This window comes from Bartonella vinsonii subsp. vinsonii (assembly GCF_902825235.1).
Taxonomy (GTDB): domain Bacteria; phylum Pseudomonadota; class Alphaproteobacteria; order Rhizobiales; family Rhizobiaceae; genus Bartonella; species Bartonella vinsonii.
Genome location: NZ_CADEAJ010000006.1, coordinates 1 through 111,151 on the forward strand (window position 1 = coordinate 1; position 111,151 = coordinate 111,151).

At 38.6% G+C, this 111,151-nt stretch carries 99 protein-coding genes, 4 tRNA genes and 7 pseudogenes; 76 read left to right on the plus strand and 34 right to left on the minus strand.

Annotation, left to right across the window (positions count from 1 at the left end; all coding sequences use genetic code 11):
* From J7R12_RS05415 to alaS, 32 genes are all read left to right on the plus strand, one after another.
* The coding region (locus J7R12_RS05415; protein ID WP_455708587.1) for an EF-Tu C-terminal domain-related protein at positions 1-137 on the plus strand (137 nt) is incomplete at its 5' end.
* 65 nt (positions 138-202) lie between these two features.
* Entirely contained in the window at positions 203-511 is a 309-nt protein-coding gene (gene rpsJ / locus J7R12_RS05420) for a 30S ribosomal protein S10 (protein ID WP_004855744.1), read from the plus strand.
* A gap of 27 nt (positions 512-538) precedes the next feature.
* Positions 539-1,279 (plus strand): 50S ribosomal protein L3, encoded by a 741-nt coding sequence (gene rplC / locus J7R12_RS05425; RefSeq protein WP_015399172.1) that lies wholly within the window; start codon positions 539-541, stop codon positions 1,277-1,279.
* Entirely contained in the window at positions 1,279-1,899 is a 621-nt protein-coding gene (gene rplD / locus J7R12_RS05430; RefSeq protein WP_126604044.1) for a 50S ribosomal protein L4, read from the plus strand. Before rplC ends, rplD begins: the two co-directional genes overlap by 1 nt.
* Positions 1,896-2,189, plus strand: coding sequence for a 50S ribosomal protein L23 (locus J7R12_RS05435; RefSeq protein WP_126603507.1), 294 nt, complete (start codon positions 1,896-1,898; stop codon positions 2,187-2,189). The genes rplD and J7R12_RS05435 overlap by 4 nt, the downstream gene beginning before the upstream one ends.
* Positions 2,190-2,210: 21 nt before the next feature.
* The gene (gene rplB, locus J7R12_RS05440; protein WP_126603506.1) at positions 2,211-3,044 is read left to right on the plus strand and encodes a 50S ribosomal protein L2; all 834 of its coding nucleotides are present in this window, start codon (positions 2,211-2,213) and stop codon (positions 3,042-3,044) included.
* 15 nt (positions 3,045-3,059) lie between these two features.
* Positions 3,060-3,338: a 30S ribosomal protein S19 gene (rpsS, locus tag J7R12_RS05445; protein WP_004855734.1), complete on the plus strand. Its 279-nt coding sequence runs from the start codon at positions 3,060-3,062 to the stop codon at positions 3,336-3,338.
* Between the two features lie 2 nt (positions 3,339-3,340).
* The gene (rplV, locus tag J7R12_RS05450) at positions 3,341-3,730 is read left to right on the plus strand and encodes a 50S ribosomal protein L22 (RefSeq protein WP_126603505.1); all 390 of its coding nucleotides are present in this window, start codon (positions 3,341-3,343) and stop codon (positions 3,728-3,730) included.
* Positions 3,730-4,440, plus strand: a complete 711-nt coding sequence (gene rpsC, locus J7R12_RS05455) for a 30S ribosomal protein S3 (protein WP_004861864.1) — start codon at positions 3,730-3,732, stop codon at positions 4,438-4,440. Before rplV ends, rpsC begins: the two co-directional genes overlap by 1 nt.
* Before the next feature lie 36 nt (positions 4,441-4,476).
* Entirely contained in the window at positions 4,477-4,890 is a 414-nt protein-coding gene (gene rplP, locus J7R12_RS05460; RefSeq protein WP_004861866.1) for a 50S ribosomal protein L16, read from the plus strand.
* 12 nt (positions 4,891-4,902) lie between these two features.
* The gene (gene rpmC, locus J7R12_RS05465) at positions 4,903-5,103 is read left to right on the plus strand and encodes a 50S ribosomal protein L29 (protein ID WP_010705113.1); all 201 of its coding nucleotides are present in this window, start codon (positions 4,903-4,905) and stop codon (positions 5,101-5,103) included.
* Positions 5,104-5,114: 11 nt separating this feature from the next.
* Complete coding sequence (gene rpsQ, locus J7R12_RS05470; RefSeq protein ID WP_010705114.1) at positions 5,115-5,354, plus strand: 30S ribosomal protein S17; 240 nt, start codon at positions 5,115-5,117, stop codon at positions 5,352-5,354.
* A gap of 145 nt (positions 5,355-5,499) precedes the next feature.
* On the plus strand, positions 5,500-5,868 hold the full coding sequence (rplN, locus tag J7R12_RS05475; RefSeq protein WP_004859184.1) for a 50S ribosomal protein L14: 369 nt from the start codon (positions 5,500-5,502) through the stop codon (positions 5,866-5,868).
* Positions 5,869-5,880: 12 nt separating this feature from the next.
* Positions 5,881-6,195 (plus strand): 50S ribosomal protein L24, encoded by a 315-nt coding sequence (gene rplX / locus J7R12_RS05480; protein WP_004861873.1) that lies wholly within the window; start codon positions 5,881-5,883, stop codon positions 6,193-6,195.
* Positions 6,188-6,745, plus strand: coding sequence for a 50S ribosomal protein L5 (gene rplE / locus J7R12_RS05485; protein ID WP_004861875.1), 558 nt, complete (start codon positions 6,188-6,190; stop codon positions 6,743-6,745). Before rplX ends, rplE begins: the two co-directional genes overlap by 8 nt.
* Before the next feature lie 24 nt (positions 6,746-6,769).
* On the plus strand, positions 6,770-7,075 hold the full coding sequence (gene rpsN, locus J7R12_RS05490; protein WP_126603504.1) for a 30S ribosomal protein S14: 306 nt from the start codon (positions 6,770-6,772) through the stop codon (positions 7,073-7,075).
* Between the two features lie 15 nt (positions 7,076-7,090).
* On the plus strand, positions 7,091-7,489 hold the full coding sequence (gene rpsH, locus J7R12_RS05495) for a 30S ribosomal protein S8 (protein WP_126603503.1): 399 nt from the start codon (positions 7,091-7,093) through the stop codon (positions 7,487-7,489).
* A 38-nt stretch (positions 7,490-7,527) separates the two neighbouring features.
* Entirely contained in the window at positions 7,528-8,061 is a 534-nt protein-coding gene (gene rplF, locus J7R12_RS05500) for a 50S ribosomal protein L6 (protein ID WP_126603502.1), read from the plus strand.
* A 12-nt stretch (positions 8,062-8,073) separates the two neighbouring features.
* Positions 8,074-8,436 (plus strand): 50S ribosomal protein L18, encoded by a 363-nt coding sequence (gene rplR / locus J7R12_RS05505; protein WP_126603501.1) that lies wholly within the window; start codon positions 8,074-8,076, stop codon positions 8,434-8,436.
* Positions 8,437-8,544: 108 nt separating this feature from the next.
* Positions 8,545-9,093, plus strand: a complete 549-nt coding sequence (gene rpsE / locus J7R12_RS05510) for a 30S ribosomal protein S5 (RefSeq protein ID WP_010705121.1) — start codon at positions 8,545-8,547, stop codon at positions 9,091-9,093.
* Between the two features lie 31 nt (positions 9,094-9,124).
* On the plus strand, positions 9,125-9,331 hold the full coding sequence (gene rpmD / locus J7R12_RS05515) for a 50S ribosomal protein L30 (protein ID WP_126603500.1): 207 nt from the start codon (positions 9,125-9,127) through the stop codon (positions 9,329-9,331).
* Between the two features lie 20 nt (positions 9,332-9,351).
* Positions 9,352-9,819 carry a 50S ribosomal protein L15 gene (gene rplO / locus J7R12_RS05520; protein ID WP_126603499.1) on the plus strand — a complete coding sequence of 156 codons (468 nt, stop codon included), beginning with the start codon at positions 9,352-9,354 and terminating at the stop codon, positions 9,817-9,819.
* A gap of 166 nt (positions 9,820-9,985) precedes the next feature.
* Positions 9,986-11,332 (plus strand): preprotein translocase subunit SecY, encoded by a 1,347-nt coding sequence (secY, locus tag J7R12_RS05525; RefSeq protein ID WP_126603498.1) that lies wholly within the window; start codon positions 9,986-9,988, stop codon positions 11,330-11,332.
* The gene (locus J7R12_RS05530; protein ID WP_126603497.1) at positions 11,329-11,907 is read left to right on the plus strand and encodes an adenylate kinase; all 579 of its coding nucleotides are present in this window, start codon (positions 11,329-11,331) and stop codon (positions 11,905-11,907) included. The genes secY and J7R12_RS05530 overlap by 4 nt, the downstream gene beginning before the upstream one ends.
* Before the next feature lie 176 nt (positions 11,908-12,083).
* Positions 12,084-12,452, plus strand: a complete 369-nt coding sequence (rpsM, locus tag J7R12_RS05535; RefSeq protein WP_126603496.1) for a 30S ribosomal protein S13 — start codon at positions 12,084-12,086, stop codon at positions 12,450-12,452.
* 124 nt (positions 12,453-12,576) lie between these two features.
* Positions 12,577-12,966, plus strand: coding sequence for a 30S ribosomal protein S11 (gene rpsK, locus J7R12_RS05540; RefSeq protein ID WP_004861909.1), 390 nt, complete (start codon positions 12,577-12,579; stop codon positions 12,964-12,966).
* A 93-nt stretch (positions 12,967-13,059) separates the two neighbouring features.
* Positions 13,060-14,073 carry a DNA-directed RNA polymerase subunit alpha gene (locus tag J7R12_RS05545; protein WP_126603495.1) on the plus strand — a complete coding sequence of 338 codons (1,014 nt, stop codon included), beginning with the start codon at positions 13,060-13,062 and terminating at the stop codon, positions 14,071-14,073.
* A gap of 32 nt (positions 14,074-14,105) precedes the next feature.
* Positions 14,106-14,534 carry a 50S ribosomal protein L17 gene (gene rplQ, locus J7R12_RS05550; RefSeq protein WP_126603494.1) on the plus strand — a complete coding sequence of 143 codons (429 nt, stop codon included), beginning with the start codon at positions 14,106-14,108 and terminating at the stop codon, positions 14,532-14,534.
* Between the two features lie 273 nt (positions 14,535-14,807).
* On the plus strand, positions 14,808-16,202 hold the full coding sequence (locus J7R12_RS05555) for a DegQ family serine endoprotease (RefSeq protein WP_126603493.1): 1,395 nt from the start codon (positions 14,808-14,810) through the stop codon (positions 16,200-16,202).
* A gap of 9 nt (positions 16,203-16,211) precedes the next feature.
* Positions 16,212-17,531 (plus strand): replication-associated recombination protein A, encoded by a 1,320-nt coding sequence (locus J7R12_RS05560; protein ID WP_126603492.1) that lies wholly within the window; start codon positions 16,212-16,214, stop codon positions 17,529-17,531.
* A gap of 269 nt (positions 17,532-17,800) precedes the next feature.
* Positions 17,801-18,844 carry a recombinase RecA gene (recA, locus tag J7R12_RS05565; protein ID WP_126603491.1) on the plus strand — a complete coding sequence of 348 codons (1,044 nt, stop codon included), beginning with the start codon at positions 17,801-17,803 and terminating at the stop codon, positions 18,842-18,844.
* A gap of 194 nt (positions 18,845-19,038) precedes the next feature.
* Positions 19,039-21,702 (plus strand): alanine--tRNA ligase, encoded by a 2,664-nt coding sequence (alaS, locus tag J7R12_RS05570; protein WP_126603490.1) that lies wholly within the window; start codon positions 19,039-19,041, stop codon positions 21,700-21,702.
* Positions 21,703-21,796: 94 nt separating this feature from the next.
* Here alaS and J7R12_RS05575 read toward each other — a convergent pair.
* Positions 21,797-23,586: pseudogene (locus J7R12_RS05575) on the minus strand (glucan ABC transporter ATP-binding protein/ permease).
* A 204-nt stretch (positions 23,587-23,790) separates the two neighbouring features.
* Here J7R12_RS05575 and J7R12_RS05580 point away from each other — a divergent pair.
* Positions 23,791-24,774, plus strand: a complete 984-nt coding sequence (locus J7R12_RS05580; protein ID WP_126603489.1) for an RluA family pseudouridine synthase — start codon at positions 23,791-23,793, stop codon at positions 24,772-24,774.
* A 226-nt stretch (positions 24,775-25,000) separates the two neighbouring features.
* On the opposite strand, the gene tnpA is transcribed toward J7R12_RS05580, so the two are convergent.
* Positions 25,001-25,276: an IS200/IS605 family transposase gene (gene tnpA / locus J7R12_RS05585; RefSeq protein ID WP_126603488.1), complete on the minus strand. Its 276-nt coding sequence runs from the start codon at positions 25,274-25,276 to the stop codon at positions 25,001-25,003.
* 169 nt (positions 25,277-25,445) lie between these two features.
* Between tnpA and J7R12_RS08970 the strand changes: the two genes are divergently transcribed.
* The 6 genes from J7R12_RS08970 (at position 25,446) to J7R12_RS05610 (ending at position 30,577) form a co-directional block, all read left to right on the plus strand.
* The gene (locus J7R12_RS08970; RefSeq protein ID WP_234924840.1) at positions 25,446-26,006 is read left to right on the plus strand and encodes a prephenate dehydratase domain-containing protein; all 561 of its coding nucleotides are present in this window, start codon (positions 25,446-25,448) and stop codon (positions 26,004-26,006) included.
* Positions 25,993-26,292: a hypothetical protein gene (locus J7R12_RS08975; protein WP_234924841.1), complete on the plus strand. Its 300-nt coding sequence runs from the start codon at positions 25,993-25,995 to the stop codon at positions 26,290-26,292. Before J7R12_RS08970 ends, J7R12_RS08975 begins: the two co-directional genes overlap by 14 nt.
* A complete protein-coding gene (locus J7R12_RS05595; RefSeq protein WP_234924842.1) occupies positions 26,244-27,197 on the plus strand; it encodes a DUF6421 family protein in 954 nt (317 codons plus the stop codon). The genes J7R12_RS08975 and J7R12_RS05595 overlap by 49 nt, the downstream gene beginning before the upstream one ends.
* A complete protein-coding gene (locus tag J7R12_RS05600; protein WP_126603487.1) occupies positions 27,194-28,126 on the plus strand; it encodes a DMT family transporter in 933 nt (310 codons plus the stop codon). Before J7R12_RS05595 ends, J7R12_RS05600 begins: the two co-directional genes overlap by 4 nt.
* A gap of 12 nt (positions 28,127-28,138) precedes the next feature.
* Positions 28,139-29,404 carry an ATP-grasp domain-containing protein gene (locus J7R12_RS05605; protein ID WP_126603486.1) on the plus strand — a complete coding sequence of 422 codons (1,266 nt, stop codon included), beginning with the start codon at positions 28,139-28,141 and terminating at the stop codon, positions 29,402-29,404.
* A gap of 390 nt (positions 29,405-29,794) precedes the next feature.
* Positions 29,795-30,577, plus strand: a complete 783-nt coding sequence (locus J7R12_RS05610; RefSeq protein WP_126603485.1) for an ATP12 family chaperone protein — start codon at positions 29,795-29,797, stop codon at positions 30,575-30,577.
* Positions 30,578-30,617: 40 nt separating this feature from the next.
* On the opposite strand, the gene J7R12_RS05615 is transcribed toward J7R12_RS05610, so the two are convergent.
* The 4 genes from J7R12_RS05615 to uvrA form a co-directional block, all read right to left on the minus strand.
* Entirely contained in the window at positions 30,618-31,163 is a 546-nt protein-coding gene (locus tag J7R12_RS05615; protein WP_126603484.1) for a hypothetical protein, read from the minus strand.
* 157 nt (positions 31,164-31,320) lie between these two features.
* A complete protein-coding gene (gene glnA, locus J7R12_RS05620; protein WP_126603483.1) occupies positions 31,321-32,730 on the minus strand; it encodes a type I glutamate--ammonia ligase in 1,410 nt (469 codons plus the stop codon).
* A gap of 61 nt (positions 32,731-32,791) precedes the next feature.
* Positions 32,792-33,130, minus strand: coding sequence for a P-II family nitrogen regulator (locus tag J7R12_RS05625; RefSeq protein ID WP_004861944.1), 339 nt, complete (start codon positions 33,128-33,130; stop codon positions 32,792-32,794).
* 279 nt (positions 33,131-33,409) lie between these two features.
* Positions 33,410-36,322 (minus strand): excinuclease ABC subunit UvrA, encoded by a 2,913-nt coding sequence (uvrA, locus tag J7R12_RS05630; protein ID WP_126603482.1) that lies wholly within the window; start codon positions 36,320-36,322, stop codon positions 33,410-33,412.
* A 322-nt stretch (positions 36,323-36,644) separates the two neighbouring features.
* On the opposite strand from uvrA, the gene ssb reads away from it, so the two are divergent.
* The 7 genes from ssb (at position 36,645) to J7R12_RS05665 (ending at position 45,860) form a co-directional block, all read left to right on the plus strand.
* Positions 36,645-37,157, plus strand: coding sequence for a single-stranded DNA-binding protein (gene ssb / locus J7R12_RS05635; RefSeq protein WP_126603481.1), 513 nt, complete (start codon positions 36,645-36,647; stop codon positions 37,155-37,157).
* A 218-nt stretch (positions 37,158-37,375) separates the two neighbouring features.
* Complete coding sequence (gene gyrA / locus J7R12_RS05640; RefSeq protein WP_126603480.1) at positions 37,376-40,153, plus strand: DNA gyrase subunit A; 2,778 nt, start codon at positions 37,376-37,378, stop codon at positions 40,151-40,153.
* Positions 40,154-40,177: 24 nt separating this feature from the next.
* Positions 40,178-40,696, plus strand: a complete 519-nt coding sequence (gene coaD, locus J7R12_RS05645) for a pantetheine-phosphate adenylyltransferase (RefSeq protein ID WP_126603479.1) — start codon at positions 40,178-40,180, stop codon at positions 40,694-40,696.
* Positions 40,686-41,279 (plus strand): peptidylprolyl isomerase, encoded by a 594-nt coding sequence (locus tag J7R12_RS05650; RefSeq protein ID WP_126603478.1) that lies wholly within the window; start codon positions 40,686-40,688, stop codon positions 41,277-41,279. Before coaD ends, J7R12_RS05650 begins: the two co-directional genes overlap by 11 nt.
* 19 nt (positions 41,280-41,298) lie before the next feature.
* On the plus strand, positions 41,299-41,814 hold the full coding sequence (locus J7R12_RS05655) for a peptidylprolyl isomerase (protein ID WP_126603477.1): 516 nt from the start codon (positions 41,299-41,301) through the stop codon (positions 41,812-41,814).
* Positions 41,815-42,843: 1,029 nt separating this feature from the next.
* On the plus strand, positions 42,844-43,962 hold the full coding sequence (gene tgt, locus J7R12_RS05660) for a tRNA guanosine(34) transglycosylase Tgt (RefSeq protein ID WP_126603476.1): 1,119 nt from the start codon (positions 42,844-42,846) through the stop codon (positions 43,960-43,962).
* A gap of 689 nt (positions 43,963-44,651) precedes the next feature.
* Positions 44,652-45,860 (plus strand): MFS transporter, encoded by a 1,209-nt coding sequence (locus J7R12_RS05665; protein WP_126603475.1) that lies wholly within the window; start codon positions 44,652-44,654, stop codon positions 45,858-45,860.
* A gap of 43 nt (positions 45,861-45,903) precedes the next feature.
* On the opposite strand, the gene J7R12_RS05670 is transcribed toward J7R12_RS05665, so the two are convergent.
* From J7R12_RS05670 to J7R12_RS05680, 3 genes are all read right to left on the minus strand, one after another.
* A complete protein-coding gene (locus J7R12_RS05670; RefSeq protein ID WP_126603474.1) occupies positions 45,904-47,331 on the minus strand; it encodes an MFS transporter in 1,428 nt (475 codons plus the stop codon).
* Positions 47,332-47,452: 121 nt separating this feature from the next.
* Complete coding sequence (locus tag J7R12_RS05675) at positions 47,453-48,667, minus strand: NADP-dependent isocitrate dehydrogenase (RefSeq protein WP_126603473.1); 1,215 nt, start codon at positions 48,665-48,667, stop codon at positions 47,453-47,455.
* A gap of 826 nt (positions 48,668-49,493) precedes the next feature.
* A tRNA-Glu gene (locus tag J7R12_RS05680) sits at positions 49,494-49,568 on the minus strand.
* A 775-nt stretch (positions 49,569-50,343) separates the two neighbouring features.
* Here J7R12_RS05680 and J7R12_RS05685 point away from each other — a divergent pair.
* Positions 50,344-51,654: a homoserine dehydrogenase gene (locus J7R12_RS05685; protein WP_126603472.1), complete on the plus strand. Its 1,311-nt coding sequence runs from the start codon at positions 50,344-50,346 to the stop codon at positions 51,652-51,654.
* A 134-nt stretch (positions 51,655-51,788) separates the two neighbouring features.
* On the plus strand, positions 51,789-52,775 hold the full coding sequence (gene glpX, locus J7R12_RS05690) for a class II fructose-bisphosphatase (RefSeq protein WP_126603471.1): 987 nt from the start codon (positions 51,789-51,791) through the stop codon (positions 52,773-52,775).
* Positions 52,776-52,913: 138 nt separating this feature from the next.
* Here the strand turns inward: glpX and J7R12_RS05695 are convergent, their stop codons facing one another.
* The gene (locus J7R12_RS05695) at positions 52,914-54,020 is read right to left on the minus strand and encodes a branched-chain amino acid aminotransferase (RefSeq protein WP_126603470.1); all 1,107 of its coding nucleotides are present in this window, start codon (positions 54,018-54,020) and stop codon (positions 52,914-52,916) included.
* Between the two features lie 301 nt (positions 54,021-54,321).
* On the opposite strand from J7R12_RS05695, the gene J7R12_RS05700 reads away from it, so the two are divergent.
* A complete protein-coding gene (locus J7R12_RS05700; RefSeq protein ID WP_126603469.1) occupies positions 54,322-54,615 on the plus strand; it encodes a hypothetical protein in 294 nt (97 codons plus the stop codon).
* A gap of 168 nt (positions 54,616-54,783) precedes the next feature.
* Here the strand turns inward: J7R12_RS05700 and J7R12_RS05705 are convergent, their stop codons facing one another.
* The 3 genes from J7R12_RS05705 to J7R12_RS05715 all read right to left on the minus strand — a co-directional run bounded on the left by J7R12_RS05705 (position 54,784) and on the right by J7R12_RS05715 (position 60,399).
* Positions 54,784-57,258 carry an SPOR domain-containing protein gene (locus J7R12_RS05705; RefSeq protein ID WP_126603468.1) on the minus strand — a complete coding sequence of 825 codons (2,475 nt, stop codon included), beginning with the start codon at positions 57,256-57,258 and terminating at the stop codon, positions 54,784-54,786.
* 150 nt (positions 57,259-57,408) lie between these two features.
* Positions 57,409-59,166 carry an arginine--tRNA ligase gene (argS, locus tag J7R12_RS05710; protein ID WP_126603467.1) on the minus strand — a complete coding sequence of 586 codons (1,758 nt, stop codon included), beginning with the start codon at positions 59,164-59,166 and terminating at the stop codon, positions 57,409-57,411.
* Positions 59,167-59,196: 30 nt separating this feature from the next.
* The gene (locus tag J7R12_RS05715) at positions 59,197-60,399 is read right to left on the minus strand and encodes a deoxyguanosinetriphosphate triphosphohydrolase (RefSeq protein ID WP_126603466.1); all 1,203 of its coding nucleotides are present in this window, start codon (positions 60,397-60,399) and stop codon (positions 59,197-59,199) included.
* 113 nt (positions 60,400-60,512) lie between these two features.
* Here J7R12_RS05715 and J7R12_RS05720 point away from each other — a divergent pair, with 113 nt between their 5' ends.
* The 5 genes from J7R12_RS05720 to glmS all read left to right on the plus strand — a co-directional run bounded on the left by J7R12_RS05720 (position 60,513) and on the right by glmS (position 66,072).
* Positions 60,513-60,836, plus strand: coding sequence for a HesB/IscA family protein (locus tag J7R12_RS05720; RefSeq protein WP_126603465.1), 324 nt, complete (start codon positions 60,513-60,515; stop codon positions 60,834-60,836).
* Between the two features lie 61 nt (positions 60,837-60,897).
* Positions 60,898-61,878, plus strand: a complete 981-nt coding sequence (locus J7R12_RS05725) for a carboxypeptidase regulatory-like domain-containing protein (RefSeq protein ID WP_234924843.1) — start codon at positions 60,898-60,900, stop codon at positions 61,876-61,878.
* Positions 61,879-61,924: 46 nt separating this feature from the next.
* On the plus strand, positions 61,925-62,713 hold the full coding sequence (locus tag J7R12_RS05730) for a cytochrome c biogenesis CcdA family protein (RefSeq protein WP_126603463.1): 789 nt from the start codon (positions 61,925-61,927) through the stop codon (positions 62,711-62,713).
* 14 nt (positions 62,714-62,727) lie between these two features.
* Entirely contained in the window at positions 62,728-64,077 is a 1,350-nt protein-coding gene (glmU, locus tag J7R12_RS05735; protein WP_126603462.1) for a bifunctional UDP-N-acetylglucosamine diphosphorylase/glucosamine-1-phosphate N-acetyltransferase GlmU, read from the plus strand.
* 171 nt (positions 64,078-64,248) lie between these two features.
* A complete protein-coding gene (gene glmS / locus J7R12_RS05740) occupies positions 64,249-66,072 on the plus strand; it encodes a glutamine--fructose-6-phosphate transaminase (isomerizing) (protein WP_126603461.1) in 1,824 nt (607 codons plus the stop codon).
* Between the two features lie 110 nt (positions 66,073-66,182).
* Here glmS and recG read toward each other — a convergent pair whose 3' ends face one another.
* Positions 66,183-68,291 carry an ATP-dependent DNA helicase RecG gene (recG, locus tag J7R12_RS05745; RefSeq protein WP_126603460.1) on the minus strand — a complete coding sequence of 703 codons (2,109 nt, stop codon included), beginning with the start codon at positions 68,289-68,291 and terminating at the stop codon, positions 66,183-66,185.
* A gap of 392 nt (positions 68,292-68,683) precedes the next feature.
* Between recG and dnaE the strand changes: the two genes are divergently transcribed.
* On the plus strand, positions 68,684-72,172 hold the full coding sequence (gene dnaE / locus J7R12_RS05750) for a DNA polymerase III subunit alpha (RefSeq protein WP_126603459.1): 3,489 nt from the start codon (positions 68,684-68,686) through the stop codon (positions 72,170-72,172).
* A gap of 145 nt (positions 72,173-72,317) precedes the next feature.
* Here the strand turns inward: dnaE and J7R12_RS05755 are convergent, their stop codons facing one another.
* Both J7R12_RS05755 and J7R12_RS05760 read right to left on the minus strand, forming a co-directional pair.
* Positions 72,318-73,556 (minus strand): FAD-binding protein, encoded by a 1,239-nt coding sequence (locus J7R12_RS05755; RefSeq protein ID WP_126603458.1) that lies wholly within the window; start codon positions 73,554-73,556, stop codon positions 72,318-72,320.
* 35 nt (positions 73,557-73,591) lie between these two features.
* Entirely contained in the window at positions 73,592-73,840 is a 249-nt protein-coding gene (locus tag J7R12_RS05760) for a zinc-finger domain-containing protein (protein ID WP_004862006.1), read from the minus strand.
* A 321-nt stretch (positions 73,841-74,161) separates the two neighbouring features.
* Here J7R12_RS05760 and J7R12_RS05765 point away from each other — a divergent pair, with 321 nt between their 5' ends.
* Together J7R12_RS05765 and ppx are read left to right on the plus strand one after the other, a co-directional pair.
* Entirely contained in the window at positions 74,162-76,342 is a 2,181-nt protein-coding gene (locus tag J7R12_RS05765; protein WP_126603457.1) for an RNA degradosome polyphosphate kinase, read from the plus strand.
* A gap of 6 nt (positions 76,343-76,348) precedes the next feature.
* Positions 76,349-77,860 carry an exopolyphosphatase gene (ppx, locus tag J7R12_RS05770; RefSeq protein ID WP_126603456.1) on the plus strand — a complete coding sequence of 504 codons (1,512 nt, stop codon included), beginning with the start codon at positions 76,349-76,351 and terminating at the stop codon, positions 77,858-77,860.
* A 167-nt stretch (positions 77,861-78,027) separates the two neighbouring features.
* On the opposite strand, the gene rnd is transcribed toward ppx, so the two are convergent.
* On the minus strand, positions 78,028-79,182 hold the full coding sequence (gene rnd / locus J7R12_RS05775) for a ribonuclease D (RefSeq protein WP_126603455.1): 1,155 nt from the start codon (positions 79,180-79,182) through the stop codon (positions 78,028-78,030).
* Between the two features lie 131 nt (positions 79,183-79,313).
* On the opposite strand from rnd, the gene aspS reads away from it, so the two are divergent.
* Entirely contained in the window at positions 79,314-81,104 is a 1,791-nt protein-coding gene (gene aspS / locus J7R12_RS05780) for an aspartate--tRNA ligase (RefSeq protein WP_126603454.1), read from the plus strand.
* A 370-nt stretch (positions 81,105-81,474) separates the two neighbouring features.
* A complete protein-coding gene (gene parC, locus J7R12_RS05785; RefSeq protein ID WP_126603453.1) occupies positions 81,475-83,724 on the plus strand; it encodes a DNA topoisomerase IV subunit A in 2,250 nt (749 codons plus the stop codon).
* Positions 83,725-83,797: 73 nt separating this feature from the next.
* Here the strand turns inward: parC and J7R12_RS05790 are convergent, their stop codons facing one another.
* The 10 genes from J7R12_RS05790 to rpe all read right to left on the minus strand — a co-directional run bounded on the left by J7R12_RS05790 (position 83,798) and on the right by rpe (position 92,944).
* Entirely contained in the window at positions 83,798-85,054 is a 1,257-nt protein-coding gene (locus J7R12_RS05790; RefSeq protein WP_126603452.1) for a multidrug effflux MFS transporter, read from the minus strand.
* An 86-nt stretch (positions 85,055-85,140) separates the two neighbouring features.
* Complete coding sequence (gene grxD / locus J7R12_RS05795; protein ID WP_126603451.1) at positions 85,141-85,473, minus strand: Grx4 family monothiol glutaredoxin; 333 nt, start codon at positions 85,471-85,473, stop codon at positions 85,141-85,143.
* Between the two features lie 82 nt (positions 85,474-85,555).
* Positions 85,556-85,789, minus strand: a complete 234-nt coding sequence (locus J7R12_RS05800; RefSeq protein ID WP_126603450.1) for a BolA/IbaG family iron-sulfur metabolism protein — start codon at positions 85,787-85,789, stop codon at positions 85,556-85,558.
* Between the two features lie 63 nt (positions 85,790-85,852).
* Positions 85,853-88,063 (minus strand): phosphoribosylformylglycinamidine synthase subunit PurL, encoded by a 2,211-nt coding sequence (purL, locus tag J7R12_RS05805; RefSeq protein WP_126603449.1) that lies wholly within the window; start codon positions 88,061-88,063, stop codon positions 85,853-85,855.
* A 301-nt stretch (positions 88,064-88,364) separates the two neighbouring features.
* Complete coding sequence (gene purQ, locus J7R12_RS05810) at positions 88,365-89,036, minus strand: phosphoribosylformylglycinamidine synthase subunit PurQ (protein ID WP_126603448.1); 672 nt, start codon at positions 89,034-89,036, stop codon at positions 88,365-88,367.
* A gap of 12 nt (positions 89,037-89,048) precedes the next feature.
* Positions 89,049-89,288, minus strand: coding sequence for a phosphoribosylformylglycinamidine synthase subunit PurS (purS, locus tag J7R12_RS05815; protein WP_004862030.1), 240 nt, complete (start codon positions 89,286-89,288; stop codon positions 89,049-89,051).
* 91 nt (positions 89,289-89,379) lie between these two features.
* The gene (gene purC, locus J7R12_RS05820; RefSeq protein ID WP_126604042.1) at positions 89,380-90,144 is read right to left on the minus strand and encodes a phosphoribosylaminoimidazolesuccinocarboxamide synthase; all 765 of its coding nucleotides are present in this window, start codon (positions 90,142-90,144) and stop codon (positions 89,380-89,382) included.
* A gap of 172 nt (positions 90,145-90,316) precedes the next feature.
* Entirely contained in the window at positions 90,317-90,865 is a 549-nt protein-coding gene (locus J7R12_RS05825; RefSeq protein ID WP_126603447.1) for an alpha/beta hydrolase, read from the minus strand.
* Positions 90,866-90,954: 89 nt separating this feature from the next.
* Positions 90,955-92,259 (minus strand): adenylosuccinate lyase, encoded by a 1,305-nt coding sequence (gene purB / locus J7R12_RS05830; protein ID WP_126603446.1) that lies wholly within the window; start codon positions 92,257-92,259, stop codon positions 90,955-90,957.
* A 10-nt stretch (positions 92,260-92,269) separates the two neighbouring features.
* On the minus strand, positions 92,270-92,944 hold the full coding sequence (gene rpe / locus J7R12_RS05835; protein ID WP_126603445.1) for a ribulose-phosphate 3-epimerase: 675 nt from the start codon (positions 92,942-92,944) through the stop codon (positions 92,270-92,272).
* Between the two features lie 157 nt (positions 92,945-93,101).
* Between rpe and J7R12_RS05840 the strand changes: the two genes are divergently transcribed.
* Positions 93,102-93,635 (plus strand): flavin reductase, encoded by a 534-nt coding sequence (locus tag J7R12_RS05840; protein WP_126603444.1) that lies wholly within the window; start codon positions 93,102-93,104, stop codon positions 93,633-93,635.
* 317 nt (positions 93,636-93,952) lie between these two features.
* Positions 93,953-94,369: an RNA polymerase-binding protein DksA gene (gene dksA / locus J7R12_RS05845; protein WP_126603443.1), complete on the plus strand. Its 417-nt coding sequence runs from the start codon at positions 93,953-93,955 to the stop codon at positions 94,367-94,369.
* Between the two features lie 53 nt (positions 94,370-94,422).
* Here dksA and J7R12_RS05850 read toward each other — a convergent pair whose 3' ends face one another.
* The gene (locus J7R12_RS05850; RefSeq protein WP_126603442.1) at positions 94,423-94,941 is read right to left on the minus strand and encodes a flagellar biosynthetic protein FliO; all 519 of its coding nucleotides are present in this window, start codon (positions 94,939-94,941) and stop codon (positions 94,423-94,425) included.
* Between the two features lie 212 nt (positions 94,942-95,153).
* On the opposite strand from J7R12_RS05850, the gene J7R12_RS05855 reads away from it, so the two are divergent.
* Positions 95,154-97,697, plus strand: a complete 2,544-nt coding sequence (locus J7R12_RS05855) for a response regulator (RefSeq protein WP_126603441.1) — start codon at positions 95,154-95,156, stop codon at positions 97,695-97,697.
* Between the two features lie 268 nt (positions 97,698-97,965).
* On the opposite strand, the gene purN is transcribed toward J7R12_RS05855, so the two are convergent.
* Together purN and purM are read right to left on the minus strand one after the other, a co-directional pair.
* Complete coding sequence (purN, locus tag J7R12_RS05860) at positions 97,966-98,577, minus strand: phosphoribosylglycinamide formyltransferase (RefSeq protein WP_126603440.1); 612 nt, start codon at positions 98,575-98,577, stop codon at positions 97,966-97,968.
* On the minus strand, positions 98,574-99,659 hold the full coding sequence (gene purM, locus J7R12_RS05865; protein WP_126603439.1) for a phosphoribosylformylglycinamidine cyclo-ligase: 1,086 nt from the start codon (positions 99,657-99,659) through the stop codon (positions 98,574-98,576). The genes purN and purM overlap by 4 nt, the downstream gene beginning before the upstream one ends.
* Before the next feature lie 165 nt (positions 99,660-99,824).
* Between purM and J7R12_RS05870 the strand changes: the two genes are divergently transcribed.
* The 5 genes from J7R12_RS05870 to J7R12_RS05890 all read left to right on the plus strand — a co-directional run bounded on the left by J7R12_RS05870 (position 99,825) and on the right by J7R12_RS05890 (position 102,720).
* Positions 99,825-101,036, plus strand: coding sequence for an AI-2E family transporter (locus J7R12_RS05870; RefSeq protein ID WP_126603438.1), 1,212 nt, complete (start codon positions 99,825-99,827; stop codon positions 101,034-101,036).
* Positions 101,033-101,722, plus strand: a complete 690-nt coding sequence (gene hdaA, locus J7R12_RS05875; protein WP_126603437.1) for a DnaA regulatory inactivator HdaA — start codon at positions 101,033-101,035, stop codon at positions 101,720-101,722. The genes J7R12_RS05870 and hdaA overlap by 4 nt, the downstream gene beginning before the upstream one ends.
* Before the next feature lie 413 nt (positions 101,723-102,135).
* Positions 102,136-102,212: transfer RNA gene (locus J7R12_RS05880), tRNA-Pro, on the plus strand.
* Between the two features lie 87 nt (positions 102,213-102,299).
* Positions 102,300-102,605: an ETC complex I subunit gene (locus tag J7R12_RS05885; RefSeq protein WP_126603436.1), complete on the plus strand. Its 306-nt coding sequence runs from the start codon at positions 102,300-102,302 to the stop codon at positions 102,603-102,605.
* Positions 102,606-102,643: 38 nt separating this feature from the next.
* Positions 102,644-102,720 (plus strand) — tRNA-Arg (locus J7R12_RS05890).
* Between the two features lie 665 nt (positions 102,721-103,385).
* On the opposite strand, the gene J7R12_RS05895 is transcribed toward J7R12_RS05890, so the two are convergent.
* From J7R12_RS05895 to J7R12_RS05905, 3 genes are all read right to left on the minus strand, one after another.
* Positions 103,386-103,460 (minus strand) — tRNA-Val (locus J7R12_RS05895).
* Between the two features lie 98 nt (positions 103,461-103,558).
* Positions 103,559-103,921, minus strand: a complete 363-nt coding sequence (cpdR, locus tag J7R12_RS05900; protein ID WP_126603435.1) for a cell cycle two-component system response regulator CpdR — start codon at positions 103,919-103,921, stop codon at positions 103,559-103,561.
* 742 nt (positions 103,922-104,663) lie between these two features.
* The gene (locus J7R12_RS05905) at positions 104,664-105,581 is read right to left on the minus strand and encodes a serine aminopeptidase domain-containing protein (protein ID WP_126603434.1); all 918 of its coding nucleotides are present in this window, start codon (positions 105,579-105,581) and stop codon (positions 104,664-104,666) included.
* 273 nt (positions 105,582-105,854) lie between these two features.
* Here J7R12_RS05905 and J7R12_RS05910 point away from each other — a divergent pair, with 273 nt between their 5' ends.
* The 4 genes and pseudogenes from J7R12_RS05910 to J7R12_RS08995 form a co-directional block, all read left to right on the plus strand.
* Complete coding sequence (locus J7R12_RS05910; RefSeq protein WP_126603433.1) at positions 105,855-106,355, plus strand: Hsp20 family protein; 501 nt, start codon at positions 105,855-105,857, stop codon at positions 106,353-106,355.
* A gap of 244 nt (positions 106,356-106,599) precedes the next feature.
* Positions 106,600-106,743: a hypothetical protein gene (locus J7R12_RS05915; protein ID WP_164713732.1), complete on the plus strand. Its 144-nt coding sequence runs from the start codon at positions 106,600-106,602 to the stop codon at positions 106,741-106,743.
* Positions 106,744-106,745: 2 nt separating this feature from the next.
* Positions 106,746-108,119 (plus strand): annotated as a pseudogene (locus J7R12_RS09200) (transposase domain-containing protein); the annotation flags it as partial.
* 167 nt (positions 108,120-108,286) lie between these two features.
* Positions 108,287-108,509, plus strand: a pseudogene (locus J7R12_RS08995) (Arm DNA-binding domain-containing protein); the annotation flags it as partial.
* A gap of 213 nt (positions 108,510-108,722) precedes the next feature.
* Here the strand turns inward: J7R12_RS08995 and J7R12_RS05925 are convergent.
* Positions 108,723-108,992 (minus strand): DUF2147 domain-containing protein, encoded by a 270-nt coding sequence (locus J7R12_RS05925; protein WP_126603432.1) that lies wholly within the window; start codon positions 108,990-108,992, stop codon positions 108,723-108,725.
* Positions 108,993-109,192: 200 nt separating this feature from the next.
* On the opposite strand from J7R12_RS05925, the pseudogene J7R12_RS05930 reads away from it, so the two are divergent.
* The 5 genes and pseudogenes from J7R12_RS05930 to J7R12_RS09000 form a co-directional block, all read left to right on the plus strand.
* Positions 109,193-109,429, plus strand: a pseudogene (locus J7R12_RS05930) (toprim domain-containing protein); the annotation flags it as partial.
* 15 nt (positions 109,430-109,444) lie between these two features.
* Positions 109,445-110,260, plus strand: a pseudogene (locus J7R12_RS05935) (DUF3987 domain-containing protein); the annotation flags it as partial.
* Between the two features lie 56 nt (positions 110,261-110,316).
* Positions 110,317-110,779, plus strand: a pseudogene (locus J7R12_RS05940) (phage tail protein).
* Entirely contained in the window at positions 110,776-111,030 is a 255-nt protein-coding gene (locus J7R12_RS05945; RefSeq protein WP_126602603.1) for a tail protein X, read from the plus strand. The pseudogene J7R12_RS05940 and the gene J7R12_RS05945 overlap by 4 nt, the downstream one beginning before the upstream one ends.
* Positions 111,030-111,151, plus strand: a pseudogene (locus tag J7R12_RS09000) (late control protein); the annotation flags it as partial. The gene J7R12_RS05945 and the pseudogene J7R12_RS09000, both read left to right, overlap by 1 nt.

A 111,151-nucleotide genomic window follows, 5' to 3' on the forward strand; every position in this document is an offset into this window, starting at 1 on the left:
TGGTCATGCCTGGAGATAATGTTGCGATGGATGTTTCTTTGATAGTTCCGATTGCCATGGAAGAAAAGCTTCGTTTTGCTATTCGTGAAGGTGGTCGTACTGTTGGTGCTGGTATCGTTTCTAAGATCATTGAGTAAGGAATGGTTATTGAAAAACGTCTTCGTTGTAAGAGATGTTTTGCATGACAAGGAAATAAAAGAGCATGAACAGTCAAAATATCCGCATTCGTTTGAAAGCATTTGACCACAGAATTCTTGATGCGTCGACACGTGAGATTGTGTCGACTGCTAAGCGTACTGGTGCAAATGTCCGTGGTCCTATTCCGCTGCCAACGCGGATTGAGAAGTTTACAGTCAATCGTGGGCCGCACATCGATAAGAAGAGTCGTGAGCAGTTTGAAATGCGTACACATAAGCGTCTTCTTGATATTGTTGATCCAACACCGCAAACAGTGGATGCGCTTATGAAGCTCGATCTTTCTGCTGGTGTGGATGTAGAGATTAAGCTCTGAGGTTTGAGGACAGAAGGAACAGACCCGATGCGTTCAGGTGTAATAGCACAGAAGCTGGGCATGACCCGTATTTATAATGAAGCTGGTGAGCATGTACCGGTAACAGTACTTCGTTTGGAGAATTGTCAAGTTATTGCTCAGCGTACAGTTGAGAAGAATGGTTATACTGCTGTTCAACTAGGTGTAGGCTTTGCCAAGGTTAAGAATACTACGCAAGCTCTTCGTGGGCATTTTGCTAAGGCTTCGGTTGAGCCAAAAGCTAAAATAGCGGAGTTTCGTGTAAGTCCCGACAATCTTCTTGATGTCGGTACTGAGATTACAGTGGAACATTTTGTTCCGGGGCAGAGGGTTGATGTGACAGGTACGAGTATTGGTAAAGGTTTTGCTGGTGTTATGAAGCGGCATAATTTTGGTGGACATCGTGCTTCTCATGGTAACTCAATCACGCATCGTGCTCATGGTTCGACAGGACAGTGTCAGGATCCGGGTAAGGTGTTTAAAGGTAAAAAAATGGCTGGCCATATGGGACAGGTCCGTGTAACAACACAGAATATTGAGGTTGTTTCTACGGATGTTGAACGTGGTTTGCTTTTAGTGCGTGGTGCCGTTTCTGGCTCTAAGGGCGCTTGGATTTTGGTGCGGGATGCTGTAAAAAGACGTCTTCCTGATAATGCACCTAAGCCTGCTGGTATTCGCCATCTTGCGAAAGAAAAAACAGAAATGGTTGCTCCAGTGATGGAAACCTCTGAAACTGAGGGAGCCGAATGATGGATCTTGTAGTTAAAACCCTTGATGGTAATGAAGCTGGTAAGTTAAAGGTTTCTGAGGGTATTTTTGGTCTTGTTCCGCGTGAGGATATTTTGCAACGTGTTGTTCGTTGGCAGCTTGCACGTCGTCAGCAGGGAACACATCAATCGCAGGGGCGGTCTGATGTGTCACGAACAGGGGCAAAGATGTTCAAGCAAAAGGGAACAGGGCGTGCTCGACACTCATCTGCTCGTGCACCGCAGTTTCGAGGTGGTGGTAAGGCGCATGGTCCGGTTTTTCGTAGTCATGCGTGTGATCTTCCTAAAAAGGTTCGTGCACTCGGAGTGCGTCTTGCATTGTCAGCAAAATTAAAGGCAAATGATTTAATTGTTGTTGATGATCTGAGTGTTAAGGATGCTAAAACAAAAATGCTTGTTTCCAGTTTTTCTAAGCTTGGATTCACTAATGCTCTCTTAGTTGGTGGCAAAGAGATTGATGTTAATTTTTCTCGCGCAGCATCTAATATTCCTAATATTGATGTTTTACCAATTCAGGGGATTAATGTTTATGATATTTTGCGTCGCAGCAAACTTGTTTTATCAAAAGCAGCTGTCGAGGCTCTTGAGGAGCGTTTTAAATGACAGATCTTCGCCATTATGATGTAATTGTTAGTCCAGTTATTACTGAAAAGTCGACTATGATTTCTGAGTATAATCAAGTTGCTTTTAATGTCGCGCCGAAAGCGACAAAGCCTGAAATTAAAGCTGCTGTTGAAGCGCTTTTTAGCGTTAAAGTTAAAGCGGTTAACACAATAGTCCGCAAGGGTAAAGTGAAGCGTTTCAAGGGTGTTGTTGGTCGGCAGAGTGATGTCAAAAAAGCGATCGTGACACTGGCCAGTGGTCAGTCTATCGACGTTTCGACAGGTCTTTAAAGAGGCTCGGAGATAAGAATAATGGCACTTAAGCATTTTAATCCAACTACAGCCGGGCAGCGTCAACTTGTTATTGTAGATCGTTCTTGCCTTTATAAAGGTAAACCTGTAAAAGCGTTAACTGAAGGTTTATCGTCGAAGGGTGGGCGTAATAATCGCGGCCGAGTTACTGCTCGTTTTCAAGGTGGTGGACATAAGCGTAGCTATCGATTTGTTGATTTTAAGCGTCTTAAACGTGATATGACTGCAAAAGTAGAGCGTTTGGAATATGATCCAAATCGGACTGCCTTTATCGCGTTAATTCGCTATGAGGATGGACAATTAGGCTATATTCTTGCGCCACAGCGTCTTGGTGTTGGCGATTCGGTTATAGCGGGTTCAAATGTTGATGTTAAGCCAGGGAATGCTATGCCACTTGGTAATATGCCGGTGGGTACAATTATTCATAATGTTGAAATGAAACCGGGTAAGGGTGGTCAAATTGCGCGTTCAGCTGGTGCTTATGCGCAATTGGTTGGACGAGATCAGGGGATGGCTATTCTTCGTCTGAATTCTGGAGAACAACGTTTGGTGTCTAGTAGTTGTTTTGCAACTGTTGGTGCTGTTTCAAATCCTGATCATGGGAATATTAATGATGGTAAGGCAGGTCGGTCACGTTGGCGTGGTAAACGCCCACATGTTCGTGGTGTTGCTATGAACCCAGTTGATCATCCACATGGTGGTGGTGAAGGTCGTACATCAGGGGGGCGTCATCCGGTGTCTCCTTGGGGTAAACCTACGAAAGGTAAGCGTACGCGCTCCAATAAAGCCACTGATAAGTTTATTATGCGTACGCGTCATCAGCGCAAGAAATGAGAAAGGTAGTCTGAAGTGGTTCGTTCAGTTTGGAAAGGTCCGTTTGTTGACGGCTATCTTCTTGGAAAAGCGGAAAAGGTTCGTGCAAGTGGACGCAATGAAGTTATTAAAATATGGAGTCGTCGCTCTACTATTTTACCACAATTCGTTGGTTTAACTTTTGGTGTTTACAACGGCAATAAGCATATTCCTGTTTCTGTTTCGGAAGAGATGGTTGGGCATAAATTTGGTGAGTTCGCTCCCACCCGGACTTATTATGGGCATGGTGCAGATAAGAAAGCGAAGAGGAAGTAGGAATGGGAAAAGCTAAAGTTCCGCGCCAGCTTAAGGATAATGAAGCAAAAGCCGTTACGCGGACAATTCGTGTTAGTCCGCAAAAGCTTAATTTAGTTGCTGCGATGATTCGTGGTAAGAAAGTGAATATGGCACTCGCTGATTTGACGTTCTCACGTAAACGTGTTGCTGGGACTGTGAAAAAAACTCTTGAATCGGCAATTGCAAATGCAGAGAATAACCACGATCTTGATATTGATTCGCTTGTTGTTGCAGAGGCCTATGTTGGTAAGTCGATAGTAATGAAGCGTTTCCATGTTCGTGGTCGTGGACGCGCTAGTCGGATTGAACGTCCGTTTTCGCATCTTACTATTATTGTTCGTGAAGTTACCGAAAAAGTGGAGGCCGCATAATGGGTCAGAAGATCAATCCTATAGGACTTCGTCTTGGAGTTAATCGGACTTGGGATTCCCGTTGGTATGCTGATAGTGGTGAGTATGGACGTCTTCTTCATGAAGATTTAAAGATTCGCTTATATGTGCTTGAAGAGTTAAAACAAGCAGCTATTTCTAAGGTTGTTATCGAGCGTCCTCATAAGAAATGTCGTGTAACGATTCATTCGGCTCGTCCGGGTTTGATTATTGGTAAAAAGGGTGCTGATATTGAAAAGCTTCGCCGTAAGCTTTCAGAAATGACAAATGCTGAGACATCGTTGAATATTGTGGAAATTCGTAAGCCAGAAATTGACGCTACGATTATTGCGCAATCAATTGCTCAGCAGTTAGAGCGTCGTGTTGCTTTTCGGCGTGCGATGAAGCGGGCAGTTCAATCAGCTATGCGTCTTGGGGCAGAGGGGATTCGTATCAACTGTTCTGGTCGTCTTGGTGGAGCTGAAATTGCTCGTATGGAGTGGTATCGTGAAGGTCGTGTTCCACTTCATACCTTGCGTTCTGACGTTGATTACGGTACAGCAGAAGCTAAGACTGCTTATGGTATTTGTGGTGTTAAGGTGTGGGTCTTTAAGGGTGAGATTCTCGAGCATGATCCGATGGCTTCAGAGCGTCGTGCTACGGAGGCTGATCATTCTGGTTCTTCATCGAATCGTCGCCGCGAAAGTGCTTAGTTTTTGTGATTGAACTAGAATTTGGAGTAGAGAGCAATGTTGCAGCCAAAGCGCACAAAGTTCCGTAAACAGTTCAAAGGCCGTATTCACGGTGTTTCGAAAGGTGGTACGGATTTGAATTTCGGTGCTTACGGTTTGAAGGCTGTTGAGCCGGAGAGAATTACTGCCCGCCAAATTGAGGCAGCGCGTCGTGCGATTACGCGTTATATGAAACGTTCTGGTCGTGTATGGATTCGTATTTTTCCGGATCTTCCGGTCACATCTAAGCCGACCGAGGTCCGTATGGGTAAGGGTAAGGGAAGCGTTGATTATTGGGCTACGCGTGTTGCGCCTGGGCGTGTCATGTTTGAGCTTGATGGTGTTCCTGAAGATGTAGCGCGTGAAGCATTAAGATTAGGTGCTGCAAAATTACCTATTAAAACGCGTTTCGTACAGCGTATTGCTGAATAAAGAGGTTAAGCGATGAGAGCCACAGAATTACGGGCGCAAACGCTCGACCAAATGAAAGATGAATTGGCTAAGTTAAAGAAAGAGCAGTTTAATTTGCGCTTTCAGAAGGCAACAGGTCAATTAGAAAAGACTGCACGTGTTAGGCAGGTTCGTCGTGATATTGCGCGTGTTAAAACTTTTCTTCGTCAGAAGATAAACGAAAGTAAGGTTTAAGGAAACAAGAGATGCCTAAACGCATTTTGCAGGGTGTTGTCGTTAGTGACAAGAGCGATAAGACTGTCGTTGTTAAAGTGGAGCGCCGTTATTCTCATCCACTTCTTAAAAAGACTGTTCGGCAGTCTAAAAAGTATAAGGCGCATGACGAGAACAACCAGTTCAAGATTGGGGATCAAATTTCTATTCAGGAATCTAAACCAATTTCGAAAGATAAACGTTGGATTGTTGTTAAAAGCAGTGTAGCGTAGTTCATTAGGTTTATTGTTGTAAAATTTGACAGTGGACTTGTTTCCATTGGTAAATTTAGGGCAATAGCTTTATCGTTATTTGGCAGGCAAATCCGGGGTGTTAGAGACATGACCGGATATAAGTGTTAAGAGAAGGTGGCCAGTCATGATTCAGATGCAAACAAACCTCGACGTTGCCGATAATTCCGGTGCCCGTCGTGTCATGTGCATCAAGGTGTTAGGCGGTTCAAAGCGAAAATATGCTTCGGTCGGCGACATTATTGTTGTTTCGGTTAAGGATGCTATTCCTCGTGGCCGTGTTAAAAAAGGTGATGTGATGAAAGCTGTAGTGGTTCGTACTGCTAAAGATATTCGTCGCGCAGATGGCAGTGTTATTCGTTTTGATGGAAATGCTGCTGTTTTAGTAGATAATAAGAAAGAGCCGATCGGTACACGTATCTTTGGACCAGTTCCTCGCGAACTTCGTGGTAGGAATCATATGAAGATCATTTCGCTCGCTCCTGAAGTCTTATAAGGAGTGTGTGTCATGCAAAAGATTCGAAAAGGTGATAAAGTCGTTGTTTTATCCGGTAAGGATAAAGGATGTAGTGGTGAAGTAATTAAGGTGAATCCGAAAGAGAATAAAGCTTTTGTTCGTGGGGTTAATATGATTAAACGTCATCAACGTCAAACGCAAAAGCAAGAAGCTGGAATTGTTTCTAAGGAAGCTCCAATTCATCTCTCTAATTTGGCGATTGCTGACCCTAAAGATGGTAAGCCTACGCGTGTAGGTTTTCGTATGAATGCAGATGGTAATAAAGTTCGTTTTGCCAAGCGTTCGGGAGAATTGATTAATGGCTGAGGAAAAACAAACGCCACGTATGAAGGTGCATTATTTTGAAGTGGTTCGTAAAATCCTTCAAGAAAAGTTTAATTACAAAAATGTAATGCAAATTCCGCGGGTTGATAAAATTGTAATTAATATGGGGATTGGTGAAGCAACTGCCGATTCTAAGAAGCCGTCTATTGCTGCTGAGGATTTGGGCTTAATAACAGGTCAGAAAGCTGTTGTTACCCGTGCGCGTAACTCTATTGCGACCTTTAAAGTTCGTGAAGGAATGCCACTTGGAGCTAAAGTTACATTGCGTAAAGATCGTATGTTTGAGTTTTTGGATCGTCTTGTTACGATTGCGCTTCCACGGGTTCGTGACTTTCGTGGTCTGAATCCAAAAAGCTTTGATGGTCGTGGCAATTTTGCTATGGGTATTAAAGAGCACATTGTGTTTCCAGAAATCAACTATGATAAAGTTGATCAAATTTGGGGCATGGATATTATCGTTTGTACGACAGCAAAAACGGATGATGAGGCACGTGAGTTGTTGCGTGCTTTTAATTTTCCTTTTCGTTCGTAACGGCAAACGTAGCGAGGTAAGATTATGGCCAAAGTAAGTGCCGTTGAAAAGAATAAGCGTCGTGAACTGATGGTAAAGCGTTATGCTGCGCGTCGTGCACGCTTGAAAGCAATAGTTATGGATCAGAAGGTTTCTCTCGAAGAGCGTTTTAAAGCTTCTGTTCAATTGGCAGAGTTGCCACGTAATTCTGCAAAAGTTCGCGTCCGTAATCGCTGTGAAGTTTCAGGGCGTCCGCGGGCTTATTATCGTAAATTAAAAATGTCGCGAATTGCATTGCGTGAACTTGGTTCAGTAGGCCATATTCCAGGCATTGTTAAGTCAAGTTGGTAAGAGGAGATTATTTAAATGTCTATGTCAGATCCTCTTGGTGATATGCTCACGCGTATTCGTAATGCACTTGGTCGTAAAAAAAACAAAGTGGTTACGCCTGCGTCTAAGCTTCGTGCACGTGTTCTTGATGTTCTTCAGTCTGAAGGTTATATTCGCGGATATAATCAAATCGATTTAGGTGATGGGAAGTCTGAAATTGAAATCGAGTTGAAATATTTTGAAGGATTAGCGGCTATTCGTGAAGTTTCACGGGTTTCAAAACCTGGTCGCCGTGTCTATGTTTCTGCTAAGTCGCTTCCTCAAGTGGCAAATGGTCTTGGTATTTCGATTTTATCAACTCCTAAGGGAGTTATGGCGGATCATGAGGCACGTGAACAAAATGTCGGTGGAGAGCTCCTTTGTCGTGTTTTCTAATGAGTGTTAAGAAAACAGAAAAAATGTAGGTTAGAACAATGTCTCGTATTGGTAAAAAGCCCATTTCAATTCCTTCTGGGGTTACCGCAACTGTTGAAGGACAGCTGGTTAAGGCAAAAGGTCCGAAAGGTGAACTGAGCTACGTCGTTAATGATGAAGTTTTAGTGAAGTTTGAGGAAAATTTTATATCCGTTTCGCCACGGGATCAGTCAAAAGATGCACGCTCTAAATGGGGTATGTCGCGTTCAATGATTGAAAATATTTTTTGTGGTGTAAAAGATGGTTTTGAAAAGCGACTAGAGATCAACGGGGTTGGTTATCGTGCCGCTTTGCAGGGTAAAGATGTTCAGCTATCGTTGGGTTTTTCTCACGATGTCATTTATAAAGTCCCATCTGGGATTACTGTAACGATTCCTAAACCTACAGAAATTGTGATTTCTGGAATTGATAAACAGCAAGTTGGGCAAGTTGCAGCAGAAATTCGCGAATATCGTAGGCCTGAGCCTTACAAAGGTAAGGGTATTAAACATGCAGATGAGCGCATCTTTCGTAAAGAAGGTAAGAAGAAGTAAGGATTTTGTATTATGGTTTCATCTAAGGACATTATCCAACGTCGTGCGCGGCGTGTGCGACGTAGAATTAAAATGGTTTCTAGTGATCGTCCGCGGCTTAGCGTTTATCGTTCAAATCAAAACATCTATGCTCAAATTATCGATGATGTGCGTGGATGTACACTTGTTTCGGCATCTACACTTGAAGGAGATTTAAAAAAATCGTTAAAAAGTGGTGCTGATAAAGAGGCTGCTTTTGCTGTTGGTAAGTTAATTGCTGAACGTGCAAAGCAAGCGGGTGTTGATCAGGTGGTTTTTGACCGTGGGGCATATGTTTATCATGGAAGAGTAAGAGCTTTGGCTGAAGCTGCTCGTGAAGGTGGTTTGAGCTTCTAAAATGCCTTATTTTTATTTAATAAGGTAATTTGGGTGTTTCGTGTGAGTTCCTCTGATTTATGATGGAACTTTGTTAGCGTGCTTCCGGAAAAGAAAAAGGAATGAGGAATGGCACAGAAAGAACGTGGTGAGCGAGAAGAACGTGAAAATGAATTGGTCGATAGACTTGTTCATATCAATCGTGTCGCTAAAGTTGTAAAGGGTGGTCGACGTTTTGGTTTTGCTGCTCTTGTTGTTGTTGGGGATCAAAAAGGTCGTGTGGGCTTTGGCCATGGTAAAGCACGTGAAGTACCAGAGGCTGTGCGTAAGGCTACAGAAGCAGCAAAGCGCGGAATGATTTATGTTCCGCTTCGCTCTGGGCGTACATTGCATCATGATCTTGAAGGTCGTCACGGGGCTGGTCGTGTTTTGTTGCGTTCAGCTTCTGCTGGTACTGGTATTATTGCTGGTGGACCGATGCGTGCTATTTTTGAAACTCTTGGTATGCAAGATGTTGTTGCAAAATCATTGGGGTCATCCAATCCTTATAATATGGTGCGTGCAACATTTGATGCTTTAGCGCATCAAATGCATCCTAGAGATATTGCAGCTCAACGTGGCATCAAATATTCAACTTTACAGGCACGTCGTCGGCATTTAGTTGATGTGGAAGGATAGTTTCTGAGATTATCAGAAAAGGAATTAGAAAATGGTTCAGAAAAAATCTCAGAGTGGCAAAACTGTAACGGTAGAACAAGTTGGGAGTCCGATTCGGAATTCGCAGATTCAGCGTGCGACTTTGAAGGGGCTTGGATTAAATAAAATGCGGAGACGGCGTGTTTTAGAAGATACACTTTGTGTGCGAGGTATGATTGCTCGTGTTCGGCATCTTGTTCGCGTTATAGATGAAGATTAAAGGTTGCGGGAGTATAAAATATGAAACTCAATGAACTGCATGATTGCGAAGGCGCAACAAGAGATCGTAAACGTGTTGGACGTGGTATTGGTTCAGGTACCGGTAAAACTGGTGGTCGTGGTGTAAAGGGGCAAAAATCACGTTCTGGTGTCTCACTTAATGGTTTTGAAGGTGGGCAAATGCCTATCTATCGTCGTTTACCGAAACGTGGATTCAGGAATTTTTTTGCCAAAACTTACAATGAAGTTTCACTGGGACGTATTCAGTTGGCAGTTGATGCAGGGAAATTGAATATTGAAAAGCCTATTGATATTATTGCCTTGAAAGAAGCTGGTATTATTCGTCGTGTGAAAGATGGGGTGCGTCTTCTTTCTGATGGTGAATTGAAAGCAAAGATTATCGTTCATGTTTCTGGTGGTTCTGAAGCTGCTCGTGTTAAGGTTGAAAAAGCTGGGGGGCAGGTTACGTTTCTTGAATCTGCTCAATGAGCTTATTTTGATATGAATGATATTCCAAGGAGATTTGTATACTTCCTTTAGAGTATCTTTTATGGAGAGTTGTTTGAGTTCTGCATTTTTTTATGTATAACGATATGGATTTTAAAAGTTATACTTCTGTGCTTTAACGAACTGGAGTGTGGATGGGAGAGGTTTTATGGCATCAGCAGCAGAGCAATTTGCTTCCAATATAAACTTTAGCACTTTTTCTCGTGCAACTGAATTGAAAAAACGCATTTGGTTTACCCTCGCTGCGCTTCTTGTTTATCGCTTTGGTACTTATATCTCCCTCCCCGGTATTAATATCGATTCTTTACGGCAAACATTTGAACATCACGCCTCGGGTGTTTTAGGGTTGTTTAATATGTTTGCTGGAGGTGCTGTTAGCCGCATGGCAATTTTTGCATTGGGAATTATGCCTTATATATCGGCATCAATTATTGTGCAGTTGCTAACTTCAGTTATCCCTTCGTTGGAAACTCTTAAAAAAGAAGGGGAACTCGGTCGTAAGGTTATTAATCAGTATACTCGTTATGTAACGGTAGTGTTGGCAATTCTACAGGCATTTGGTATCGCGGTTGCGCTTGAATCTGGTATAGGAACAGGGCTTCAAATTGTTGTGGAACCGGGGCTTATGTTCCGTATTTCTTCTGTCATTACGCTTGTGGGCGGGACAATGTTTCTGATGTGGCTTGGTGAACAAATTACGTCACGCGGTGTTGGTAATGGGGTTTCTCTCATTATTTTTACAGGTATTGTTGCTAATCTTCCTTCCACTTTTGCTCAACTTTTGACTGCTCATAGTCAGGCTGATTTATCGACTTTTTTATTAATAGGAATCGTTTTTATTGCGGTTTTTGTTATCGGAGTTATTGTTTTTGTAGAGCGTGCGCAACGGCGAATTCTTATTCAGTATCCGAAACGACAAGTTGGTAATCAAATTTTTCAAGGTGATATGTCACATCTTCCTTTAAAGTTGAATACAGCTGGTGTTATTCCACCAATTTTTGCTTCCTCTTTATTGTTGTTGCCTGCAACTGTTAATAATTTTTCTGACAAAATGCCCCAATGGGTTCAAGCTATCTCTTATTCCCTTGGTCATGGACAGCCCCTTTATATGATTGTTTATGCATTTTTGATGGCATTTTTTTGCTTTTTTTATACGGCTATTGTGTTTAATCCAAGTGATACAGCCGATCAATTAAAAAAGCATTCTGGTTTTATTCCTGGCATTCGCCCTGGTGAACGTACGGCTGAATATATTGATTATGTTTTGACGCGCATTACTGTTGTAGGAGCGATTTATATTATTTTAGTTTGTTTGCTCCCTGAATTTATGATCTCTGCGCTACAGGTTCCTTTTTATCTTGGGGGCACATCTTTGTTGATTGTTGTTACTGTGACACTTGATACTGTTGCTCAAATTCAGGGATACCTTGTTGCACACCAATATGAAGGATTGATTAAAAAGTCAAAACTTCGTGGAGGTAGAAGGAATCGATGAGAGTTATTCTTTTAGGACCTCCTGGAGCAGGAAAAGGTACTCAAGCTAAAATGTTAACTGAAGAGTATCGTATCCCTCAGTTATCGACAGGTGATATGTTGCGTGAAGTTATTACCAGAGAAACGGAAGTTGGCAAAAAAGCTAAAGCTATTATGAGCTCTGGTGCTTTGGTTTCCGATGACATTGTGAATCAAATTGTATCAGATCGGATTGACGAAAGTGATTGTGTAAACGGTTTTGTTTTGGATGGGTATCCACGAACTGTGGGACAGGCAGAAGCATTGCAACAGATTTTGCAATCAAAAAATATGCAGCTTGATGCTGTTATCGAGTTGCGTATTGATGAAGATGTGTTGATTGAGCGAATGAAGAAGCGCGTTGAGGAAACAGTAGCAGCCGGTGAGCAGGTCCGTTCAGATGATAACCCTATTGCATTTGCAAAGCGATTAGTGGAATATCGTGAAAAAACAGTTCCTCTATCAAAATTTTATTCAGAGAAGGGGTTATTGAAGATAGTTGATGGAATGGTTGATATTACTGAGGTGTCACGCGCAATTAGAAAGCTTCTTCAATAAGGATTTTTTTAGAAATAAATGAAAAGTGTTGACTTTTTCTATGAAATCTATCAAAAGAACTTTAATTTATTTCAGTGAAATAATAGGATTCGGAATATGTTATGCCGGATCATTTTTTCTGTAAGGTACATCAGGTATTTTATGGCTAATCGTCAATATAACCAAGGAGAATAGGCGTGGCTCGTATCGCTGGCGTCAATATCCCGACAAATAAGCGTGTAATTATTGCGCTTCAATATATCCACGGGATTGGACCAAAATTTGCCCAAGAAATTATAAAAAAGGTTGGTATCCCCATGGGGCGTCGTGTGCATGAACTTTCAGATGCAGAGGTATTGCAAATTCGCGAGGCGATAGATCAAGGCTATCAAGTTGAAGGGGATCTTCGCCGTGAGGTTGCTATGAATGTTAAACGTTTGATGGACCTTGGTTGCTATCGTGGTTTGCGTCATCGCCGTTCTTTGCCTGTTCGTGGGCAGCGTACACATACAAATGCACGCACACGTAAGGGGCCAGCTAAGGCAATCGCTGGTAAGAAAAAATAAGAGTCTTTATTTGAAAAAGGTTTTTATTTTTTTGTATTCTGTTTCTTGTTGAGTTTTTTTAATAAGAAAAAGAAGGTGGAGCTGCTGGTGTTACGGCAGTGAAGAGATCGTTGAAAGGAAGATTATGGCAAAGGAAGCCACACGTGTTCGTCGTCGCGAACGCAAAAATATTTCATCAGGTGTTGTTCATATCAATTCAACATTTAACAATACAATGATTACGATTACTGATGCGCAGGGAAATGCGATTGCATGGTCGTCTGCTGGTGCTCAAGGGTTTAAAGGTTCGCGTAAATCTACACCTTTTGCGGCTCAGGTTGCTGCAGAAGATTGTGCTAGAAAAGCGCAGGAGCATGGTATGCGTTCGTTAGAAGTTGAAGTTTGTGGCCCTGGATCGGGGCGCGAGTCCGCTTTGCGTGCATTACAGTCTGTTGGTTTTGTTATTACTTCCATTCGTGATGTAACACCAATTCCTCATAATGGATGTCGTCCGCGAAAAAGGCGGCGTGTTTAATTGGGTGTTTTTTTTGTTGTCAGAGCTTTCTCTGATGTTCACATTGGCCGTTACGATTGAATGGTAGCGGAACTAAAGAACGGGAATAAAAATATGATCCAGAAAAACTGGCAGGAACTGATTAAACCCAATAAGGTTGAGTTTTGTGTACATGATAATCCAAATATTTTAAGCGTGGTTGCAGAACCTCTTGAACGTGGTTTTGGCTTAACGTTAGGGAATGCACTTCGTCGCGTGTTATTGTCATCGCTTCGTGGCGCTGCAATTACTGCTGTGCAGATTGATGGGGTGTTACATGAATTTTCGTCAATTCCAGGTGTTCGTGAAGATGTGACAGATATTATTCTTAATATCAAAGAAATTGCACTTCGTATGGAAGAAGAGGGACCTAAACGTGTTGTCATTTGTAAAGAGGGTCCTGGTGTTGTAAAAGCTGGAGATATCAATACTGTTGGAGATATGGAAATTCTGAATCCAGAGCATGTTATTTGCACTCTTGATGAAGATGCTGAGATTCGTATGGAATTTATTGTCAATACAGGGAAAGGTTATGTTCCTTCTGATCGTAATTGTGCTGATGATGCACGAATAGGTCTTATTCCAGTTGACAGTCTTTATTCGCCAATTCGTAAAGTATCTTATAAAGTAGAGAATACGCGTGAAGGTCAAGTGCTGGATTATGATAAGTTAACGCTCACCATTGAAACGAATGGTGCTGTTAATGGAGAAGATGCTGTTGCTTTTGCAGCACGTATTCTTCAGGACCAATTAGCATTATTTGTTAATTTTGAGGAACCACAGAAGCAAGATGTTGAAGAGCCTGATTCGGAGCTTGCTTTTAATCCTGCCCTTCTCAAGAAAGTCGATGAATTAGAACTTTCAGTCCGTTCGGCAAATTGTCTTAAGAATGATAATATTGTCTACATTGGTGATCTTATCCAAAAAACAGAAGCTGAAATGCTTCGGACACCGAATTTTGGACGGAAGTCGTTAAACGAGATTAAAGAAGTTTTGGCATGTATGGGATTACATCTTGGTATGGAAATTTCTGCATGGCCGCCCGAAAATATTGATGATCTTGCTAAACGTTATGAAGATCAGTATTAAAATTTAAAATTTGAAATTTAAGGAGAAAACTCATGCGCCATAGTAAGTCAGGTCGCAAGTTGAACCGGACTGCCAGTCACCGTAAAGCGATGTTTGCTAACATGGCGGTTTCGCTGATTGAGCATGAGCAGATTGTGACGACCCTTCCAAAGGCTAAAGAAATTCGTCCTATTGTTGAAAAGCTCGTTACACTCGGTAAGCGTGGAGGTTTGCATGCACGTCGGCAAGCAATTGCAGCACTTCGTGATGCGGGTAAAGTTGCAAAATTGTTCGATACACTTGCGCCACGTTATGCATCGCGCAACGGTGGGTATTTGCGTATTATGAAAGCTGGGTTTCGTACCGGTGATAATGCTCCCATGGCTGTTATAGAGTTTGTTGATCGGGATGTTGATGCGAAGGGCGCTGTAGATCGTGTACGTACGGAAAGTGCTGCAAATGAAAAAGAAGCTTCTTCATAAAGATAGTGCGTTTTCTTTCTGTTAAGTTTTAGAGAGCCGCCTTTTAAGGGCGGTTTTTTTATGAGTCTTGCTGAATTCGTTTTTCTTAAAGGATAAATACAGGGAGAAGATTATAAAATATTGAATTATTTTGTTTTTATAATATTTACTGTTCAAATAGTTGTTTTTCTTCTTCATTGTAAATATTAATAAAAACTCTTAGCTTATGGAGGATGAGAGAAATTCTTATCTTATTAATATGAGAGAGTGGTTTAGTTTTTTTAGGAGTGCGTTATGAAATATTCTCTTTTGGTGGGGCTTTTTTTTGCTATTATGGCACAGATATCTTTTCGTTACGCGTGTGCTCAAATTCCACAAACACAAAAAGAAATTACTCTTTCGTTTGCTCCTTTAGTTAAAAAAACTATTCCGTCTGTTGTAAATATTTATGCGGCGCGACAAATCAGAGCACGTTCACCTTTTGAAGGAGATCCATTTTTTGAGCAATTTTTTGGTCGCTTCCAAAATAATCGTCCCTTGCGTAGACAATCATCATTGGGGTCAGGGGTGATTGTTGATGCACGTGGTTTGATCGTTACCAATTACCACGTTATTAAGGATGCAGATGAAATTAAAGTTGCTCTTTCTGATGGACGGGCGTTCGAAAGTAAGGTTAAGTTAAGAGATGAAGAAACAGATATTGCTGTTCTTGAAATTAATGCAAAAGGTGCACAGTTTCCTATTCTCTCTTTGGGAGATTCTGATGCCGTTGAAGTTGGTGATCTTGTCTTAGCAATAGGTAATCCTTTTGGTGTTGGCCAAACAGTTACAAGTGGTATTGTTTCAGCGCAAGCACGTACACGGGTTGGTATTTCTGATTTTGACTTTTTTATTCAAACAGATGCTGCCATTAATCCAGGGAATTCTGGTGGAGCTTTAATTGATATGAAAGGGCAGTTGATCGGGATTAATACGGCTATCTATTCGCGTTCAGGTGGTTCTGTAGGGATTGGTTTTGCTATTCCATCAAATCTTGTAAAAGTGATGCTTGATACTGTTAAACGTGGTGGAAAATATTTTGTGCCACCTTATATTGGTGCATCTTTTCAAAATGTTACACCTGATATTGCTGGTGGTTTAGGTTTAGAACGCCCCTATGGTGCTCTTATTATTGAAGTTATAGGAAATAGTCCTGCTGGGAAAGCTGGTCTGAAGGTAGGTGATGTTATTTTGAGTGTGCAGGGAGTGCGTGTTGATAATCCAGATGGTCTTGGATATCGTTTGATGACAACTCGTATTGGAGATAATCTTATTTTAGAATATTTACGAAGTGGAAAAATTTTAAAAACACAAATAACTGTTTCATCAATACCAGAATCTGCATTTTTGAAATCTGAAAAAATTATTGGTGAAAGCCCCCTTGCTGGTGCTGAAATATTGGATTTAACACCACAAAATAGTCGACGTTTTCGTCTTCCTCTCTCTGCACGAGGTGTTGTGATTTCCAATCTTGATGAAGAGAGCAATGCTGCTGGGATTTTTCGCATAGGAGATATCTTGCGTGTTGTTAATGGCCATAAGATTCAAACAGTTGGTCAGTTGAAAAAGATTCTGATGCAAGGCCAGCCAAATATTTGGCAATTAGAATATGAACGTGATGGTATGTATATTCGCCAGTTTATTCGCTGAGGTTTTTTTTTGAATAAAGATTTTTTTACTTCATCTTTTGATCGAAAAGTTCATAAAAATCAACCGCTTGCAGAAAGAATGCGTCCTCATTCTCTTCATGATGTTATAGGACAAAATCATTTGGTTGGAGAAAAGGGATTGCTTTCACGTATGCTGGAAGCCGGTTCAATGCATTCTATGATTTTTTGGGGACCTCCAGGGACGGGAAAAACAACGGTTGCACGCTTGTTAGCACTTGAAACAAATTTCGCTTTTGAGCAAATTTCTGCCATTTTTACTGGGGTTTCTGAACTTAAAAAAATTTTTGAAGTTGCTCAGACTCGTTTTATGTCTGGAGGCCAGACGCTTTTGTTTGTCGACGAAATTCATCGATTTAATCGTGCGCAGCAGGATAGTTTTCTTCCTGTTATGGAAGATGGTACTATTATCCTTATAGGGGCAACAACGGAAAATCCTTCATTTGAACTTAATGCGGCCCTTCTTTCTCGTGCACGTGTTTTGACATTTCTTTCACATGACAATGAAAGTTTGCGTATGCTCTTGAAACGTGCAGAAGAAGTGGAAGGAAGACTTCTTCCTTTGGATGATGAGGCCAGAAGTGTTTTGATCGGGATGTCTGATGGTGATGCACGAGCAGCGTTAACATTGGCAGAAGAAGTTTGGTGTACGGCCCAATCGGGAGAGATATTTGATGCTGTTGCGTTGCAAAAAATCATTCAACGTCGTGCTCCAATTTATGACAAGGGGCGAGAAGGTCACTATAGTCTCATTTCAGCATTGCATAAATCCGTTCGTGGATCTGATCCTGATGCTGCGCTTTATTATTTAGCTCGTATGTTTGATGCCGGTGAAGATCCTCTCTATATTGGGCGAAGATTGGTTCGCATGGCTGTTGAAGATGTTGGGTTGGCAGATCCGCAAGCTCTTGTCATTTGTAATGCTGCTAAGGATGCTTATGATTATTTGGGATCACCAGAAGGGGAATTAGCCTTGGCACAAGCATGTCTTTATGTTGCGACTGCACCAAAATCAAATGCAACATATCTCGCTTATAAAGCAGCACTGCATTGTGCACGTAAAAACGGTTCTTTGCCTCCCCCTAAACACATCCTTAATGCGCCTACAAAATTTATGAAGGAAGAAGGGTATGGACATGGTTATCGTTATGACCATGATGAACCAGATGCTTTTTCAGGACAGGAATATTTTCCTGAAAAACTTGGGCGTCAGAGCTATTATAAACCACGAGAGCGTGGCTTTGAACGTGAGATTGCAAAGCGTCTTGAGTGGTGGAAGAAATTGCGCCAAAAACGAGCTCATCAAAAATAAAATTTAAATTGTTTCTTTTATAGAGGCGGGATATAACTATACTAGGTTTTCCCCTTTATATGGGGGGAGCATATCATGTTCATAACATAAGGAATATACCTTCTTTCTTTTATAGGGATGATATATTGAAGATACAAATATATTGAAGATACAATATGAGAATGCAAATGGAAATAGTCTGTGAAAATCTTAATTCAAGACTTTAGTTAAGCTAAAATAACAGTGTACACTAAACACTGGATTATTGTGAATCGATTAAGGATATTATCGTGGATAAAGCAAAAGCTCTCGATGCAGCTCTCTCACAAATTGAACGCTCTTTCGGCAAGGGCTCAATTATGCGACTTGGGCAAAAAGAGCAGGTCGTTGAAATTGAGACAATCCCAACAGGTTCATTATCTTTGGATATTGCTTTAGGTGTTGGTGGATTACCGAAGGGGCGGATTGTTGAGATTTATGGACCAGAAAGTTCTGGAAAGACAACACTAGCTCTGCACGCTATTGCTGAAGCACAGAAAATTGGTGGAATCTGTGCTTTTATTGATGCTGAGCATGCTCTTGATCCTATTTATGCACGTAAACTTGGTGTTGATTTAGAAAATTTATTTATTTCTCAACCGGATACCGGTGAACAGGCATTGGAAATTACAGAGACACTTGTCCGTTCTGGTGCAGTTGATGTGCTTGTTGTTGATTCAGTGGCAGCTTTGACACCGCGTGCGGAAATTGATGGTGAAATGGGTGATGCTTTGCCCGGTTTGCAAGCTCGGTTAATGAGTAAAGCATTACGAAAATTAACAGCCGCAATTTTTCGCTCTAACTGTATGGTTATCTTTATTAATCAAATTCGCATGAAAATTGGTGTGATGTTTGGTTCTCCTGAAACGACAACAGGTGGAAACGCTTTAAAGTTTTATGCTTCTGTTCGTTTAGATATTCGTCGTATTGGATCCATTAAAGATAGGGATGCAATCGTTGGGAATCAGACGCGCGTTAAAGTAGTGAAAAATAAGCTGGCACCTCCATTCAAACAAGTTGAATTTGATATTATTTATGGTGAAGGCATTTCTAAAGTAGGCGAATTGATCGATTTGGGTGTTAAAGTTGGCATTGTGGAAAAATCTGGTGCATGGTTTTCTTATAATTCTCAGCGTTTAGGGCAGGGGCGTGAGAATGCAAAGCAGTTTTTACGTGAACATGCAGAAATAGCTACAGAAATTGAAACGGCTTTGCGCCAAAATGCAGGTTTGATTGCGATTGAATTGTTAGAAAATGTAGGGTCAGAAAATATAGAAAGCGATGACATAATTTAAGTGTGATTTCTTTATGAGTTTTTTTTCTGTTTTTATTTGTTAGAGTTTTAAAGTATAAAATCGCTTATTCTCCAACTTTTTTTGAACAAACATTCCACTTTTTGATTAAATGAACTCTAAGAGTGCTAAAGAGGATATTTAATGAGGGAGGGGGGTGCTTTTATAGTTTTGGGCTGTACTCTGCAGGTGTCAATATGAATAGCGTTAATAGCATACGGTCAACTTTCCTAGATTATTTTCATCTTAATGGGCATAAAGTTCTTCCTTCAAGTCCACTTGTTCCACGTAATGATCCTACCCTCATGTTTACAAATGCAGGAATGGTGCAGTTTAAAAATGTTTTTACTGGGCTTGAACAGCGTTCTTATAAACAAGCAGCAACGGCACAAAAATGTGTTCGTGCTGGTGGAAAGCATAATGATCTTGATAATGTTGGTTATACAGCACGCCATCATACATTTTTTGAAATGTTGGGGAATTTTTCTTTTGGTGATTATTTCAAAGAAGAAGCCATTTTTTTATCTTGGAACCTTTTAACAAAGGAATTTCGTCTTCCAAAAGAAAAACTGTTAGTGACGGTTTATCATAGTGATGATGTTGCTGCTGAGTTATGGCGGAAAATTTCAGGTCTTCCAGATGAAAAAATTGTTCGTATTGCGACAGCTGATAATTTTTGGGCAATGGGAGATACAGGCCCTTGCGGTCCTTGTTCGGAGATTTTTTATGATCACGGTGATAAAATCTGGGGAGGGCCGCCTGGAAGTATGGAAGAAGATGGTGATCGCTTTATTGAGATTTGGAATCTTGTCTTTATGCAGTATGAACAGGTGGCTAAGGAAGAGCGTGTTGAATTGCCTCATCCTTCTATTGATACAGGCATGGGGTTAGAGCGCATTGCTGCTGTTTTACAGGGGGTTCATGATAATTATGATATTGATCTTTTTCGTGCATTAATACATGCCTCACAAGAGATAACAGGCGTTAAGGCAACGGGTAACTTTATTGCAAGCCATCGTGTGATTGCTGACCATCTTCGCTCATGTGCATTTTTGATTGCTGATGGTGTTCTTCCTTCCAATGAAGGAAGGGGATATGTTTTACGTCGTATTATGCGTCGTGCTATGCGTCATGCTCATCTTCTTGGCACTAAAGAACCTTTAATGTGGCGTCTTTTGCCCGCTTTAATTCACGAAATGGGACAAGCTTATCCTGAATTGGTGCGAGCTGAATCTTTGATTTCAGAAATTTTAAAGTTAGAAGAAATCCGTTTTCGTAAAACTCTTGAACGAGGGCTTGGTTTGTTGAATGAAGCCAGTGCCAATCTTAAAGAAGGAAATTGTTTTAGTGGTGAAATTGCTTTTAAACTTTATGATACATATGGTTTTCCGCTTGATTTGACGCAAGATGCTCTTCGGTGTCGGGGAATATCTGTTGATGTTGATGCTTTTGATAAAGCGATGGAGCGTCAAAAAGAGGAAGCGCGTGCCAATTGGTCTGGTTCTGGTGAAACGGTAACAGAAAAGATCTGGTTTTCTGTTCGTGAGAAAGTAGGAGCCACAGAATTTTTAGGTTATGAAACAGAAAAAGCTGAAGGTATTCTTACAGCTCTTGTGCGTGATGGTCATATTGTTGATCATATTTCTTCAGGGCAGAAAGCTGTTCTTGTTGTGAATCAGACGCCTTTTTATGGCGAGTCCGGTGGACAGATTGGTGATAGTGGTATCATTTCTGGTGAAAATTTTGTTTTTGAGGTGCATGATACTCAAAAAAAAGCTGATGGTGTTTTTGTTCATATTGGAGAAGTGAAGTCTGGTCAGGCAAAAACGTCTGATTGTGTAGAACTCATTGTTGATTCTGTTCGTCGTAAGAAAATTCGTGCGAACCATTCGGCTACCCATTTATTACATGAAGCTTTACGTCAAGTATTGGGGGACCATGTTACTCAAAAGGGCTCTTTTGTATCGCCGGATCGGTTGCGTTTTGATTTTTCTCATCCAAAACCCATTGCTTCAGAAGAATTGAAAACAATAGAAGATTTAGCAAATGATATTGTTTTACAAAATAGTGAGGTAACAACACGTCTCATGCTTGTGGATGAAGCAATTTCTGAAGGGGCAATGGCGTTATTTGGTGAAAAATATGGTGATGAAGTACGTGTTGTTTCTATGGGAAACCAGCTTGAGCAAACAGGATTAAAAAAGAATTGGTCAATTGAGCTTTGTGGTGGGACGCATGTGGAGAGAACAGGAGATATTGGTTTGATTCATATCGTTTCTGAAAGTTCTGTAGCAGCAGGGGTTCGTCGTATTGAAGCCTTGACAGGTACAGCAGCGCGTCTTTATCTTACTTGCCAAGATGAACGTATCCATAAAATTGCTCATCTTTTAAAAGCTTCTTTTGTTGATGTGGAAGAACGGGTTCGAATTTTACTTGATGATCGTCGCAAACTTGAAAAAGACTTGAATGATGTACGCAAGAAAATAGTGTTGAGTGGTGGGACGGTACAAGGTGGTCAAGAAGATGTTACCATCATCAATGGCATTTCTTTCATGGGACGTGTTGTTCAAAATATTTCATCGCGAGATCTTAAGGCGTTAGCGGATTCTGGAAAAAAACAGATTGGATCTGGGATAGTTGCTTTTATCTCTGTTTCAGAGGATGGCAAGGGAAGTGCTGTTGTTGGTGTGACAGATGATTTAACTCATAGATTGAATGCTGTTGATTTGGTGCGTATTCTTTCAGGTGTTCTTGGTGGTCAAGGTGGTGGTGGACGTCCTGATATGGCGCAGGCTGGTGGTCCTGATGGGAAGAAGGCTGGTGAGGCACTTACGGCACTAAAAGATTTTCTTGAAAGATAATTTCTGATTTCTTCTTTGTATTTCTCAGCGTCTCTCTCTAGAGAAGAGTTTTTTAGTTGAAACGGGATGTTTACTAAAAGAAGGAGAGTTCATTCTATGATGCCATAGCTTCGTGCAAGGGAATTACATTGTAATCATCTTCTTTTATCGGTGATTGATTGAATGGTGAACTACCAGTTTGTAAGAATTGATAAAAGCGGACACCTTTATCGATCAATTCTTGAAAGCTTCCTTTTTCAATTAAGTGACCATGTTCTAGAAACAGCACAACATCAGCATTGCGGATTGTTGAAAGGCGATGTGCTATAATAAAAGTGGTGCGGTTATGACTTATGCAATCAAGAGCATCTTTTACGTGCGCTTCTGTTTCAACATCAAGAGCGCTTGTTGCTTCGTCTAAAATAAGAATGGGTGCATTTTTTAAAACAGCACGCGCGATTGCTAATCGTTGCCTTTCGCCACCTGACAATTGGGTTCCTCGCTCACCAACCATTGTGTCGTAACGATCAGTTTTTTTCAGAATAAAATTATGGGCGGTAGCTGTTTTTGCTGCTTCATAGAGGTTCCTCATCTGTTGCGTTTGCTCTTCCTATTGAGATATTGTTGTAAATACTGTGGTTGAAAAGGCTTGCGTCTTGAAACATTGTCGCTAAAGATTTGCGTAAGGATTCTCGATTAACAGAGCGTATATTTATTCTGTCGATAGAGATATGTCCAAATATTGGGTCATATACACGCTGCAACAAATTGATTAATGTTGTTTTTCCAGCACCTGTTGGTCCTATAATCGCAACAGTTTGTCCTGTTTTCACTTCAAATGAAATATCAAAGATGCCTTGAGAAGAATTTGGGAATTTATAGGTAACATGATGAAATTCTACTGCTCCCTTAACATTTTGGAGAGAAGGGAGATTTTCAGGTTTGTTAATATGAAAGGTTGAGTTTTCCATTGCAAAAAATTCTTGTAATTTTGCTTGTGAGGATACGGTTAAATTAATAAAATTGCTCATTTGATCTAAACGGCTGATCATTAATTGTGCAAATCCGACAAAAGCAACAACTTCACCTACACGTAATTGACCTTTTGCTACAAAAAAAGCTCCAAGAAGAAGGACACAAACCATTGAAATAGTTGAGGTTATTCGGTTTAAGCCGCTGGCAAGAGCCCACCAATTGAAAACAGGGTTTTGTGCTTTAAGAAGATTGTTTGTATGTTGATGTAATATGGAAGTTTCTTCTTTTATTCGGTTATAACTTTATACAATGGAAACGTTGGAGATTGAATCGCTAATATGTTTAAAAACATTATGATAATAGCATTCTACAGCAGCTTGTCCGTCTTTTGTTTTACGCATGACTAAACGTGCAATCAATACATAGATGATGGCAAGTACAACCAAGACTATTGAAAGACGCCAATTCATGTTAAAGGCTGTAGGAATGAGAACGAGTAACGCAACAAGAGTTGAAAGATGTTGACGCATAAAATCAAGCCATATGGTTGACATAGAATCTACAGCGCGCAAAAGTATATGAAGAGCATTAGATGTTCCACGCTGTTGATGCCAAATGAGGGGCATGGCGATGGTACGCTCAAAGGGATTCAGTTAAAACAGCTAAGCGGCGTCTCTGTGCTAAGCGATCAACACTGCGGGCAACAAGAATATAAGCAATAATATAAGAAATACCAAAGCTTACCCAAATCGTAAGGATAGGGATAATAGCTAATTTTTCTGCGATGGAGTCAATGACGCGTCCGAATAAAATAGGTTCTGCAATGGTAATAATAGCCAATATAACATTAGCAGTACAGATTAAAATAGATATCTTTTTTTCTTTGTTTAGATAGTTAAGAACACGAGCATATGTTTTGAATAAGGACACAGATAATTATCTCCATTAGCTTGCAAGCGTAAAGGTTACGATTTGTAATCGTTACACTTTGAGCTCATAAAATTTGAACAGTAAGAAAATGCAATTTTGGATACTTATTGTAATATGGTGTGATAAAGCCCTCAGTAGATTTTTGTATTTATAAAGATAGGGTGCAAAATTGGTAAATAAAATTATATTAGCTAGGAAACTCTTATGGCAGGCGTAGAAATAAAAAAGATTGAGTCAGATGAAAATGGTATGCGCTTAGATCGCTGGTTTAAAGTGCATTATGCAGGACTTGGATTTGGATATTTACAAAAATTGCTGCGTTCTGGTCAAATACGGGTTGATGGTAGGCGTGTTAAAGCTGATACGCGTCTTCTCATAGGGCAATCTGTTCGTGTGCCGCCTTTACCTGTTGATGATAAGGAAAGTTTTCTTGTAACGGATAAGACACTTCGTGGACAGGATGATGGGACCGTTTTAAAAAAAATGTTGCTTTATGAAGATGCGAAAGTTTTTGTTTTTAACAAACCTGCGGGATTAGCTGTACAAGGAGGCTCTGGCTTGACGCGCCATGTGGATGCTATGCTTGAGGTATGGCGCAATAAAAAAGGGGAAAAACCACGTTTGGTTCATCGTCTTGATCGTGAAACATCGGGTGTGCTTATTGTTGCGCGGTCAAGAGGGGCTGCACAGGCTTTAACGGCTGCTTTTAGAACGCGGGAAACGAAAAAGACTTATTGGGCATTGGTGCGGGGAGTCCCTAAAAAAAATCAGGACAAAATTTCAACATGGATGGTTAAGGAAACCACTGCGCAAGGTGAGAAAATGCGTGTTTGTGAACATGGGGAACCAGATTCTAGCCATGCGGTTTCTTACTATCGCGTTTTAGAGACAAGAGGGAGAACACTTTCATGGCTTGAAATGGAACCTTATACGGGTAGAACACATCAGCTACGTGTACATGCTGCTCATATAGATCATCCTATCATTGGAGATTCGAAATATTTTTTTTCTGATAGCAATTGGAAGTTACTGGGGGGAATGCAAAATCGTCTTCACCTTCACGCACGTCGTATTCGTATTCCTCATCCTGCGGGAGGGATATTGGATATTGTCGCGCCTTTACCACCTCATATGGTACAAAGTTTTAATCTTTTGGCTTTTAATGAGAATGATGGTGAGACAGAATAAGAGAAAAATTTTTACAGTTTGTTCTTTTTGTTTTGTGCAAATTTTGTATAAAGATTGAAGAGGATATAGCATATTTTATGAAAAGAGCTTTTGGTAAATTACTGTTATTTAGAACTTGTATTTTTAATTATAAATTCCCGAATATCATTTACAAATCCTTTTTCACAGTTTCTTCATTCTATTATGTCGTAAAACATCGTTGTTTAGGGGATATAAACATATAATTTCATACATCAGGTGTGTTTTGTTGTTGGATATATTGACGAATAATATCAATTGGGGCGCTCCTACAGCTATTAGAAAAGTAGGATGGTGACCAAAGGTTATTGCTCCATAACTTTTTTAGTGATAAGCGTTTTTTCTGCTTTAGCATTCTGCTAGAAACACCTTTTAAGCTGTTGACGAATGTAGATATTACAACTTTAGGTGAGTATTTAATTTGATTAATATAATGAGCTAACGGAAATAAAGGTTCCCTCAAAATAGGAAAACATAGTCTCAATTTTTTATACTTTTTGTTAGGGCCGAATTATACTTTAAATTTGCATTCACATATATTGCTTAAAATACTCATTTGAAGTACTACTAGGAGTAGAAATTCGATTCATTATGCTTGATTCTATTCTACATATTTCAGTAATCTAGTCACATAATTGTAAAGAATAGAGATCATGCAACCTGAAAATGGTACTTTTATCTGTACACTTGGCCCTGCGGATACTAACTGTGCAGCTGCGGCTCAATGGTGGTTTGACAATCATAATCAAAATCTCTCTTCCACTGATTCAAAATCGCGTATTATCTTATATGCAACTCTTGAAGAAGCCTTTAATGAACTTGCTCAGAAAAAAGATGATTATCTCCTGAGTTGTGCTGCTTACCCCGATTTACATACACTCATATTCACCCGTTTAGATGATCTGCAATTATTTGATAGCTTTATCATGCCTACCCACCCTATGGTTTTAGCTAAACGCAATAACTCTGATGAAATTAAAACTGTAGCTACTCATTCTGCTCCGCAATCTCTGGTAGCTCATCAATATGACAAAATATTTGCCAACAGCAATGCTGACGCAGCGGTTCTTTGTAAAGCTGAAAGAGCAGATGCTTGTATCACGACGTTGGTTGCTGCAAAGCGCTACGAGCTGAATATTGTCAAAAATTTTGGGCAAGTGCCAATGGCCTTCTTGCTCCATTCGCTAAAGTCAGCTCATCATGAAGCAATCTGAAGCACTTCTTTCTATTGTTAACCTAGTTGACAAACTTCGTGTACGCCAAGAACGAGATGGTCGTATTAAAGAGCCAACTTTTGCAGATAGTGATATGATCAATGAATTGATCACTCTGTTGAACCATCATGCAGATATTATTGACGGATTATCTCCGGAGCTTTTAGCTACCACTTCTGATGATTTTAATCAGTGGATGCTCAGCGGTTTAAATACCCCCCAAAATTTGATAACACTTTGGCCGCATTCAAAGCGCCATTACCAGATTCCTCTTTATTTTTCTTAGCTCCAATGCGTGCTACTAATGGGCCTGATCCAGAAGGATTTCGGCTAGAACTAGTTACAGGCTACCGTCATGAAACACCCTATCTTGCAGACGCCTCAGAATATACAAATAATTATGTATCACCGTTTCAATGTATAAAAATGGGAATAGCATCAAGGGGATTTTTAGAGGGAAATTGTCTTGTTCTATTTCCAGAATCTGTGGCTACTGCTCAGAAAATTGATAAGCAAGCATTTGCTTTGTTTTTTTTCAGCAAATTCTTTGATATTTACAATGAGCAGACAATCGTGGAAGCTGAACGTTTGCTCGGTCGAGATAGTAAATTCTTATTCGGCCAATTGAGTAGTCGTAATTTATCTAAAGATGACGTTTATGATGTTCGTTGTTTGTGGGGCTATTATCATGACTATGCACATCATACTGGACCGCGGCCATTAGATAAGAATCTGTATATAAAATTAAATTGGTTTGCAGGCCTTCTAGAAGAAACTAAAGTGGATTTAATTACAGTGCGTATTATGCTACAAAATCATCCAAAGTTTTGGAAAGAAATATCTGAGTTTGTCCTATTAGAACGCATATTTCGTTATCCAAAAGGTTCTGATCAGTATATGACGTTTGATGCTGGTACAGGTATCTTACTTTTTGAAATATTGATGCGTAACAAAGCATTGATTGAAACGGGGCGAGGTTATCTTCAATTTGATTTGGAGCGTCTTAAGCAAGTAATATCATTGATAATCGTAGATATAGAAGCACTTGAAGCATTGGATGATGACGCTTATTTAGCAGGTGCTAAAGATTATATCCAAAATAACCTTGGGAAACCGAAAACTCCAAAGTCACGATTTAATTTTTCAACATCATATTATGCGCGGCGAGTGATTGGAGGATTAAATCATTGAGTTTTTTAAAAGGACGGTTATTATTATTTACTTTTGCTATTCTAGCGTTGTTTTCCATAAGTTGGTTATTATCTAAGAATTTGGTTAGCAGTATACCGGTAATGCATGCAGTTGGACTTAGGTTATGTGCTACTGCGGCGGCCTTATGGTTGATCGCAATATTTCGTGAGAAAACTGTTGTAAGATCATTACCATTGCTTGCCATGATACCTTCTTTTTTAATTCTATCAGTGTTAGGATTTTCGCTGTATTTTGTATGCAGCTTCGGCGCTTTAAAGTCGCTCAAAGCCAGTGATTTAACTATGGCGCTTGCTACTATTCTAGGTATTACCTATATATTGGGTGCGCTGACTAATGGACTTGAGTTCTCATGGCTGAAGTTTAGCGGTGTGATAATTGTTAGTGTAGCAGCTGTAGCCTTCAATATAAACAGTATAGAGGGTGGATATTATAACCTGATAGGGATAGGTCTTGCTTTAACAGCAGCACTTTCTTACTCTCTTTATGGCTTGTTGTCTAAACATTATCTTAAAAATTTACCTTTATTCACCGCACTGGCTTGGATTACTACAATTTCTGCAGCATCATTTATACCATTATTCATTTTTGATTCTGCTCCACTCTTACATCTTAAGTTAGAAGACATATTTAAGATATTGATTTTAGGAGCTTTTTTATCGTCACCAGGCTACGTATTGTACCAAAAAGTTTTAGCCGAAGGAGGCGTATTATACGCCAATACTATCGGCGTCTTAGCTCCTTTTGCAGTCGTAGCATGTGAATGGATAATCGGCTCTAGCACTTCTTTAAGTGCTATCAAAATAATTGCTATGATTGTAGTTGTTATAGGGATGATACTTTTATTTATAGACGCATCAAAAGTATCTGGATGGCAACTGAAACACCGTTCCAAAAATTCTCAATTATAAGGAAAAAATAAAATGAAAAAATTGGCGTTAGTTTGTCAACGCAATGCAAAACTACCTTTTATATTTGAAGCTGCGAAAGCAGCTAACATCGAATTAGTAATGATTTATGATATCGCTGAAACTGCGCCTATTCAGCTACCAGCGGCAGTAACTTCAACTTGGCAACTTCCTGTTTTTGATCATCCAGAGTTAGCTCTAGACGCTTTTGCAGCCGGAGTGAAAGAACGCAATATTGGTGGGGTTATGACCCTTTGCGAAGAAGCCATCATATGGACAGCTTTAGCTGCAAAAAAAATCAATACTCCTAGTATTGAGCCAGAAGTAGCGGCATTAACCCGAAACAAATATCTCATGCGTCAAGCTTTTGCTAAAGCAGGGCTGAGAACACCAAGATTTTTTTATATAGATAATCCAGAAGATTTATCACAAGCCCATACTTTAGGCTGGCCGTTAGTCATTAAACCTGTTTCTGGAGCTGGTAGTATAGGTGTAATGTTAGCTAAAAATTCTGAAGAATTTCCTGATCTCATCAAAGCGGTATGGAATGTTCAGCATAAAGATATGGCACGTTTCAACTATAAAAATAAATCTGTAGGTTTAGTCGTAGAACAGTATTTACCAGGAAAAGAGTTTGTTGTGGAATGCTTTGTCGATGCAGCAGGTGTGCACGTTTTGGCCGTTGGAGACAAGGGACAACCTGAAGGACCATGGTTCGAAGAAACAATTTATAGTCAACGCCGTGATATAGACGATCCTTTAATTATTGCTTTATGTGAGGCTGCATGCTCTGGGGTTAAAGCTCTTGGTATAAACATGGGAGCTGCCCATGTAGAGCTACGCTTAGATGCTAATAACTTACCTTATGTAATTGAGATCGGCGCTCGTATAGGTGGCTCAGGTGTTTCCCATTTTATTGTGGAGCAAGGTACAGGAATTTCATTTGGAAAACTATGTATGAATGCTGCTTTAGCTGAACAAAACTTAGACCTTCCCGATGTACTCCCAGCTGAAAAAGTGGCAGCAAATTACATTATTCCTCTTCGTGGTCATGGAAGGTTTTCTGGATTTTTAGGTTTAGATAAGGTTGTACAGCATCCACTAACTGCTAGAACTATCATTTTCTTTGAAACTGATCATATTTCACCACCTCCACCAGCATTTGGTGGATATCCTGGTTTTATTTTCTCTGTTCATGCCTCAAATGAAGAAGCTCGCGATTACCATAAATGGCTTGATGACACCTTAAGCATCATATGGAAAGGCCACGTTTATCAATAGCTCAATAGATATATTTCCTCTTGTCTTTAACTTGGGTATAAATCTCATCGATACAGACAGAGCTCCAATGCGGTTTTCTAAAATTTCGCAAACACTTTGGGCAGCAATGGTGGAATGGAAAATTTCTTCAAATTCAACACTTTCAGTTTTTAAATCAAGTCCAATATTTTAAAAAACATGCTAACAGTTGTTGTTAAATATAAAAACAAGGAATCACCATTATCTTGTTTGTGAAATAGACATGAAATATAGTCTTAAATCAGATTGATGCTGGTAAGATTTTTTCTTCTTTAGGGCGGGGAAGGAGATCAAATTAAACCTCATTGAAATACAGAGAATCTTGAAAAACAAGTCGTTTTTTTGAAAATATCAGAGGTAAACATTAATAAGATGCGTGAAATTTTGAATCATTTTGATAGGCCATTGAATGGAAATCACTCTGTTCAGAAGACTCAAAAACTTTCATGCTCGCCACTTTCCAAACGATTTTATAGAGAAGTGAAACCTTTGTGTAAAGAAGGAGGATTTTCTATATTATTGGATGGATGTCCACTGAAAACCCCAGCAAAACGCTTTTTTATCGTGCCAACAGAAGCTTTTGCTATGCTCGTGGCAGAGGAATTTGAGAGCCAAAAGCAAATTATTGATCCAGCAAAAATGCCGGTTACACGTCTTGTTAACACTGTTATTGATGGCATAGCTGATGATATGCAGAGTGTTTTTGAAGATTTATTGCGTTTTGTTGCATGCGATATGATCTTTTATCGTGCACAAACACCAAAAGAATTGGTACAGCGACAATATGAACAGTGGGATCCTTTATTAGGTTGGGTAGAAGAAAAAATTGGTGCACGTTTTCATTTGACAGAAGGGCTTATACACGTTGAACAACCACGAGAAGCTATTCAAGCGGTAAGCAATTATTTACGTAAAGTTGAATCTCCTTATATGCTTGCTGCACTTCACGTCATGACAACTTTAACAGGATCAGCTCTTATTGCTCTTGCTGTTTCTGCTAAGAGAATTAATGCGGATTATGCTTGGAATATTGCCCATTTAGATGAAGATTGGATAATGGAGCAATGGGGTAGGGATGAAGAAGCAATAGCGCGCCGTGCTTATAAGAAAATTGAATTTAATGCTGCTGCTACAATCATTACAACTTGTTTTTAAAGTTAAATCCCCTTTTATTTTATGTACATCTTTTTCTTCATCAGAGTATTTTTGTGATTTTCTGGGGATTAACTTTTATTTTTTCAAGTCCAGGAAATGCCTCACTGGTTATGTTTAAGATTGTCTCATCATTACCACGGATAAAATACCACTGATTATTGTCAAAAAGAGCAATAACCTCAGTTTGAATAGAACACCTTTTTCCAGCATTTGTTGTCGTTATGAACTCAACAGGTATAACAAAATAAGGAATACCATTATCAAGTTTTCCTTCACGTTTTTGTTTTTGGTCGATGTGGATGCTCTCAATTTTATAATTTTCTGCCAATCGCTCTATTTGGCTTTTCATGATTTGTTGAAATTGTGATTTACTGAGATTTTTTTTGGCAGTTAAACTGTTGATGATTTGGGGAGGGATAGCATTTAAGATGGCATTGGCATCGCCATTTTGAATTGCTTTACTGTAAGCAAAAGCTGCTTTTTCAAGGTCTACAGGTTTTTGATTTGCAACTGTATAATTTTGAATTATTGATAAAATAAAAGCAATACATAAAAGAATGGGGAAAAGAAGACGAATTCTCAGCATTAGAAGCCTTTTAAATTGATCTGAATGGATTCGACTAAACTTATAAAGGAAAAGCACGAAAGCAAAAAGCCACTTGTGCTCTTGGATGAGAAGAATATCCACAAAAATGGATATTAACGCCTCCATTTTTAAATCAAAAAGAATGCTCTATTATTCTTTAAACAGAATAGTACATATCAAACTCGACAGGATGGGGCGTTGTTTCATAGCGCAAAACTTCTTGCATCTTTACTTGGATGAAGGAATTAATCTGATCATCATCAAAAACGTCTCCGGCTTTAAGAAAACTACGATCTTTATCAAGTGCTTCAAGTGCTTCACGCAGACTTCCTGAGACTGTGGGGATTTCTTTGCGTTCTTTTAAGGGAAGATCGTAAAGATCTTTATCCATAGCGTGTCCAGGGTGAATTTTATTTTTAATGCCATCAAGACCAGCCATTAAGAGTGCTGCAAATGCTAGATAGGGATTTGCTGTTGGGTCTGGAAAACGCACTTCTACACGTTTTGAATTTGGCGAAGAACTCATCGGAATACGGCAAGATGCAGAACGATTACGTGCAGAATAAGCAAGAAGGACAGGTGCTTCATAACCAGGCACTAAACGTTTATAGGAGTTTGTTGATGGATTGGTAAAGGCGTTGAGTGCTTTTGCGTGTTTAATGATACCACCTATAAAGAATAAGCAAGTTTCTGATAGTCCAGCATATTCATTGCCTGCAAAAATTGGTTTGCCATCTTTCCAAATAGACATGTGGACATGCATGCCTGAGCCATTATCACCAAAGACCGGTTTTGGCATGAAAGTTGCTGTTTTTCCGTAGCTATTGGCTATTTGGTGCACAACATATTTAAAAATTTGCATTTTGTCGGCTTCGCGAACGAGCGTATCGAAGCGAATACCCAATTCATGCTGTCCTGCTGCTACTTCGTGATGATGCTTCTCAACGCGGACTCCCATATCTTTGAGTGCTGTAAGCATTTCGGAGCGCATATCTTGGCAAGAATCTATAGGGGGAACTGGAAGATACCCTCCCTTCATTCGTGGGCGATGGCCAAGATTGCCCGTCTCATATTCCGTATCATCATTGGAGGGTAATTCACTTGAATCGAGCCTAAATCCTGTGTTGTAAGGATCTGTCTTATAGCGTACATCATCAAAGATAAAAAACTCTGCTTCTGGACCTACATTGATTGTATCTCCGATACCTAGAGATTTCATATAGACTTCAGCTCTCTTGGCAATAGAACGAGGATCTCTGCGATAAAATTCTCCAGAGACAGGATCGAGCACATTACAAAAGATAACCAAAGTAGATTGAGCAAAAAAAGGATCTATATGTGCTGTTTCTGGATCTGGCATTAAAACCATGTCAGATTCATTGATTGTTTTCCATCCAGAAATTGAAGAACCATCAAACATAACACCATCGCTAAATGTATCTTCACTGATTTCTGCGATATCCATTGTGACGTGATGCAATTTTCCTCGTGGATCGGTAAAACGCAAATCGACAAAACGGATTTCGTTATCTGCAATCTGTTTGATAATATCTGATGCGGTTGTCATATTCAATTTCCTTATGTGGGATTGAGGGGGATAAAAGAGATAAAAATTTTGTTATTATTTATTAAAGGGCATCAATTCCGGATTCATCAGTGTCGATACGAATGGCATCATCAATGGAAAAAACAAATATTTTTCCATCTCCAATATGCTTTGTTTGAGCCGCTTTACGTATTGCATCAACGGTTTGTTCCAACTTTTCATCGGCAACAACAATTTCAATCTTTACTTTAGGTAGAAAATCGACAACATATTTAGCACCGCGATAAAGTTCTGTATGCTCTTTTTGTCGGCCGAAACCTTTGGCTTCTGTTACTGTAATACCATGTAATCCAATTTTTTGAAGCGCTTCTTTCACTTCATCAAGTTTGAAAGGTTTTATAATGGCTTCAACTTTTTTCATGCTGAAATTATCTCCAACGTTATTTTGTCCTTCTAGACTGCATCACATTATATTGACAACAGAGAGAAGTCCAACAGATACTTTGTGCACAAAAAGTCAAAAATTATATGATTCAATATTTTTTGCAACGCTCCTCTTATAGCATAAAATGAAATGCTGTTGTTCTTTGAGGAAAATCCTATAAGTTTTTTTTAAAATAAAAAATAATACAATGAACAAGGGATATTTGGGAATAAGGGCTATTTTTCTTATTGCGCTATACCAATTTTATATTCTGCTTTAGGAAGAATTATGTAAAGGGCGGCGCAGTAAAATTTCTTTCAGAAATTTTCCCGTATAGGAAGAGGAAACTTGAATAATATCTTCAGGACGTCCAACCGCCACGATTTCACCACCACGATCTCCACCTTCTGGTCCTAAATCAATAATCCAGTCGGCTGTTTTTATAACTTCAAGATTATGTTCTATGACGACAACCGTATTGCCTTGCTCGACGAGTTCATGCAGCACTTCAAGGAGTTTAGAAATATCATGGAAATGCAAACCTGTTGTTGGTTCATCCAAAATATAGAGTGTACGACCTGTTGTTTTGCGTGAAAGTTCTTTGGCAAGTTTTACACGTTGGGCTTCACCACCGGAAAGTGTTGTGGCTTGTTGTCCTACTTTGATATAGCCAAGTCCAACTTTAATAAGAGTCTTCATTTTGTTGTGGATGGTGGGAACAGCTTGGAAAAATTCCTCAGCTTTTTCGATTGTCATATCCAAAATATCGGCGATGGACTTCTCTTTAAATTTTACTTCCAACGTTTCTCTATTATAGCGTTTTCCTTGGCAAACATCACAAGTAACGTAAACATCAGGTAAAAAGTGCATTTCAATTTTGATGACCCCATCTCCTTGACATGCTTCACAGCGTCCTCCCTTAACATTGAATGAAAAGCGTCCTGCTTGATAGCCACGCGCTTTTGATTCTGGAAGTTCAGCAAACCACTCACGAATTGGGGTAAATGCACCTGTATAGGTTGCTGGGTTGGAGCGTGGGGTGCGTCCAATAGGCGCTTGGTTGATATCAATGACTTTATCAAGAAACTCTAATCCTTCAATTTTGTCATAGCTTGCGGGGCTATGATGACTCCCCATGATAGAGTGTGATGCAGCTTTGAAAAGAGTTTCAATGAGGAATGTTGATTTTCCGCCGCCTGAAACGCCCGTGATGCATGTAAAGGTTCCAAGAGGGATATTTGCACTAATATTTTTGAGGTTATTGCCTCGTGCACCAATAACTTTCAGTGTTTTTGATTTTGATATTTTGCGTCGTTGAGCAGGTACTGGAACAGCCATTTTCCCCGAAAGGTATTGGCCTGTGAGAGAGGATGCGTTTTCTATAATTTCTTGCGGAGTACCTTGTGCTATGATTTCTCCCCCATGAACGCCTGCAGCAGGGCCCATATCGACTACATGGTCTGCAGTAAGGATAGCATCTTCATCATGTTCCACAACAATAACGGTATTGCCAAGATTACGCAGATGGTGCAGCATTTTCAGAAGGCGTTCATTATCGCGTTGGTGTAAACCAATAGACGGCTCATCTAAAATATAAAGGACTCCTGTAAGACCAGAACCAATTTGAGAGGCTAACCGAATACGTTGGCTTTCTCCTCCTGAAAGGGTGCTTGAACTTCGAGATAAGGTGAGATATTCGAGTCCTACATGATTTAAAAAAGCGAGGCGTTCACGAATTTCTTTTAAGATACGTACTGAGATGTTTTGTTGTTTTTCAGTGAGATATTGGTGAATATTGGCAAACCAATCATCTGCTTTTAGGATAGAAAGTTCTGATATTTGTCCAATATGCATTCCATGGATTTTGACAGCGAGCGCCTCTGGTTTTAAGCGATACCCATGACAAGCTGGACAGGGTGTGGAAGACATATAACGCTCAATTTCTTCACGTGACCACGTAGAATCGGTTTCTTTCCATCTTCTCTCCATATTGGGGATGATTCCTTCAAAAGATTGAGTCGTTTTATGCGAACCGGAATCATTTTTATAAATAACAGGGATTTCTTTGCTTTTTGTACCATAGAGAATAGCGTGTTGTGCTTCATTTGAAAGGACACACCATTTATCCGTCAGTTTAAATTCGAAAACTTTACCCAATGCTTCTAAGGTTTGGCTATAATAGAGTGAAGATACTTTAGACCAAGGAGCAATTGCACCATCCTTTAAAGTAAGATTTTTATTTGGCACGATTTTTATCGGGTCTACAGCCTTTTTAATGCCAAGTCCGTCGCAAAGAGGACAAGCGCCAAAAGGATTATTGAATGAAAAGAGGCGCGGTTCAATTTCAGGGATAGAAAATCCAGTTATGGGGCAGGAAAATTTTTCTGAAAAGATAAGCCGTTTGTGTGTTTCATTTTTCGATTTATGAGCAGACTCTTTTGTGGTTTCTTTTTGTGCTAAGGGTTGGTCAGCCATTTCAGCAACTGCAAGCCCATTTGCTAACCGTAGACAGGTCTCTATACTATCCGCTAGGCGAGAGGTAATGTCACTATGGACAATAATGCGGTCCACCACGACATCTATGTCATGTTTATATTTTTTATCAAGAGGCGGAATATCAGGAATTTCATAGAATGTTCCATCAACTTTGGCGCGCTGAAATCCTTTTTTTAAAAGCTCCATAAGCTCTTTTTTATATTCTCCCTTTCGTCCTCGGACAAGAGGCGCCATAATGAAAATCCGCGTACCTTCTGGTAAGGACATAATTTGATCAACCATTTGGCTTACCGTCTGGCTTTCAATAGGAAGTCCCGTAGCTGGAGAATGGGGGACACCAATACGTGCAAAGAGAAGACGCATATAATCATGAATTTCAGTAACAGTTCCTACTGTTGAACGAGGATTACGGCTTGTTGTTTTTTGTTCAATAGATATCGCTGGAGAAAGACCATCTATTCGGTCGACGTCTGGTTTTTGCATGACTTCCAAAAATTGACGTGCGTAGGCAGAAAGGCTTTCAACATAGCGGCGTTGACCTTCGGCGTAAATCGTATCAAAAGCTAAAGATGATTTCCCTGATCCAGAAAGTCCTGTGATAACAATCAGCTTGTCACGAGGGAGATCAAGATCAATATTTTTAAGGTTATGTTCACGTGCACCGCGAATGGATATGTATTTTTGATGAGCCATATTTTATCCTTGGCATATGTAACAAAAATTAATCCCTAGCGTAGAATAAAACTGTTTTCTAGAGTTACAATGTTTAACAGGCATAAAGAATACAAGTTTTGTGAAAAGAAAAATATAAAAAAACAGCTTTTTATTCTCTGATGACGGAATAAACTATGCGTGATTATGATCTTTTGTTATAATTGCACGATATGATATTTTAGGAAAGGTAGCAAAATCCACATTGAAGGTCAATTGCAGAGATGCAAATGATAAGGTCAAGAGGGTAATGACCGCTATATAATAAAGGTTGTTTACAAGTTAAAATTTTGGAGTTTATGTGATGGCTGGTAGCCTTAATAAAGTTATTTTGATTGGTAATCTTGGTGCGGATCCTGAAATCCGCCGTTTGAATTCTGGTGATCAAGTGGCAAATCTGCGTATTGCTACTTCGGAAAGTTGGCGCGATCGGAATACAAATGAGCGTAAAGAGCGCACAGAGTGGCATAGTATCGTTATTTTTAATGAAAATCTTATCAAGGTTGTGGAACAATATTTAAAAAAAGGCAGCAAGATCTATATTGAAGGTCAATTGCAAACACGCAAATGGCAAGATCAAAATGGCAATGATCGTTATACAACAGAGATTGTTTTGCAAAAATACCGTGGTGAATTGCAAATGCTTGATGGGCGTGGAGCTGCTGGTGGAGAGCATATGCAAGGAGCCAATCAGTCGAGCGGTAGTTATGGGAGCGGTGGTTTTGGTAACAGTGATTCAGATCAGAGGGATGGTTTTGGTCAAAATAATAATAGAGAAGATTTTTCGCACAAATTAGATGATGATGTTCCTTTTTGATTTTCCTTGGTAATATTCTTCTTCGTTTTTTCTTTTCAGTTGTTTTTTAGTTTGAAAAAGTCAATCTTATTTATTTTATTATGTTTTTGAATACATATAAATAACATGTTGAAAATAATTGTTAAATTTCTTCCTTTGTTGCGGATGAGAAATTAGCATTTTGATGTTTTTTTCGATATAAAAGAGCAAAGTGATTCTTTATTGAAAGTCTTGAAGCTGTGACCGATCTTACTCCACACCCAGAACGTGATGTGCTGACCGGTATTGAGCCCATCAGCATTGTTGATGAAATGCAACGCTCTTATCTCGATTATGCGATGAGCGTGATTGTTTCGCGTGCACTTCCTGATGTCCGTGATGGACTCAAGCCCGTTCATCGGCGTATTCTTCATGCCATGAATGAGATGGGGCTTTCTTTTAACAAGTCTTATCGTAAATCTGCGGGTGTCGTTGGTGAGGTTATGGGAAAATTCCATCCTCATGGTGATGCTTCAATTTATGATGCGTTGGTGCGTATGGCACAGGACTTTTCTTTGCGAAATCCGTTGATTGATGGTCAAGGAAATTTTGGTTCTGTTGATGGTGATCCGCCTGCGGCGATGCGCTATACAGAGTGTCGTTTAGAAAAAGTTTCTGAAGAGCTTTTAGCCGATATTGATAAAGATACCGTTGATTTTCAGGATAATTATGACGGACGTGAACGTGAGCCTGTAGTCCTACCGGCGCGTTTCCCTAATCTTTTGGTTAACGGGTCAGGTGGTATTGCCGTGGGTATGGCAACCAATATTCCGCCCCATAATCTTGGTGAAGTCGTTGATGGTTGTATTGCCTTGATTGATAATCCAAACATAACGCTTGATGAGATCATTCAAATTATCCCTGGTCCGGATTTTCCTACAGGGGGTATTATTCTTGGCCATTCGGGTATTCGTTTGGCTTATGAAACAGGGCGCGGTTCAGTTATTATGCGTGCTAAAGTTGATATTGAAGAAATTCGTAATGGTCGACAAGCAATTATTGTCAGTGAAATACCTTATCAGGTTAATAAAGCAACAATGATTGAAAAAATGGCTGAATTGGTGCGTGATAAGCGTATTGAGGGAATTTCCGATTTGCGTGATGAGTCTGATCGTGATGGGTATCGTGTTGTTATTGAGCTTAAGAAGGATGCTGTTGCAGAGATCGTTTTGAACCAATTATATCGTTATACGCCGCTGCAAACTTCCTTTGGTTGTAATATGGTGGCGTTGAACGGCGGAAAGCCTGAACAGATGACGTTGCTTGATATGCTTCGTGCATTTGTTTCTTTCCGAGAAGACGTTGTAAGTCGGCGAACAAAATATCTTTTGCGTAAAGCGCGTGAGCGTGCCCATGTTTTGGTTGGTCTTGCCCTTGCTGTTGCCAATATTGATGAAATTATAGCACTTATTCGCAAAGCTCCCGATCCACAGACCGCGCGTACACAGTTAATGGAGCGGCGTTGGCCAGCTTTTGATGTGGCGCCTTTGATTAAACTTATTGATGATCCTCGTCATATTATTCATGAGGATGGTACTTATAATTTATCTGAAGAGCAGGCGCGTGCTATTTTGGAATTGCGCCTGCAAAGATTAACAGCACTTGGGCGGGATGAAATTGCCGATGAATTAAATAAAATTGGCGTAGATATCACTGATTATCTTGATATTTTAGCGTCTCGTTTACGTATCATGGGGATTGTCAAGGATGAACTGCGAGCCCTTCGTGAGGAGTTTGCCACGCCTCGACGCACTGTATTTGGTTTCGGTAGTGCTGAGATGGATAGCGAAGATCTTATCGCTCCAGAAGATATGGTGGTCACAGTTAGTCATAGTGGCTACATTAAGCGTGTTCCTCTCAATACATATCGAGCTCAACGCCGTGGTGGTAAGGGGCGTTCTGGTATGTCTACGAAGGATGAAGATTTTGTAACGCGATTGTTTGTGGTTAATACACATACACCTGTTCTTTTCTTTTCATCGCGCGGAATTGTTTACAAGGAAAAAGTTTGGCGTTTGCCACTTGGTACGCCGCAATCGCGTGGACGCGCTCTGATTAATCTACTTCCCTTACAGCAAGGTGAACGCATAACAACTATTATGCCTTTACCAGAAGATGAAGCGCGTTGGAGTGCATTGGATATTATGTTCGCAACGACGCGTGGAACTGTGCGTCGTAATAAATTGTCAGATTTTGTTCAGGTTAATCGTAATGGCAAAATTGCAATGAAACTTGATGAAGAAGGAGATGAAATCCTTTCGGTTGAAACCTGTACAGAACATGATGATGTTGTTTTAACAACGGCTAATGGACAATGTATTCGTTTTCCAGTTGTTGAGGTTCGTGTTTTTGCAGGGCGTAATTCTGTAGGAGTGCGTGGTATCAATTTGGCTAATGGTGATAAGGTCATTTCGATGACAATCTTAGAACATGTAGAGGCTACGTCGATTGAACGTTCTGCTTACATCAAACGTGTGATTAATGAACGGCGTGCTGCTGGTGTTGATGCTGAAGATATTGTAACTCTTGATGAAGAAGATGGAGGAGCAGAAACAGAGTTGACAGAAGAGCGCTATGCAGAACTTAATGCACGCGAACAGGTGCTTTTAACAGTAAGTGAATTTGGTTATGGAAAGCGATCTTCTTCATATGAATTCCGGATTTCAGGACGTGGTGGAAAAGGAATTCGTGCAACAGATCCCTCTAAAACAGCTGAAATTGGTAAATTAGTGGCAGCTTTCCCAGTGAAGGCGCAAGATCAAATTATGTTGGTATCAGATGGGGGCCAGCTTATTCGTGTTCCGGTTGATGGAATTCGTATAGCTGGTCGTTCAACAAAAGGCGTAACGATTTTCAATACAGCTGAAGGCGAGAAAGTCGTATCGGTTGAACGTATTTCTGAATCTGAAGATGATGATAACCCATTAGATGATGAAGCTGAAAAACATTCTGATAGAGTTGATATGAGTACAGAGTAATTCTAAAGGATTCGGAGTAAAACAATGAAAATTGCTCTTTATGCGGGTTCCTTCGATCCTTTTACAAATGGTCATCTTGATATTTTACAAGGTGGTCTCGTTTTGGCTGACAAAGTGGTTGTGGCTATAGGCGTACAGGCTAATAAAAAACCACTTTTTAGTTTTGAAGAGCGTGTTGATTTAATTATTGAAGCAGGAAAAGATTTGTTAAATGTAGGTCCTGATCAGTTGCAGGTTATTTCGTTTGATACTCTTTTGATTGATAAGGCTCGTGAAATGGGTGCTTCATTGCTTATTCGTGGATTACGTGATGGTACTGACTTTGATTATGAAATGCAAATGGCAGGGATGAATGGTATCATGGCTCCTGAATTGCAAACTGTTTTTTTACCAGCAAGTTTTTCTGGACGTGCAATCACTTCTACATTGGTACGCCAGATCGCCTCTATGGGAGGGGATGTAGAACCCTTTGTACCTGCAAATGTTGCTAGAGCTTTGCGCTTAAAATTTCAATCTTCAGAGGAGTGTGATTGTGTATCTTAGATTTTTTGCTGTTTTGGCATGCCTTTTTTGCTTTTTTTCATTGAATGTTGTGGCGGACGATTCTCATACAGCTGGTGATTCTGACGTTCTTGTCTTATCTCTTAAAAATGGAGATGTGGTTATTCGTCTTCGTCCTGATCTTGCGCCAAGACATGTTGTACAAATCAAAAAGTTAACAAAGGAAGGTGCTTATAACAATGTTGTCTTTCACCGTGTTATTCCAGGTTTTATGGCACAGACTGGTGATGTGCAGTTTGGAAAAAAGGGGAGTGCAGATTTTGATGTGAAACGCGTTGGTACTGGAGCTTCGAATTATCCTAATATTCCAGCGGAGTTTTCAAAGCAGCCCTTTAAACGTGGCACTGTTGGAATGGCACGCGCACAAGATCCAAATTCTGCCAATTCCCAATTCTTTATTTGTTTTGATGATGCTTCTTTTTTAAATGGTCAGTATACTGTTGTTGGAGAGGTCATAAAGGGAATGGACGTTGTTGATAAAATTAAAAAAGGCACTTCAAGTAATAATGGATCTGTAAAAGATCCTGATGTTATTAATACTGCCATTTTACAAGCTGATAGATAAATCAAAGGAGTTTAGCTGTATGGCCGAGATTAAAGATTTAGAAAATACCTTAATTCTTGAAACAACAAAGGGCAGAGTTGTTATTGGACTTTTTGCTGATTTAGCGCCTTGTCACGTTGCGCGTATTAAAGAGCTTGTGCGTGAAGGTGCTTATGATAATGTTATTTTTCATCGCGTTATTGAGGGGTTTATGGCTCAAACGGGGGATGTGCAATTTGGAAAAAAGGATGGTGCAGATTTTAATTTGTCACGTGCCGGTATGGGGGGCTCAGCGAAACCTAATTTGACTGCAGAGTTTTCAAATCTTTCTCATAAGCGTGGTACAGTTTCTATGGCACGAAGCCAGAATCCAAATTCTGCTAATTCACAGTTTTTTATTTGCTTTGCGGATGCTCCTTGGCTTGATCGTCAATATTCCATATGGGGACAAGTTGTTGAAGGTATGGAAAATATCGATAAAATTAAGCGGGGTGAGCCTGTTATAGAACCTGATACAATCATTAAAGCTACAATTGCTGCCGATGTGAAGGAATAATGATATCGGTTTCAACTTTAAGAGCGTCAAGTAAAGATAGTGCCGTCTCTTTGTTGTCTTAAACAAGGTGAAGGTTCGTTATTATGGTTTGAATTTATAAGAGTATGCTATTGTTATGCAATTATTCTCTGCGTTAAATTTTGTATTTATACATTGCATAGATTTATGGCATGTTGTTTACCGTTGTTGCTCATAGGCTTTTTACGCTTGAATTGGCTACCTCGTAGGTAAAAGCTAGCGCCGTCGTTATATTTACCAGCCCCCAATGTTTTGCGACAGCCCTTGCATTAAGACGATTCATAAGAGGCATTTTACTCCTTTCTTGTATAGTTTTTATCCACACATCAGCTCCGCTTGTGACGTGCAAGCAAGTGATTTTAATTGATTGAACATAAGAGGGATAGAGGTGAGAAAATCTTACAATATTCGGGGGGGCTCATTCAATATGCAAAACGATAAATTATTATTATAAATCAATGCTTTGTCGTAATGCTACTTGTTCATAACTACGAGCGTGAATAACCAATTGAACTTATGTTATTAAGTACTGCAGAATTCATTGCTTTTTACAGTTGTTTTACATTTCATATGTGTTGGTTTCAGTCTTGTTTTTATGTAAGTATAATTAGGGGAATACTTAATCTCGTGTCATACTTTGCATTGGGGCTTATTTTTGTATTCAAAGTATTGAAAAATTCTTTTTATTGGAAGCCAAATTTTCTGGGAATTATTGGTGATAAAAGCATGTGAAAATAAGGTCGTTGTTGGTGGAAAGAACGGCTTTAAAATTCTGATAGGCGAGCGTATATTGCTCAATATATCGGCTATTTTATAAAATGAGTTTGTTGCTTTATCTATGATGGTTGTTTGATAACAAAATTGCATTTACGCTATTTAATTCTTTTATGCTGGTTACAATATTAAGCAAATCAGAAATCAATCCATAAGGCTTTTGATGGTGCCATAAGGAAAGTTATAGCTTTTCTTTTTATGGTGCTATGAGTTTATAGAATCGAAAAGACGAGAGTGATGATAAAGACATTTCATTATAGAAAAATTGCTCAAGATGGTTATGCGCGTCGTGGTGAAATTATAACGGGTCGTGGATGTGTTCGTACACCTGCATTTATGCCAGTTGGGACAGCAGGGACTGTTAAAGCTATGTATATGGATCAGATACGTGCTCTTGGTGCAGATATCATTTTAGGTAATACTTATCATTTAATGTTGCGTCCGGGAGCAGAGCGTGTTGCTCGTTTAGGAGGCCTACATGAGTTTTCACGTTGGTCTGGGCCTATTCTAACCGATTCTGGTGGATTTCAAGTTATGTCATTGGCGGGAATCCGTAAAATTACAGAACAGGGGGTTATTTTTCGCTCTTACATAAATGGTGCCTACTATGAAATGAGTCCTGAGCGTTCTATCGAAATTCAAGGGCTCCTTAATGCAGATATCCAAATGCAATTGGATCAATGTATTGCACTTCCTGCAAGTGAAAAAGAAATAGAAGCTGCTATGGAACTTTCATTGCGGTGGGCACAGCGCTGTAAAACAGCTTTTGGTGATCAGCCAGACAAAGCACTGTTTGGAATTGTTCAGGGGGGTGATAATATGAAATTACGTGAACGTTCTGCTCATGCTTTAAAAGAGATGGATTTGAAAGGCTATGCTATTGGAGGGCTTGCTGTTGGCGAACCGCAGAGTGTTATGACAGCTGTGCTAGATACTACTTGTCCGATTTTGCCAGAGGATAAGCCACGTTATCTCATGGGAGTGGGAACGCCTGATGATATTTTACAAAGTGTTGCGCGTGGTATTGATATGTTTGATTGTGTTATGCCAACACGTGCAGGACGCCATGGTTTAGCTTTTACGCGCTTTGGAAGAATTAATTTGCGCAATGCGCGTTATGCAGAGGATCCACACCCTTTAGATCCACAGTCGCTTTGTCCTGCTGCATGTGATTATAGTTGTGCTTATTTGCACCATTTAATCAGATCTGGCGAATCTCTTGGTGGCATGTTGTTAACTTGGAATAATCTCTATTATTATCAACAGCTTATGCAAGGGATTCGTGATGCCATTGAAGAAGGATGTTATACGGATTTTTGTGCTGAAACACGTGCTTTGTGGAATCAAGGCCGTTAAAGTGCTTGATTGTAAAGTATAGCATTTGCTTTTATCAAATTGCTCAATTTATTTTTCAGCAAGAGCTTTTGCTAAAAACAAAGTGAAAATGTTTTTTAAAAACGTAAAATTGTACTGATCTAAAGAGCAATATGTAATTTTATTGCTCTCTATTTTTTTGTAACAGTAATAGTAAACAGAAACTGTTACTCCGGTACGCGCTACCTGATCCGGAGAAAAACAGTTTGTTTCTGTTTCTGGTGACTGTTTAGATCAACAATGTTAATGAGGAGTTATCGAACCCTTAAAGAAGTATGAAAATTGCATTTTTATAGGATAATTTGTATTTTTTTTCGTTAAATAGTGAAGTTCTCACAAAAGTTGTTTTATGTAGGAGTAGATAAGAGTGTGATTTGATCTCAATTGAAGGTTTAGAAAACACAAATGATTGATACTTTAAAGTGCGAAGTTTATTTTTGCTAGTAACGATATTTTTATAACTGACGTTTCATTTAAATGATAAAATATTGTAAATTCTTTCATGCTGTTTAAAAAATCTATTACAAAGAAAATGAAAACTGTTGGTGTTTTCATTTTCTTTGTAATAGATTTTTTAATGTTTCATTGAGAAATGCTTAGGCATAGACAGACGAAGATTTTGAATTCATTTAGGCCATATTACGGATATTTGCGATTAAGGTATCGACTCAATGATGACAATGAGGAATTTTCATAGAAAAAACACTCTTGCTTTAAGAATTGATTTGAGAACACGGTGTTTAGCAACTTTAGCTCTTGCAGTGGGGAGTTTTTCTATTGGTACTGCAGAGTTTGTTGCCATGGGTTTACAGCCGGAGATGGCACGAAGCTCGTCTGTTAATATTCCTACAGCTGGTCAATACATTTCTGCTTATGCATTGGGTGTTGTGATTGGAGCGCCTCTTTTAGCTGTTGCAACAGCTCAGTTATCACGCAAAACTGTTCTAATAGGATTGATGTTTTTTTATGCGCTGGCAAATATTGCAAGTGCTTTTTTTTCTGATTTTAGCATATTGGTAGCATTGCGGTTTATCAGTGGTCTTCCACATGGGGTCTATTTCGGTCTTGCAACTATGGTTGCTGCTTCCATGGTAGAAATGAATGAACGTTCCAAAGCTGTTGGATATGTTATGCTTGGTTTAACAATTGCAACCGTTTTGGGAGCACCAGGAGCGACTTGGATTGGGCAACTTGTTGGTTGGCAGATTGCTTTTGTGCTTGTAGGTATTCTTGCTTTATTGTGTTGTTTGCTTATTTGGAAATTTTTACCTTCTGGTTTGGAGACGCAAAAAACAAGTCCTCTGCGCGAACTTGAGGCATTAAAACAAAGGCAGGTATGGTTTCTTTTGATTATGGTTTCAGTTGGAGCCTCAGGATTATTTTCTGTTTTCACTTATATTAAGTCAACACTCATGCATATTTCTGGTGTTTCGCTTGATTTTATACCATTTATTATGCCATTAGTTGGATTGGGCATGGTGGTAGGTAATCTTTTGGGACCTAAATTGGCTGTTAAAATTGGCATTTCACCCATGATATTTTTTGCTATGCTTTGGAGTACATTCGTTTTTTTTCTTTTTTTCTTTTTATCTCATGCTCCTTTAACAGCAGCATTAGGATGTTTTTTTGTTGGCACTTCTTTCGCAGCTATGCCTTCTATACAAACAAAGATTATGGATGTGGCTCTCCATGGACAGATTTTAGCAGGAGCGTTAATGCAATCTGCTTTTAATATTGCTAACGCTCTTGGAGCAGAATCTGGAGCGTGGGTTTTGAAGTTGGGCTATAGTTATGAATATACTGCTGTTCTTGGGGGTATCTTAACTCTATGTGGTTTACTGATTTTTTGTTTCTCATGGTATTTGGAAAAGCGTAATTAATATTGCTTTTCGCTATTGAGAGACAAAATGTTTTTTCGTTTATTTAGTTATTTGATTGTCCTGTTGGATTTTTAAATATGTTATAAGAAACGCGTAGAGAAAGTGGAATGCCAAGACAAAATAAAAGGCTGATGAGTACTGCAAGAAGAGTTTTGGCGGCTAAAATCATTCCTATTATTCCTCCAGGATTTAAAAGGCCTGCAAAATTGGTAATTGTTCCAGCAAGGGTTGCACTCAATGCTGCTGAAAATAGCTGTACAGAGGTAAGGGATTCACTAGCACGTAGGGCATCTTCATTATTTGCACATTGTAAGATCCGAGTTAGTAAATGCGGCCATGCTATGCCAGCGCTAATCCCTATAGCAAACAATGCTAAGCAAATGATAAAGATATGTCCAGATGTGGAATCTGTTATTGGAACGAGCCATAAAAGACTGCTTATACCCAAAAGGCTCAATATGGGGGAGTATACAATAATACTGCGAATTTTTTTTGCATTTACACCAGCACTTGATAGGGAACCACATGTCCATCCGAAGCTCATGAGTGACGCTATATAACCGGCAACAAGTGGAGCTTGACCATGAAGCTCTTGAAGAAAAAGTGGAAAATAAAGCTCTATACTGTATACCACTGTCGTCATAACAAGTATCAAAGCATAAATAGAAAAAAACTCAGAAGAGAAGGAAAAGGATTTACGCGGCAACATGGGATGAAGTGTGGACGATTCGATTTTTGCTAGAACAAAGAGAAGACTCAATCCGATAACTAATCCGCCAATTTGTGCAATAGTGGTATTTATAGCACCACCAGCAGAAATGATAAGAATCAAAAAGATGAGTATGAAGAGTTGTAGAAGAGGCATTGGGGATGATGGAACAGTGTTTTTATTTTCTTTTGGTAAGACTTTAAGGGCTATGAGCAAGAAGATTATCGCTAATATACCGATAACCCAAAAGGATGCTCTCCACATACCATAGTGTACAGAAATGCCACCGATAGCTGGTCCTAATAAGGTTGATATTCCCCACATTCCAGAGATAATACTTAATGCATATGACCATACAGATGGATTGAGAATAATACGAATCATAGAATAAGATAAAGATAATAAAGAACCGCTCCCAAATCCTTGAATAAAACGTCCTATTAAGAATAATGGCATAGTTGAAGCTATGGCGCACATGAAGGTACCAACAGTAAAAATGAAGCCTGAAATCAAATAAGCTTTACGAGGACCTATTTTCCCTAATATTTTTGTTGCAAGTGAAGTACCAAGGAGTGATGCTGTAATAAAGACGGTTGCCACCCAAGAGTAATAAAGCTCACCGCCGATATCATTCATAAGAGAGGGCAAAATAGTAATAACAACATAAATGTTGGTGGCGTGTAACACAACACCCCCAGTAAACGTCAAAAAACGAATACCATTTTTACCCAATAAAAGCGCAGACCAGCTTTGTTTTTTCACTGTTTTTGCTATTTAGTAAAGAGTTGACCTCTTTTATTTATAAGACAGTTATTTAAATTTGCCAAGAGAAGATTCAAAGCTCCGCGAAAGCAGAGCTTTGAAATTTAAATGAAGTGATAACTTAATTATTCATTGCTTGTTTGAGATTTTCATTAATTTTATCAAGGAAATCTGTTGTAGAAAGCCATTTTTGTTTTGGTCCAATTAAAAGTGCAAGATCTTTGGTCATAAAACCTTCTTCAACGGTCTTAATACAAACTTCTTCTAATGTTTTGGCAAAGTTTTTTAATTTCTCATTATTATCCAGTTTAGCACGGTGTGCTAGTCCTCGTGTCCATGCAAAAATAGATGCAATAGAATTTGTTGATGTTTCTTCACCTCTTTGATGCTGACGGTAATGACGTGTTACTGTACCATGTGCTGCTTCTGCTTCAACAATTTTACCATCTGGTGTCATGAGAACGGAAGTCATGAGACCAAGGGAACCAAAGCCTTGAGCAACAATATCAGATTGAACATCACCATCATAGTTTTTACAGGCCCATACATAGCCACCTGACCATTTAAGGGCAGAGGCAACCATATCATCAATGAGGCGATGTTCGTAATATAATTTATGATTTTCAAATTCAGTTTTAAATTCTTCATCAAATATTTCTTGAAAGATGTCTTTAAAACGGCCATCGTAAGCTTTTAGAATGGTATTTTTTGTTGAAAGATAGACTGGAACATTTCGTTGTAGCCCATAGTTAAAAGATGCTCTGGCAAAATCACGGATTGATTCATCGAGGTTGTACATAGCCATAGCAACCCCTGCGCTTGGAGCATCAAAAACATCATGTTCGATAATTTGATTGTCATCTCCGACGAATTTAATAGTTAATTTTCCTTTGCTAGGAAATTTAAAATCCGTTGCTTTATATTGATCACCAAAAGCATGCCGTCCAATAATAATTGGTTTTGTCCAGCTAGGAACGAGGCGTGGGACATTTTTACAAATAATAGGTTCACGAAAAATAACGCCCCCTAAAATATTACGGATCGTGCCATTGGGTGATTTCCACATTTTTTTAAGGTTAAATTCTTTAACCCGCGCTTCATCCGGTGTGATGGTTGCACATTTTATACCAACCCCATATTTTTTGATAGCATTGGCAGAATCAATGGTTACCTGATCATTGGTTGCATCTCGATTTACAACGGAAAGATCGTAATATTTAAGTTCAATGTCAAGATAGGGATGGATCAATTTATCTTTAATATATTTCCAGATGATACGGGTCATTTCGTCCCCATCGATTTCAACAACGGGGTTTTCCACTTTGATTTTTGCCATGCTAAGTCCTTTTTGTTTAAGTGATATTATTTTTTATAGCATTTTCAGGTTTACAATGAAAATTAAAAACAAGAATGATAGAAGGAACTGTTAAAATATATATATTATCAATATAATAAAAATTATTTTTAAACTAATTCATTAAAAAATAATATTAATTTTTTAATATGATCATTGTATAGTTGATAAAAAGCTGATGCAAGAGAAGGAGTCAGTGAAATTTACTACAGGGTGTAGGGAATCTTTGTTTTTTATAAGATGTTTTATTTAATTGTTTGATAAATTTATATTATTATGGCGTTCGTTACGATTTTTAGAGATATTATGTTCGGGAAATAAATTGATAAATAAGGTTATAAATCTTTATACTACTCTTTCAGCTCTCAGGTAGTGATCTGTTTGTCTAGAAAAAATTGAATGTGATAGACAAGGAGCTGTAATCAAGAAGGGACGGTATAAACCGAGTTTTGAATTAGCCCTGAACATCTTGGTTATTCTTAAAGCTCTTCTGGGAACTCAATAGAGTTTTATAAAGAGTGGCAGCTGTGTTTGCTAGAAAATACAGTTTACGTGTTAATGTGCCTTACAAGTTTTTAATATTACGAAATAACACTATCCCATAGATCTATAGTTAACCTGTCTTCTTTTTATTACAAACGTAAGTAGTATGGCATTCTCTTTGGATGGAAAATTACTCACACAGAAATCTCAATAATCCTCTCCACAGGACAATTTCGAAGATCCTATTCCCTCATTTTATATCCACGCATCCCTCACTTAAAAAAATATATGGAAATCAATAAGTTATTGGGGATAAAAAAATATATGGTACGCCCAAGGGGAATTGAACCCCTGTTTCCGCCGTGAAAGGGCGGCGTCCTAACCTCTAGACGATGGGCGCGAACCAATGATGAGGCTTATAGAGAGGATCTTTTTACTTCGCAAGCCCTCTGCGTAATTTTTTTTAAAAAAACATATTTTATTGCATTATTTTGGATATGTTATTGTCATTCTTGTCCGGATTATTTTATTTTCTAAAGTTATGCGTGAGAAAATAGAGAGAACAATTCATTGGTTGATAATTTTTTTATGTTAGCACCATATAATCAAATGATATTTTTCATACTTACTTTTTTGAGAAATAAAAAGCAATTAAATCAGTATGTTAAATGTTATGGTATTTTTTCAAAGATCCTCTATGAAGGAGAATAATCATCCAAGATTCTCGGTGAAACCACAAGCGGCTATAGAGCAGCTTCCTGAAATAAAACGATAAACATATCATTAATAAGCTGAAAAATGATACGAATCATATAAAGATTGTCCCTGCGATTAGATGTGGTTTTCTTTCGTTTAATAGCATGTTCGCTGTAAAAATGAAAAAAATATTGCAACAAATCCAAAGTAAAATGAAAGTTAATAATCATTTTTTTCATATGCTTATTTAAGTTTTACTCTTTGCAGCTGTCGTTTTTATAAAGGATATTACTCTTTAAAAGAGATAAATTTTGTATTCTGAGAGATTTTGATTGAATGAACAGTTTTGTTGTACAAGAGGACAAATTGGGTTGAATAGAGTGGGGACTTCTTTAGATTATTTTAGTTGTAAGCATTGTTTTCATTGATTTGCACATCATATTTTTTTTCAAAAGAAGAGAGGGATAAGCAGTTAGAGAATGGCAGAAGCTTTAAGAGTTGGTATTGCGGGTCTTGGTACGGTTGGTACTTCAGTTATAAAAATTCTACGTGAAAAAGCGAGTAGTTTAGCTTGCCAATGTGGAAGATCAATCAAAATTGTTGCTGTTAGTGCACGTGATAGAAGCCGTAATCGTGGAATTGATCTGAGTGATGTAAAATGGTTCGATTCACCAGTGGAGTTGGCGTCTTCTGATGAGATTGATGTTTTTGTGGAATTAATCGGTGGTGAGTTAGATATTGTACATCAAGCTGTTAAGAAGGCGCTTGAGGGGGGGCATCATGTTGTTACTGCCAATAAAGCACTTCTCGCACGACACGGGGTAGCACTTGCTATGAGTGCAGAAAAAAAAGGCGTTTTTTTTCATTTTGAAGCTGCTGTTGCAGGGGGCATTCCTGTCATCAAAGCGATGAGAGAATCACTTTGTGGTAACCGTATAACGCGAATTTATGGTATTCTCAATGGAACCTGCAACTATATATTAACACGTATGTTTAATGAGGGTCTTTCATTTAAAGATTGTTTGGCTGATGCACAGAGACTTGGTTATGCTGAAGCTGATCCAACTTTTGATATTGGGGGAAATGATACCGCTCATAAATTGGCTTTATTGACAAGTTTAGCATTCGGAACAGCCATTTCGTTAGATGATGTTTATGTTGAAGGAATTAGCAATATTTCGCAGATTGATATCCGTGCAGCTGATGAATTGGGTTATCGGATTAAGCTTTTAGGGGTTGCATTAGAAACCGATTCAGGAATTGAGCAGCGTGTTCATCCAACAATGGTACCAACATCATCAATGATTGCACAGATTCATGGTGTAACAAATGCTCTTTCTATTCAAAGTGATTTATTAGGTGAATTGCTCTTTTCTGGTCCTGGTGCTGGAGGAGCGGCAACAGCATCAGCGGTTATTGGTGATTTGGCTGATATAGCGAAAACACATACTGGTTTTCAGTATGCACCTGTTTTAAGAAATCCAGCATTGGGGCTTGCTCCTCATAAAAAAGCACGTATTTCGCATCATGCAGGTGGGTATTTTATTCGTTTGAATGTTCATGATCGCGCTGGTGTTTTTGCTGCAGTAGCACAGCATATGGCTGATAACCACATTTCATTAGAGTCGATTGTTCAAAAACCTTTTGTAGAAAGCCAGATTGTAAAAACAATTATTTTAATAACGCATGAAACAACGGAGGTGAATGTACGAAAAGCACTTGCAGCAATTGAAAAAGATGGTCATCTTGTTGCAAAGTCTCAATTTATTCGTATTGAACCTATGGCATAAAATTGAGAAGTTGTTTAATGACAAAAAGAGAAATTTGAGTGCTTTTTCTTTTGTGGAAAGTTCCCATCTTTGCGAAAGCTTTCTTCTTAAAATGCTAATGTTTTTTTTTATACTCATTCAGTAGGATTTTTTATATGCCCGCATCTCAGAAAAAATTAAATGGACTTGATCGTATTCTAACGCTTGAATTGGTACGTGTCACTGAACGTGCTGCTGTTGCAGCTGCACGTTGGCGCGGACGCGGTGATGAAAAGGCTGCTGATCAAGCTGCTGTGGATGCAATGCGTCAGGAGCTTAATCGGTTACCTATTGATGGTACAGTGGTGATTGGTGAGGGAGAACGTGATGAAGCCCCTATGCTTTATATTGGAGAGAAAGTAGGACTTCAAGAGGGGACAGCGATTGATATTGCACTTGATCCACTTGAGGGAACGACAATTTGTGCTAAAAATCTTGCTAATTCTCTAGCTGTGGTTGCGATTGCTGAAAGAGGTAATCTCCTTTACGCTCCTGACGTTTATATGAAAAAAATTGCTGTTGGTCCAGGTTATTCCAAGGGAGTTGTTGATATAGATGCTTTGCCTGCTGATAATATTCACGCCCTTGCAAAAGCTAAGGGGGTAGCCGTTAATCAAGTAACTGTTTGTATTATGGATCGGCCTCGTCACGCAAAACTAATTGAGGAAGTGCGTGCAACGGGAGCATCAATTCGTTTAATTGGCGATGGAGATGTCGCGGCTGTTATCGATACAACAGATCCAGATGAAACGGGTATTGACATCTATATGGGGATTGGTGGAGCACCAGAGGGTGTGTTAGCTGCTGCAGCCTTGCGTTGTATTGGTGGGCAGATGCAAGGTCGTTTGCAGCTTGATACAGAAGAAAAAATCGCGCGCGCAGCAAAAATGGGAATTGATAACCCCAATAAAGTTTATACAATGGAAGAAATGGCAAAAGGGGATGTGTTGTTTTCTGCAACAGGTGTAACGGATGGCAATATGCTTTCAGGTGTTAAATTTACGCCTCGTTATATTCAAACAGAAACACTTGTGATGCGTTCACATACCGGTACAATCCGTCATATTAAAGCGCAGCATAGAGATTATTCAAAATTTGATTAAAAATGTCTTCTTTTTCGCGGTATCTGTTAGGAAAGTGAAAAAGTATCATTTGGGGGGAAACTATGCTTCCGTAAAAACACTAAGAGATGTTTTCATGGAAGCATTGACAGAGTCATTTGTAGAAGTATCTTCTTATTGTTATGAGAGTTGGACAGAGTGTACCCAGCCATTTTTATCTTCTATATTGCCTTTTTGAAGGTCAATCAGTTGTGTGCGAAGTTGTCTTGTAATTTCACCAATGGTTTCATTTCCGATAATGACTTCGCCATCTTTGTATTTGAAACGGCCGATTGATGTAATAACAGCTGCTGTACCACAAGCAAAGACTTCCTTAAGATACCCACTTCGTGCATCTTCTTTAAGCGATTCAAAAGAATAGGGACGTTCTTCTATTGTTAACCCCATTTGTTGGGCCAATTGTAAAATTGAATGACGTGTTATTCCTGGAAGAATAGTACCGCTAAGTGCAGGTGTCACAAGTGTATTATTTGCCATAATAAAGCAAACATTCATGCCGCCAAGTTCTTCAATCCATTTATGTTCAATCATATCAAGGAAAAGCACTTGGCTACAATCATTTTGTACTGCACTATTTTGTGCGAGTAAGCCTGCTGCATAGTTGCCACCACATTTGGCAGCGCCTGTGCCTCCTGGACCGGCACGACTATAATCTGTTTCGATCCATACGCTAACAGATTTTTCTTCTCCTTTGAAATATGATTCAACTGGAGAGGCTATGATACAAAAAAGATATTCTTTAGAAGGGCGAACGCCTAAAAAGCTTTCATTGCCAAACATAAATGGACGTATGTAGAGGCTCGCATTGGGAAGCCCTGAAACCCATTTTTGATCAATTTTTACCAACTGATTAATTGCATCTAAAAAAATCTCCTTCGGTAATTCCGGCATAGCTAAACGCTTCGCTGATTCTATAAAACGTTGTGCATTGGCTTCAGGGCGGAATAACAAAATACGCCCATCTTTTGCGAGATATGCTTTTAAACCCTCAAAAATTTCTTGGGCATAATGCAAAACGGTACTTGCTGGATTAATCTCTAAAGGTTTGTATTGAGAAATAACAGCGTTATGCCAACCTTTATCTTCAGTCCATTGGATGGTACACATGTGGTCTGTAAAAAATTGACCAAAACTAGGACTTTTTAGAATTTCTTCACGTTTTTGATCTGGCAGAGGTGATGGGTGTTTTTCTATTTTAAACGGAAGCGATGATGTAAGGGATTTCATAACTAAGACCTTTTAGGGTATGCTTTATTTCTGTGTAGCTTTTATTATAAGAAAAATAAGATACTTTTATTACAACTTTTTTTTATTTTTAGCAAAACATTCATGTCAATGTTTTTGTATAGAATTAAAAGAAAAGACTTTTAAGAGATATTTTTGTTTTTATGCTTCTTTTTCTCAATTTTATCAAGTTATTCGGAACCTTTAGTAATATTTATCGTTTTCCAAAAGTAAGTATCTGAATAATTTCATATATGTATATTTTGTAACTTAAAGGTAGGGGAATTGAGAAAAGGAATTCACTATGATTGATAGAAATTACCATACATATGAAAAACGTATAGCGACAGAAAAGAAAGAGCGTGAACAGCTTAATTCAATTGGTAGAGGTATCCTTGCTATTCTTCTTGGAGTTTTTATTATTTGGTTTGTTTTTGGCTTTTTAGGATCTTTTTTTGAAAAAAAACCTGAACATATATCACATTATAGTCCTACAGAATCAAATCAAACGATAACAAGTCCGAAAAAAGATTTAAATTCGACATCCCAAATACCTTATATCTATAAACATACAACGTCCTCTTTTCCCCATGAATAATTCCTCAGATAAAAAATTTCATGAGGCATAGATTAAGGTATAAAGTTTTTTCAAATATATAATCTAAAAAACTTGAGGTGATTTTAATTCCTGAAATTAATCAATAAAGCAAATCATCGGTATTAAAATAAATCATGCAGTTGTTATTAAAGCTGCTGCATGATTTATTTAGCGTGTGATAAAGCAATTTCCCCCAGAGCTTTTGATATCTTCACAAAGGCTTACAGCGTCATTCCGATTTTGCGTCTGTATACGAACACGATAATAGGTCCCTTTACCTGGTATGAGTGCAGATTGAATATTTAAAGGACGAGTGCCAATAAGGAATCCAAATCTAGACTTTATGTTTTTCAAAGAATCTTTGGCTAGTGCATGGGTTGGTTGGGATGCAAGCTGTACGTAATAACTTTCTGCATTTTGTGTGACTACTCGGTTTGGTGAAGTGGTGCGAGAATCAGCATGCCGTTGTCGTTCTGAATTTCTTTCTGCATATGAAGGAAGAGGTATAACTTTTCCTTCAATCTTAGAGGGAGAAGTGCTTTCAGCTATTATTTTATCAATAGCACTCGTGAAATTATGTTCTGTTTCTTTATTATTTATATCGGAATCCTGAGAAGAAATAGGCGAAAAATCTTGAGATTGATCTCCAGTGGTTTGATCAGTTGTTTCTTCGGGCTCGTCAGTAGTTTTTCTCTCTGTTTGATGCATTGGTGCCAGTACAACGGTGCCATCTTGGTTTACAATAACAGTTTGCACTTCTCGTGTTGGAATGGTGTGATTGATAGCTTCTGTTACGGCATCTTCAACATCAGATTTCTGAAGAGAAGAGGATGAAAAGCTTGTAGATTCTTGTTGGTTTAATTCTGTTAAGTTTTCAGGTTGTTCAGAATTATCAATAAGCGATTGCTGTGTATTTTCTTGTTTTTCATTTTGTTCAGTTGTTTGTTTATAAATATCTAAATTATGTGCAACGTCATTCTTTGTTTCTGTTGTTTCTTGTTTAAATTTGAAAGGTGTATTGTCAGCGTGGATAATGGGCACATTTCCATTTTTTTGTGATGGCATAAAGAAATGAGAATAACTGAAGAAACCCATCGTTATTAAGATGAAAAGAACAATAGTTTTAGTAAGCGTTTTACCAACAAGAGAACTTTTTACGGGAGGAGGAGGTGATGCATGCGTGGGGATTTCATCTATACCTTTGTATAATGCATTCTCTGTAGAAAAGGACGAATTGTACTCTATATTGTTGGTGGGAACATAGTTGGCATTTTGATCTTGTGAATTTGTATATGCATCTTCTTTTGGAAATCCCATGGTTTGATGAAAGATTTCATTTAAGACTTCACTTTGTTGTTGCCGCGAAAAATTTTCTGCTGAAACATTTCCTACATTGAATATATCAGCAAATTCTTCTTTCAAATCATCAGTTGGTACATCATATTCTGGGGCTTCATACGGGACTTCAGGAACCATAATGGGTCCAGTTTTTTCTACGATTTCCTCTGCAAATTTATAAGTATCAACATTTGGAGGAGGAGGAGTATCCCTGTGCGTATAGTTATGAGCAAAAAAGCTTTCTCTTTGTTTTGTGCTAAGGGGGGCTGATGAGGCGTGCATATCATTTAAATTATTTTGATACGACATTTCTTTATTATTTTGTTTGGAGTTGTTTTCAGCGCTGTTGATATATTGGTTTTGAGCATCAGCGTATTCTGGAGTTGTTCCAGCATAAGCTTCTTGTTTTGCGGATTCTTCTTCATAAAACTGGGGATAATCGGCAGTATAACGCTCCTGTGAAACGCCTTCTAAAGAAGACTGGCTGTCCATTTGTGTTGAATTGAAAGATGATGGAAAGCCACTTACTGTTTCATTTTTTGCGATATCTTTTTTCTCTAGAATAAGGTCAGAAGATGAGGAAAATATGTTCGTATCCGTAGAGGAGGAGACATTATTGTAATATTCTGTAGCCCAATTCTCTTGATCGGCTGAAACTTTATATGGGTGGTTTATGGAAGTGTCGTGAAAGCTTTGATTGTCATCATATTTTTGTTGTATAGGAGTATTTCTTTGTTGCGAGATTGTTTGTGCAAAACGGCTAGTTTCTTTTTCAAGGGGTTCTGGTGTGATCTCTCTATTATCGTGTTTATCCGCTTCATCGAAAAAGAAATTTTCTGATTGTGCGCTAAAATTACTTTTTTCAAAAAAAGGATCAGCACTGATGGGGGGAGTTTTCTTTTGAGATGATTGATTCTTTGGGATAGGTAATGGAGAAAGTTCGTCTAAAATTTGCTCTTCATCATGATTCAGAGCTGAAGAGTGTAGCTCTTCAGACGAAAAGTTGTTTTGTCCTAGTTTGTTAAAAAAAGCTGTCGGTCCAGCATTTGATGTTGGTTCATTTGGCAAGTCATTTGTTAAATTATTTTCAAACTCTGCTTCTAGAAAGGACAAATCAAAGTCATCTTCATAGGATGAAGCTTTAGGAGCGTGAGGTATCGATTGATCAGTCTGTAAAGAAGATTGATCATTTTGATGTCCGCTTTGTTTATTCGGATTAAAAATGCGCGTAAGCCTCTCTAAAGGATCATTATGTTCATGATCTTGTTTTATTTCGCGCGAATTTTTGCGATCGTTATCGCTCATAGCTTTTCTCACATGATGATTTGCATCTGCATGCAATAAATGGTTAATTTAAATTTGTTGTATTTAAAAATTACAAATTTCCCCCTTTTGCGACAAGGATATATGAAAAATATCAACAAACTACCTATTTTATGTATTTATAGAACTTTTTCAACGCATTTCTGTCGGTGCTTCGACTCCTACAATTGTAAGCCCTGATGATAAAATATTCATGATAGCTTGTACTAAGCCCAATCTGGCAAGTGTGAGGTCTTTATCATCAGGCTGGATGAAACGTAAAGCAAGATTATCGCTCCCTTTATTCCAATGAGCATGAAAGCTGGAAGCAAGGTCATAGAGATAAAATGCCAATCGATGTGGCTCTTTATGAATTACGGCTTGTTCAATGATACGTGGGTATTCACAAAGTTTGCGTATTAAGGATATTTCATTATCGTCTGTTAATCGGTTGAGGTACGCAATCATTGTATCATTTGAAAGATTTTCAATATGTAGGGCTTCTTGTGCTTGACGAAAAACAGAGTGACAACGTGCATTTGCATATTGTACGTAAAAGATGGGGTTATCTTTTGATTGCTCTGTTACTTTGGCAAAATCGAAATCAAGTGGTGCTTCACACTTGCGGTATAGCATCATAAAACGTACTGGATCACGGCCAACTTCTTCTACAACATCCCGTAGAGTCACAAATGATCCTGCTCTTTTCGACATGCGTACAGGTTGACCGTTGCGAAAGAGCTTTACAAGTTGACATAAGAAAACACTCAATTTGGCTTTATCGCCAGAAATTGCTTTTGCCATGGCTTCTAATCGTTTTACATAACCAGCATGATCAGCACCTAGAATATAAATCATTTCATCAAAATGACGATTAAATTTATCACGAAAATAAGCAACATCGGCAGCAAAATAAGTATAAGAACCGTCAGATTTAACTAAAACACGGTCTTGGTCATCTCCAACATCCGTTGAGCGGAACAAAGTTTGTTCGCTTGCTTCCCAGTCTTCTGTATTTTGCCCTTTTGGGGGGGGGAGCTTTCCTTTGTAGATATAACCACTTAAAGTGAGATCATTAATTGTATTACGAATAGCACGCGCATTATCTGCATAAAGCATCCGCTCAGAGAAAAAGATATCATGATAAATATTAAGAGCTGCCAAATCTTTTCGAATCATTGACATCATGGCATGAATTGCCCGCTCTTTTACGATAGATAAAACTTCATCTTTATCCATAGTGAGTAATTGGTCAGCAAATTCTTGAACAAGCGCTTTGCCCAATGGTATCAGGTATTCACCTGGGTATAGTCCTTCTGGAATTGTATTAATTTTTTGGCCGAGAGCTTCACGGTAGCGTAACAATACGGAGTGGGCAAGTACGTCGATTTGTTTTCCAGCATCATTAATGTAGTATTCTTTCGTAATATTGTATCCGACGAATTGCAACAAATTAGAGAGAACATCTCCAACAACAGCTCCTCGGCAATGTCCTACATGCATTGGTCCTGTTGGATTCGCTGATACATACTCAACATTGATACGTTTTCCTTGTCCCATCGGAATACGACCATAAGAGACGCCTAATTCAAGCATGGATTTTATAGCATTTTGCCAAAATAGTTTTGTAAGCGTGATGTTGATAAATCCAGGTCCAGCAACATGAATACAGTCTATAAAGGGCTCATCTTTGAGAAGTTCTATGATCTTCTCTGCAAGCTCACGTGGATTAAGCCCTATAAACTTTGCAAGTACCATAGCAGCGTTAGTTGATAAATGGCCATGTGAAGAATCACGGGGGGGATCAACGGTAATTTTTGATAAATCTAGATCTTCTCCATTTTTTCCTTTGATACCAGATAATTCGAGTGTTTTTTTAATTATCTTCTCGAAGTTTTTAAAGACATTCATATTCAATTTCCATTATATATTCAAAAGCAATTAAACGAAATTATCTGTATGGTCAAATAAACGCTGATATTCGCGTAGAGCATAGTGATCAGTCATACCTGACAAAAAGTCAGCAATGAGACGCGCTAACTGTTGATTTGTTAGGTGCGTTGTTTTGCTATACCAATTTTCAGGCATGAGATCCGGATTCTGATGATAACAGTCGAATAATTTTTGTACAATGCATTTTGCTGCATTACGACGATTGAGAACTTGTTCATGGTAATAAAGATTTTTAAAGAGAAAATCTTTTAGTTCTTTTTCGTAAACTGCCATTGCAGGAGAAAAGCTCACAATGGTTTGTTTTGCTTGGTGAATATCGTTTATGCTTGTTGGTGCAATGTGTAGCAAATTTTTTTGTGATTGTTTGATAACATCCTCAACCATGATTGTTATCTGTTTGCGCACGAGTTCGTAGCCGCGCCGAGTTTGATCAAGTTGTGGATATTCTTTTTTTATATCTTCTAATAATGCTGCGGTGAGCGAAACCTGTTCGAATTGATCAATTGTTAAAAATTGTGAACGTAAACCATCATCAATATCATGAGCATTATAAGCGATATCATCCGCAATAGCCGCGCATTGTGCTTCTAGTCCAGAAAAACAATTGAGCTCAAGATCTTGCTTTGCATTATATTGTAGAATATCGATCGGGACCTCTTTTTTGTTCGCATAAGGACCGAAAAGGGGACCGTTATGTTTTACAAGGCCTTCGAGCGTTTCCCAAGTAAGGTTAAGCCCATCAAAATTTGCATAGCGTTGTTCTAGCTTCGTGACAATGCGTAATGCTTGTGCATTATGGTCAAAACCACCATAATGTACCATTGCTTCATTAAGGGCATCTTCTCCCGCGTGGCCGAAAGGTGTGTGCCCAAAGTCGTGAACAAGGGCAATGGCTTCAGCAAGATCTTCATCAAGATAGAGCGCACGGGCTAATGTGCGTGCAATTTGAGAAACTTCTATTGAATGCGTTAGTCGCGTACGATAATGATCACTCTCATCAGCAATAAAGACTTGCGTTTTATGTTTAAGGCGTCGGAATGCATTAGAATGAATAATACGGTCTCTATCTCGTTGAAAAGGTGATTGTATAGGACTCATTGTTTCATGGAATAATCTACCACGGCTTGTTTGTGGATTGGCACTATAGGGCGCTCGAGAGTGGTAATTAAAATTGATATTGTTTATGTCCATTGCAAGCTGTCCATTATCATCCTAAATTGAGAGAGGCTTATATTTTATTTAATAATAAACTTCTCTTTTATTGGGATACTCTTTCTTGATAGTTTAATGCAAGGATATATAAAATGGGCGTGAATATTTCAGATGTTGCTGCTAAGCGGATTGCTCAGATACTTTTGAGTGAACCTGATAAAATAGGGTTACGTATTTCCGTTGAAGGCGGCGGGTGTTCTGGTTTTTCTTATAAATACAGTTTGGTTTCTGTAATGAATGAAGATGACCTCGTTTTAAAAAAAGATGGGGCAATTGTCTTTATTGATTCATTATCGCTTCCCTTCATGGAAGGGGCTGAGATTGATTTTGTTGATGATCTTATGGGACAGTCTTTTCAAATTCATAATCCTAATGCTGTCTCATCATGTGGTTGCGGTGTGAGTTTTTCAATTTAGAGTGATGGCTTTAGTGATATTGTTTCTTGAAAAAATGATCACTTTGGACAACAATGTGAAAATGGGTATTCTTACAAAAATATTGCGCCGGTGGTTGTGGTTATGTGTGGCGCTTATCTTATTGATTTGGAATCATTGTGTCTTTTCTCAAGAAGGGAGGGAGCAGGATGATCACCAAAAACAATCAACAAGTTTTCCTTCATACTCTCAAGATTTGGAAAAAGATTCTGAAAAAGAAAATTTAATTTCTAAACCCCAACTTATCTTGCATGCTCAGTTAACAAACAGCAATGAAAATATTATGAAAGGGCTCGTATGGCGAGTTTATACACCTATCCTAGGGATTGATAATAAATTACCATTGGCTGAAACTTATGAGGGGGGAAGCGCACGTTTTGCTCTAGATCCAGGAAGTTATCTTATACATGTCTCATTTGGTCATGTGAGTGCGATGAGTCATGTAACTTTAGAAAGTGGGCAGAGACTTGTTAAAAAAATTAATCTTGATGCTGGTGGTGTTATTTTAAATGGTATACTGTTAAACGGTATGATCAATGAAAAGGAATTGCGTTTTACTATCTATGAAGATGAAAAAGAAAATGATGATACTGGTGTGATTTTATCCAATATTAAACCTCAGTCAATTGTGCGTTTGAAACCTGGTAATTATCATGTTGCTTCTCATTATGGTTCCATTAATGCTGTTGTTCGTTCCGATATCCAAGTAGATTCAGGTAAAATTACCGAGGTAACTCTTGAACATCAGGCCGCTCAAATTGTCTTAAAATTGGTTCGGCAAGAAGGAGGAGAAGCACTGGCAGATACAAGTTGGTCTCTTACCAATGATTCTGGTGATATCATTTATGAAACAGTTGGTGCTTATGCTTCACTCGTGTTAGCTGAGGGGGAGTATATTGCGATTGCTAAAAATAAAGATAAAATTTATCAAAAAGTTTTTTCAGTTGTTTCTGGCCATGATGAAGATATAAGTGTGGTTGCAGATACACAAAATATGCAACAAATTGATGAGGAAATGGATTGATGCTTATGAAGCAACATAAATCATCATTGAAAGTGGATAGAGCGTTTTGGTTATAGAAATTTCAACAGTTGGTGTGTTTTTTGCTGGTGCTTTGTCTTTTTTATCACCGTGTGTTTTGCCTTTAGTCCCTCCTTATTTGTGTTATATGGCAGGTATTGGTATTGATGATTTGCGTTCCCAAAAGCATGAGGGAAAAGTATTTATACGGCGGGGGCTGTTATCTTCTGTTATTGCTTTTGTGCTGGGTTTTACAACCATTTTTGTTGCTTTAGGTGCGAGTGCGAGTACAGTTGGCAAGTTCATTGGTTATTATCGTGATTGGTTTGCAATTGCTGCTGGAATTACCATTATTATTTTTGGTTTAAATTTTCTGGGTCTTTTCAAAATTGCTTTTTTGTTTCGTGAAGCGCGTTTTCAAACGCATAAAATGCCTACTGGTCTTTTAGGAGCCTATGTTATTGGTTTAGCTTTTGCATTTGGTTGGACACCTTGTATTGGTCCGATTTTAGGACCTGTTATAACTCTTGCCGGAACAAAAGAAACTGTAGGTGAGGGAGCACTCCTTTTAGGGATTTATGCGTTGGGTCTTGGTGTGCCTTTTGTGTTAGCAGCTTTATTTTCAAGTAATTTTATGAGATTTTTAGGTGCTTTTCGTATTCATTTAGGAAAAGTTGAAAAAATTATTGGTATTTTTTTGGTGGTTACAGGTATTTTATTTTTAACAGGCTCTATGCAGAATCTTTCCTTTTGGCTTTTGGAAAAATATCCTTTGTTGAGTGATATTGAAACTATTCGTTGGCATGATATTGTCAGTTTTTTTGGATTTTCTCGTTAGTTTTATGTGTTTTTATGGTTAGAAATTGTCTTTCTATTGTTCTTGCAGGGGGTGAGGGGACGCGTATGAAGTCGTCTCTTCCTAAAGTACTGCATAAAATTGCTGGATTACCTCTTATATGCCATGTTCTCAAACAAATAGAATTGGCAGGCATTTCACAATTAGCAGTTGTTGTGGGGTTTGGTGCTGAAGATGTCACTGAAATTGTTCAATCATTTGTAAAAAATGCAATGATTTTTGAACAAAAAGAACGTTTAGGAACGGCTCATGCTGCTCTTTGTGCGCGTCCAGCTTTGCAAAAAGGGACGGATGATGTTCTTATTGTTTTTGGTGACACGCCTTTGATTGAGCAAGATTCATTGCTGAAGATTCGTGCGCAGCTTGCTGAGGGAGTTGATGTTGTTGTTGCTGGTTTTTATGCTTCAGATCCAACAGGTTATGGGCGTCTTCTTGAGAAAAATGGTAAAGTTATCGCGATTGTAGAAGAAAAAGATGCAAGTGATGAAGAGAGAAAAATTTCTTTTTGTAATGGTGGAATAATGGCCATTAATGGAAAGCATGCACTTTCTCTTTTAGAGAAGGTTGATAATCATAATTTGAAACAAGAATATTATTTAACGGATATTGTTTCTATTGCGGCACGTGAAGGATTGGATGTTCGAGTCGTTGAAGTACCTTTTGATAATGTTATAGGGATTAATAACTGTTTGGAGCTTTCTGATGCTGATGCTGTGTGGCAAAAGCGCAAAGCACACGCTCTCATATTGTCTGGTGTTACGATTCTTAAACCAGAAACTGTTTATTTTTCTTATGATACAGAAATTGAACCAGATGTCGTCATTGAGCCAAATGTTTATTTTGGGCTGGGAGTAAAAGTACATTCTGGTGCAGTGATTCATGCATTTAGTTATCTAGAAGGAGCGGTGGTTGGTGCGAATGCGCAGATTGGTCCTTATGCACGTTTGCGTCCTGGAACAGAGTTAGCACGATCCGTAAAGGTTGGGAACTTTTGTGAAATTAAACAAGCAAAAGTAGGAGAGGCTACTAAAATTAATCATTTAAGTTATATTGGCGATGCAGAAATTGGTACAGGGAGTAATATTGGAGCTGGTACGATCACTTGCAATTATGATGGGTTTCACAAATATAAAACTCAGATTGGCGATAATGCCTTTATTGGTTCTAATTCAGCACTTATTGCTCCCTTAATTATTGGAAAAAGTTCTTATATTGCTTCAGGAAGTGTTATCACTGAAAATGTCCCTATAAACAGTATAGCTTTTGGGCGTGCACGACAGGTCATAAAAGAGGATTGTGCAGCAAGATTGCGTACACGTTTGTCAGCAAAAAAACAGAAAAAGTGATCAGATTGAGTTTATTTTTTTACTTTATGGTAATCTCACAATTGGGAGGCTTATTTTTAAGTATTGTCATGTTACATATTTGAGTTATGTGATGATTTAAGGTTTTGAATAAAGGCTTATTGGATTGTTTTATGGAATACTCTAAATTTAGGATGTGGGTTGGAGCTTTTAATGTGCGGAATTATCGGAATTCTCGGAAATAAGTGTGTTACATCCTCTTTGGTTGATGGCTTGAGGCGTCTTGAGTATAGAGGCTATGATTCATCTGGTATAGCGACAGTACATAATGGACGCCTTTACCGTATGCGTGCTGAAGGAAAACTCATTCACTTAGAAGAAAAGTTAAAAAAGAAACCTCTAGAAGGAAATTTAGGAATTGGTCATACGCGCTGGGCTACGCACGGAGTTGCTGTGGAACGGAACGCTCATCCTCATGTAACGGAACGGCTTGCGATTGTTCATAATGGTATTATTGAAAATTTTGTAGAATTGCAAAAGGAACTCATTGAAGATGGTTATATCTTTGAAACAGAGACGGATACAGAGGTTATTGCACATTTAATTACGCGTGCACTAAAAAATGGTCTTTCTCCGCAAGAAGCAATGCGCACAAGTTGGAAAAGATTGCAAGGCGCCTTTGCTATTGCTGTTATTTTTGAAGGTGAAGATAACCTTATGATTGCTGTTCGTTCTGGTCCACCTTTGGCGATTGGTTATGGAAAAGATGAATTTTTTGTAGGATCGGATGCCATCGCTTTAGCTTCATTTACAGACCGTATCAGTTATATGGAAGATGGTGATTTGGCTGTTCTGACACGGGAAGCTGTAACAATTTACGATACCAATAACAAATTGGTAAAACGTCCTATTACAACATTGTTTGAAGGAGTTTTATTGGTTTCTAAAGGGAATCATCGTCATTTCATGCACAAGGAGATGTTTGAACAGCCTGAAGTGATTTCTCATAATTTAGCGCATTATCTTGATCTTGGAAATTATACGGTTCGCTCATTTGAGAATTTTATTGATTGGAAAAATGTTAATCGGATACTTTTTGCAAGCTGTGGAACAGCTTATTATTCAACTTTAGTTGCACGTTATTGGTTTGAGAGTTTTGCTGCTTTAAGTGTTGATAATGATGTGGCTTCTGAATTTCGTTATCGTGAACCACCTATAACAGCTGATGTCTTGCCGATATTTGTTTCTCAATCTGGTGAAACAGCTGATACATTGGCATCTTTGCGTTATTGTCGTGAGAATGGTGTGAAAACAGCGACAATTGTGAATGTTGAACAATCGACAATGGCAAGAGAAGCTGATTTTATTCTCCCAACATTAGCAGGTCCAGAAATTGGTGTTGCCTCAACAAAAGCTTTTACTTGTCAGTTGGCAACGCTTGCTGCAATGGCGCTTAGTGCTGCTAAGCAACGTGGGTCTCTTGCAGAGAAGGCAGAACATCAATTTGTTCAACAATTAGCAGAAGTGCCGCGGATTTTAAACGAGGTTCTAAAGTTAGATGATAAGATTGAACGGATTTGTCGTCATCTCGTAAATGTAAAAAGTGTTCTTTATCTCGGACGTGGAACTTCTTACCCCATTGCTTTGGAGGGAGCACTTAAATTGAAAGAGCTTTCTTATATTCATGCTGAAGGTTATGCCGCAGGAGAGTTAAAACATGGGCCGATTGCACTGGTGGATGAAACAATCCCAGTGATTGTTGTAGCACCTTATGATCGGTGGTTTGAAAAAACTTTTTCTAATATGCAAGAAGTGGCAGCACGCAATGGTCGTATTATTTTAATCACTAATAAAAAAGGGGCAGAAGCAGTTCATTTTGACACCTTATCAACTGTTATTTTGCCAGATATGCCAGAATTGATTACCCCCATTATTTATGCTTTACCCATTCAATTAATTGCGTATCATACAGCTGTTTTATTGGGAACAGATGTTGATCAGCCCCGTAATTTGGCAAAATCAGTTACTGTTGAGTAAAATTTTTCGAGGGTTTTGTTGAAAAATAATAAGAGATAAAAATTTATAAAAGAATTTTTATAATAGTATCTTGTGAAGCTTTTCATTTTTATTTGATTGCTTTTTTATTATCATCCTGCGCGTACTAGACGTGCAGCATCGTCACGTCCGAAAAGATAAAGGAGCAAACGGAGCGTTTTTCCTCGTTCTGAAGAAAGGGTAGGATCACGTTGCAAAAATAAACGTGCATCTTTTCTTGCCATTGATAAAAGATCACTATGTACTGCAAGATTTGCTATGTGGAACTCAGGCATACCAGATTGACGTGTCCCTAGAAGCTCCCCTTCTCCTCGCAGGCGCCAGTCTTCTTCTGCAATTTTAAAGCCATCCTCTGTATTACGTATGATATTAAGACGTTCTGCAGCACTTTTTGTGAGTGGATCTTTGTAGAGTAAAATACAGGAGGATTTTTTTTCTCCCCGTCCAACACGTCCACGCAATTGGTGCAATTGTGAAAGACCAAAATGTTCCGCATGTTCTATGATGATGATAGAAGCATCAGGAATGTCCACTCCGACTTCAATAACCGTGGTTGCAACTAAGATACAGATATCTCCATATTTAAAAGATGCCATGGCAGCTTCTTTTTCAACCGTAGACATTTTTCCATGTATCATACCAACACGTGCTCCAAATCGTTCATGGAGAATAGCAAAACGACTCTCAATGGAAGTGAGATCAAGAGTTGATGATTCTTCTACTAAAGGACAAATCCAATAAAGTTTTTCTCCTTTTTCTAAGGCAACAGCAATGCGTTTTATGAGTTCATCAATACGTTTTAAAGAAAGTGTTGCTGTTGTAATTGGTTGTCGTCCTATGGGTTTTTCAGTAATTTTAGAAACATCCATATCACCAAAAGCTGTCAAGACGAGTGTGCGTGGAATAGGGGTAGCGGTCATTACCAGCATATCAGGTTTATGGCCTTTTGCTGTAAGGGCAAGGCGTTGATGCACACCGAAACGATGTTGTTCATCGATAATAGCTAAAGTAAGATTATGATAGGTGACGGTATTTTGTATAAGAGCATGAGTTCCGATAATAAGAGAAGCTTGGCCTGATAAAATGTCATTTAAAATATTTGTGCGTGATTTTCCTTTTTCTCGTCCTGTTAAAAGAACCGTTTGAAGCCCGATCCTTTCAGCAAGAGGCGCAATTGTAGCAAAGTGTTGCTTGGCAAGAACTTCTGTAGGAGCCATTAAAGCGGATTGTCCTAAATTTTCAGCAACTTGTGCCATTGCCATGAGTGCAACAACAGTTTTTCCTGCTCCTACATCACCTTGGAGAAGTCTTAGCATTGGTTCTGGTGAAGCAAGATCATTTGCAATATCTTGTATTGCTTTTGTTTGTCCAGTTGTAAGTTGAAAGGGGAGGGCTTTCAGCAATTTTTGAGTGTAAGTTCCTGTTGAGGGTTGAGAAGTGCCAGAAAGAGATTTGGTTTTTAAACGCATTAGGCCAAGAGCTAATTGAGAAGCGAGTAATTCATCATAGGCAAGACGTTTGCGTGCTGTACTTTCTAAGGTTAAATCATCGGGGTCTACGGGGGCATGGATGCGGCGTAAAGCAACAGAAAAAGAAGAAAAATTGTGCTGCTTTTTGACGCTTTCTTCTATCCATTCTGGTAAGAGAGGAATGTAATCTAGGGCGTTTTGTATTGCACGTCTTAGTGTTTTTCCGGATAATCCGGCGGTAGAGGGGTAAATGGGTTCAATGAAGGGAATCTGATTTGGTTGTTCGCTTGGTGCGATATGATCAGGATGTACCATTGAAAGTTGATCGTTAAACAGTTCAACTTTTCCTGATACAATAACCTTTTTTCCTTCCGGTAGTTGTTTTTTAAGCCAAGAATTTTGGGCATGAAAAAAAACTAAATTTATTTTTCCTGTTGGATCATGTGCAATAACCCGATAGGGTAAACGGTTACGGCCAACGGGTGGTGGTTGATGCTGATCAATAACAATTTCCAGAGTCGTGGTGCTTCCTTCTTGTGTGCAGGCAATGCTGGGACGCATTCTACGGTCTATAACGGAATGGGGCATTAACTGTAGCAGATCAATAAGGGTCGCGTCACGTTGTATTGGATTAATGTTTAAAACTTTGGTTAGTAAGCCATAGACCTTCGGTGTAACCCCAGAAAGAGTGCGGATAGAATTAAAAAGAGGTGTAATAAGGCTTGGAGGCATAAGGAAATTTAGCCTGCTCTTTTCATTTTTTCTAGTGTTTTAAAAGAGCTTTTTGGGGATAAGTTATATATGTGAAACTTTCTTTCTTTATACTTTGCATTTTAAGAAAAAAATTCAATATTTAAAGGTAGATAATAAAAAGAGTACAAGAATAGAGTATCCGTAAATTCTATCATGTTCTCTTTTTTGTTTTTGTGTGTTTATTTGCTGTGAATAGAGATATTTTCTTCATGGAAGTCTTCGGTAAATATCAATAAAACTGGAATGTCTTGGCTCATATGCAGAGTGATGTGTTTATCGATTTAAGGGCGTAATCATTTAGAGTATTTTCTTATTATTAAGACAAATAAGGATTGCAATTTGGTATTTATTTTGCAGTGGGAAATTTGAGAGTGGCAGAAGATAAAAATACAATACGAGAGATACAAAAATCTCTTCCTCGCTTTATTCATTTGAGAGTGCACTCTGCTTATTCGCTGCTTGAAGGGGCTTTAAAAATTCCGCAAATTATTCAACATGCGATTTCGGATCAAACGCCAGCAGTTGCTATCACTGATACGAATAATTTATTTGGTGCGTTGGAGTTTTCACAATATTGTTTTTCGCATGGGATACAGCCTATTATTGGCTGTCAGCTTACCATTGATTTTGGTGATGAAAATGATAATTCGCGTTTTGCTAAATGGCACCATCCTTCTGATTTGTGTTCTCTTGTTTTGTTAGCGGCTAGTGAGATCGGTTATGCTCATTTGGTTCGTCTTGTTAGTCGTGCCTATCTTGATAAGTGTGATACTGATCCTCCTCATATCAAAGTTGATTGGCTATCGTCACACAGTGAAGGAATCATCGCTTTAACAGGTGGTAAGGGAGGCCCACTTAATTTTTCTTTGGCAGAGGGGAGAAAAAAACGTGCTGTTGAACGTTTAATTTCTTTAAAAAATCTTTTTGGTGATCGTCTTTATGTGGAATTACAGCGGCATGGCTCTTTTGATCGACAAGTAGAAGCTGCACTTATTGAGTTGGCTTACGCACATGAAATTCCTCTTGTTGCCACCAATGACGCTTTTTTTCTGAAGAGGGAAGGCTATGAAGCACATGATGCATTGATGGCGGTTGCAGAAGGACAAATTGTCTCTAATCCAGATCGTAAACGTGTAACACCGGATCATTATTTGAAGTCACAAGATGAAATGGTTACACTGTTTTCTGATCTTCCAGAAGCTCTGGAGAATAGTGTTGAAATTGCCTTGCGTTGTCATACGGCTACACCCATTCGAAAACCAATTTTGCCTCGTTTTATAGAGCAGTCTGTTGATTCAAACTTTGCTTTAGAAGTAGAAGATCGTGAATTATTAAATCAAGCCAAGGCGGGTTTAAAAATGCGCCTTGAGACAATTGGATTGGCCGAAGGATATACTGTTGCAGATTATGAACAGCGGCTTGACTATGAAGTTTCCATTATTACGCGTATGCAATTTTCTGGCTACTTTCTTATCGTTTCAGATTTCATAAAATGGGCGAAGGCGCATGATATCCCTGTTGGACCGGGACGTGGTTCTGGTGCTGGTTCACTTGTTGCTTATGCTTTGACTATTACCGATGTTGATCCATTGCGTTTTTCTCTTCTCTTTGAACGTTTTCTGAATCCAGATCGTGTTTCTATGCCAGATTTTGATATTGATTTTTGTCAAGAGCGGCGTGAAGAAGTTATTCAATATGTTCAAAAAAAATATGGACGTGATCAAGTTGCACAAATTATTACATTTGGTAAGTTACAGGCACGTGCGGTGCTGCGTGATGTTGGGCGTGTTTTAGAAGTCCCTTATCGTCAAGTGGATTATCTTACAAAATTAGTTCCTGCTACACCTGGGAGCCAAGTTGAATTGGCTGATGCTATCAAAGATGAGCCTAAATTTGAGGAAGAAAAGAAAAAAGATTCGGTTGTGGGACGCATGTTAGATATAGCACTTCAGTTGGAGGGACTTTATCGTCATGCATCGACGCATGCAGCAGGGATTGTTATTGGTGATCGTCCGCTTTCAGAGCTTGTTCCTATGTATCGTGATCCTCGTTCTGATATGCCTGTTACACAATTTAACATGAAATATGTTGAACAGGCTGGGCTGGTAAAATTTGATTTTCTTGGATTAAAAACGCTTACTGTTTTGAAAATGGCGGTAGATTTTGTCTCACGAAAAGGTATTCAAATAGATTTGTCGAATATCTCTCTGAATGATGAAGAGACCTATGCTATGATGGCACGTGGTGAAACGGTTGGCGTGTTTCAAGTGGAAAGTTCCGGTATGCGTAAGGCATTGATTGGGATGAAGCCAGATCGTATTGAAGATATTATTGCTCTTGTGGCGCTTTATCGTCCTGGTCCAATGGAGAATATTCCAACCTATAACGCGCGCAAACATGGGGAAGAAGAAATTGCTTCTATTCATCCGAAGATAGATCATCTGATTCAAGAGACACAAGGTGTTATTGTGTATCAAGAACAGGTCATGCAAATTGCTCAAGTGCTTGCTGGTTACTCGCTTGGAGAGGCGGATTTATTGCGTAGGGCTATGGGCAAAAAAATTCATAAAGAAATGCAACAACAACGTACGCGTTTTGTAGAGGGAGCTGTTGCTGGCGGTGTTGATAAGGGGCAAGCTGATATTATTTTTGATCTTTTAGCAAAATTTGCAGATTATGGTTTTAATAAATCGCATGCCGCTGCTTATGCAATTGTTTCTTACCAAACAGCTTATATGAAAGCACATCATCCAGTTGAGTTTTTAGCCGCTTCAATGACGTATGATATGACAAATACGGATAAATTAAATGAGTTTCGGCGTGAAGCATTAAGACTGGGTATTAAAGTGATTGCACCTTGTGTGCAAACATCACATCGTGTTTTTGAGGTTGGTGATAACTGTATTTATTATTCTCTTGCTGCCATTAAAGGTGTGGGGGAAGCGGTCGTTGATCATATTGTAGCTTGCCGAGGAAATAAACCTTTTAAGGATATAGAAGATTTTTGTGAGCGTATTGATCCCCGTATTGTTAATAAGCGTGCAATGGAAAGTTTGATTTGTGCTGGCGCCTTTGATTGCTTTCATATTGCACGTGAGATTTTATTGGAAAGTCTTGGAACTCTTCAAGCACGTGCACTTCGTATTCTTGATAATCATTCTAGTGGACAGATTGATATATTTGGGATGACGGGTGGGTTAAAAGAACCTTTGATTTTATCGCAAACAACTCCTTGGTTACCAGATGAAAAACTTTATCGAGAGTTTCAAGTAATAGGTTTTTACTTTTCTGCTCATCCTCTGGATGAGTATCAAGATATTCTTGCTAAAAAACGCGTACAAACTTGGATCAATTTTGCTAATGCTGTCAAAGGAGGTGCAGAAGCTGCTAGGCTTGCTGGAACTGTCGTAGCAAAACAAGTGCGTAAAACAAAATCTGGCAAGAAAATGGGGATTATTCATTTTTCTGATACCAGTGGTCAGTATGAGACAGTTCTCTTTTCCGAGGGACTTTCGGATTATGAGGATATACTAGAACCAGGGAAATCTTTTATTATTACAGTGAGTGCAGAAAATCGCTCTGAGGGCATTAGTTTGCGACTTGAGACCGTTCAATCTTTGGAAAATGAGGACTTACAACATCATAAAATGATGCGCCTTTTTATCAAAACAGTTGATATGCTTCCGCAAATTGAGCAGAATCTAAATCTTGGTGGAAATGGGGAAGTAGGACTTATTCTCATTCAAGAGGATGGATTGCGCGAAGTTGAAATTACGCTTCCAAAGCGATACAAGGTTAATTCACGTGTGGCGAGTGCTATGAAAGCGATACAAGGTGTTGTTAATGTGGAATTGGTTTAAAGCAAGAGTTATGAAGTAACGGCTTGTTTTGAAGGGTATTCTTTTATCAGGGGCTTAAAACTTTTCTTTGAATTGGATTGTAAGTTTTAAAAAGGTTTTATTGCGCTATGATGCATTTCTTATGTAACGAAATCAAAAAGACATCTCATTTTATTTCTGTTAAGTTCATAGCATCATACATATAAAGCCAATTAAGGCTAGACATGATATTCTCTGGTGTGCGAATTTTCATGACGAAATTGCGTGCAATTGCTAGAGGACCGGTTGCATGATAAGCTATTTTATTAAAGTCTCCACGTTTTTTTACTGCTATAATTCTGGGCATGCGTATTTTTTCGTAAAGCGAAAGAGCTTTCATTAATGAAAGGTCTTTAAGCGAGAGTACTTCTGCTAATGTAGCAGCATCTTCGATTGCCATAGCAGCACCTTGCGCTGCAAAGGGTAAGGCTGCGTGCGCACAGTCCCCAACAAATACTTGTCTTTCTAAGCCTAAAAAACGGTTCTGTTTCATTTGAAAGAGGGGCCAATAGGTCCATTCATCGATATGGTCAAAGACTTGCAAAATTTGCGGATTCCAACCTTTAAAAAGAGATTTCAAATTTTCTTTATTTCCTTTGTGTGCCCATCCTTTTTTTGAAATTTTTCCATGCGTAATGGCGACAAAATTAAACAGGTTTGCTGATGATTGAATGGGATAGACAACAAGATGGTTTTGGGGCCCCATCCAAGCGGTAATTGTCTTCACATTTTGTAATAAAGAACAAAAGCTTCTAGGGAGATTATCAAATTCTGTTGTTGCACGCCAAGCAATAAAGCCACTGAAACTTGCTCTTTCATGAAAAGGAGCTAATTGCCGTAATGTGGACCAAACACCATCACAGCCGATAAGAAGTGGTGTTGAATAAAACTGATGTTGTTGTGCTTCAGTTGATGTATCTGTCTTTCTTGTTTTTATATGAATGCTATTAGGAGCCGTTTGGGTAGAGGATACAACAGCTTCGCTTATTTTATATTTGACCAAAGGATTTTCCATGACAGTGTTGTATAAAACTTTTTGTAAGTCTGCGCGATGAATCGTGATATACGGAGCACTCCAATTTTTGTCCGATAAATTGATGAGATTAGCACGCAGTCGCACTTTTAAAGAAATTCCATCTCTCAACTCAAGAAAATGTGGTGTTGTCCCCCTTTCAAGAAGCTTGCTCAGAACTCCCCAATGTGCAAGGATACGGGTTGCATTGGGGGTAAGCTGAATACCAGCACCTACAACACCAAGCTGTGTACACTTTTCGATAAGTGTCGTTGCAATTCCTTTATGGGCGAGAGCCAGAGCAGTACTTAAACCAGCAATACCTCCTCCAACAATGATTGGTGATTGATCCATGCGTTTCCTTCATATTTGAAAGAGCGGAGAATGCACTATAATGAATTGTTTGGCTGGTATAAACATCCTGTGGGGTTTGTTTGATTGTATGATAGTGAGGGAACATAGCGATAAAGTGTTGAACAATAAGGACAAATTTTTTCATCCATTGATCCCATATCGATAAAAATATGGGGATGATCGAATGGTTGTGTGGCACCTACGCACATAAATTCTTTTACACCAATTTCGATGGTTTTATATCCAAGATCATTCTGGAAATGGGGAATGTTGTGATCGGCCATGAACAAGCTCCGAATAAATTGCTTAAATCAGGTATGATTTGGATCTTCTCTTTTCTATACATGAGTTTGTAATAAAGCTTATAATAATGCAAGGAGCTTTTTAAGATAAACCAAAGTTCTTTTTGTTATAAAGACCCATTATCGTGTTTTGAGCACTTGGTAGGGGAAAGAGTTCCAAGCGTTTTTAAATAGTAAAATGCATATAAATAAGAAAGTTTATTCATTGATATGTTCTTATTACGGTAACAGATCATAAAGCGTTTTATGAGATATTTATCCATAAGAATTTTAGAGGATAAAAAGGAAGCTTAGCGAGAGTCTATGAAACAGAGGGTGACAGATCAGATTTCTCTATCGGATATAACAATGAAAAATCCGATGCGGTTTGTTAATAGAGAATTTTCATGGCTACAATTTAATACGCGTGTGTTGATGGAAGCTGCTAATCCAAAACATCCTTTACTAGAACGGCTACAATTTCTTTCGATTTCAGCAGCTAATCTTGATGAGTTTTTTATGGTTCGTGTTGCTGGTCTTGCTGCTCAAATTCGTGATAAGGTTACAGTGTGTAGTGCGGATGGGCGTACACCGCAGGAGCAACTTGATTTTGTGTTAGCTGAGACTTCACATTTGCAGGTGCGCCAACTACAAGAGTTGAGCGTTTTACGTCATGAATTAAAACAGAATGATATTGAAATTATTTGTCCTGAGGGGCTTTCTGAAATTAAAAAATCATGGCTTGAAAGATATTTTCTTGATATAATTTATCCTGTTCTAAAACCTTTATCTGTTGATTCTACACATTCTTTTCCATTCGTTCCTAATTTAGGGCTTTCACTTGCTCTTCAATTATCTCGATGTGCTGATCAAAACTCATTCATAGTTGTGCTACCTGTTCCAACAACTTTAAAGCGTTTTATTCTTCTTCCTCAAGAAGGCAATAATTTTCGTTTTATTGCGTCTGAAGATGTTATGAGCCTTTTTATGCGTTATGTATTTCCTGATTTTAAAATTGATGGAATTGGTACATTTAGGGTGATTCGTGATAGTGATATTGAAGTAGAAGAAGAAGCAGAAGACCTTGTTCATTTTTTTGAAACGGCTCTTAAAAAGCGCCGTCGCGGGCAGGTTATTCGCATTGAATTTGACGCAAAAATGCCCAAAAATTTACGTCAATTTATAACAAAAGGTCTTTCTGTTCCTGATAATTGTATCAGTGTTCTCGATGGATTCTTGGCACTTAATATGCTGTCAGAGATTGTGTCTATTCCACGTGATGATTTAAAATTTATTCCCTATAATCCTCGTTTTCCTAAATGTATATGTGAGCATGATGGTGATTGTTTTGCGGCTATTCGTAAAAATGATATCGTGATTCATCATCCTTATGAATCGTTTGATGTTGTTGTGCAATTTTTACGTCAAGCGGCTCGTGATCCTGATGTTGTGGAAATCAAACAAACTCTTTATCGTACATCGAATGATAGCCCTATTGTTAGTGCTTTGATTGAGGCTGCTGAACAAGGAAAAGTGGTTACTGCTTTGGTAGAGCTTAAAGCACGTTTTGATGAGGAAGCTAATATTCGTTGGGCGCGTGATCTTGAGCGTGCAGGTGTGCGCGTTTTTTTTGGTTTTATTGCTTTAAAAACACATGCTAAAATGTCACTCATTGTAAGGCGTGAAGGAAAACGTCTTTGCTCTTACATTCATCTTGGAACTGGAAATTATCATCCAGTTAATGCTAAAGTTTATACCGATCTTTCTTTTTTTACCACTGATGATGATATCGGTCATGATGTTGCGTTGTTGTTCAATTATATTGCTCAATATGAACCCCCAAATGAAACAATGAAGATTGCTTTTTCACCCTTAACATTGCGTAGTCGTATTTTGAAACACATTGAAGAAGAAATTACCAATGCAAAACAGGGACGGTTTGCTGCTATTTGGATGAAAGTGAATGCATTGGTTGATCCGGAAATTATTGATGCTTTATATCGTGCTAGTCAAGCGGGGGTGCAGGTCGATTTGGTGGTGCGTGGCATATGTTGTTTGCGTCCCCATATGCCAAGAATTTCAGATAATATTCGTGCAAAATCGATTGTAGGGCGTTTTCTTGAACATAGTCGTATTTTTTGTTTTGGTAATGGTCAAGATTTGCCGAATGAGAACGCTGTTGTTTATTTAGGATCGGCTGACATGATGCCTCGTAATTTGGATCATCGGATTGAAATATTGATTCCAGTTTTGGATAAAACAGTTCGTAAGCAGATTCTTTTACAAATAATGCTGGCTAATATTATTGATAATCAACAAAGCTTTGATATACTAAATGATGGGACATCAAGGCGTATAACACCGCAAAGAGGTGAAAAACCGTTTAATGCGCAGGAGTATTTTATGGCCAAAGCAGGTCTTTGTGGATGGGAAAAATCTTTTGAGTCTTCTGCTTCACGTTTGGTTGCGTTGTATCGGCAGCGAGCCGAAATACATAAAGACTGAAATCCAATGACATATAGAGATGCTCAGGGTCGGCTAAAAGGATGTAAGCCTGTTGCTGTGATCGATATTGGCTCAAACTCTGTTCGGCTTGTTATTTATGAGGGCCTTGTTCGTTCACCAACAGTTTTATTTAATGAAAAAGTTCTCTGTGGTCTTGGTCAAGGTGTTGCAAAAACTGGTTTTTTAGAAGAGAAATCAATGCAAATGGCATTGCGAACACTGAAACGGTTTCGTACGCTTTGTCAGCAGATTGGAGCAGATGACGTCTATACAATAGCAACAGCCGCAGCACGAGAAGCAAAAAATGGATTAGAATTTATTCAAAATGCCGAAAATGTCTTGCAAAATAAAATAGATCTTCTTTCAGGAACTGAAGAGGCACTTTATTCAGCATATGGAGTTATTTCTACTTTTTACCAGCCAAAGGGGATCTCTGGAGATCTTGGTGGTGGAAGCCTCGAACTTATTGATATTGATCACTCTCATGTGGGTGAGGGGATAACTCTGCCTTTAGGTGGTTTACAGCTACAGTATATGTCCAATAATGATATTGCTGTTGCTACAAAAATTGCTCATGAGCATTTTAGTAAATCTGCTGTCATTCGTAAAAGCATGGCACGTTGTTTTTATGCAGTAGGCGGAACTTGGCGTAATTTGGCAAAACTCCATATGGCAACCAAACATTATCGGTTACCTGTTATGCATGGCTATGAAGTTGATGCAGTTGAAATGGAAGATTTCCTGCGTTTTGTCGTGCGTGACAGTATCGATAATATGAAAGGAATTTCAGCTGTTTCAAAAAATCGCCGTCAGTTGTTATCTTATGGGGCGATTGTTCTTATTGAGCTTATTCAATGTATGAGATTTGAAAAGATTATCTTTTCTGGCGCAGGAGTGCGTGAAGGTTTTCTTTATTCACGGTTGCCGCAAGAGATTCGTCTTTCAGATCCTCTCATTGCAGCATGTACTGAAATGGCAATTCTACGGGCGCGTTCACCAAAGCAGGCAGAAGAACTCATTAATTTTACTACCAATGCTTTTGAGGTTTTTGGAATTTCAGAGACTGAAGATGAATGTCGTTACCGTAAGGCTGCCTGTCTTCTTGCGGATATTGGTTGGCGTATCCATCCAGATTATCGGGGAAATGAAGCGGCACATCAGATAGCTCTGGGATCTTATCCGGGAATTTCTCATGAGGGACGTGTTTATGCTGCGCTCGCTGTTTTTTTTCGTAATACAAGTTTACTCGTTGATGAAGAATCTCTTCCTATTTTTCAATTAGCAACGAGGAACATAATTGAGAAAGCACGCATTCTCGGTGAAACTATGCGGATTGCTCACCTTTTTAGTGCTTCTACTGCAGGCATTTTACCCCATTTATCGTGGCATAAAAAAACAGATCATGTTGTTTTGCACATTCCGAGGTGTTATACTGATTTATTAGGAGAACGTCCTCTCGCGCGATTAAAGAAATTATCAAAAATAGTAAAACTGTCTCTTTCTTTTGAAACATCCTGATTTTTACTGTATTATTACGGGTTTTGATTGCTCTGCAGCATCATCTTTTAGTTGTTGAGTGGTATGTGCGATAATTGCATTCACTTTTATACTAAATAAGGCAAATTACATCCTTAAGAAGACTTTTATAGCAATTCTCTGAATTACAAATAGCTCATTTTTGTAAATTAAAACTGTTTGGTGCTTATTTTTCCATTATTAAAATAAAACCCTATCTGCCCCTTGAGCATTTGTTCAGCTTTTTGACCAAATATTTCATAGCGCCAACCATTCATAGCGGGAATATTTTTCTTTTTACATCCATTTGCTATTTTTTCTAAGTCATTGGAAGTTGCAATAATTTTAGGTGCAATACCGTTTTCATTTGCAACAAGTTTTAATAACACTTTGAGAAGATCGACAACGGCATTCGATGTCTCATTAAGTGGATTATATTTGGGAAGAGTGGGTACAGTAGCAAGATCAACTTCTAAACCTTCGTGGACAGCTTTTATTAACGTTTGTGCGATTGAGAATTTATCCCAATTTTTATTCAAGCTACGCAAACGTTTCAAAGCAGCTTCATCTTTTGGTTGTTGGATGGCGATTTCAATAAGACATTCATCTTTCATGATGTGACGGCGTGGGATATTATATCTTCGTGCTTTGCGTTCACGCCAAGCTGCTATTTTTTGTAACACGGCAAGTTCACGCTGTTTTTGTACTTTGCCTTTTACTTTTTTCCATGCTTCATCTTCAGGCATATCATAGGTTTTTGGAGTTAACAGAATCGCTATTTCATCATCCATCCAATGAATGCGTTTGTTTTTTTCTAACTGCTTTTTTAATAAGAGATAAACGTCTCTTAGATAGGTCACATCAGCAAGCGCATAAAGCAGTTGTTTTTCGGAGAGAGGACGGTAACTCCAATCTGTAAAACGGGAGGATTTATCAATGTGATGACCTGTGCAGCGTTGTACAATTTGATCATAGGAGATAGAATCACCAAATCCACAAATTGATCCTGCTATTTGTGTATCAAAGAGAGGATAGGGAATGATTCCTCCAAGATGATAAATAGTTTCGATATCTTGACGTGCAGCATGAAAAACTTTGGTGATTTTTTTATCTACCATGAGATCAAAAAATGCTTGTAAATTTATATCTTGTGCTATTGGGTCAATGAGTATTGTAACATCTGGTGATGCAAGCTGAATTAAACACAGTTGAGGCCAAAAGGTCGTTTCGCGGATAAATTCAGTATCTACCGTTACAAAATCTGAGTTACGTAGAGCAGCAATGGCAATTTCAAGATCTGTTGTTTGTGTAATAAGATTCATCATTCTATTATAGCTAGATAAATTAAATTTGTCTTTTATTGACTTTTTTTTTGAGTCTTTATCCTCATATCTTGACAAATGGTTGTTAAAAAGCGTTTGTAACGCATGTGAAATTATAATCAAAGGCAAAAACTATGCACCGTTATCGCAGTCATCATTGCGCTGCTCTTCGTAAATGTGATGTAGGAACAAAAGTTCGTCTTTCGGGATGGGTTCATCGTGTCCGTGATCATGGAGGAATCCTTTTTGTAGACTTGCGTGATCATTTTGGAATCACACAGATTGTTGCTGATCCTGCTTCGCCAGCTTTTAAAATTATCGAAAAAGTGCGTTCTGAGTGGGTCATTCGTGTAGATGGGGAAGTGTGTGCACGTTCTGAGGAAGTCATTAATACCTCTCTTCCAACAGGAGAGATTGAAATTTTTGCGAAAGAAGTGGAAATTCTTTCAAAGTCTGATGAGTTGCCTTTACCCGTTTTTGGCGAACCTGATTATCCAGAAGATATTCGATTGAAATATCGTTTTCTTGATTTACGTCGAGAAACTATGCACAAAAATATTATGCGGCGTACTGAAATTATTGCTGCTCTCAGACGATCTATGCAAGAGAGTGGTTTTACAGAGTTTATGACACCGCTTCTGACAGCATCATCACCGGAAGGGGCGCGCGATTTTTTAGTTCCAAGCCGTATTCATCAAGGAAAATTTTATGCATTGCCGCAAGCACCTCAACAGTACAAACAATTGTTGATGATGTCAGGTTTTGACCGTTATTTTCAAATTGCTCCCTGTTTTAGAGATGAAGATCCACGGGCGGATCGTCTCCCTGGAGAGTTTTATCAATTAGATGTTGAAATGAGTTTTGTAGAACAGGAAGATGTTTTTGTGACAATGGAACCCATTATGCGTTCTCTTTTTGAAGAGTTTGCAAATGGAAAGCCTGTAACACAAAGCTTTCCTCGTATTTCCTATGATGAAGCAGTGCGAAAATATGGTTCGGATAAGCCAGATTTACGTAATCCAATAGTTATGGAAGATGTTTCTCGGCATTTTTATGATTCTGGTTTCAAAGTTTTTGCTCAAATTTTAGCGAATGATAAGAATGCACAAGTTTGGGCTATTCCGGCTAAAACGGGTGGAAGCCGTGCTTTTTGTGATCGTATGAATGGATGGGCACAAGGTGAGGGGCAACCAGGGCTCGGTTATATTTTCTGGCGTGAAGAAGAAGGAAAGTTTGAAGGTGCTGGTCCTATTGCCAAAAATATTGGTGAGCAAAGGACTGAAGCACTTCGTAAGCAGCTTGGCCTTGAAAGTGGTGATGCCTGTTTTTTTGTAGCAGGAGATCCAAAGAAATTTGTATCTTTTGCCGGAGCAGCGCGTACACGGGTAGGAGAAGAATTAAACCTTGTTGATCGGGAATGTTTCTCTTTAGCGTGGATTGTTGATTTTCCATTTTTTGAATGGAATGAAGATGAAAAAAAGCTTGATTTTGCACATAATCCTTTTTCTATGCCTCAGGGTGGGGAAAATGCTCTTGAGTGCCAAGATCCTCTTACTCTTAAAGCTTTTCAGTATGATCTTGTTTGTAATGGTTATGAGATTGCATCAGGTGGAATCCGTAATCATTCACCAGAGATGATGCTTAAAGTTTTTAATCTTGCTGGTCTTTCTAAAGAGGTCGTAGAAGATCGCTTTGGTGCTCTTTATCGTGCATTCCATTATGGAGCACCACCCCATGGTGGTATGGCGGCGGGTGTTGATCGTATTATTATGCTTTTGCAAGGTGTTAAAAATTTACGTGAGGTTGCTTTATTTCCTATGAATCAGCAAGCACTTGATCTTTTAATGAATGCTCCATCTGATGTTTCTCCTTCACAATTGCGTGATTTAGGGATACGAATTGCTCCTGCTGCCAAAAATGATTAATAAATTGATTGCGGGTTGTTGCCATTTTTATCTACAGTGAAGCTTTCATGCCTCTAAATTATTATCAATGTCCTTGTTTATAAAAAGCTTAATAATGTAAAAGAGCACGTATCTTATTGTTTATAAAACTTAATGTAGTGTTGCTAAATATCGCGTTATTCTGAGAGACTTGGATGTGTACGCTTTAAATGCTTCGTAAAGTATGCATATAAAATTTTTCAAATTGATATAATTTTCTGTTCATGTTTTAATCGCAATGTTTATTTTTATATAGTCGATTTTTAATAAAAATAGTTGACTTATAGAAGTTTAACTGAAGAAATCTTATAGAATAATTGCTCGTTATTTTGGGAATTGTTGTCCTAATATTATGTCTGATAAAATAAATTTATCTTTTGATAAAGAACATATTGAACCAATAGAATTACGTTCTGCTTTACAGGAACGTTATTTGGCTTATGCTCTTTCTACTATTACGCACCGAGCATTGCCTGATGTGCGTGATGGTTTGAAACCTGTTCATCGGCGTATTGTTCATGCTATGCGTTTACTCAAACTGAATCCAGGGCAATCCTATGCAAAATGTGCACGGATTGTCGGGGATGTAATGGGAAAATTTCACCCACACGGTGATGCATCTATTTATGATGCATTAGTGCGTCTAGCACAGAGTTTCGCTGTTCGTTATCCATTGATTGATGGACAAGGAAATTTTGGTAATATTGATGGTGATAATGCTGCTGCTATGCGGTATACAGAAGCACGCATGACTGAAGTGGCTGCGTTGCTGCTTGAGGGAATTAATGAAAATGCTATTGATTTCCGTTTAACCTATAATGAGGAAGATGAAGAGCCTGTTGTGTTACCCGGAGCTTTTCCTAATCTTTTAGCGAATGGTTCATCAGGTATCGCTGTTGGTATGGCAACATCTATTCCACCTCATAATGTTGCTGAGCTTTGTGATGCAGCACTTCATTTGATTGCACATCCCGATGGAAATGATGCGGAATTAAATCAATTTGTGCTTGGTCCTGATTTTCCAACAGGTGGTATTTTAGTTGAGCCTAAAAAGAGTATTGAGGAATCTTATCGTTCAGGGCGTGGGTTCTTTCGATTGCGTTCGCGCTGGCATCAGGAAACTGGTAGCCGTGGTTCTTATGTGATTGTTGTTACTGAAATTCCCTATCAGGTTCAAAAGTCACGCCTTATTGAAAAAACAGCTGAGTTACTCCTTGCACGACGATTACCAATGCTTGAAGATATTCAGGATGAATCGGCTGAAGATATCCGTATCGTGCTTATTCCCAAAAATCGTACTGTTGATCCTGCGCTCCTTATGGAGTCTCTTTTTAAATTAACGGATTTTGAAGTAAGATTTCCTCTTAATCTGAATGTTTTGTCTTTAGGAAAAATACCCAATGTTCTTTCTTTGCGTGAGAGTTTGCAGCAATGGCTCCAACATCGTCAAGAAGTGCTTGTTCGCCGTTCTCATTATCGGCTTGATCAGATTGATTGCCGATTAGAAATTCTCCACGGCTATCTTGTCGCATATTTGAATCTTGATGAGGTGATCCAGATTATTCGTGAAGAGGATGAACCGAAAAAGCAGCTCATCAACCGTTTTGAATTAACAGAAAATCAAGCTGAAGCTATTCTTAATATGCGTTTGCGTTCTTTACGTAAACTTGAGGAATTTGAAATTCGTAAGGAATTTGAAGCGCTGAAAACTGAAAAAGAACAACTGCAGAATTTGTTAGCTTCTCGTACAAAACAATGGAAAATAATTTCAGAGGAAATCATAAAAGTTCGTAAAACTTTTGGTCCTGATACTCTCTTAGGAAAAAGGCGGACAACATTTGAAGAAGCACCAAAGCATGATATTGATGATATTCATCAGGCAATGATCGAAAAAGAGCCTGTTACTATTGTTATTTCTGAAAAGGGATGGATGCGTGCTTTAAAGGGACACTTGAGTGATTACAAAGCACTTTCTTTTAAAGAAGGGGATTCTTTACAGATAGCATTTCCGGCGTTTACTACAGATAAAATTGTGGTGATAAGCACTGGTGGAAAGTTTTTTACTATTGCTGCAAATAGTTTGCCAGGGGGGCGGGGGCATGGTGAACCCATTCGTATTTTAGTGGATATGGATGATGAGCATAATGTTCTGACAGCTTTTGTGCATAATGCGCAGGAAAAGCTTCTTTTAGTTTCATCTCACGGAAATGGTTTTATTGTGTCTGAGGCGCAAGTCATTGCTAATACACGAAAAGGCAAACAGGTTATGAATGTGAAGTTTCCTGATAAAGTGAAGCTTTGTGTTCCGGTAAAAGGTGATCATGTTGCAGTGGTTGGAGAAAACCGCAAGATGCTTGTTTTTGCTGTTGAACAAATACCAGAAATGAGTCGTGGTAAAGGTGTTCGTTTGCAACGTTATAAAGAGGGGGGCATTGTTGATGCTAAAACTTTTAATTTATCAGAGGGTTTAAGTTGGCAAGATACAGCGGAACGCAGTTTTCATCGTCAAGCTGATGATCTCATTGAGTGGATGGGAACTCGTGCTGGAGGGGGGCGTTTGGTTCCAAAAGGCTTCCCAAAATCAGGGAAGTTTAGCAATTAAATTATAAAGGTGGAAAGGGAATGCTGTGTGGTTTTTTACCATGAGAGGTATTCTTAATCTTTTCAGACTAGTTTTATTCATGGGAATGACTGCTATATTGCCTAAAAAGACGCCCACGCTCTGCCCATAAGACAAAAAGTATGGCGACGAGGCTAAGAAAGAAAAAACCTGCCGAATTGGGGATGGTTGTTTCATTAAATTGCTGTGCAATAAAAAAGCCAAGGCCAGTTGCAATAGATGTTTGAAGAAAACCAGAGACAGAAGATGCTGTTCCTGCAATTTCCCCTACTGATTCGAGAGCGAGTGTATTGAAATTGGCCATCATGCCGCCGCAAGCAAACATCAGTATACAAAACAACAGCATGTACAAAGGAAAAGGGATAATACCACCTGTTAAGATGGAGCCAATAAACCAGATGCATGAAGTGGCACAAAATAGCAAAAGCATAGTATGTGCGATACGTCGCATTCCAAGGCGTCCAACCAGCTGAGAATTAAAGAACGAAGATAAAGCTTGAAAAGCTGCACCGATGGCAAACGCAATTGGAAACCAGAGGCCTAGATTATAAATCCCTTCATATGTCTGCTGCGATGTATTAACAGCGGTAAAAATACATCCTAAAATAATGGAAGTTGCCAGTGTGTAGCAAAGTGTTGTGCGATTGGTGATAACAATCCATAAGTTATGTTTGATCGAAGAAAAGGAAAGAGAGCGTTGTCTATAAAGAGTTTCAGGCAAGCGCAATTGAATCCAAATCATAAGTCCAAAACCAATAATCGCCATGAATATAAAAATAAATTGCCAGTTCCCAAACAGTAGAATAGCTTGTCCTGTTGCTGGTCCAACCATTGGTGCAACAAGGAAAACCATCATAACGATAGACATAACTTCAGCCATTTTTCTACCACTATAGAGATCACGTACAACAGAAACTGTGAGCACTCGCATAGCAGCTCCTCCCATACCTTGTAAGGCACGCAAAATAAGGAGTATAGAAAAATTGGATACAAAGACACAACCAATTGCTGTAAATGAATATAAAGCAAGAGCAATGAGAATAATCTTACGGCGCCCATAACGATCACTTATGGGACCGAAAAGTATTTGTGTGATGCCATAGCTAATAAGATAACCGGAAATGATATAATGTTGATCATTTTCATTTATAACATGTAAACTATTCAAAATGTCGGGCATGGCTGGCAGCATAATGTCAACGGCTATAGAATTGATAGCCATGAGTGCACCAATGAGAATAACAAATTCTTTATAACCAATTTTTTGTTTAATTGCGTCACTATGCTTCTGTTCGTCGATTGAATATGACATATGGCATCCTTGAAATAAAATTTCGACTGAACACAGCTCTATAAAAGACTGAATAAAATGAAAGATATCTATGACTTAAGAGATATCTATGATTTGTTGCAGGGAATGTTCTTTTCCTTCAGAAATTCTTGCAATTCATTATTTTGAAACATTTCTTTAACAATATCACAGCCACCAATAAATTCACCTTTGATATAGAGTTGTGGAATTGTTGGCCAATTTGAATAATCTTTGATTCCTTGACGCAATTCGTCAGAAGTCAAGATATTAATTCCTTTATATTCTAACCCTAAATAATCAAGGATTTGAACAACCTGTCCCGAAAATCCACATTGTGGAGCCTCGGGGGTTCCTTTCATGAATAAAATGACATCATTCTTTTTAATTTCGTTGTCAATAAAATCATGAACAGTGCTCATCTCTCTTCCTCGATATTGTATGTATATGCTCGTACTATTTTCTAATCTTATTGAGTGAATGAATGCAAGAAGAAATTTGGGATTATTTTGGAATATGCGTTTGCAACATTAAAGCATGCAGGTCATTTCCCATATTTCCTTTAAGAGCATCATAGACCATCTTATGTTGCTGGACACGGCTTTTACCACGAAAACTTTCAGAAATAACTTCTGCAGCGTAGTGTTCTCCATCGCCAGCAAGATCACGAATTGTCACAGTTGCATCGGGAATACCTTCGCGAATAAGTGTTTCAATTGCGTGAGCACTCATTGCCATGATTATTCTCCTTTATTTTTTTTCGTAAGAATAGCATATAGTCCAAGAAAAATGAAAAACCCTTTATTTTTCATCCATAAATTGTGGAAACCAACTTTCATAGGCTTGTGTAAGTTTGTCTACTGAAAGTGTTAATATTCCTTCTATGTTGAGCAAATTACCTTCAACTATACCAAGCTCTGTTAAAGAAACTGCGCTTGCTTGTGCAAGTTCTTTAAGGTCGTTGAGGGTATGAGGTTTGATGGCTAAGAGATAACGTCCTTGGTCTTCTCCAAAAAGCTCTGCATGAGGAGGGAATGTGTTGCTTAATTTGGCTTTAATACCTTTACCTGCTTTAATGACCATTTCTGCAAGTGCAAGGGCTAATCCTCCGTCAGAAATATCGTGAGCGGCATGAACAAAACCACGATGAATGACATCTCGAACAAATTCACCATGTTTTTTTTCAAGCTGTAAATCTACATAAGGTGGTGCGCCTGTCTCAATCTTCAAAATGTTACGCACGTAGATTGATTGTCCTAGATGAGAGCCGCAAGCTCCAATCAAAACAATATGATCTCCATTTTGCATACCATTGATTGTTGCCATTTTAGACCAGTCGTCAAGAAGTCCTACACCAGCGATTGTTGGTGTAGGAAGAATGGCTTCTCCATTGGTTTCATTATAAAGAGAGACATTGCCTGAAACGATAGGGAAGTCGAGGACTTTACAAGCTTCACCTATACCTTTAATAGCGAATACCAATTGTCCCATAATTTCAGGTTTTTCAGGATTACCAAAATTGAGATTATCTGTAGCTGCTAATGGTATGGCACCTGTTGTGCTGATATTTCGCCAGCATTCTGCAACGGCTTGTTTCCCTCCTTCATAAGGGTCTGCTTCACAATAGCGAGGTGTCACATCAGAAGAAAAGGCAAGGGCACGTTTGTCATTATTGCTTATACGAATGACACCTGCATCACCACCTGGACGAACAAGAGTATTTCCTTGAATAAGTGTATCATATTGTTCATAAACCCATCGCCGTGAACTTTGATCAGCAGAATTTAATAGCGTGAGGAGTGCATCACCAAGATTTTCAACCCTTTTGACTTCTTCTACTTTAAGAGCCGCTTTTTTAATAGGTTCACTCCAAGGGCGATCGTAAATAGGTGCTTCATTACCAAGTTCTTTGATTGGAAGATTAACGACTTCTTCCCCTTGATGGTATACACGGAAACGCAAATCATCTGTTGTTTTTCCAATAATGGAAAAGTGAAGACCCCACTTATGAAAAATTGCCGCTGCTTGTTTTTCTCCTTCTGGTTTAAGCACCATGAGCATGCGTTCTTGGCTTTCAGAGAGCATCATTTCATAGGCTGTCATGTTTTCTTCACGAACGGGCACTTTATCAAGATTAAGCTGTATTCCTAAATTTCCTTTTGCTCCCATTTCAACTGCAGAGGATGTGAGTCCTGCTGCACCCATATCTTGAATAGCAACAACAGCTCCAAGTTCCATAAGCTCTAAGCAAGCTTCAAGAAGGCACTTTTCTGTAAAAGGATCTCCTACTTGAACGGTTGGGCGTTTTTCATCAATTGAATCGTCAAATTCGGCTGAAGCCATTGTTGCTCCACCGACACCGTCACGTCCTGTTTTTGCTCCAAGATATACAACAGGAAGACCTACTCCTTGCGCTTTGGAATAAAAAAGAGAGTCTGTCTTTGCAATACCAGCGACAAAAGCGTTAACAAGGATATTGCCATTATAACGCTCGTCAAAATTGACTTCTCCGCCAACAGTTGGAACGCCAAAAGCATTACTATAGCCACCAATTCCAGAAACAACACCAGAAACAAGATGACGTGTTCGGGGATGATCAGGAGATCCAAAGCGCAATGCATTCATCGCTGCAACAGGGCGGGCGCCCATTGTAAAGACATCACGCAAAATACCTCCTACACCTGTTGCTGCACCTTGATAAGGTTCAATATAGGAGGGATGGTTATGGCTTTCCATTTTGAAAACGACGCATTGACCTTCACCAATATCAACAACACCAGCATTTTCACCAGGTCCTTGAATAACACATTTTCCTTCTGTTGGAAGAGTTTTAAGCCATTTTTTAGATGATTTATAGGAACAGTGTTCGTTCCACATTGCAGAAAAAATTCCAAGTTCAGTAAATGTTGGCTCTCTTCCAATGAGGGTCAGAATATGTTGATATTCATCATTTTTTAGGCCGTGTTGTGCAACCAATTCTGGTGTAATGGCAATGTTATTGCAAAGATTCATGAGTATTTCATTCCGTTAGACTAATCAAAATTTAGCATTCTTGTTGTTTTTAATCCAGCTTCTCAGTTTACTTATTTTGTTGTTTGATGACGAGATCATTAATGAACTATAAGCTAAAATTTTATTCGTTTGCTTTTTAAATTCAATGAAAGGGATTTATTTTCAGTGTTCAGAAATATCTTTCATTACTTCAGGTGAAGAAATTTATTTGGTAAGATTATTTTCATTTCATAGTTTTTATCCCGTTTGGGATTGGGGAGTGCAAAAGGAGTCTAAGGAGCTTTCAAAACTGTTAGTATGATCACCCATTTGCCAATTCTAAAACACTTTGGAAAAGCAAACGACCATCGGTACCACCATGTGCGGGTTCGATAAAATTTTCAGGATGAGGCATCATACCCAGAATATTGCCAGCTTTATTGATGATTCCAGCAATATCATGAATCGAACCATTAGGATTCGTATTTTCTGCATAACGAAAAACAATTTGTCCATTGTCTTCCATTTGTTTTAATGTTTCATTGTCGACAAAATAATTTCCGTCGTGGTGAGCAACAGGGCAACGAATGATTTGCCCTTTGGAATAATATCGAGAAAATCTTGAGTTGGCGTTCACAACTTCAAGTTTTATGTCACGACAAACAAATTTTAATGAAGCATTACGCATTAAAGTGCCAGGCAATAATCCAGCTTCCAACAAAATTTGAAATCCATTACATATACCGATTACCGTAACACCTTTTTGCGCTTTTTCACGAACGGCTTGCAAAACTGGTGTTCGTGCACCAATAGCACCACATCTTAAGTAATCACCATAAGAAAAACCACCAGGAATTACAATGACATCTACATCTGGAATCGTGGTATCTGTTTGCCAAATTTTAAAGGGCTCAATTCCTGTTATATGATGTAATGCTGCAACCATATCCCGATCACGATTTAGTCCAGGTAACTGAATGATAGCAGTTTTCATGAAGAGATCCACTTAAAGAAGTTCTATAGTATAATTTTCAATAACAGTATTTGCTAATAACTCTTCACACATCTGTTCAAGTTTTTGTTTTGCTGTTTCAGTAGGTTGATCATCGAGCACAATATCAAAAATCTTTCCTTGACGAATGGAGTGAATTCCTTTGAAAGCTAAACTTTTTAAAGCACCAACAATCGCTTCTCCTTGTGGATCAAGGACGCTGTTTTTTAAAGTTACTGTAACGCGTGCTTTCATTTCTTATTTCCTGTTACTAGAATCTCTCTCTCTTTTGAAGAGGTATACTGAATCCATATAAAGATAAGGTAACATGATGCTACCTTTTTGTTTATTTTACCAAAACGGGACCACTTGGTCGTGGAGGCTCATTTTCATTGATGATACCAAGACGTTTTGCAACCTCTTGATAAGCATTAATAAGTCCTCCCATATCACGCCGAAAACGATCTTTATCCATTTTTTCTCGTGTTTGCATATCCCATAGTCGGGCAGAATCAGGGGAGATTTCATCAGCAAGAACAATGCGCATTGTTTCATCTTCCCACAAGCGACCAAATTCCATTTTAAAATCAATCAATTGAATGTTAACGCCTGCAAAAAGTCCAGAGAGGAAATCATTAATACGAATCGAAAGTTGCATAATATCTTCGATCTCTTGCGGTACAGCCCACCCAAAGGCTGTGATATGTTCTTCAGTTACCATTGGATCATCAAGAGAATCATTTTTGTAATAAAACTCAATGATGGATTGCGAAAGAGGCGTTCCTTCTTCTAGTCCCAAACGCTTAGAAAGAGAACCAGCAGCAACATTACGAACAACAACCTCCAATGGAATAATTTCTACGGCTTTAATGAGTTGTTCGCGCATATTTATACGCTTGATAAAATGTGTTGGGATATTCAAACGGCTAAGATGGCTAAAGATATGTTCTGAAATGCGGTTATTTAAAACCCCTTTTCCGTCTATAACTTCATGCTTTTTTGCATTAAAGGCAGTGGCATCATCTTTAAAAAATTGAATATAAGTTCCTGGTTCAGGTCCTTCATATAAAATTTTGGCCTTGCCTTCATAAATACGGTGGCGACGATTCATCATGATTCTCTATTGATTTGAGAGGTCTTAAATAACACGAATAAATAATACTATCCTAATTGGTAAAAATTCTCAATCATTGCTATAACACTTCTTACAATTTTTGTCATTGAGGCTTTACCAAAGAGAAATGAAATCCATATTAGAGTGAAGAAGATTATTTCTCTTAAAATCAGATTTTTGCGAGAAAATGAGAGAGAACCATAAGCCCTTCTGGCCAAGGACCATGCCCAGATTCTGCATTAATATGTCCAGATTGACCAGCATCAACAAAGAGTGCTCCCCAATTATTGGCAAGATTCTCTGCCACTGAGAATTCACAAAACGTATCGTTTCGGCTGGCTATGACTACAGAAGGGAAAGATAATTTTTTGCAGTGATAGGGACCAAATGTCATTAGATGTTTTGGACGTATTTTTTCATTGGTTATATCTGGAGGTGCAACAAAAAAGGCACCACGAACTTTTTCTGCGTTTTGTAACGTTGCATGAATAGCTGTGGGAACTCCTAATGAGTGAGCAATAATGACAACAGGTTTTTGAGCTTGTGCAATGGCGATTTTAACTTCATGAACCCATTCTTCACAAACAGGTTTTGACCATTGGGTCTGTTGAACACGGCGGGCTGTAGACAGTTTCTTTTCCCATCGTGTTTGCCAATGATCAGGACCAGATCCTTTGTAGCCAGGAACAATAAGAATATCGAGTTGATTTGCTTTCATGATATTGTTTCCTTATTACAACAGATTTTGTGTCATAGCGGAAATAATGTGTTTGTTTCCCGATGTTTGTTTTTTGTATGCATTTTTTGTCACTCCCCAAAAACGCGTTTAAAAATTGTGTTGATATGTTTGGTGTGATATGAAAGGTCGAATTTTTCACGCAGTTCCGCTTCACTTAAAGCTTTTGTTACATCTTTGTCGCTGAGCAATTCTTCTAAGAAATCTTTTCCTTGCTCCCAAACCTTCATCGCATTTCGTTGTACAATTCGATAGGAGTCTTCACGGCTCAATCCAGCTTGCGTAAGCGCTAAAAGTACGCGTTGTGAGTGAACGAGCCCACAAAATTTATTGAGATTTTTTTGCATATTTTCTGGATAGACAATCAAATTTTCAATGACAGATGTGAGTCGCACAAGAGCAAAATCAAGTGTAATGGTAGCATCAGGACCAATATAACGCTCAACAGATGAATGAGAAATATCACGTTCATGCCAAAGTGCTACATTTTCCATGGCAGGTATTGCAAATGCACGAATCATACGTGCTAACCCAGTTAAATTTTCTGTTAAAACTGGATTACGTTTATGGGGCATAGCAGATGAGCCTTTTTGTCCAGGTGAGAAATGCTCTTCTGCTTCAAGGACTTCTGTGCGTTGTAGATGGCGTATTTCGATGGCTAATCTTTCAATAGATGAAGCAATAACACCAAGCGTTGCAAAGAACATGGCGTGACGGTCGCGTGGTATAACTTGAGTAGAAACGGGTTCAACACGCATTCCTAGTGCTTTCGCTACATGTTCTTCAACACGCGGATCAATATTAGCAAATGTTCCGACAGCTCCTGAAATAGCACAGGTGGAAATTTCTTCGCGTGCTGCAAGGAGGCGTTTGCGACAACGGGAAAATTCAGCGTATGCAAGAGCAAATTTAACCCCAAATGTTGTTGGTTCAGCATGAATGCCATGACTTCGCCCAATGGTAATTGTTTCTTTATGTTCAAAAGCGCGTTTTTTTAATGCTTCAAGAAGCTGATCTATATCTTTTAGTAAAAGATCGCTGGCACGCATCAATTGAATATTAAGCGTTGTATCTAGAACATCTGATGATGTCATACCTTGGTGGATAAAACGTGCTTCTGGTCCAACAAATTCAGCTAAGTGGGTGAGAAATGCTATAACATCATGCTTGGTGATCGCTTCAATTTCATTAATGCGGTTGACATCAAATTCAGCTGCTGCCCCTTTTTCCCAAATGATTTTTGCTGATTCTTTTGGAATAATTCCTAGCTCAGCTAAAGCATCACAAGCATGTGCTTCAATTTCAAACCAAATACGATATTTCGTTTGAGGTGACCAAATTGAGACCATTTCAGAACGAGAGTAACGTGTTATCATAATTTTTCCTTTATTGTGAGAGATTGGCTGCTTGGCGCAATGCGTGAATACGGGTTTTGTAAAGTTCTTTGTTTCCATTTTTATAAATTGCAGAGCCTGCGACAAAGACATTGGCACCAGCTTTTGCAGCTATCCCGATTGTATCAACAGTGATACCACCATCGACTTCAAGATCAATAGGTCTGTTAGCAATCATGCTTTTAACACGTTTGATTTTATCTTTCATTTCTGGGATAAAATTTTGCCCACCAAAACCAGGATTAACAGTCATGATGAGAATAAGATCTAATTGATCAAGCAAATATTCAAGCACATGTTCTGGTGTACTTGGGTTAATTGCAATTCCTGCTTTTTTTCCACTTTCTTTAATTTTTTGGAGTGAACGATGAAGATGGGGACCTGCTTCAGCATGAATGGTTATAATATCTGCACCCGCTTTTGCAAAAGCTTCAAGATAAAGATCGACTGGTGCGATCATTAAATGAACATCAAATATTGCGTTGGTTAATGGACGCAGTGCCTTGACGATATCAGGACCAAAAGTAATATTAGGAACAAAATGGCCATCCATAATATCAAGATGGAGCCAATCTGCACCCGCATCAACAACATCCAATACTTCTTGGCCAAGTTTGGAAAAATCAGAAGCCAAGAGTGAAGGTGAAATGAGATGAGAATGGGGCATTAAGATCTCCTTGATTGGCTTGTTGGCTGTTTTTATCATGTCGTTGTGTATACTAAAATGTCTTTTGTGTTATATGATGTAAAAGAAGAAATACGTGTAATAGACCTTTTTATGGAAAAATTGTTTGAGCTTTTAAAGCTGTATTTAAGTGAAAGATATGTCAAACCATACAACACATTTAATGCCTAAACTTCAACATAATATTACTGTTTCTTCGCAAGAATATCGAGATGCTATGAGCCATTTTGCAGGAGCTGTACATATTGTGACAACAAATGGAATTCATGGAAAGCGCGGGGTAACAGTTTCAGCGTGTTGTTCTTTATCTGATGATCCTCCAACAGTCCTTGTTTGCCTCAGACGACATAATCCTAAGAATCAATGGTTTATAAAGAATGGAAACTTTTGTGTGAATAGTTTGGCAGGAAAGCATCGTTTCTTAGCAGATATTTTTTCTAGGCGTTGCAATTATGCACAAAATGAACGTTTTGATAGAGAACAATGGAGTACTTTGCAAACAGGTGCTCCTAGTCTCTCAGATGCTTTAGCGTCTTTTGATTGCCGTTTAATTTGTTGGCATGAACATGCAACGCATTGTGTTTTGATTGGTGAGGTTGTTGCAATTCACTCTAATCAAGAAAAAGATGCTTTGATGTATTTGAATCGTGGATATCATACTCTTCTTTTGTAAGGATTTTAATTTTTGCATTTTGAGATGAATTTTGTTGGTAAGCTTAAGGTTGCACTTAATCAAATGAGTAAGGATTATTTCACATGACACTGAATATTTAAATTTCTCTCTTTATATAGATCTTGCCGGCATAACGAAAAAAGGGAGATTCCTGACAGAAATTATGCCAAGAAAATACATGTTATGCAAAGAAGCAGCTAAAAAATGATAACTTTAAACATATTTGTAGGTTGTTATAAAAAAGCATTTTACTCTTGTGTTGATCGTTGTTGCACAATATATAGACCGCACTTACCATATGTGGAGGTTTTTATGGCATGAGCGAAGAGATTGATAGTCAATATCGCCCTAGTGAAGATGAGCCTTTCATGAATGAGCGGCAAAAGGCATATTTTCGTGCTAAATTAGTTTCTTGGAAGAATGATATATTAAAAGAAGCGCGTGAGACTTTAGAAAATTTACAAGAAGAGAATGTTGGTCAACCTGATTTGACTGACAGAGCCTCTTGTGAAACTGATCGTACAATCGAATTGCGCGCTCGCGATCGTCAGAGAAAACTCATCGCAAAAATAGAAGCTGCTTTGGAGCGTATTGATAATGGAACTTACGGTTTTTGTGAGGAAACTGGCGAACCGATTAGTATAAAGCGTCTTGAGGCACGGCCGATTGCAGTTTTATCATTGGAAGCACAAGAGCGCCACGAGCGACGGGAAAAAGTTTATCGTGATGATTAAGGTTTGATTGCGGTGATCGATAAATGAAGTGCATGGTATGAGAATTTCGTATTTTATTTTTTTTGAGTAGGGATAAATAGAGAGGGCTCTTGTCGCCCTTCAATTTCTGCAGTGATCGCTGAATCTTCAACGTTTTGATTTATAAAAGGTGTGGAGGTTTTGTCTTTCGTGTGCTCTCTTTTTCCCGAAGAAGATCTTTTTTCTGTAAGGCTAAGTTTTGGGTTGGCTTCTGTTGGTGTTAATGTTGGCTGCGTTTCTCTCTTCTGTATGATGGGTGTGCTGGTAATATTGGACTCTACAACAACATCTGTTAGCCCGCCGATAAGGAGCAAATGCTCTTTATCATCACAACGTACCAAAACGAGACGGCGTGTGCGATCAAGGGCAATTGTCTCACATAAAGTTAATCGCGATAGATGCTTTTTTTTGTGGAACCTGAATTTCTTTCTCTTTAAACGGCATAAAAACAGGAGGATTGCAGCAATAGCTGTTATTGTTATTATGAAAAATATAAAACTTACGGTTATGTTAGCCGCTGATGCGCCTATTTGGTTTGATAACCAGACATACATAGAATTCCTCCCATTTGAGAATGGAAATATTATTTTTTATTGAAATAAGTTCGTAAATATACCCTTAAAAGGTTTGCTTATTAAGAGAAGAAAAGATCTTTTTAACATTTGAGTGATTTTTCTGAGAAAGATAGTATCATGCCCTATACTTCATAAATGATTATAGAGGGTATTTGTGGCATAAGAAGCAGCTATGATCAAGGCAAAGTGAAATGAATAAAGGTTTTGAGAAGAATAAGAAATCATCGTCTTTTTCTGTATATCGAAGAAGTATGATTCTTGGTATTTTTTTAATATTAGCGTTTCTATTCATTATAGCACTTCTCAGTTTTTTTTATCCGCTGAGCTCTTTACAAAAGATGGAATTGGCATCTTTTTTGGTTTTGGCGGTGATAGGGGCTGCTGCACTTGTTTTGAGTGGGATGGGGTTTTTGAGATATCATGTGGCACAGTTGCATGATGCGTTTGATCTGGCTATCTTTAATGATACTGATGATGCAATTATAGTCTCTGATTTATCAGGTTTTGTTTATTATTCTAATCAAAGTTATCAAAAAATTCTCACCTATAAGCCTGAGGCTTCTTGCTATGTGGTTATTGCTGATCTTCCAGAAGCTGGTGCGCTTGCGTATCGCTTAAAGGCTGCGGCATGTAGTAATCTTGCAGCACAAGAAGAGTTCAGAGTGGAGCAGCCGATTTTTTCCCATTCTACACATAAAAAACCCTTTTGGTATAACATTTCTGTTCAACCGATCACAAAGCACAGTGAAAAGTTTTTATTTTGGCGTATTGCTGATATTTCGCATTTACAGGAAAATCGTGAAGTTTTTTTCTCGAATCTTCAAGAAGCGATCAATCATTTAGATCAAGCTCCTGTTGGTTTTTTATCCGTTAACACACAGGGGATGATTCTGTATGCAAATGCGATTTTTGCTGAATGGTTTGCAATTGATTTGGCAAATTTTTCTGTTGGTCAATATAGTTTTGATCAGTTATTTGATAGTGTTGGAGCCAATAGCACATGGAGTGATATTTGTTTGCAAAGCAACAAATATCAAAGTTCAGGTTACTCTTTGCCTTATACGTTTTCGCTAGCTTTAAATTTAGAGACTTCTCCTAAAAAGATATTGAATTGTTTTATGTGTGCTTCTTCGTTTTTAGAGGATGAAGCCGTTTATCGTATTGTGATAATCCCACAGCAAATAGAACAGAGAGAAAACGATGATCAATTTAAATTACCTAATGCATTAGTAGAATATTTTGATGCGAGTCCATTTGCAATAGCAGTGGTGAATCAAAAAGGACACTTTATTCACATCAATAATGTCTTTTCATCACTCATGGGATGTATAGACGGAACTCTTAATCTTTATGATGTTATCTCTCATCGTGATTGTGCACAGTTAGAGCGTGCATTTCAGAAAATTATGACAAATAAGGACTGTACAGTTTTGATAGAAACTGTTTTAGAAAACAATGAGGAACGTCATTTACGTCTTCATGTGATGCCTGTAAAGCCGTATTATGATGATGTCTTACGAGATTTCATCATTGTCTCTGTGGTAGAAATAACAGAGCAAAAAACACTTGAAGATAAAATGGTGCAAAGCCAAAAAATGCAAGCTGTTGGTCAATTGGCTGGTGGTATTGCTCATGATTTTAATAACGTTTTAACAGCAATTTTGATGTCATGCGATCTGCTTTTAAATACACATCGTAGTTCTGACCCTGCACATGCTGATCTTATCAATATCAAAAATAATGCTAATCGTGCAGCAGCACTTGTGCAGCAATTATTGGCTTTTTCTAGAAAACAAACACTTCGCCCTGAACAGGTTGATTTTACAGAGTTTTTATCAGATATTCGCAATCTTGTTTTACCCTTGTTAGGGAATAATATTCAGTTAAAGATTATTCATGGAAGAGATTTGTGGAGCGTTGAAGTCGATCAAGCGTCTTTCCAGCGTGTTATTATGAATTTGGTTATTAATGCGCGTGATGCTATGCCCGATGGAGGTATTGTTACAATTGCGACAAACAATATTACAAAACAACAAAGTGCTGAGTTTGATCATGTTGGTTTTGGAATTGGTGAGTATGTACAATTAACTATTTCAGATACAGGAACCGGTATATCATCTGCGACACAAGAAAAAATGTTTGAACCATTTTTTACAACAAAAGAAGTTGGAAAAGGAACTGGGCTCGGTTTATCCATGGTTTATGGAATTATCAAACAGACAGGTGGTTATATTTATTGTGAGAGTAAAGAAAGGGAAGGAGCAACATTTCATATTTTTCTTCCCCGCTATATTCCTCCTCATAATGTAGAAGTTTTTCCACAGATTGAAAAATGTGAAGAGCAAGAAAAAAATACCGACTTAACAGGATCTGCGACCGTTTTATTGGTTGAAGATGAAGATGCTGTCAGAACGGGGGGGGTGAGAGCACTTCAAATGAGAGGATATACTGTTTTAGAGGCTGCCAGTGGAGTGGAAGCACTCAATATTCTTGAGGAAAATAAGGGCACTGTTGATCTTATTGTTTCCGATGTGGTGATGCCAGAAATGGATGGGCCGACTTTACTCAAGGAAGTGCGCAAGAGCTATCCTGATATCAAGTTTATTTTTGTTTCTGGGTACGCAAAAGATGCTTTTGCTAAAAATCTTCCACAAGATGCTGTGTTTGGTTTCTTATCTAAGCCATTTACACTCAAGCAGTTAGCTTTAACAGTTAAAGAAACACTTGCACAATGAGATGAAAAATTATGTAAGAGAGAAATTGTTTGTCGTAAGATTTTTTGGCCGAAAAATTGGAGTATTTTGAACAGATCAACATAGAAATTTCTAAAAGGGGTGAACAGGATAAAAAGTAGTTTGGGAATTGACTCTCAGAAATCTTTAAAAAAGTATTACACATTCTAAAAAAATATTTGTCAGATAATAGATTCTGTTATGTTAAAACTTTATAAGTGAGGAAGAGGTAAATTGGGAGCGCAATATTAAAAACCGCTGTTTAACATACTCAAAAGGATAAAAGTTGTTGTTCGGTATCTCTCATTTTTTCACTTCCTTCAATGAAGGCTTTTAAGGCTTCAGGATAAAGTTTATGTTCTGCTTTAAGAACTCTCTGCGCTAAGCTCTCAGCGGTATCGTTTGGACAGACTGGAACAGCCGCTTGAGCAAGAATCTTTCCTGCATCTATATCTTCTGTAACAAGATGAACAGTGCAACCAGTGATTTTAACGCCTGCTTCTAAAGCCCTTTCATGCGTATTTAAGCCTTTAAATGAAGGTAAAAGGGAAGGGTGAATGTTTAAAATTCGTTCTTCGTAAAGTTTTACAAAATGCGATGAGATAAGGCGCATATATCCTGCAAAGCACAGTAGATCTGGTTGATATTGGGCTAAAATCGCCAAGATAGCTTCTTCGTGTTCTTCTTTTGTTGGGTAGCCTTTACGATCAATGACATGTGTGGGAAAGTTATTGTTGCGTGCTTTTTCAATACCGGCAGCATGAGGATTATCGCAAATAACTGCTATGATCTCAGCGGGGTATTCCTTTTGTTGGCTTGCTTTGGCAAGAGCAACCATATTGGATCCGTTGCCGGAAATAAAAACAATTATTTTTTTTTTCATAAGTGAAGTTCCCCTTTATAAAGTATTCCTTTGTCTTGGCGTTTTGTTAAAATGCCAAGTAGGGTAATTGTTTCTCCTTGCATTTCGAGTATTTGCGTAATTTTTTCAACTGCATCTTGCGCTACAATAATAACCATGCCAATGCCGCAATTGAATGTTCGTAACATTTCTTTTTTCTCTATTTTGCCTTGTTTGGCAATCCAAGAAAAGACTGATGGAACATGGATAGCAGAAAGATTAATTTCAGCGCAAAGAGAAGATGGAAGCACACGTGGGATATTTTCAGGAAAGCCTCCACCTGTGATGTGAGCAAGAGCTTTGATTCCTTTGTCGTTTCTCATGATGGGTAGGAGCGATTTTACATAAATGCGTGTCGGTGTGAGCAATGCTGCACCAAGACTGATTTGAGGATTGAAAGGGGCAGAGTCTTCCCATTTTAAATTACTTTGTTGAATGATTTGCCTTACGAGAGAAAAACCGTTGGAATGAACTCCAGATGCGTTAAGGCCTAAAATAACGTCTCCTTCTGTAAGATCTTTTGAAGGGAGTAATGCGCTGCGTTCGCATGCTCCTACAGCAAAGCCCGCTAAATCATAATCTCCTTCTGCATACATATCTGGCATTTCTGCCGTTTCTCCTCCAATGAGGGCCGCACCTGCTTGTTTGCATCCTTCTGCAATTCCAGAAACAATTGCTGCACCCTGTTCAGGATCAAGCTTACCAGTTGCAAAATAATCGAGGAAAAAGAGAGGTTCGGCACCTTGTACAAGTAAATCATTGACACACATGGCAACGAGATCAATCCCCACAGTGTCATGGATACCTACTTCAATGGCAATTTTTAATTTTGTTCCCACACCATCATTGGCTGCTACGAGAATGGGATCTGTGAAGCCTGCTGCTTTTAAATCGAAGAGCCCACCAAAACCGCCAATTTCAGCATCTGCTCCTGCTCGTTTTGTTGAGCGTATGAAAGGTTTAATTTTTTCTACCATGGCGTTACCCATATCGATATTTACACCGGCTTTTGCATAGGTAAGACCACATTTGGATTTATCATTCATGATATCTTGATTGCTCATTGGAACCTTCCTTATGGAAAATCAGGTTTTGATGTTATGCAATGCCATGATAGAGTTCTCTCTGCAAGAGATATTAATTTACTATTTAAGAAAATATGCAACCCTGCTTGAGACCCATGTTGAGGCAATTTATAATCTTTGTGAAGCGTTTTTTTAGGATATTTTATGAGCAAGAGTTCAGATAAGCACGGACAGTCTTCTTGGAAGCTTATGAAGAAGAAAGTGAATGAAAATGAATCCCGTGACCGTTATAAGACTTATGTACCAGCTTATACTCAAGTTCCGTTACCGAATAATATGAAAAAACAAATTTTTTTCTGGCTTGGTACGCTGGTTTTTTTCATTCTTTTTATGTTTGTTTTTGGATCTGTTTTGCTTCCTTTTGTAGCAGGGATTGTATTGGCTTACTTTCTTAATCCTATTGTCCAATTACTTGAAAGGTGTGGGATTCGTCGTGTTTTTGGCACTATTCTCATTACCTTGTTTATTGTTGTTGTTTTTGTTGCTTCTTTAATTATTTTAATTCCTATCATCAGTTGGCAAATACAACAATTTATGAGTGATGGTTTACCCATTTATATTAATCGTATTCAAACTTTTTTTGTTGAGCATGATTTTGATTGGGTCAGGCACTATTTTGGGAGTGATCCAAATGAATTGCAAAGTAATATTAAAGGGCTTTTAGGAAAAAGTTCTGATTTTATTACATCTCTCTTGAATTCACTTTTGAAGTCAGGAAAATCAATCGTTAATCTCGTTAGTCTTTTTATTGTGGCACCTGTTGTGGCATTTTACATGTTATTAGATTGGCCGCGTATGGTTGCAGCAGTTGATTCGTTGATCCCGCGGGATCATCTTGAAACCGTTCGCAGTATTTTTCATGAAATGGATCGAGCTATTGCTGGCTTTGTTCGTGGACAAGGGACAGTTTGTTTAATATTGGGAGGATATTATGCTATTGCTCTGACAATTACGGGGCTCAATTTTGGTCTTTTGATTGGTATGTTTATTGGCCTTATCAGCTTTATTCCTTATATTGGTACAATGAGTGGTTTTGTGCTCTCTGTTGGCGTTGCATGGGTCCAGTTTTATCCAAACAATTGGGGATGGATCGTCGTTATCATGGTTCTTTTCTTAATTGGACAATTTATTGAAGGCTCTATTCTTCAACCAAAACTTGTGGGTTCATCAGTGGGGCTTCATCCGGTCTGGTTAATGTTTGCACTTTTTGCATTTTCTTCACTCTTTGGTTTCACTGGCATGCTTGTTGCTGTTCCTGCAGCAGCGGCTGTCGGTGTTTTAGTTCGCTTTGCTCTTCATACTTACCTTAATTCTCAAATGTATTCGCGAAGTGGAAATTCGGAGACGCTAGAATGAAGAAGCGTGAAACGCAATTACCCTTAAATTTTTCTTATAATTCAACTTTCCAATTTGATGATTTGGTCGTAACGGAAAGCAATCGTATGGCTTTTCAGCTTGTTGACCATTGGCCAAACTGGGTTTTACCTATCGCAGTTTTGGTTGGAGAAGAGGGATCTGGAAAAACCCATTTTTCTAACCTATGGGCGCAAAACGCTAAAGCTTTAATTCTTCCTCGCAATGAAATCGATCAAGCTATTGCTATGGCTTCTTCAGGAAGAGCTTTTTTAATTGAGGATATTGATACGGGTGAAATCAATGAGACAGGGCTTTTCCACTTAATTAATAGCGTTAAGCAAGCAAATCTTGATGCATGTCAAGCTACTTTGTTGATAACTGCACGTACAGTACCTTCCGTGTGGAATTTGAAGTTAAATGATTTAAAAAGTCGTCTTAATTCTGTGATGTTGGTTGCAATTAATCAACCTGATGATGCGTTGTTAACAGCTGTCGCTTTTAAACTTTTTTCTGATAGACAGATTATTGTCCATCCAGATACTGTTTATTATCTTGTGAGTCGTTGTGAGCGTTCTTTATTTTCATTGAAGCGTGTTATCGATTCTGTTGATCAATTAGCATTACAAAGAAAAAGCAAAATAACACGTGCTATTATTGGTGAGGTTCTTAATAGGCAAATGCAATAAATGCTTTTTTAGCACTGTGCAAATTATTGAATAAAAAATGCTTGTATTCTGTTGTTATTATAATGTGCAGAGAGAAATGCTGTTATTTCCGTTTTCGGCTTTTGGGGCCTCGCTCGAGGTGAAGAAACAGTAATTGTTATGTTTTTTTGCATGATGCATTTCTTTTATAATGCACTTTAGACATTGTTCAAATGGTTTATGGAGAGGTACGTTGTTTGTTAATGTGGGGTAGCTTTGTTTTTGTGGGGATATTATTTTCCTATTTTTGCTCATTGAATGCGTTATTTAGCAGAAAAAGCTTTTAAAAAAATTTTTCTTGTAAAGAAAAACAACAAAAATTTAAAAAAAATGTGTTTTTCTCTTGCACTTCTGTTGTGAAAATTTTAGGGAATATGCGTCGTAAATGTAAATGGCGGAGCGTAGCGCAGCCTGGTAGCGCACCTGATTTGGGATCAGGGGGTCGTAGGTTCGAATCCTATCGCTCCGACCATGTTTGATTTTATATAGGAGAATAGTCCAATTGAATGTATGATGAGAAATTATTTTCAAGCGTTGGATATTCTGAAGGAAAATAACCATGATCGCACGTATTTATAGTCCTGCGAAGACGGCGATGCAGTCAGGTAAGAGAAATACTGGTTTTTGGATTTTACAATATGAGCCGTTGCAGGCAAAAATGCTTGAGCCTCTTATGGGATATACGGCGACATCTGATATGAATAATCAGGTAAGAATTCAGTTTAATAGGAAGGAAGAGGCAATTGCTTTTGCGCATAAGAATGCTATTCCTTATCGTATAGAAAAGAGACATAGATCGATTCGACGTGCTGTTTCCTATTCTGATAATTTTCGCAGTGATAGGCAGCTATCTTGGACACATTGAGTTAAGAATGCTCTTTTGAATTGAGAAAATAATCAGTTGGTCCCGTAGCTCAGCTGGATAGAGCAACGGCCTTCTAAGCCGTGGGTCACAGGTTCGAATCCTGTCGGGATCACCATATTTAGTAAGGACAAAAATTTAAAAGTTCGGGAAGCTTAATTCCTTTGTTTTGTTTGGCGTGTTTTTGTTTGCTCCAAACGTTTTTAGTTTTTTCATTGCTTCTATTGCTGGTTGTTTTCTCTATGTTTCTTCTTATAGAGAAAGATATTGCGCTATCTTCAGTTTAATTAAAAAGTTTCTTTCATTTTTGAAGCTGTCACGCCAGCATTATCTTTATATATTACGGCTTCTTTTCTCAATTTTTATATACTGTTTTTAATCTCTGCTGCATTGTAGTCCTTATATCAGACTGTTTTTGCAAAAAAATCCAGTAGGAATGTAGGAATGAATGAATTTTCAAGAAAAACAGATTATCTTAAGAGATAACAGTACTCTTGAGAAAAGAAGCAGATGCTTATCGTAAAATCATTACAACATAAATCTTTTGATTCGTTAGGCTGTGGAATTATAGATATGTTTGTAAGATTATTGAGTAGTTCTTCATAACAGAATTTAGCAGAATTCAAAGAATTATGAGAAGTGATTAGGGAAGCGAAAGGGAAAGAAGATGCTACATGTTGTAGAGGCATGATTCGAAATCCTATTCTCTAATCTTTATTTACGCACCCCGCACCTTAAAAAACATGTATAGAATAAATAAGTTACGTGAAGTTTAAAAGCACATGGTGGGCGTGACAGGGATTGAACCTGTGACCCCTACGATGTCAACGTAGTGCTCTCCCGCTGAGCTACACGCCCATTCAATGACGTTGCATACACCACATAGAATTACAAACGTCAATACCTAATTTAGTTTTCTCTTTAATTAGGCATGAATAACTCAGAAAAATGTTCTCTTAAGCAGCTATAAGTATTTTTTCAACCTCATTAACGAGCTCACGCAGGTGAAATGGTTTAGAAAGTACTTTTGCGTCAGGGGGAGCCTCGCTATTTGAATTGAGTGCAACCGCTGCAAAGCCTGTAATGAACATCACTCGTAAATCAGGATCAATTTCAGTAGCGCGTCGTGCCAGTTCGATTCCATCCATTTCTGGCATCACAATATCAGTAAGGAGAAGGGAAAAGGGTTCTTCTTGTAAACGTTCATATGCGCTAGCACCATTATCAAAATCGGCGACTTCGTAGCCTGCACGTTCTAAGGCTTTTGCTAGAAAGCGACGCATATCGTTATCATCTTCTGCGAGCAGGATTCGTTTCATGATTATGTTCCAATAGCTCCATTCATCAGAGTTTTTGCCACATCGATTATACAATAGAGAGTCTTTATAAAAAAGATGATAAAATGCTCATAATTGAAATGAATGGCAAAATGGTTAATTCTTACATTTTGTCAAGAATACAGCATATTAGTTGTGAGTTCGTTAAATTCGAAATGTATGTGACATTGAAAGAAAAAAACTTTAAGCGTGATTAATCGTAATTTCTCTTTCTTTTTTTCATTTTGCTTAGAGCTCCTATAAGAATATTCATGTAAGAGACTATCATTAGGAAATGAGAGGGATATTATATTCATTTACTCTTTTTGAGCAGTTATACGGCAAGGTAGAGTTTATGGCTATTTGTTTCCTGTATTTTTACGACTGTACATTGTGAGTGTACAGAGTTTGTTTCTAGAGTGTTAGCTTTAAATGGATAAAAATCATCATCTTATACTGTAACATAAAAATAAAATTTTTAATAACACACTAGAAATAAAATTTTAATATGTTTAAAGAACTACATCATATTGTCTTGGACTTTGTCAACTCATCATTTTTATTTTTTGGCACATTCATGTAACATAAAAATTTTAAATTTTATTATATTATAAGCAAAGATCTAACCTTGAGTTTTTTATAGTGTTAATGAAGTTTTGCGAAAAGATTTTTTATATACAAAAGAATTTCTCTTGTTTTTTACTGAAATGAATGTTTCCTTTTTATCCATTAAATTATGGTTTTATTAAGAAAGATTACTTTCATTGGGAATAAATGCATCAAATGCAGCCCAAAATTGTTTTTCGTAATCTTCTTCATGCATGATCGTATCAAGGTTAGCACCTGTGATGGTGATACACTCTGTCAGACGTAGATGTTGACATAATTGCTGCACTTCAATGTTATTCGCAATATTGTTTTGATTGGCGAGAATAAACAGTGTTGGGATTTGTAGATGCCCATGAAATATATTTTTTTTCATAGAAGCAATAGCGTTAAGTACCGATGTCATCCATTGGGATGTTGGGTTCTTGATAAAGGGAGAAGGGATGTTGTAAATGCGTCCCAATTGTCTATTTTTTTGTTGTGTTTGTTTGAGTTTTTTCCTACCTTTAACCGGTAAGAATCCAAGACCTATATCAGTAAGAAGCTGTGTTAATTTATGTTGAAAACCATTCGTTTTATTGCCAAACGGAGCAAAAAGGGGAGAAACGCAGAGCATTCTATTAAATTGATAATTAATGAGATCCAGCCCGCTAAGGGCAATCAATCCACCTATACCATAGGTTAACATGTAGTAAGGTGATGGACAATTAGGATAAACAACATTTTTAAGAAATTCATCTAAGTCATTAATATCATTATTAATATCAAAATAATGATATCTGCTCTGTTTTTTTGTATTAGAAGGTGTTTTTTTTTCACCAAACCAGTCAAATATTGCTGTATGAAAGCCGCGTTTAGAAATTTCATTCATTGGTAAAAAATATTCTTCTAAAGAATCCGCATAGCTTTGGAGAATAACAACTGTTCCTTTGGATTTTCTTATTTCAGGATCGGTTATCGCAAAACGAATTTCGCGATCAATAGCTATTTTAAGGAAGTTATTCCAGATATGAGGAGGAACGGAATTCCAATTTGTAGAATAAAGAGGTGTTTCCAATTGACAACTTTTATAGTGTATTTTGCGACTTAGTGCAAAGTGAGATAATGAAAGGATTGCTCTTCATATCATGATAAAGAAGGGTTAAGAAACAGTTATGTTGCTTTTTTTGTATTTTTACGAATTCAAGCATAAAAGAGTTGACATAGGGCAGAGCAATTACCAGATAATTAGTGTGGTCGCCACTCTGGGGCCGCTGGTTCACGAGCAAGTTTGCTCTTTGGAACTTTGTGAGCCAATTTAATTATAGTCGCTCTAAAGGAGGGCAATGTTATGCGTCAAGTAGATTTTGCACCATTTTATCGTTCAACAGTAGGTTTTGACCATCTTTTTAACTGGTTTGATTCCAGAACAAAACCAGACGATATTTCTTCCTATCCACCATATAATATTGAGCGTTTAACTGAAGATTCTTATAGAATTTCTATGGCTATTGCTGGTTTTTCTCAAGATGAAATTGATATAGAAACGCATTGTAATCAGTTAATCGTTAAGGGTGAGAGAAAACCTGATAACGATGATGAAGAGCGAGAATTCCTTTATCGAGGTATTGCTTCGCGTGCTTTTGAGCGGCGTTTTCATTTGGCTGATCATGTTAAGGTTATTGGAGCAGAACTTGGTGATGGACTTCTTCATATTCAGCTTAAAAGAGAAATGCCGGCTGAGCTAAAGCCAAAAAAGATAGCTGTACAGACATCATCATCTGCTACGAAAAATGATAATAATAACCATAATATGCGTAAAGCGAGTTTAGAAGCTGAAAAAACAGAATAATAATCAATTCTTTTAAGATAGCAGACTAACGCGAGGCTTTTGTCTCGCGTTTTCTTATCTTGTTTATTGAAAGAAAAACTGTGTAGATAAAAACTCTTTCTTCCCAATTTATGATAATACTCTCTCGTATAGCATGATAAATTGAGGAAATGGGATAGTTTTTCAAAACTTCATATCTGCAATAAAATAACACCTTCCTTCACAAATGTAGTTTGACACTAGGTTTTATACTAAGTGGGAAGAGGTGCTGAGTAAAGATGGATTGCTGTTGTTGCAAGGGGATGAGGCGCGGTTAGCAGAGATTGCACGGTTGCAGCAGGAACAGCGGGAGATTGCTGCGCGATTGAAACTTATGCGCGCAACGCCGGTTCGAATTAAAAGGGGGTAGCCATGAAGGAATGGTTTAGTATCGCTGAATTGGCTGAGGCAGCTTTGCCAGGGTTGGCGAAAAGTAAAAGTGGATTTCGTAGCATTTTGTCGACCAAATGGCGTTATCAGAGTGAATTAATACGCAAAGTTAAAGGAGCGTTTCGACCTATTGTAGAAGTTCACATTTCTTTATTGCCGGAGGGGGCACGGGCGGCGTTGTTGGTGGGATTTGGAGTGGGTGTTGATGCAAAACAAATGCAAGAGGAGCAAAAGACAAGTATTTGGGTGCGTTATGAGAGGCTTTCAAAGGCGCTGTGAAGAGCGTTTGAAGGCATTTTGCTTATGAATGATTTGATCCATGGCGGTCTAGGCGTGCATGATGCGGCAAGTTTGAGTGCGGTGCAATTTGGTGTGAGCCGGATGTCGCTTTTAAATTTGCGGTAGATGGTGGAGGGGTATGAGCGCCCTGATTGGTTGGCAGCCTTAGCGCCTTGTTATGGTGAGGAGAATGTTTCGCAATTTGCTCCTTGTCATGAGGGGGCGTGGGAGGTGTTCTGTTCAGATTATTTGCGCCCCTCTAAACCGGCATTTTCGGCGTGTTATCGGCGCTTGGTTTCGGTTGCGCAGGAGCGGGGTTGAGAGCCAATACCTTCAGAGCGGGCTTTGCAGCGTCATTTTAAGGCGCAAGTTTCCAAAGCGGTTGTGGTTTTGGCGCGTGAGGGAGAAGAAAAAGCAAAAAAGCTTTATCCAGCACAACGACGTGATCGCTCAAACCTACATGCTTTGCAAGCGGTCAATATGGACGGGCATAAGCTGGATGTTTTTGTGAATGTGCCTTGGGCGGAGAAGCCTGTGCGGCTTTATTTGATTGCCATACAAGATCTTTATTCGGGCAAGATTTTATCGTGGCGCCTGTCTGATGCCGAGACTTGGGAAATCGTACGTTTGGTGATTGGGGACATGGTGGAAGCTTATGGAATACCAGAGCGTATGACCTTGGATAATGGGCGTGCTTTTATCAGCAAGTGGATTTCTGGGGGAGTACAAAACCGTTTTCGCTTTAAGATTAAGCCGGATGATCCGCAGGGTCTTTTGATGAGTTTGGGTGTGCAATTGCAATGGACCACACCTTATAGCGGACAGTCTCAACCGATTGAGCGGGCATGGCGTGATCTGGCAGAAGCGATTTCGAAACATCCCTTTTGTGCGGGGGCTTATACGGGCAATAAACCAGATGCCAAGCCTGAAGATTATGGCAAGCGCGCGATAGGATTTGAAGAATTCAAAGCCCATGTTGGTGCGCAAATTTGTGCACACAATGCGCAAACAGGGCGCAAGGTGCTGACATGTGTGGGGCGCAGTTTTGATGAGACCTTTGTAGAAAGCTACAACGCATTGATTTATAATTATAATTTACTGTTTTTTATATTGAATTAGACCCCCGAATATTGTAAGCTTCTCTCATCTCAAACCTGCTTATGTTCAATCAATCATAATCATTTATTTGCACGTCATAAGCGGGGCTGTCGTGTGGGTAAAAAAACGTTTAGAAAGGAGCAAAAATGCCTCTTATGAATCGTCTTAATGCAAGGGTTGTCGCAACATTGGGGGCTGGAAAATATAATGATGGTGCCAGCTTGCACACTTCATAAGTGTAAAGATGAGGGTGTTCAATAGCTTTACCGATATACCATTCACGGGCGCCGTCGTGAAATGGGCTTGGGTGCTTTAAGAGATGTTTCTTTAAAACAAGCACGTGAAACTGCAACCCAATGGCGTTCTGTTCAATAACCACGATGGAGCCCCCCTTGAAATGCTCTGTTCATGAGATGCATTGCCCTCTAGCCCATAACGCTTTATCTGCATCCCAATTAATAATGCCACTTTTCCTCAGCTTTTATAGAATGAAGCTACTTTTTTGTTATAGCCTTCTTTTATAGGCTTTCTATGTTTATTTTTTCATCAGTTAAAGAGAGTACATCGCTATTTTCATCAGTGTTAGTTCGAGTGCCCAAGAGTTCTGCTAAACTTCCGTGGATTGCGAGATCCTAAAGGATTACACTCCGGATTTTTGTCATGTACTATACACCATTCTATAAATGCAGGGTCATTTTGAAAATCCTCTTGGACACCATGAACAAAAACTTTTTTTTCAAATTGATTTGCGCCACATTTCTTCCATGTACCTGCAATCGTTTGAGGCAATTGAGCTTGATAACATCCAACCATAACCAATAAAGCACTCAATAATTTCAAAGTCTTCTTCATTTTATTCTCCTTGAATAATTATAAATACTATAAAAATTCATAAATTATTTTATTAGCATATTTTTATATTAAAAAAAACAATCAATATTACGAATAATTACTATCATTTTAAATATATATTTTAATGCTTTGCTGAAGAATGATAATACAAAGAACACAAATGAAAAGATCTTCAGCATTGTAATTCTGACAGTAAACCCACTCTGCTATCTGGTATATTATTAGAGCCTGTGACTTTATGGGCGTCCCTTTCAGCCAGTGGCATGATGCATGTGAATTTACCTCAATGCCAAGCCCATCTCACTGTAGCTATGGATGGAGATGAGGCGGGTCATAAAGCAGGTTTTACTCTTGCTGCCCGTGCTTATAGCCAAGGCTTCAAAGTCTTTATGATACAAGCTCACCATGGCTCTGATTTTAATCATTTTCTATTCAATTTTAAGGACAAAAAAATGAAACAAGACGTTCAATATAATAATGAAAATAGCTCTGTAAATAATACTGATAACAATAACGACACTGTCTCTCTAAAGGACCATGCTTGTTTACAAGCCATCCCTTATGAACAGGCCTTGCAACAAGTGGGTTGGGGCGAATTAAAACCCATTAACACCGCTCTTTTACCGGTTGAACCTTTTGCTCCAGAACAAATGCCTTTAACGTTGAGACGCTATATTTATGACGTGGCTGATAGTCAACAATCCCCTGTCAATTTCGTTGCTGTTTCTGCCTTATGTGGGTTAGCTGCCCTTATTGGTAATGGAGTTCGCATAGCTCCAAAACAGTATAGTAATGATTGGAAAATTGTTCCTAATCTGTGGGGTGTGATTATTGGTCAACCTTCTGCTAAGAAAACACCTGCTATGCAAGCAGCTTTAGCTCCTTTGTATGTTTTTCAAAACGAATGGTATCAAGAATGGAGATAACAGAAAAAACAGCAAGAAACAAAAGATATTCTCATGGAATTAGACAAACGAGAAAAGAAAGAACAAGCGGGAAAAGCTTAAAAAAATAAAGACAAAAAACAAGCCCTTGTTCTTCTTGCTGAACCTTTCGAACACAAAGAAAGTGAGGATGATACTTTGGTCAAACGGCGTCTTATTGTCAATGATGTGACCGTAGAAAAGCTAGGGGAATTACTCAAAGAAAACCCGCGTGGATTATTATTGGTCCGTGATGAACTGGCTAGTTTTTTAGCAAACTTGGAACGTAAGGAATATCAATCAGAGCGTTCTTTTTATCTGACAGCTTTTAATGGTGATAAGTCTATACTCTGCATGGTGGAACAGAATAATGGAAAGAACAAAATGAGGGGAGGGAGGCAATGAGAGATCCTTTGATGATGTTAGGTCCACATCAATTTTATGTGGACTGGCTGAATTTCCAATCCTTCGAGGAAGAGTTTTTTGCCTCATGGGTCTCTATGGAGCGTTTTGGTAGATCCCCCAGTTTGCAATTTACTGGCTATGGCAATGATGCAAAGACCATTCATGGAGTTTGGTTTCCAGAAGAATTTGGTGACCGTGCAGCTATTGACGCACTCAGCAGAACGATACGAGCAGCTAAACCCGTACAGATGCTTCGTTGGATGAATGATATGAGCTATAGCGCCCTTCTCCATGGTCCCGTGGTGGATCACCACTCTCACAAAAGACCACGACTATATTAGCCGCTCTGGTCAATCGCAGCGTATCCGCTATTCCATCAGTTTATTGCCGTTTTTCGATGGGGGAAAACCCCAAGGTCAAACTCAGGTGGGGCAATATCAGATGGGATATACACCATGAAGGTACCAGAAAAGCACGTTGTTGTAGAGCTAGAGTATATGAGTCTTGATCTCATCTGCTTTCAACATGCCATGGCTGTATTAGGGGACTTTGCGCAAGTTGGAGCATTAAAAGGCTATCTCAAAGCCACACTGGAAGCCAATCCAGAGATTGCCCAATATGGTGTGCTTTTGCCGCGGGGCTTAAAGGTCATTCTGCCTGAATTCGCACTTCACAATCCCCAAAGCATGGTGAAGCGGTTATGCGATTAATGCGCACATACCCCTTTATTATGGTTAAGGTGGAAGACAAACCCGTGCATGAGGTTTTTTACCAGCGTCTTTTAAATGCAACCATTACGGACCATGCCGGCAATGAAGCGGATAGATTTGA

Bases quoted from the DNA above. Each gene is read 5' to 3' on its own strand.
- rpsJ (WP_004855744.1), top strand. From the start codon at position 203: ATGAACAGTCAAAATATCCGCATTCGTTTGAAAGCATTTGACCACAGA.
- rplC (WP_015399172.1), top strand. From the start codon at position 539: ATGCGTTCAGGTGTAATAGCACAGAAGCTGGGCATGACCCGTATTTAT.
- rplD (WP_126604044.1), top strand. From the start codon at position 1,279: ATGGATCTTGTAGTTAAAACCCTTGATGGTAATGAAGCTGGTAAGTTA.
- J7R12_RS05435 (WP_126603507.1), top strand. From the start codon at position 1,896: ATGACAGATCTTCGCCATTATGATGTAATTGTTAGTCCAGTTATTACT.
- rplB (WP_126603506.1), top strand. From the start codon at position 2,211: ATGGCACTTAAGCATTTTAATCCAACTACAGCCGGGCAGCGTCAACTT.
- rplV (WP_126603505.1), top strand. From the start codon at position 3,341: ATGGGAAAAGCTAAAGTTCCGCGCCAGCTTAAGGATAATGAAGCAAAA.
- rpsC (WP_004861864.1), top strand. From the start codon at position 3,730: ATGGGTCAGAAGATCAATCCTATAGGACTTCGTCTTGGAGTTAATCGG.
- rplP (WP_004861866.1), top strand. From the start codon at position 4,477: ATGTTGCAGCCAAAGCGCACAAAGTTCCGTAAACAGTTCAAAGGCCGT.
- rpmC (WP_010705113.1), top strand. From the start codon at position 4,903: ATGAGAGCCACAGAATTACGGGCGCAAACGCTCGACCAAATGAAAGAT.
- rpsQ (WP_010705114.1), top strand. From the start codon at position 5,115: ATGCCTAAACGCATTTTGCAGGGTGTTGTCGTTAGTGACAAGAGCGAT.
- rplN (WP_004859184.1), top strand. From the start codon at position 5,500: ATGATTCAGATGCAAACAAACCTCGACGTTGCCGATAATTCCGGTGCC.
- rplX (WP_004861873.1), top strand. From the start codon at position 5,881: ATGCAAAAGATTCGAAAAGGTGATAAAGTCGTTGTTTTATCCGGTAAG.
- rplE (WP_004861875.1), top strand. From the start codon at position 6,188: ATGGCTGAGGAAAAACAAACGCCACGTATGAAGGTGCATTATTTTGAA.
- rpsN (WP_126603504.1), top strand. From the start codon at position 6,770: ATGGCCAAAGTAAGTGCCGTTGAAAAGAATAAGCGTCGTGAACTGATG.
- rpsH (WP_126603503.1), top strand. From the start codon at position 7,091: ATGTCTATGTCAGATCCTCTTGGTGATATGCTCACGCGTATTCGTAAT.
- rplF (WP_126603502.1), top strand. From the start codon at position 7,528: ATGTCTCGTATTGGTAAAAAGCCCATTTCAATTCCTTCTGGGGTTACC.
- rplR (WP_126603501.1), top strand. From the start codon at position 8,074: ATGGTTTCATCTAAGGACATTATCCAACGTCGTGCGCGGCGTGTGCGA.
- rpsE (WP_010705121.1), top strand. From the start codon at position 8,545: ATGGCACAGAAAGAACGTGGTGAGCGAGAAGAACGTGAAAATGAATTG.
- rpmD (WP_126603500.1), top strand. From the start codon at position 9,125: ATGGTTCAGAAAAAATCTCAGAGTGGCAAAACTGTAACGGTAGAACAA.
- rplO (WP_126603499.1), top strand. From the start codon at position 9,352: ATGAAACTCAATGAACTGCATGATTGCGAAGGCGCAACAAGAGATCGT.
- secY (WP_126603498.1), top strand. From the start codon at position 9,986: ATGGCATCAGCAGCAGAGCAATTTGCTTCCAATATAAACTTTAGCACT.
- J7R12_RS05530 (WP_126603497.1), top strand. From the start codon at position 11,329: ATGAGAGTTATTCTTTTAGGACCTCCTGGAGCAGGAAAAGGTACTCAA.
- rpsK (WP_004861909.1), top strand. From the start codon at position 12,577: ATGGCAAAGGAAGCCACACGTGTTCGTCGTCGCGAACGCAAAAATATT.
- J7R12_RS05545 (WP_126603495.1), top strand. From the start codon at position 13,060: ATGATCCAGAAAAACTGGCAGGAACTGATTAAACCCAATAAGGTTGAG.
- rplQ (WP_126603494.1), top strand. From the start codon at position 14,106: ATGCGCCATAGTAAGTCAGGTCGCAAGTTGAACCGGACTGCCAGTCAC.
- J7R12_RS05555 (WP_126603493.1), top strand. From the start codon at position 14,808: ATGAAATATTCTCTTTTGGTGGGGCTTTTTTTTGCTATTATGGCACAG.
- alaS (WP_126603490.1), top strand. From the start codon at position 19,039: ATGAATAGCGTTAATAGCATACGGTCAACTTTCCTAGATTATTTTCAT.
- J7R12_RS05580 (WP_126603489.1), top strand. From the start codon at position 23,791: ATGGCAGGCGTAGAAATAAAAAAGATTGAGTCAGATGAAAATGGTATG.
- J7R12_RS08970 (WP_234924840.1), top strand. From the start codon at position 25,446: ATGCAACCTGAAAATGGTACTTTTATCTGTACACTTGGCCCTGCGGAT.
- J7R12_RS08975 (WP_234924841.1), top strand. From the start codon at position 25,993: ATGAAGCAATCTGAAGCACTTCTTTCTATTGTTAACCTAGTTGACAAA.
- J7R12_RS05605 (WP_126603486.1), top strand. From the start codon at position 28,139: ATGAAAAAATTGGCGTTAGTTTGTCAACGCAATGCAAAACTACCTTTT.
- J7R12_RS05610 (WP_126603485.1), top strand. From the start codon at position 29,795: ATGCGTGAAATTTTGAATCATTTTGATAGGCCATTGAATGGAAATCAC.
- J7R12_RS05615 (WP_126603484.1), bottom strand. From the start codon at position 31,163: ATGCTGAGAATTCGTCTTCTTTTCCCCATTCTTTTATGTATTGCTTTT.
- glnA (WP_126603483.1), bottom strand. From the start codon at position 32,730: ATGACAACCGCATCAGATATTATCAAACAGATTGCAGATAACGAAATC.
- J7R12_RS05625 (WP_004861944.1), bottom strand. From the start codon at position 33,130: ATGAAAAAAGTTGAAGCCATTATAAAACCTTTCAAACTTGATGAAGTG.
- uvrA (WP_126603482.1), bottom strand. From the start codon at position 36,322: ATGGCTCATCAAAAATACATATCCATTCGCGGTGCACGTGAACATAAC.
- ssb (WP_126603481.1), top strand. From the start codon at position 36,645: ATGGCTGGTAGCCTTAATAAAGTTATTTTGATTGGTAATCTTGGTGCG.
- coaD (WP_126603479.1), top strand. From the start codon at position 40,178: ATGAAAATTGCTCTTTATGCGGGTTCCTTCGATCCTTTTACAAATGGT.
- J7R12_RS05655 (WP_126603477.1), top strand. From the start codon at position 41,299: ATGGCCGAGATTAAAGATTTAGAAAATACCTTAATTCTTGAAACAACA.
- tgt (WP_126603476.1), top strand. From the start codon at position 42,844: ATGATAAAGACATTTCATTATAGAAAAATTGCTCAAGATGGTTATGCG.
- J7R12_RS05665 (WP_126603475.1), top strand. From the start codon at position 44,652: ATGATGACAATGAGGAATTTTCATAGAAAAAACACTCTTGCTTTAAGA.
- J7R12_RS05675 (WP_126603473.1), bottom strand. From the start codon at position 48,667: ATGGCAAAAATCAAAGTGGAAAACCCCGTTGTTGAAATCGATGGGGAC.
- J7R12_RS05685 (WP_126603472.1), top strand. From the start codon at position 50,344: ATGGCAGAAGCTTTAAGAGTTGGTATTGCGGGTCTTGGTACGGTTGGT.
- glpX (WP_126603471.1), top strand. From the start codon at position 51,789: ATGCCCGCATCTCAGAAAAAATTAAATGGACTTGATCGTATTCTAACG.
- J7R12_RS05695 (WP_126603470.1), bottom strand. From the start codon at position 54,020: ATGAAATCCCTTACATCATCGCTTCCGTTTAAAATAGAAAAACACCCA.
- J7R12_RS05700 (WP_126603469.1), top strand. From the start codon at position 54,322: ATGATTGATAGAAATTACCATACATATGAAAAACGTATAGCGACAGAA.
- J7R12_RS05705 (WP_126603468.1), bottom strand. From the start codon at position 57,258: ATGAGCGATAACGATCGCAAAAATTCGCGCGAAATAAAACAAGATCAT.
- argS (WP_126603467.1), bottom strand. From the start codon at position 59,166: ATGAATGTCTTTAAAAACTTCGAGAAGATAATTAAAAAAACACTCGAA.
- J7R12_RS05715 (WP_126603466.1), bottom strand. From the start codon at position 60,399: ATGGACATAAACAATATCAATTTTAATTACCACTCTCGAGCGCCCTAT.
- J7R12_RS05720 (WP_126603465.1), top strand. From the start codon at position 60,513: ATGGGCGTGAATATTTCAGATGTTGCTGCTAAGCGGATTGCTCAGATA.
- J7R12_RS05725 (WP_234924843.1), top strand. From the start codon at position 60,898: ATGGGTATTCTTACAAAAATATTGCGCCGGTGGTTGTGGTTATGTGTG.
- glmU (WP_126603462.1), top strand. From the start codon at position 62,728: ATGGTTAGAAATTGTCTTTCTATTGTTCTTGCAGGGGGTGAGGGGACG.
- glmS (WP_126603461.1), top strand. From the start codon at position 64,249: ATGTGCGGAATTATCGGAATTCTCGGAAATAAGTGTGTTACATCCTCT.
- recG (WP_126603460.1), bottom strand. From the start codon at position 68,291: ATGCCTCCAAGCCTTATTACACCTCTTTTTAATTCTATCCGCACTCTT.
- J7R12_RS05755 (WP_126603458.1), bottom strand. From the start codon at position 73,556: ATGGATCAATCACCAATCATTGTTGGAGGAGGTATTGCTGGTTTAAGT.
- J7R12_RS05760 (WP_004862006.1), bottom strand. From the start codon at position 73,840: ATGGCCGATCACAACATTCCCCATTTCCAGAATGATCTTGGATATAAA.
- J7R12_RS05765 (WP_126603457.1), top strand. From the start codon at position 74,162: ATGAAACAGAGGGTGACAGATCAGATTTCTCTATCGGATATAACAATG.
- ppx (WP_126603456.1), top strand. From the start codon at position 76,349: ATGACATATAGAGATGCTCAGGGTCGGCTAAAAGGATGTAAGCCTGTT.
- rnd (WP_126603455.1), bottom strand. From the start codon at position 79,182: ATGATGAATCTTATTACACAAACAACAGATCTTGAAATTGCCATTGCT.
- aspS (WP_126603454.1), top strand. From the start codon at position 79,314: ATGCACCGTTATCGCAGTCATCATTGCGCTGCTCTTCGTAAATGTGAT.
- parC (WP_126603453.1), top strand. From the start codon at position 81,475: ATGTCTGATAAAATAAATTTATCTTTTGATAAAGAACATATTGAACCA.
- J7R12_RS05790 (WP_126603452.1), bottom strand. From the start codon at position 85,054: ATGTCATATTCAATCGACGAACAGAAGCATAGTGACGCAATTAAACAA.
- grxD (WP_126603451.1), bottom strand. From the start codon at position 85,473: ATGAGCACTGTTCATGATTTTATTGACAACGAAATTAAAAAGAATGAT.
- J7R12_RS05800 (WP_126603450.1), bottom strand. From the start codon at position 85,789: ATGGCAATGAGTGCTCACGCAATTGAAACACTTATTCGCGAAGGTATT.
- purL (WP_126603449.1), bottom strand. From the start codon at position 88,063: ATGAATCTTTGCAATAACATTGCCATTACACCAGAATTGGTTGCACAA.
- purQ (WP_126603448.1), bottom strand. From the start codon at position 89,036: ATGAAAACTGCTATCATTCAGTTACCTGGACTAAATCGTGATCGGGAT.
- purS (WP_004862030.1), bottom strand. From the start codon at position 89,288: ATGAAAGCACGCGTTACAGTAACTTTAAAAAACAGCGTCCTTGATCCA.
- purC (WP_126604042.1), bottom strand. From the start codon at position 90,144: ATGAATCGTCGCCACCGTATTTATGAAGGCAAGGCCAAAATTTTATAT.
- J7R12_RS05825 (WP_126603447.1), bottom strand. From the start codon at position 90,865: ATGAAAGCAAATCAACTCGATATTCTTATTGTTCCTGGCTACAAAGGA.
- purB (WP_126603446.1), bottom strand. From the start codon at position 92,259: ATGATAACACGTTACTCTCGTTCTGAAATGGTCTCAATTTGGTCACCT.
- rpe (WP_126603445.1), bottom strand. From the start codon at position 92,944: ATGCCCCATTCTCATCTCATTTCACCTTCACTCTTGGCTTCTGATTTT.
- J7R12_RS05840 (WP_126603444.1), top strand. From the start codon at position 93,102: ATGTCAAACCATACAACACATTTAATGCCTAAACTTCAACATAATATT.
- dksA (WP_126603443.1), top strand. From the start codon at position 93,953: ATGAGCGAAGAGATTGATAGTCAATATCGCCCTAGTGAAGATGAGCCT.
- J7R12_RS05850 (WP_126603442.1), bottom strand. From the start codon at position 94,941: ATGTATGTCTGGTTATCAAACCAAATAGGCGCATCAGCGGCTAACATA.
- J7R12_RS05855 (WP_126603441.1), top strand. From the start codon at position 95,154: ATGAATAAAGGTTTTGAGAAGAATAAGAAATCATCGTCTTTTTCTGTA.
- purN (WP_126603440.1), bottom strand. From the start codon at position 98,577: ATGAAAAAAAAAATAATTGTTTTTATTTCCGGCAACGGATCCAATATG.
- purM (WP_126603439.1), bottom strand. From the start codon at position 99,659: ATGAGCAATCAAGATATCATGAATGATAAATCCAAATGTGGTCTTACC.
- J7R12_RS05870 (WP_126603438.1), top strand. From the start codon at position 99,825: ATGAGCAAGAGTTCAGATAAGCACGGACAGTCTTCTTGGAAGCTTATG.
- hdaA (WP_126603437.1), top strand. From the start codon at position 101,033: ATGAAGAAGCGTGAAACGCAATTACCCTTAAATTTTTCTTATAATTCA.
- J7R12_RS05885 (WP_126603436.1), top strand. From the start codon at position 102,300: ATGATCGCACGTATTTATAGTCCTGCGAAGACGGCGATGCAGTCAGGT.
- cpdR (WP_126603435.1), bottom strand. From the start codon at position 103,921: ATGAAACGAATCCTGCTCGCAGAAGATGATAACGATATGCGTCGCTTT.
- J7R12_RS05910 (WP_126603433.1), top strand. From the start codon at position 105,855: ATGCGTCAAGTAGATTTTGCACCATTTTATCGTTCAACAGTAGGTTTT.
- J7R12_RS05925 (WP_126603432.1), bottom strand. From the start codon at position 108,992: ATGAAGAAGACTTTGAAATTATTGAGTGCTTTATTGGTTATGGTTGGA.
- J7R12_RS05945 (WP_126602603.1), top strand. From the start codon at position 110,776: ATGAAGGTACCAGAAAAGCACGTTGTTGTAGAGCTAGAGTATATGAGT.